Origin of the sequence: Streptomyces sp. NPDC058457 (assembly GCF_042720695.1) — a bacterium.
Lineage (GTDB): Bacteria > Actinomycetota > Actinomycetes > Streptomycetales > Streptomycetaceae > Streptomyces.
Genome location: NZ_JBHXLU010000010.1, coordinates 1 through 115,343, shown reverse-complemented (window position 1 = coordinate 115,343; position 115,343 = coordinate 1). Strand labels below are relative to the sequence as shown.

Genomic DNA, 115,343 nt, shown 5'->3' with positions numbered 1-115,343 from the left:
ACATGCAGGACGGTGGAGTGCTCGGTGTCCCCCTGGCCCACGGAGACCGCCCGCAGGACCTGCCCCTCCAGCTCGAACTCCGCGGCGGCCAGCGGCTCGGGCAGCACCGCCGTCTGCGGCAGTTCGCCGGGGAAGCTGGCCTTCCAGTAGGCGGACAGACCGGGGTCACCGGCCTCGAACCGGGCGCGTTCGACAACCTCGGGGGTGGCGATTCCCCGGGCATCGGGGAAGTGCTCCTGGAGGCGGGCCAGGCCGATCCAGTGGTCCTGGTGGCCGTGGGTGATGTAGACGCCGGTGACGCGCTTGCCGAAGCCGCGCACCCACTCGGCGAGCGCGTCGACCTGGTCGAAGGTGACGAGGGTGTCGACGAGGACCGCTTCCTCCGCGCCGGCGATCAGAGTGCTGCTCATGGGAGACCACATCGGATCGTCGCCCGGTCCCTGGGCGGGAGCGCCGGCGAACGGGCGCATCGGTGCGACGTACACGTCGACGGTAAGGGCATCTGAGCTCATGACGGGCCCCTCGGGGGTTGGTGGCACTGACTCCGACCTCGGATTATGCTATGTAACATAGCATAATCAAGGGACGGGTCCAGGAGCCCGCACCTGATGGGAAAGAATGGTCTGCATGTCAGAGGGCGTGCGCGAAGCGATGATCAAGGCGGCCTGGTTGCTGATCGCCGAGCGCGGGCTCGAGGGCATGTCGACCCGCGAAGTGCTCGCGCGCACCGGAGCACCCCGCGGCTCGGTCTACCACCACTTTCCGCGCGGACGCGCGGAGCTGATCGAGCTCGCCATCGACCACTCCCGGCAGTGGATGCAGGACCAGATCGACGCGATCCGCGCGCGAACCCCGCAGGACGTGGTCACCGGGTACATCGACATCTGGCGCAGGGTCGTCGAAGGCACGGACTTCCGCTCCGGCTGCGCGATGGCCGGGGTCACGACCGGCGGACACGACCCCGCGATCCTCGACCGGGCCGAGGCCGCGTTCAATGCCACGGCCGACGCGCTGGCCGTCCGGTTCGAGCAGGTCGGACTGGCGCCGGCCGAGGCCGCACAACGCGCCACCCTGCTGGTGATCGCCGCCGAGGGAGCCGTCATCCTGTCCCGCGCACGGCGGAACAGCGAGCCGCTCACCCTCGTCGCCACGCAGCTCGGCTGACGGAGCCCGATCCCGGTTCGCGGCGACTCGGCCGCACCTCAGGACCTGGGCCACCTCACCTCCCGAAGGGTGCGGGCACGTCCCGGCCGACCCGACGGCGGCGTCGGGTTCGGAGACCCCGGTCAGGCAGCGCCGCCGACGGACTGACGGACGCGCACGACGGGCCGCCGGCAACGGATGCCGACACCGCCGGCCGACCCACGGACCGCCCGGCGCCGGCCGGGACCGGGACGATCCCGCCCCGGCGGTCATCGACCGAGCCATTGGCCGCCCAGCGCCCCCCCCTGCACCGGCCGCCCTCGAGCGGCGAGGCCGCCCTCCTCCCGGCAGCTCCGCAGGCCGCAGCCGATCGCACCCGATCCCCCGGAGGCGCATCGGGACGGCCCCTTCCATCCTGGAGGAAAGCCTGATGCCCGCGCTTGACTCTGAAGATGATGTGCGTAATCCTCAATATGCACGAACCAAGGGAGCATTGGGCATGTCGAATCCTGAGCAGACTTACGAACCGGAACTCACGGGGTTGCTTGTCGTCGATCCCTACAACGATTTCCTTTCGGAGGGCGGCAAGCTGTACGAACCCAGCCGCTCCACCCTCGAGACGCACAATGTCGTCGAGCACATGCGGCAGGTCCTGGCCGCCGCTCGGGCGGTCGGCGTGCAGGTTCTCATCGCCCCGCACCATCGCTGGCGGGAAAGCGATCCCAACAGTCACTGGAAGACGATGCCTCCCATCCAGGAATCCGCCGCAAAGGGACAGATTTTCGCCGACGGAACCTGGGGCGGAAGCTTTCACCCCGATTTCGAGCCGCGTCCCGGCGAGGTCGTCGCGCAGGAGCACTGGCTCTCGAGCGGGTTCGCCAACACGGACCTCGACCTGCAGCTCAAGAAGCACGGCCTGCGCAAAGTGATCGTGATCGGCATGCGCGCCAACACCTGCATCGAGTCCACCGTCCGCTTCGCGGCGGAGCTCGGCTACGAGGTCACGGTGGTGAAGGACGCCGTCGGCAGCTTCGGGTTCCCTGAAATGGACGCGTCACTGCAATTCAACCTGCCGGCCTACGCGAACGCCATCATCTCGACCGCCGAGATCGTCGCAAAACTGTCGGCCTGAAAACAGGGAGATCAATCAATGACCGACCGCGTCATAGCCGAATCGGTGTCCGAAGCAGCCATCCAGGCACCGTTGACGGCGATCGACCTGGCGGAGTGGGTCTTCACTCTGACCGACAGCGAATATCAGGCATGTTCGAAGAACCACATTGCCGGGGCGACGACCCTCACGCCCGAGGGTAAACGCATGTCCATCAACGTGGAGCAGGTCGGCAATCTGATGGTGCAGCACTACGTCGAGGAGATCGCCGAGCGCAGCCATTACCGCCTCGTTTCCCTGTCGGATTCGATCGGTCCGGACATCGGCACTCGCGTCAAGCTCACCGTGATCTGGGAGTTCACCGCCGAAGCCGTCGATGCGGGCACGACGAGGTTCGTCAACAGGGTCGAAGTCCGGACGGCTCCCGGCTATCTGGAAGCGCTGGAGGGACGGGGCGTGTCCTTCGCCGTGGCGAGCGAGGCCGCACAGAAGGCGCTGAGCGCCCACAACGCCGAGGAGACTCCGCTCTTCGCCAGGGACATCGAGCACAAGGCGCGCGCCAACCGTTGGGGATGACCTCCGGTCCGGCCGGCCAGGAGGTCCGTGGCGTGCGCCGCGGGACGCCGTCCACCGCAGGATGATGTCTATAATCCTCAATTGTCGCGGGCCGACGGCGGCCCCTGGGCTGGAGGTTCGATCATGGTGAGTTCACAGGCGGACAAGGCGGCGAGCCATGCCCGGATCGTGGACAGGGCCTCGGCACGTTTCCGTCGCGACGGCGTGAACGGGGTCGGTGTGGCCGAGTTGATGAAAGAGGCCGGTCTGACCCACGGCGGCTTCTACCGCCATTTCGCCTCGCGGGACGATCTCGTCGCCGAGGCGGTGGAACACGCGCTGGAGCAGGGGAACAAGCGGTTCCTGACCGCCGCCGCCCGTGGCGGACAGCAGGCGTTCACAGCGATCGTCGACGGCTACCTCAGTACCGCCCACCGGGACGCACCACAGGACGGGTGCGCGGTCGCCGCCCTGCCGCAGGACGTCTCACGGGCCGATGACAGGACGCGGGGCGCGTACGGCCGGCAGGTCGAGAACTACCTGACCATCCTGGCGGGCCTCGGCTCGGGCGACGATCCCGCAGCCGAGCGCCGGCAGGCGTTCCTGGTGCTCAGCGCTCTGGTCGGGGCGCTTTCCATGGCTCGGGCGGCCGGCGACCCGGAACTGTCCGCGGAGATCCTCTCCGAGACGGCCGCCGCGCTCAAGGAGCTCTAGGAGGCGTCGCCGTGCACCGCGGGCTCTCCCGACCGTCACCAGCGGCGTAGACCGACCCGGCCCCCGAACACCGCAGCACAACAAGGACAGGCCCCGCCCGTGAGATAGCTCACGGGCGGGGCCCTCCGTATACCCTCACCAGGGCGTGCGATGCCTCACAACCGCCAGACCGCCCCCGGGCAACCGCCGACGACCGCCGACGACCGCCGACGACCGCCGAACAACGAGAAACGGGCCCCCACCGTGACTTCCGTCACCGGCGGAGACCCGTTTCACCGGTATCTCTCTGTGCGCGAGGGGGGAGTTGAACCCCCACGCCCTTGCGGGCACTGGAACCTGAATCCAGCGCGTCTGCCTATTCCGCCACCCGCGCATTGGGTGTGTCTTCCGGCTCAGACCCCGTTGTTTCCTTCGGGTCGGCCCCTTCCGACATCCAGAACACTAGCACGTGGGACAGGGCGGGTTCACATCCCTTATCCCGGGGCAGCGCTGACCTGACGATCACGTACCGAGCAGTCGGCCATCACGTATCAACCTCGTACCGGTCAAGGCCATCTGCCCAGGAGACGGATCGGGTGCACAGTCAGGTGCGGGACACTGGTCGTGGGCCACCTCTACGATCCATGGCAGAAGAAGCGCCGATCCTTGACAGGAGAAGCACGCCGAGGAGTTCGAAGGGGGGCCGCTCGGGGAACCGGCTGATTGCCGGGCGCGTAGATACGATCAGTGAGCAGTAGCGGCAACGGCAACGGCAGGCAGTACGGGCAAAGCGACAGAGGAGGTGCCCTGTGGGAGTCCTGAAGAAGTTCGAGCAGCGTCTCGAAGGTCTGGTCAACGGCACCTTCGCCAAGGTGTTCAAGTCCGAGGTCCAGCCCGTGGAGATCGCCGGCGCGCTCCAGCGCGAGTGCGACAACAACGCGACCATCTGGAACCGGGACCGGACCGTCGTACCCAACGACTTCATCGTGGAGCTGAGCGCGCCCGACTTCGAGCGCCTCAGCCCCTACTCCGGGCAGCTCGGCGACGAGCTCGCCGGGATGGTCCGCGACTACGCCAAGCAGCAGCGCTACACCTTCATGGGGCCGATCAAGGTCAACCTGGAGAAGGCCGAGGACCTCGACACCGGCCTGTACCGGGTGCGCAGCCGCACACTCGCCTCGTCCAGCAACCAGCAGGCCCCCGAGCGCGCTCCCGCGGGCGGCGCCCCGCAGCGCCCGGGCGGCTACCCGCAGCAGAGCGCCGCCGCCCCGCCGATGCCGAGCGCCCCACCGCCCGGCTCCCGCCCCGGTGGCTACGGCTATCCGCAGCCCACCCAGCCGGCCGCCCAGCGGCCGCCCTCGGGTCCCGTCGGCGCCTCGGCGCCCGGCTCCCGCACCCGCTACTGGATCGAGATCAACGGCGCCCGCCACCAGATCTCCCGCGCAACGCTGGTGCTGGGCCGCAGCACCGAGGCCGACGTGCGGATCGACGACCCCGGCGTCTCCCGCCGGCACTGCGAGATCCGGACCGGAACGCCCTCGACGATCCAGGATCTCGGGTCCACCAACGGCATCGTGGTGGACGGGCAGCACACCACCCGCGCTACGCTCCGCGACGGCTCGCGGATCGTCGTGGGCAGCACCACCATCATTTACCGGCAAGCCGAAGGGTGAAGCGGGGGCAATGTCAGAGCTGACCCTCACGGTCATGCGGCTGGGTTTCCTGGCCGTACTGTGGCTGTTCGTGATCGTGGCCGTGCAGGTCATCCGCAGCGACCTGTTCGGTACGCGCGTCACCCAGCGCGGATCGCGTAGGGAAGAAGGGCGCCGGCAGCAGCCCGCCGCCCGGCAGCAGGCCGCGCCTCCGCAGCAGCGCGCCCAGCAGCCGGCGGCCGGCGGCCGACAGCGCCGTAACGCACCCTCCAAGCTGGTCGTCTCCGAAGGCACCCTCACCGGTACGACGGTCGCGCTCCAGGGCCAGACCATCACCCTCGGCCGCGCCCACGACTCGACGATCGTGCTGGACGACGACTACGCCTCCAGCCGTCATGCCAGGATCTACCCGGACCGCGACGGCCAGTGGATCGTCGAGGACCTCGGCTCGACCAACGGCACCTACCTGGACCGGTCCCGGCTGACGACCCCCACACCGATCCCGCTGGGCGCGCCGATCCGCATCGGCAAAACCGTCATCGAGCTGCGGAAGTAGTGCTACATCATGGATAGGCGCGAGCGGAGCGAGCACGCAGCGGCGGACCGGACGCCGGTCCCCGGCGCGCTCCCGACCGGAGGGTGGGCACCGTGCGGATGTACCCGGAGCCGACGGGCGAGGTGCGCATGAGTCTGTCACTGCGCTTCGCCGCCGGATCGCACAAAGGCATGATCCGGGAGGGCAACGAGGACTCCGGTTACGCCGGTCCCCGTCTGCTCGCCATCGCCGACGGCATGGGCGGCCAGGCCGCCGGCGAGGTCGCCTCCTCCGAGGTGATCTCCACCCTGGTCACGCTCGACGACGACGTGCCCGGCTCCGACATCCTCACCTCCCTCGGCCACGCCGTGCAGCGCGCCAACGACCAGCTGCGCGCCATGGTCGAGGAGGACCCGCAGCTGGAGGGCATGGGGACCACCCTCACCGCCCTGCTGTGGACCGGGCAGCGGCTCGGCCTCGTCCACGTCGGCGACTCCCGCGCGTACCTCCTGCGTGACGGCGTGCTCACGCAGATCACCCAGGACCACACCTGGGTACAGCGGCTCGTCGACGAGGGCCGGATCACCGAAGAGGAAGCCACCACCCACCCGCAGCGCTCGCTGCTGATGCGCGCGCTCGGCAGCGGCGACCACGTCGAGCCCGACCTGTCGATCCGCGAGGTCCGCGCCGGCGACCGCTACCTCATCTGCTCCGACGGGCTCTCCGGGGTGGTCTCCCACCAGACCCTGGAGGAGACCCTCGCCAGCTACCAGGGGCCGCAGGAGACCGTGCAGGAGCTGATCCAACTCGCACTGCGCGGCGGCGGCCCCGACAACATCACGGTCATCATCGCGGACGTCCTCGACCTGGACACCGGTGACACCCTCGCGGGGCAGCTCTCCGACACCCCGGTCGTGGTCGGCGCCGTCGCCGAGAACCAGCAGCACCTGCACGACAACGGCTTCATGCAGACCCCGGCCGGCCGCGCCGCCAGCCTCGGCCGCCAGGGCCCCCGGCACGGTGGCGGCGGCGAGTTCGGCCCGCCCGGCTCCGGCGACACCACCGGCTACGTCCCCACCGACAGCTTCGGCGACTACACCGACGACGACTTCGTCAAGCCCCGCCGAGGGCGCAGGTGGCTGAAGAGATCCTTCTACAGCGTGCTCGCCCTCGCCGTGATCGGCGGGGGCCTGTACGGCGGCTACCGCTGGACGCAGACGCAGTACTACGTCGGCGCCAACGGCACGCACGTCGCGCTGTACCAGGGCATCAGCCAGGACCTGGCCTGGGTGTCGCTGTCGAAGGTCGAGACGGACCACCCCGAGATCGAACTCAAGTACCTGCCGCCGTACCAGCAGAAGCAGGTCAAGGCCACCATCGCCGAGGGCGGTCTCAAGGACGCCCAGTCGAAGGTCCAGGAGCTGGCCGTGCAGGCCTCCGCCTGCAAGAAGGAGTCGGAGCGCACCGCCGCCGAGTCCAGCGCCAGCTCCAAGACCGGCCAGGGCGAGGCCGGAGGCACCACGGGAACCACCAAGACCTCTCTCACGTCCAAGGCCTCGCCAAGCCCGTCGAACTCGGCGTCCTCCACGGCGTCACCGTCCCCGTCCCCCTCAGCGACCCCCAGCCCCGGCCCCACCCTCTCGGAGGATGAGCAGAAGGTCGTCTCGCTGTGCGGTAAGCAATAGGCAAGCCGTGAGAGGCCCCGTCACACGATGAGCAGTACTACCAACACGTCGACGAACCACACGTCCACGATCGGCTCCATCGGCACGCCGAGCCGGCGCAACACCGAGCTCGCGCTCCTGGTGTTCGCCGTCGCCATCCCGGTGTTCGCCTACGCCAACGTGGGCCTGGCCATCAACGACAAGGTCCCCGCCGGACTGCTGAGCTACGGCCTGGGCCTCGGCCTCCTGGCCGGCGTCGCCCACCTCGTCGTCCGCAAGTTCGCCCCGTACGCGGACCCGCTGCTGCTGCCGCTGGCCACCCTGCTCAACGGCCTCGGCCTGGTCGTCATCTGGAGACTCGACCAGTCCAAGCTGCTCCAGTCGATCCATGTCTCGGGCGGCAAGGCCACCAACCAGCTGCTGTACACCGCGATGGGTATCGCGCTGTTCATCGTCGTCCTGATCTTCCTCAAGGACCACAGAGCACTCCAGCGCTACACCTACATCTCCATGGTGGCGGCGCTCTTCCTGCTGCTGCTCCCGCTCGTCCCGGGTCTCGGCCTGAACGTCTACGGCGCCAAGATCTGGATCTCCGTCGGCGGCTTCACCATCCAGCCCGGTGAGTTCGCGAAGATCGTCCTCGCGGTCTTCTTCGCCGGCTACCTGATGGTCAAGCGGGACGCGCTGGCCCTGGCCAGCCGCCGCTTCATGGGGCTGTACCTGCCGCGCGGCCGCGACCTGGGCCCGATCCTGGTCGTCTGGTTCATCTCGATCCTCATCCTGGTGTTCGAGACCGACCTCGGTACCTCGCTGCTGTTCTTCGGAATGTTCATCATCATGCTGTACGTCGCCACCGAGCGGACCAGCTGGATCGTCTTCGGTCTGCTGATGTCGGCGGCCGGCGCGGTCGGCGTGGCCAGCTTCGAGCCGCACGTCCAGCAGCGTGTCCAGGCCTGGCTCGACCCGATGAAGGAGTACACGCTCTCCCGGGAGGGCGTCGCGGGCCACTCCGAGCAGGCGATGCAGGCCCTGTGGGCGTTCGGCTCCGGCGGCACCCTCGGCACCGGCCTCGGCCAGGGCCACTCCGAGCTGATCCGGTTCGCCGCCAACTCCGACTTCATCCTCGCCACCTTCGGCGAGGAGCTCGGCCTGGCCGGCATCATGGCGATCCTGCTCATCTACGGCCTGATCGTGGAGCGCGGTGTGCGCACCTCGCTCGCCGCCCGCGACCCGTTCGGCAAGCTGCTCGCCGTCGGCCTCTCCGGCGCCTTCGCGCTCCAGGTGTTCGTCGTCGCCGGCGGTGTGATGGGCCTCATCCCGCTGACCGGTATGACGATGCCGTTCCTCGCGTACGGCGGTTCCTCCGTGATCGCCAACTGGGCCCTCATCGGCGTGCTGATCCGCATCAGCGACACCGCCCGCCGCCCGGCCCCGGCCCCCGCCGCCAACCCCGACGCCGAGATGACCCAGGTGGTCCGCCCCTCATGAACAAGCCCCTGCGCCGGATCGCCATCTTCTGCGCCCTCCTCGTCCTCACCCTGCTGCTGCGCGACAACTGGCTCCAGTACGTCAAGGCCGACACCCTCCGCGAGGACCCCGCCAACCGCCGCGTCACGATCGCCCGCTACTCCACCCCGCGCGGCGACATAATCGTCGACGGCAACCCGGTCACCGGCTCCACGGCGTCCAGCTCCTCCGGTCTCAACGACCTCAAGTACAAGCGCACGTACAAGAACGGCCCCATGTGGGCCCCGGTCACCGGGTACGCCTCCCAGGCCTTCGGCGCCAACCAGCTGGAGAGCCTCGAAGACGGCATCCTCACCGGCAACGACGACCGGCTCTTCTTCCGCAACACCCTCGACATGATCACGGGCAAGCAGAAGGCCGGCGGCAACGTCGTCACCACCCTCAACGCGGCCGCCCAGACCGCCGCCTACAACGGGCTGAAGAAGCAGGGCGGCAAGGGCGCCGTCGTCGCCCTGGACCCCTCCACGGGCAAGATCCTGGCCCTCGCCTCCTACCCGTCGTACGACCCCTCGGCCTTCGCGGGCACCTCGGACACCGACGCCGCGGCCTGGAAGAAGCTGCAGAAGAAGTACAACCCGAACGACCCGATGCTGAACCGGGCGCTGCGCGAGACCTACCCGCCGGGCTCCACCTTCAAGGTCGTCACCGCCGCGGCCGCCCTGGAGAACGGGCTGTACACCTCCGCGGACGAGGCCACCAAGTCGCCGCTGCCGTACGTCATGCCCGGCACCACCACCGAGCTGAAGAACGAGGGCAGCATCCCCTGCAAGAACGCGACCATGCGGGTCGCGCTGCGCTACTCCTGCAACACCGTCTTCGGCAAGATCGGCGCCGACCTCGGCAACGACAAGATGCTCGCCGAGGCCAAGAAGTTCGGCTTCGACTCCGAGCAGTTCACCCCGGTCCGCTCCAGCGCCTCGGTCTTCTCCGACAACATGAACCAGTCGCAGACCGCGCTGTCCTCGATCGGCCAGTACAACACCGCCACGACCCCGCTGCAGATGGCCATGGTCGCCTCCGCGGTCGCCAACGACGGCAAGCTGATGAAGCCGTACATGATCGACAAGCTGCAGTCGTCGAGCGTCGACACGATCTCCCAGACCGAGCCCGAGGAGATGAGCCAGCCGCTGTCCTCCTCGAACGCCCAGGTCCTCCAGTCCATGATGGAGACGGTCGTCAAGGAGGGCACCGGTACGAACGCGCAGATCAACGGCGTCACCGTGGGCGGCAAGACCGGTACCGCCCAGCACGGTGTGGAGAACAGCGAGAACCCCTACGCGTGGTTCATCTCCTACGCCAAGCTCCCCGACGGCAGCAAGCCGGTCGCGGTCGCCGTGGTCATCGAGGACGACCAGGCCAACCGTGACGACATCTCCGGCGGCGGCCTCGCGGCCCCGATCGCGAAGAGCGTGATGGAGGCGGTCATCAACTCCAAGAAGTGACCCCGCTCACGTCCCCTTCACATCGGTGCACGTTGACATACCGGTCCTGTATCGGGTTACGGGCTTGGCCAGGTCACACAAACACAGCCGGGTACGGTAGGCCCGGACGGCAGCCTCCGACCGCACATCCGTGCCGGTCGGGACCGACGGAGAGGGCTGGTAGGGAACTATGGAAGAGCCGCGTCGCCTCGGCGGCCGGTACGAGCTGGGCCACGTGCTCGGCCGTGGTGGCATGGCGGAGGTCTACCTCGCGCATGACACGCGGCTCGGCCGCACGGTGGCGGTGAAGACGCTGCGCGCGGACCTCGCGCGCGATCCGTCCTTCCAGGCCCGGTTCCGCCGGGAGGCCCAGTCGGCCGCCTCGCTCAACCATCCCGCGATCGTCGCGGTCTACGACACGGGCGAGGACTACATCGACGGGGTCTCGATCCCGTACATCGTCATGGAGTACGTGGACGGCTCGACGCTGCGTGAGCTCCTCCACTCCGGGCGCAAGCTCCTGCCCGAGCGCGCGATGGAAATGACCATCGGCATCCTCCAGGGCCTGGAGTACGCGCACCGCAGCGGCATCGTCCACCGTGACATCAAGCCGGCGAACGTCATGCTGACGCGCAACGGCCAGGTCAAGGTCATGGACTTCGGCATCGCCCGCGCCATGGGCGACTCCGGCATGACCATGACCCAGACGGCCGCCGTCATCGGCACCGCCCAGTACCTCTCCCCTGAGCAGGCGAAGGGCGAGCAGGTCGACGCCCGCTCGGACCTCTACTCGACGGGCTGCCTGCTCTACGAGCTGCTGACGGTACGACCGCCGTTCGTGGGCGACAGCCCGGTCGCGGTCGCCTACCAGCACGTCCGCGAGGAGCCCCAGCCCCCGTCGGTCTTCGACCCCGAGATCACGCCCGAGATGGACGCCATCGTCCTGAAGGCCCTGGTCAAGGACCCGAACTACCGCTACCAGTCGGCCGACGAGATGCGCGCCGACATCGAGGCGTGCCTGGACGGCCAGCCGGTCGCGGCCACCGCGGCGATGGGCTCCGTCGGCTACGGCGGCTACCCGGACGACATGCCGACCACGGCCCTGCGCTCCGACGCCGGCGCCACCACCATGCTCCCCCCGATGAACCCGGACGACGGCGGCTACGGCTACGACGAACGCCCGGACCGCCGCCGCCAGCAGAAGAAGAGCAACACGTCCACGATCCTGCTCGTGGTCGCGGGCATCCTGGTCCTGGTGGGCTCGGTCCTGATCGGGAAATGGGTGGTCAGCGGGGGCGGGGCCGGGAACGACACGGTCCAGACACCGACGTTCGTCGGGCAGACCAAGGCGACGGCCACGCAGATGGCCGAGAACGTCGGTCTGAAGCTGGCCTTCACCCAGAAGACCTGCGACGACCAGCCCAAGGGCAGCATCTGCAGCCAGGACCCCAAGCAGGGGACCGACGTCAAGAAGGACTCCACGGTCAACCTCGTGGTCTCGACGGGCGCGCCGAAGGTGGTCGTACCGAGCGTCGTCGGTCAGAGCATCGACGACGCCAAGACCACGCTCGAGGGCGACAAGTACAACTTCGTCGTCAAGACGAAGCAGCGGACCTCCGGTGAGGACCCGGGCACCGTCCTGGACCAGGATCCGGCCCTCGGCGCGGAAGTCCAGAAGGGCTCCACGATCACCCTCACCGTCGCCAAGGCCGAGGAGAAGTCAACGGTCCCGGACGTCACCGGGCAGACCTGCGACGCGGCCAAGGCACAGATGACGGCCAACAACCTGACCGGCACCTGCTCCGAGGTGGAGACCGACGACTCCAACCTGGTCGGCAAGGTCGTCTCGACCAACCCGCAGGCCGGCAGCCAGGTGGACAAGAACTCCACGGTGAACATCCAGATCGGCAAGGCCAAGCAGCAGACGGCCGTGCCGAGCGTGCTGGGCCAGACCGTGAGCCAGGCAAAGCAGACCCTGCAGGCGGCCGGATTCACCAACATCCAGTTCAACGGCGACTCCAGCGACAACGCCCTGGTCACCAACCAGGACCCGCAGGCCAACACCGGCGTGGACGACCCGGGCAGCACGCAGATCACCCTCACCACGGTGAGCGTCGGCAACAACAACGGCGGGAACAACGGCGGTACCAACTTCTTCGGCGGTACCTCCGGCTGACGTTCCGCACGAGGGCAGGCTCTTCACGGCCCCGCCGAGCTTCGGCTCGGCGGGGCCGAGTGCTGCGAGCGGACACCCCCGGCGTCCGCCGGCTCGCTGCCCTCGGCAGAGGCGGAGCCCGGGACGCGGGAAGAAAGTCACTGCTCGGAGCCGGGGGTGCCATGTCCATGCTGGCCGGTCACGGCGAGAAGCTGAGGCACCACAGAGAGCTTGCTTCGCGACTGGACGCCCCTCCCGTACGAGGGCCACTCGGCCGCAGCCGTCGTGGCCGAGCTGTTGCGGCGAAGTGGCTGATGCGTGCGCGGGACCGGGGTGTGCCACGGCGGCCCTTCCCTCGACCTTGTCCGATCCCCGGCCACCACTCACGCGGTGCCGTCGACACCGAACATCTGCTCTTCCGTCGATCGTGTCTTCCCACTCAACAAGTCGTTGATCGGATGGGGTGGGGTCTCGCAGCTCTGCCCTGGCCCTATGGCCACACCACGAGCGAAAGGGCAGAACGTGATCAACGAATCGGCGCTGTTGGAATCGAAGAGCCTGCGCAGCAGCGTGCTGGACCGCACCGACGTACTCGACAAGGTGAAGGCACTGTCGCTGCTGCCGGACGGGATGCATGTGACCACGGCGTTGGTGGCGGCGTACTTCGAGGTAGGGCTCGAAGCCATTAAGTCGCTGGTCAAGGATCACCGAGCAGAGTTGGAGACGAACGGCTACCGCCTGTTGGCAGGCGAAGAACTGAGGTCCTTCAAGAACCTCAGTGGCATCCACTCACGCACCAGGTCCCTCGCCCTGTTCTCCCGCCGAGCCGTCCTCAACGTCGCCATGCTCCTCCGCGACAGCGAAATCGCACGTCAGGTACGTGTCTACCTCCTCGACATGGAGTACCTGGCCCGGACCCAGCCTGTGGATAACCCGGCGCCAACAGACCTCCTGGCTCTTGACGACCGCATCGACCAGCGCATCACCCACATCCTCGGCAAGACCGTGGTACCGATGTTCAACGCCCTGATCGAGACAACCGGCGAGCATCGGCAAGAGCTGATCGCCCTGCGCGCAGGAGTCCAACGCATCGAGCGGCGGCTCCACCAGCACCACACACGGCTGAAGAGGCTCGAAGGAGTCCGAGACGACCGCCCCGCCGTCGGAGTCATGGCCGCCATGGACGCCATGAACGGCCGCACCTTCGAACGCCACATCGCCAAACTGCTGATCCGCGACGGATGCACCAACGTCGTCGTACAGGGCGGCCACGGCGACCGTGGCGTCGACATCATCGGACTCACGGCCGACGGGCGGCGCCTCGTCGTCCAGTGCAAGAGGTTCGCGCCCTACCTCAACATCACCAGCCCCGACGTCCAGAAGTTCATCGGGTCCGCGAAGGTCCTGTACAGCGCAGAGGTGGCGCTCTACGTCGCAACGTGCCCCTTCACTCCTGAGGCCCTGGACATCGCTGCCGAAGCCGGGATCACCGCCGTACACCGGGGGGTGCTGGAGGATTGGAGTGCCGGGGAACCGCTGAAGGTCCTGGCGTGAGAACGAGGTGACGTGAAAGGGCCCGAAGCTGCAAAGGGAAGTTGCGGCTTCGGGCCCGGCTCGCTCTTAGCGTGACAGTACGTCACGCTAACGCAGTTCCTTCGGCGGAGTCCGCTTGCTGTCCACCTTGTCCACCCGCACCAGCTCACCCCACACCACGTACCGGTAGCGGCTCGTGTAGACCGGGGTGCAGGTCGTCAGGGTGATGTAGTGGCCCGGCTTGGTCTTGCCGGACTCCTTGGGGACCTGGGAGAGGACCTTGACGTTGTACTTCGAGGTCTCGGGGAGGATGTCGTAGACCTTGTAGACGTACCAGTCGTCGCGGGTCTCGAAGACGACCGGGTCGCCGACCTTGACCTTGTCGATGTTGTGGAACTTGGCGCCGTGGCCGTCGCGGTGGGCGGCGAGGGTGAAGTTGCCGGTCTTGCCGGTCGTGGGGAGCACGGCCTTGGCCGGGTCGGTGTAGTAGCCGGCCACGCCGTTGTTCAGGACGTCCGTCGACGTGCCCTTCTCGACCAGGACCTCGCCGTTCCTCATCGACGGCACGTGCAGGAAGCCGATGCCGTTCTTCGTGTTCAGCGCGCCCGGGCCGGTGTCCTGCTGGGCCCAGGTGTCCCGGACCTTGTCGCCCTCCCGGTCGGCCTTGCGGTCCGCGATGACGTTCGTCCACCACAGCGAGTAGACGACGAACAGGCCGAGCACCAGGCCCGCCGTGATGAGGAGTTCACCGAAGACGCTGACCGCCGTCGCGATCCGGCCCATCGGCCGCCGCCCCGGCACGGACGCCGCATCCGGCGCGTCGGTCTGTTCTTCGGTGTCGTCGGCGGTCGCTGCCACTGTTCCTCTGCCTCTGCCCTTACTCGACGAGCGCGTCCGGTTTGCCCTTGCTGCGCGGGCGTTCCTCGACCATCTTGCCCCACACGATCAACCGGTACTTGCTGGTGAACTCCGGTGTGCAGGTGGTGAGAGTGATGTAGCGGCCCGGTTTGGTGAAGCCCGAACCCTTCGGGATCGGATCCAGCACACTCACGTTGCTCGGCGCCGTCACCGGCAGCATCGAAGTCACCTTGTACACGAAGTACTCGTCCTGCGTCTCGACCACCACCGAGTCGCCGGCCACCAGCTTGTTGATGTACCGGAACGGCTCGCCGTGCGTGTTGCGGTGCGCGGCCAGGCCGAAGTTGCCGGTCTTGTCCTGCGGCATGGCGGTCTTCAGCGCACCCTCGCCGTAGTGCCCGACCATGCCCTTGTCGAGGACCTTCTTGTTGCTGACGCCCTCGGCGATCGGCGCCACCACGTCCAGCTTGGGGATGTGCAGGATGGCGAAGCCCTGCCCCGGCGCGAAGACACCCGGCGCACGCTTCCCGCTCGCCCAGTCCTGCTGGAGGCTGCTGGCCTCCTTGCCGGCCTGCGCGTGGGCGCGGACGTTCGTCCACCACAGCTGGTAGGTGACGAACAGCAGCATCAGCACGCCGGTGGTGATGAACACCTCGCCTATCGCCCGGCTCGCCATGACCGCCGGGCTGGGCTTGCGCAACCGCTCCCGCCGCCGGGCCTCGACCCGGGAGAGCGGCCGGCCCGGCGCGATGGTTTCCGACGACGCCGTCTCCGGTGCACCGCCGTGCCGCCCGCCACGGCGCTTGGCGGCCTTTCTGCGGGCCGCGCGGCCACCTCCCGGGGTGTCGGTGCCGGAAGGGGCTGCTGTGCCCGCAGAGGCCGATACAGGCGGCGGATCGGGGATCCGCAGCGCGACGGTCTCCTCGTCGATCGGCGGGAGAGGCGGAAGGTACGCCGTCTCCCCGAGCGCGCTCGACGCCCCGTACGGCTGTTCCCCGTACGAGGCACCGGTCTCGCGCTCGGGGCGCAGCGCGGTCACGCCGTGGCCCTGCCCACCACCGGGGCGAGCCCCGCCGACCTCGCCACGGCCCCCTGGTCACCGCACTCCACCAGCCAGTTGGCCAGCATCCGGTGCCCGTGCTCGGTCAGCACCGACTCGGGGTGGAACTGCACTCCCTCCACCGGGAGTTCACGGTGCCTGAGGCCCATGATGATCCCGTCATGGGTGCGGGCGGTCACCTCCAGCTCGGCCGGGACCGTCGCCGGCTCGGCTGCCAGGGAGTGGTAGCGGGTCGCGGTGAAGGGCGTCGGCAGGCCCGCGAAGACCCCCTTGCCGCCGTGCTCGACCAGCGAGGTCTTGCCGTGCAGCAGCTCGGGCGCCCGGTCCACCACACCGCCGTACGCCACCTGCATCGACTGCATGCCGAGGCAGACGCCGAAGACCGGGACACCGGTCGCGGCACAGTGCCGGACCATGTCCACGCACACCCCGGCCTCTTCCGGCGTCCCTGGTCCGGGTGAGAGGAGGACGCCGTCGAAGCCGTCCTGGGCGTGCGCCGTCGACACCTCGTCGTTGCGCAGCACCTCGCACTCGGCGCCCAGCTGGTACAGGTACTGGACCAGGTTGAAGACGAAGCTGTCGTAGTTGTCGACGACGAGAATCCGCGCGCTCACTGGTTGTCCACCGTCACATCGTTGAAGGGCAGCAGCGGTTCGGCCCAGGGGAAGACGTACTGGAAGAGGACGTAGACCACGGCCAGGACGAGGACGAATGAGATCAGCGCCTTCACCCATACGTTCCCCGGCAGATGCCGCCAGATCCAGCCGTACATGCCGTCCCTTCCGTTCCACCACGGCACCAGAATCCCGCCGTACTGCACCAGACTAACGGCGCAGCGCCTTAGGTCTGCCTGACTCCACAGGCTGTGTGGAGTCCAAGTGCGCCCAGACGATCAGCCGATGGCTGTGCCCCCATTCCGGATCGCACGTGGTCAGCGTGAGATAGCGCCCCGGACGCGTATACCCCGACTTACGTGGCACAGGGTCGATCACTTCAACGTCCGTCGGAACTGTTTTGTAGGGGCCTTTGTCGATCCGATACGTGAACCAGGTCGTCCCGTCCGTCAGCACGATCGCATCGCCCTTGCGCAGCTTCGGGAAGTCGAGGAACGGATCGCCGTAGGTACGCCGGTGGCCGGCGACCGCGAAGTTGCCCACCTGGCCCAGCTGCGCGGTCCGGGCGTAGTGCGCGAGGCCCTTCTTCAGCACATCGGTGCCGGTGCCCTCCAGGACCGGCTTGTTCCACGTGAAACCGAACCGGGGGATGTACATGATCGCGAAGGGCTTGCCGTAGTGGTACGCGGCGGGCTTCGCGGGTGCCGCGGTCGCCTTCGCCGTGGGGTGCACCGTGGCCTTCGCCGACCACTGCCGCTGTAACTGGTCGATCTGGTCGTGCATCACGCTGTCGGCCTTCACGCCGGTCCAGAACAGCACGTACGCCACGAAGAGCACGATGAGCGTGCCGACGGTGATGCAGAGCTCGCTGACGGTCCTGACGATCACGCGCACCGGCGGCTCCAGAAAGTGACGAGCTGCTTACCCCACGGGCTTCGCGTAGTGCAGATCCACTGTGCCCGAGTAGCCCGGCAGAGTCACCGTCCCGTCCTCGGTCACTTTCCAGCCGAGGCCGTACACGTTCACGTACACCATGTAGTTCTGGATGGCCTCGGAGCCGGCGAGCGACTTCTGCATCTTCGCCGGGTCCCCGACCGCCTGGATCTTGTACGGCGGTGAGTAGACCCGGCCCTGGAGGATCAGCGTGTTGCCGACGCAGCGCACGGCGCTGGTGGAGATCAGCCGCTGGTCCATGACCTTGATGCCCTGGGCGCCGCCCTGCCACAGGGCGTTCACCACGGCCTGCAGGTCCTGCTGGTGGATGACCAGGTAGTCGGGCTGCGGCTCGGGGTAGCCGGGGAGCTTGGCGGTGGCGTTCGGCGGGGCGTCGTTGAGCGTGACGGTGATCGCCCTGCCGGTGAGCTTCCGGGTGCCCGCGTCCTTCTCCAGGCCGGTGAGCTGGTCGTCCTGGGCCTTGGTGGAGCCGTCGTCGCGCTTGGCGAGCTGCTCGTTCTCGTCGCGGGTGCTCGCGTTGGACTCGTCCAGCTCCTTGTTCTTGCGGCTGTGCTCCTGGATCAGGTCGGAGAGCTTGAGCAGGTTGTCGTCCGAGCGGATGTCGGTGCCCTTGGCCGTGTTGAAGCTGGTGAAGAAGAGCAGACCGGCGAGGGCGAAGACGCACGCGGTCAGAATCCGCACCGGCCGGAAGCCGTTTTTGCGGTCTGGGCCGGCACCCGTTGATCCGGTCCCCTGGGAGTCGGCAGAATTGCTCAACGTACCCTTATCTCCTTCGGCGCCACGGAAGCACTACGCTAACGGACGCCCGGGGGAGCGCTCTGTGTGCCCTTACTGTCCCCTTGTACGCTGCCCCGAGCCCGACCCAGTTACCTGCGCGGCCACGCAGCGCATCGACAGGAGAGACCCTCGTGCCGAAGTCACGTATCCGCAAGAAGGCCGACTACACGCCGCCCGCGGCGAAGCAGGCGACCGCCATCAAGCTCAACAGTCGCGGCTGGGTCGCGCCGGTGATGCTGGCCATGTTCCTCATCGGGCTGGCCTGGATCGTCGTCTTCTATGTGACCGACGGTTCGCTGCCGATCGACAGCCTCGACAACTGGAACATCGTCGTGGGCTTCGGCTTCATCGCGGCCGGCTTCGGCGTCTCCACCCAGTGGAAGTAACCCGGCCGACAGCTCTACCCAGGGCTGTTCGCTGAGTTATCCACAGGCCTGACCTGCTGTCCACACCCCCCTGGGGAAAAGACGACGATCTGTGGATAACCCGTTGAGTGTTGACGCCGGTACGACTACCACAACACTCGCCGCAAAATCCTTCGCCCCCTCCCTGACCTGCGACAACGCAGGTGAGTCGGAGGGGGCGCAGTTGTGCGGGCACGTTTTGCACAAGATCGGCCACCGACTGTGGACAACGGTTCGGTATCGGTGCGGTGAGCCGCCGTGATCAGGAGCAGGCTCAGGTGAGCTGAGCGGTCCGGACGATCGTGATCACCACGGCCACGACCAGCACCAGCGCGCACGTGCCGTACTGGATCAGGTTCCGCCGCTCGCGCGGGGCGTGCACCATCGCGTAACCGGTGATGACACCGGCGACCAGGCCACCGATGTGGGCCTGCCAGGCGATGCCGCCGCTGAAGGTGAAGATGAGGTTGATCACCAGCAGGGCGATGATCGGCCGCATGTCGTAGTTGAGCCGGCGGATGAGGACCGCGGTCGCGCCGAAGAGGCCGAAGATCGCGCCGGAGGCGCCGAGCGAGGGCTGGTTCTGGGCGGCGAGCAGATAGGTGAGAGCGCTGCCGGCGAGGCCGGAGACGAAGTAGAGCGTGATGTAGCGGGCGCGGCCGAGGGCGGCTTCCAGGGGGCCGCCGATCCACCACAGGCTGAGCATGTTGAACACGATGTGCATGGGGCTTGAGCTGTCATGCAGGAACATCGCGGTCAGCATCCGGTAGTACTGGCCCTGGGCGATGCCCTCGACGTCGCCGTACTGCGGGAACCAGGCCTGGCCGATCAGGTCGAAGCGGTTGGTGAAGCTGTCCCCGACGGTGAGCTCGACCAGGAAGACGGCGATGTTGATGCCGATCAGGATCTTGGTGAGCAGCCGTGGGTCGGCGGTGATCGTGCCGCCGGCGAGGGTGCGGGGCCGGGAGGCGGCCGGGGGCGGGCCGCTCTGGCCGGCGGTGGTGCCGTGGACGCACTCGGGGCACTGGAAGCCCACGGAGGCGCTGACCATGCACTCGGGGCAGATGGGGCGCTCGCAGCGGGTGCAGCGCACGCCCGTCTCCCGGTCCGGGTGCCGGTAGCACTTGGGCAGGCTGTGGGCGTCGCGCGCGCTGCCTGTCGCCTGGTCCTCCATGGGGTCCCCTCGCTCGTCGTGGGCAGTGTTCCGCCCCGCCCATCCTTACGGACGAGCGGGGCGTTTGGTTCCCTTCGGGTGCTTTCCTTTCGGACCGCTCAGCCGCCGCGCTTCTCGACGACGACCGTCTCGATGACGACGTCGTTCACCGGCCTCTTGTTGGGTCCGCTGACGGGGACGGCGGCGATGCTGTCCACGACCTTCTGGCCGGCCGGGTCGACGACCTCGCCGAAGATGGTGTGCTTGCGGTTGAGGTGCGGAGCGGGGTTGACCGTGATGAAGAACTGGGAGCCGTTGGTGCGGGGGCCGGCGTTGGCCATGGCGAGCAGGTAGGGGCGGTCGAAGCGCAGGTCGGGGTGGAACTCGTCCTCGAACTGGTAGCCGGGGCCACCGAGGCCGGAGCCGAGCGGGTCGCCGCCCTGGATCATGAAGCCGCTGATCACCCGGTGGAAGACCGTGCCGTCGTACAGCGGATCGGTGGAGACGGTACCGGTCTGCGGGTGGGTCCACTCACGCTCACCCTGCGCCAGTTCGACGAAGTTCCTGACCGTCTTGGGCGCATGGTTCGGGAAGAGCCGGACCTCGATGTCGCCGAGGCTGGTCTTCAGGGTGGCGTAGAGCTGCTCGGCCACGATCCGCCTTCCGTTGTGCTCGGATTCAGTGCCACGATCCTCGCACGGTACGGCAGGTCCGACGCCCGCCCGGAGTCACCGGACCCGGATCCTCACGAATCACTTGCGGAACCCCTTCTGTCGTGCGGGGGCGCGCGGCATCGATCCGTGGCATTGTCGTCGACAAGCCCCTCTTAGCTCTGGTTGCACCCGTATGCCCGTCCTCGCGCGCCACTCGGCCCGTGGACAGGCATGATCCGTAAAAGGGTGGAAAGACGAAATACCGTACGCCACCGAGGAGGAGGAAACCCGTGACCCGCAAAGAAAGCGTGCGCGCCGCGACCAGTTCGGCGAAGGACAGCGTGCGGCACGCCGCGGAAGCGGTGGCGCCCTACGCCGACACGGCCAAGGAGCGTGCCGCGTACTACGCGCAGGAGGCACGCGTACGGCTCGCGCCCGTGGTGTCGCAGGCCGCAGAGCAGGCCCGCGTCCAGTACGACGCCCGTCTCGTGCCGCGTCTGGAGCAGGCCCGCACCCATGTACCGCCGATGGTGGACCAGGCCGCGCACGACGCCGCCGACCTGACACGCAAGGCGGCCCGGCAGGCCGCCGACTATTCCCGGCCGAGGATCGAGCAGGCGGTGGCGGCGGCCGGTCCGGTCCGTGAGGAGGCCACCGCGCGGGGTGCCGCCGCGCTGGCCGCTCTGCGCGGCAATGTCTCGGCCGAGGAGATCGAGAAACTGGCGCGCCGGAACCAGCGGCGCTCGGCGTGCGGCCGTGCGTTCAAGGCGTTCGCCGTGGTCGGCGTACTGGCCGGGGCGGCCTTCGCCGCCTGGAAGTGGTGGGACAAGCAGGCCAACCCCGACTGGCTGGTCGAGCCTCCCGTCGCCACGGAGGTCCCGGATCCGGGCCGTCTCGGCTCGGTGGACGGCAGCTCTCCCCTTGACCCCGAGGTGCAGGCCAAGGAGGCGGAGGAGCAGGGATCGCGGTCCCGGGACGACAAGAACCGCTGAGCCCGACGGGCTGTACGGCGCCGTTTCACGTGAAACCGGACGCCTGACCGCGAGGGCGGACAAACAAACCCCTCTGACCTGCGTTGACGCAGGTCAGAGGGGTTTTTTGTGGAGCCTAGGGGAGTCGAACCCCTGACATCCGCCATGCAAAGACGGCGCTCTACCAACTGAGCTAAGGCCCCGTACGGGAAGCGCCCGGCCAAGCGATAGATCCGCAGGGTCGGTGCCGCAGACCAGAGTACCGGGTCACCCCCCGTACCTCGCAAAAAGATTGGGGGTCCCCGCAGATGACCACTCTCCGTAAGATGCTCGACGGGGTTCGCTGTAGCGAACCGTGGTTTTTTTGGGGAAGCGATGGGGAGACGCAATGGACGCCGCACAGCAGGAAGCCACCGCCAGAGCGCGGGAGCTGCAGCGGAACTGGTACGGAGAGCCGTTGGGGGCGCTCTTCCGTAAGCTCATCGACGACCTGGGGCTCAACCAGGCACGTCTCGCGGCGGTCCTCGGACTGTCCGCACCCATGCTGTCGCAGCTGATGAGCGGACAGCGGGCGAAGATCGGCAACCCGGCCGTGGTCCAGCGGGTGCAGCTGCTCCAGGACCTCTCGGCGCAGGTCGCGGACGGCAGCGTGAGCGCGGCCGAGGCGACCGAGCGCATGGACGAGATCAAGAAGTCCCAGGGGGGCTCGGTGCTCAGCAACACCACGCAGACGACCAGCGGTTCGGGGGCACCGACGGTCAAGCGGGTGGTACGGGAAATCCAGTCGCTGCTGCGCTCGGTGGCTGCCGCCGGTGACATCATCGACGCGGCCGACACGCTTGCACCGACCCACCCGGAGCTGGCGGAGTTCCTCCGGGTCTACGGTGCCGGCCGCACCTCGGACGCCGTCACGCACTACCAGTCGCACCAGAGCTGAGCCACGGCCCGGCGCACCGGAGGGGGTCCGGTGAACCGGGCAGGGCCCGGCCCTGGCAGAGGGGGTCACGCGAGAGGGGTCGTATCGCTCATCCGGGGGAAGCAAGGGGGGTAACAGGCAGGGGGTGGCAGGGGGACCTGAGGGGGAGGGCTACGGGCAGTCATGGGTGAGGTCTTCGCGGGCCGGTACGAACTGGCCGACCCGATCGGTCATGGCGGAGTGGGCGCCGTCTGGCGCGCCTGGGACCACCGGCGCAAGCGCTATGTGGCGGCCAAGGTGCTCCAGCAGAGCGACGCCCACGCGCTGCTGCGCTTCGTGCGGGAGCAGGCGCTGCGCATCGACCACCCCCATGTCCTGGCTCCGGCCAGCTGGGCCGCCGACGACGACAAGGTCCTGTTCACGATGGACCTGGTCGCCGGCAGCTCGCTGGTCCACCTCGTCGGGGACTACGGTCCCCTGCCCCCGCTGTTCGTCTGCACCCTCCTCGACCAGCTGCTTTCCGGCCTCGCCGCGGTGCACGCCGAGGACGTGGTCCACCGGGACATCAAGCCCGCCAACATCCTGCTGGAAGCGACCGGCACCGCCCGTCCCCGGTTGCGCCTGTCCGACTTCGGCATCGCCATGCGGCTCGGCGAGGCCCGGCTGACCGAGACCAACCTCGTGGTCGGCACGCCGGGTTACATCGCTCCCGAGCAACTCCTGGGCGCCGAGCCCGACTTCACGGCCGACCTGTTCGCCGTCGGCCTGGTCGCCCTGTATCTCCTCGAAGGCGCCAAGCCCGACGCCAAGGCTCTTGTCCAGTACTTCGCCGAACACGGCACCCCGGGAGCGCCCAAGGGCATCCCGGACCCGCTCTGGCAGGTCATCGCCAGTCTCCTACAGCCGGACCCCCGGGCCCGCTTCCACACCGCCACAGGAGCCCGCAGGGCCCTCGCCCAGGCCAGGGAACTCCTCCCGGAGACGGACGCCGACGACGACTCGATCGAGATCTTCGACCAACTGGGGCCACTGCCAAAGGGGTTCGGGCCCGAAGGTCCGGTGCGGGTGCCATCGGGGGGCGGCGCGGCTCGAGGGGCGCCGGGGACTTCGGCAGGGCCTGATACGCCGGGGGCGGGGGCAGGAGCGGGGGCAGGAGCGGGAGCAGCCGCTGCGGCGGCTCCGGGAGCAGTAGCCGGGGCCACCCCGGGCGCCCAGACGGCCGGGGAATCGGCCGGGACGGCAGGCACGGGTACGGGTACGGGTACGGGTACGGGGTCGGGGTCGGGAGCCGGGTCGGGACTGGGTACGGCGCCGGGGACGGGTGCGGGTGCGGGTTCGGGTGCGGGTGCAGATGCGGCAGCGCCCGGGGCCGGGGCGGGAAGCGCCGACAGATCCCCGGTAGTCAGCACCAGCAGCTCTGGCGGCACCGGCGTCGACGGAGCCCCCTCGGCCCCCGTCTCCATGTCCGACACCGGCAGCTTCCGGCTCCCCCCGCCCCAGACGCCGGTCACCGCAGCCCCCGCCGCGGTACAGCCCGGGCCGACACCGCCGTACCCGCCGTACGCCCAGCAGCCGGTGCCGCAGCAGGACGCTCCGGTCGCGCAGCCCCACACCCCGTGGCCGGCCGCACAACCACTCCCCCCGGCCCTGCCGGACACCGACACCAGCACCGCCACCTACACCACGCGTGACCCGCAGGCGCCGCCGCCGTCGGTCCGCACCCATGGCCGGCGCCGTCGGCGGGCGCGCAGGCCCGGTCCTCCCGCCAGGGCGGCGGTGCCCGTCCTCCTCCTCGCGCTGGCCTGTTACGCCGTCGGTTTCTGGGCGTTGGCCCGGATCTGAGCGCGCCGGGCGGTCAGGGTCCACACGCCCAGGACGAGCAGCAGGGCCGTGCCCGTGCCGATGCCGCCGACCGCGAGCGCCCGCATCGCCGTGTCGTCGCCGGCCGCGGTCCCGAGGCTCCCCCGGTCCGAGGACACGTCGAAGACGCCCTTCGGGACCGGCGAACCGGCATACGCGGGACCGGAGTTCGGGGTGCCGTCGACGCGGACCTGGAGCGTGACGCCGTACGGCCCCTTCCCGAAGGTGTCCGCGGTCTGCCCGGTGAGGTGGACGACGAGGTAGTAGGCGCCGGCGAAGCGGACGGAGTTCTCCGTGCCGTAGACGGCGTACCGGTTGGCGTACGCCACGGGTGGCAGGGGGTCGAGGGAGGACGACTTCTGGGTGCCGTCGTAGCCGAGGGAGACGTCGTCGACGTAGCCGCGGACCGGGTTGTAGAGGGAGAGGTTGAGCGCGGCGCTGACATAGCCGTGGGCTTCGCCGCTGGTGCTGCCGAGGTCGACGGTGGCGTGCAGCTGCTGGCCCCAGTCGACCGGGACGGCGTAGTAGAGGGTCTGGCCGGGCGTGATGTCGGTCCGCCAGACACCCTGGTCCAGGGTGCGGGCCGTGGTGAAGCCGGCGCCCGCGGTGCGGCGGCGGGGTTCTCCGGTGAGCGGCTCGGGCGACGCGGAGTTCCAGGCCTCGGGGGCGGTGGTGGCGCCGGCCTTGGCCAGGGCCGGTTCGGTGACGGGGGCGATCTCCAGGTCCCAGCTGCCCGGGGTTGTGGTCTGCGAGCCGGACACGAGCCGCTCGACGACCACGTAGTAGGTGCCGGCGTCCTGGCACAGTGCCCTGCCCGCGTCCCGGCGCCCCACCGCCGTGACCGGCCGGGGGCTGAGCCCGGCACCGAAGCGGGCGCTGCTGTAGTCGCAGGCGGAGCCGTTGGCGTCCTCGATCGAGACCTCGATGCCGTCGCTGGCGGAGACGGTGGCGGCGGCGGGCGGAACGGCGGTGACGGGGACGTAGGCCGTGGTGCCGGCGGCGAGTTCGAGACGGAAGTACAGCTCGCCCTTGTCCGGGAGGGTGCTGCGGTAGGTCGTACCGGGCTCCAGCGGTACGGCGTCCGTGGTGCCCGTCGCGCCGGTGACCGTGCGGGCGCCGGGGGCGAAGGCGTATCCGCTGCCACCGTTCGCCGAGGCGGCTGAGGTCTCAGGGGCAGCGGAGGCGGCGGAGGCGGCTGGGGCCGGGAGCAGTGCCGTCAGTGCGAACGCTGCCGTCAGTGCGAGCGCTGCCGCCGCGCCGATGCCCCGCCATGCCGCCGTACGCCACCGCCGTATCACGCGCGCCCCCAGCCATCGTCCGCCAGCCGCCGTCCGCCGGCCGCCGAAGTCCGGGACCGGTCGGGGCCCCATACTGCCCCGCGCGCCGTCGCGCCACCCCGGGATCCCTACGACCGTCCGAAACACCCGCATCGCATCGCACCGCGACCGCCCGCCGCCCGCCGCCCGCCGCCCGCGAACCATCCATTCGCCCAGCCAGCCAGCCCGCCCACCGTCCGTCCGCCCCTCCGCAGGCCTGTCCGTCCGTCCCGGCAACGCAAAACCCCGACCGCTCGGGCGGTCGGGGTCTCAGTGTCGTCTGTAGTCGGTACTCACGAACCCGTGGGCACGGAGTCAGTCGCCTCCGTCCACAGATCCTGCTCGGCGCGATCCGCCTGGATCTGGCGGTACACGAGGAGCCCGCCGATGGCGGCCAGTGCGACCAGGAGAAGCTTCTTCACCGCGCGACCTCGTCTCTTCCTTGACGTAGGGGACCTCTGGCGCCCGACTATACACACCGACCGATACCGATCGGTGACCTGGCATCCGACCCCAACTCCGGTCCGCCACAAGGCGTTGCACGAGGTCGGACCGCTCCGATCGGAGGGTGATCACACCCCCACGGACGGTTACTTTGCTCCCTCTCGACTCCTTTCACGGGCCTTTCTTGGGATTTTCCCCAGCTCATGCACCCATCCGTGTGGTGTTCATCGGAACATCGACGCGCCACAGTCCGACGTCCCCCACTTCGCGACCCCCATACACATCATGAGGAAAGTACGCAAATCGCCCAACCTGAAAGTGAGGGGCCATGGCCCGGAACGCCAAGGTCATGAAGCTGTGGACCGCCATCGTCACCGCCTTCCTCGCGCTGTGCACGGCGCTCGGATTCGTCTCCGCCACCACCGCCGCCGCGGTACCGCAGACCGAGACCCCGCGCAACAGCACGGGTGACGACCACAGCACGGCCCGGGTGACGATCCCGGCACAAAGCCACTGGCTCTGGTCCCACGCCAGGTCCCTGCCACCCACGATGAAGCAGCGCATCCGGGCCGAGGCCCACGGCAAGACCCCCAGCTGCCGCCAGCACCCCCTGGACACCACCGATTCCGAGAACCCGGCCGAGCCCCCCGCGGCACCGCTCGACTGCTGACCCCGCGGGTACAGACGGCTCGGACGCAACGGCGCAAGGGCGACTTGCGTACGTACCAGCGCCTACTGCGACAACAGACCCGCGACCGGGATCGATCCGGCCGCGGGCCTCCGCACGTCTATGGACGGAACGGTTCGACTCCTCAACTCCTCTTAAGGAGTCGTAGGCTGATCATGTGCCCAAGGTCTACGAGGAAATCGCCGACGACCTCCGCCGTGCCATCCGGAACGGTGAGCTCAAGCCCGGTGCCCGGCTGCCCTCCGAGGCGGAGCTGGCCCGGCAGCACGGCCGTAGCGTGCCCACGATCCAGAACGCGCTGCGGCTGCTCAGCGCGGAGGGCCTGATCGACAAGCGGCACGGCAGCGGCACCTTCGTGCGCCGCCCGCGTACCCGCGCGATCCGCGACAACGAACGGCACCAGTGGGAGAAGGACCGCGCCCGGATGCCGGAGGCCACCCGGGCCGAGACCGGCGCGACCGAGCGCGAGACCGGTCTGGTCAGCGACGACCTGGTCTTCTTCGCGCGCTACCGCGAGCTGACCGCGCCCAGCGACCTCGCCGACGCGTTCGGGGTGCCGGAGGGCACCGTGCTGCTCGAACGCACCTACCGGACCCGGCACTCCACCGAGACCGCCCCCTTCAACCTGGTGACCTCCTATCTGGTCCGCGACATGATCGCGGCCAACCCGGATCTCCTGGACGAGACCAACGAACCCTGGCCGGGCGGCACCCAGAACCAGCTCCACACCGTCGGCATCGAGGTCGACCGCGTCGAGGAGCGCTTCACCGCCCGTCCGCCGACGCCCGAGGAGGCCCGGGAGCTGGACCTGCCGGCCGGCACCTCGGTGATCCTGCTGCGCAAGACGTCGTACGACATCCACGACCGCATCGTGGACATCACCGCCGTCACGCTCCCCGGCGACCGCACCGAACTGCTCTTCACCACACGCCTGGAAAGGTGGTGAGCGCTGCCGTGACCCGGCGCATCACCGTCGTCACCGCGGTCCACGCGCCGTCGGCCCGCTTCCTGCCCGAGGCCTACAAGTCACTGTGCGAACAGCGACTGCCCGAGGGGTGGGAGTGGCAGTGGCTGATCCAGGAGGACGGAGACGGGGACGGCCAGGGCGGAGACGGCGGGGGCGGAGGCGGCGGCGAGGTCGGTGCCTGTGTCCCGGACGACACGCGGGTGTCGTTCCGGCGGGGCCGTGCCGGTGGTCCCGGGGTCGCGCGCACTCTCGCACTGGCCCGGGCGGAGGGCTCGTACGTCAAGGTCCTCGACGCCGACGACCAGCTCCCGCCGGGTGCGCTGGCCCGTGACCTGGCCGCGCTGGAGGGCCGCCCGGACATCGGCTGGGCCACCTCACGGGCCCTGGACCTGCTGCCGGACGGCTCCACGGCCGGTTTCCCGGGCGACCCGGAGGAGGGCCCGATCGAGCGCGGGACGGTGCTCGGCCACTGGACGGCGAACGACTTCCGCGCCCAGGTCCATCCGGCCACCCTCTTCGTCCGCCGCGAGCTGCTGCTCGCCCTCGGCGGCTGGATGGCGCTGCCCGCCTCCGAGGACACCGGGCTGCTGCTCGCCCTCGACGCCGTGAGCCGGGGCTGGTTCTCGGCGGAGGTCGGACTGCTCTACCGCAAGTGGGACGGCCAGGTCACCGGCCACCCCGCACACACCGACCCGGTGGAACGGGAGGCCCGCATGACGGTCGTGGCGGCGCGGGCACGGGCGCTGGCAGAGCTCGGCTGGCGGTACGGCTGACCCACCCGGCAGGGGCGGCCCAGGAACTACCCGGCAGGGCCCAGCGTCGCCGCGTCCAGTCGGGAGAACACCAGGTCGCTCTCCTCGGTCACCGGGCGGTCCCAGCGGACCGGGACCACCGGTTCGCCGTACAGGGCGCGGGGGTAGCTGTCGACCGCATAGCTGTTGGCGAGCCGGTAGACGTGGTAGCCGGCGTCGGTCATGGTGCGCAGCAGGTCGTCGGCGGAGTCGCCCAGCTGGGCCATCCGGTCGGGGGTGACCTCGACGGTGATCTCGGCGTCCGGGCGCAGCTTCTCCAGCAGGGGGGCGAGCCCGCGCACCACCGCGCCCTCGGCGCCCTCCACGTCGATCTTGATGACCCGCGCGGTCTCGATCTCCTCCGGCCGGAGCAGTTCGGGCAGCGGCACGGCCTCGATGTCGAAGCTGGACTCGGCCGGGCCGTCCCACGGGACGATGCTGTTGGCGCCCATGTTGCGGGAGCTGGCCAGCACGAAGGTCAGGGTGCGGTGGGCGTCGGAGACGGCGGCGTTGACCGCGCGGATGTTCCGGCAGCCGTTGAGCGCGCTCTGCTGTTCGAGGCGGCGGTGGAAGGCGGGGGAGGCCTCGACGGCCACGACCCGGCCCTGCTCCCCGACCAGCCGGGAGGCGAGGACGCTGAAGACACCGATGTTGGCGCCGACGTCGACGAAGCAGTCCCCCGGTGCCAGCCGACCGCGCAGCCAGCGGGTCATGTGCGGCTCCCACACCCCGAAGAGGTAGAGGTAGCGCTGGATGAGGTCCTGGGTGTCGACCGCGAACCGGGCACCGGAGAGCGTCTCGACGACGCGCCGCCGGGGGTGGTCGCGCAGGTAGGGGTTGAGCGCGCGGGCCGCGAGGGTCTTGCCCCAGGGCCCCGGGAAGTCGCGGACGTAGCGGCGGCCGAGGGTGGCCAGGAGTTCGGTGAGTTCGGTGCGGGTGGTGCGGGTGGTGCTCATCCGCTAGTCGGTGACCCTTCGGCCGTCGATCCGGATCGCCTGCGACGGGCAGCGCTCGGCGATGTCCCGGATCAGTTCGTCGTCGTCCCCGGACTCCTCCCGTCCGGGCAGGACGAAACCGTACCCGTCCTCGAACCCGAACACAGCGGGTGCCCGAAAGGCACACTCACCCGACCCGTAACAGACGTCGGCGTCGACGGAGACCTTCATGTCAGGTCCCCTGCCCACCGGGCGGCCCGCTGAACCGGCCGGCGGAAACGGCCGACGGAAACGGCCGAAGGAAGCGGCCGAAGGAAGCGGCCGGCCGATACGGCTGGCTGAACCGGCTATGTGAAGGGCAGCTCCAGCATCCGGATCGCGTTGCCGCGCAGCAGCTTGTAGGCGACCTCCGGGTCCAAGCCGCCCACGTGTTCCTGGGCCACCCGCTTGGTCTCCGGCCAGGTCGAGTCGACGTGCGGGTAGTCCGTCTCGAACGTCGCGTTGTCCACGCCGATCGTCTTGATCGCCTCGATGCCGTGCCGGTCGCGGAAGAAGCAGCAGAAGATCTGCCGGTAGTAGTACGTCGAGGGCGGCTCGGGGATCAGGTCCTTCACCCCGCCCCAGGCGCGGTGCTCCTCCCAGACGTCGTCGGCGCGCTCCAGTGCGTACGGGATCCAGCCCATCTGGCCCTCGCTGTACGCGAGTTTCAGCCGGGGAAACTTCACCAGGACCCCGGAGAAGAGGAAGTCCATCATCGAGGCCATGGCGTTGTTGAAGCTGAGCGAGGCCTGGACGGCGGGCGGGGCGTCCGGGGAGGCGGCCGGCATCTGGGAACTCGACCCGATGTGCATGTTGACGACCGTCCCGGTCTCCTCGCAGGCCGCGAAGAACGGGTCCCAGTAGCCGGAGTGGATGGACGGCAGGCCCAGGTAGGTCGGGATCTCGCTGAAGGTGACCGCCCGGACGCCCCGCTCGGCGTTGCGCCGGATCTCGGCGACGGCCAGGTCGATGTCCCACAGCGGGATCAGGCACAGCGGGATCAGCCGGCCCCCGCTGTCCCCGCACCACTCCTCGACCATCCAGTCGTTGTAGGCGCGGACGCAGGCCAGCGCGACCTCCTTGTCCTTGGCCTCGGCGAAGGTCTGCCCGCAGAAGCGGGGGAAGGTCGGGAAGCAGAGGGAGGCCTCGACATGGTTCATCTCCATGTCCTCCAGGCGGGCCTTGGGGTCCCAGCAGCCCCGCCGCATCTCCTCCCTGGTGATGCCGTCGAGCGTCATCTCGTCCCGGGAGAAGCCGACGGCGGCGATGATGCGCTTGTACGGGAAGAGCAGGCCCTCGTACTCCCACCAGTCGGTGATCTGGCCCTCGGGATCGGTGGTGAACCGGTACTTGCCGCCGACGTAGGCGAGTTCGCCGATGCCGGCGGTGAAGGGCTTGGGCCCCTTGTCGCGGTACTTGCCCGGCAGCCACCGCTCGAAGAGGTGCGCGGGCTCGATCACGTGGTCGTCCACGCTGATCACCCTGGGCAGATCCTGGGTGCCGGTCGTGTTCTCTGCCATGCCTACCCCCTGCTGCCTGCGAAGTTCCGAATTTATCTGACGGTCCATCAGATAAGCCGTCGGCATTCAGGCTAGGCCCAGGAGCCTGCACCAGCAAGGCCCGCCGCGTCCCGCACGCCGCCCGTCTCCCGGAGTTCGCCCCACCCTCCCTCTTGCGACGCACGCCGCCTTCCGCTGAACTGACGGTTCGTCAGGTCGGTTCGGGGATCCGGGGAGGGTGCGGGATGCGATCAGCCTTGCTGAGCGGTGCCGAATGGTTCGCGGTGCTCCGCATCGGGCTCGGTCTGTGGTGGCTGGAGAGTTGGCGGCACAAGGACAAGAAGCAGTGGTTCGGCGGCGGAGGCATCCGGTGGGCGGCCGGTGTCGCGGAGAAGCACCGCTGGCCGGTGGTCCGGCGGGGCTTCGACACCGTCGTCGCGCCCCGGCCCCGGCTGATGGCCTACGTCGTGGCCTACGCGGAGCTCGCCCTGGGCCTCGGCCTGGTCTCCGGCTTCCTCACACCGATCGCGCTGGTGGCCGGGTTCCTGCTCAACCTGATCTACCTGGTCCTCATGATCCACGACTGGGCCGAACAAGGGCAGAACCTGATGATGGCCCTGATCTCCCTGGTCGGCCTGTTCGCCATCAGCTGGCAGAGCTGGTCGGTGGACGCCGCACTGGGCTTGTTCGGCTAGCCGACGCACCCCCTTAGGGGCGGGCCCCATGGGGGCGCCCCGAAGGGGCGCGGGGTTGTATCCGATGTGCGGCTACCGCCGCGTGGGCGCGACCAGCCCCCACGGACCCGCAGCGGCCCTCCACCCCATCACGGCACTCCCAGCGAGGAGGCACAGATGACGACCGACCCCTCGAAGTCCCCCTCCGGTTCAACCTCCGGCTCGCTCTCCGGCTCCCCTTCGGCGGACACCCTCAGAAAGCTGCACTCGGCACGCGCCCACAGCGCGTACGAGCGCGCGGTGGCCGCCTGCCGCCACGCGGGGATCGACCCCGAAGCGGCACAGACCGTCCCGACCGGTCCGGTGGGCCGGGCCGCGAACGCGCTCCGGCTGTCCGCCCAGTCACTCACCGCCCTGGCCGGCACCGCACCCGATCCGGCGGCGGACGCCCGCTGCGCCCGCAACGCCGCCGCCACCGCGGCGCTGGCCGCGCAGGTGGCCGGATCCCTGGACGAGCGCGCCGAGACGGCGACGGCCCTGCGTGCCGCCCTCACCGCATCCCAGGCGGCCGCGGCGGCGGCCGGCGGCACGACGGCGGGACAGGACGCGGCTCTGAACGCGAAGGCCGACGACGCGGAGGAACACGCGGCCGCGGCGGCCCGGACGGCGGGCTGGATATGAACCCGTGCCGTTCGGCACCGGTCCCTCCCCACGTGGGGACCGGTGCCGAACGGCGCGGGTGGTGTCGGACCGCGCACTGAGACCGGATACCTGCTCAATGCGCGGGAGCAGCTCGTGTCGTACGGCCACTCCGGCGGAAGGCCGCCGGTCGAAGGTGACCGAGAATGTGCGGTGCCGTGAGCTGTCTCTGCCAATGCTGAGCTGGTCGGCCGGTCGGGGCGAGGCCCGATCACCGCGTTGCTGCGGCGAAATCCTGCCAGCCGAGGAGCCCGTCTGAGGAGGGCAGGACGTCCGGTCCGAGGCTTCGCCGCAGGTCAGCCGTATAAAGTGAGTTTTCCGGTCCGGATGGCCAGTAGCGGGGGAAGTAAGGGGTGGAGAGCCTTGGGTCCCGACGCAGGGGCACGCACAGCCTTCGCGGAACGCCTCGCGTTGCTGTACAAGGAGGCCGGCAATCCTCCACTCAAACGCGTCGCCGAAGCGGTCGACCGGCTGCATCGCGTCGACGAACGTGGCCGGCCCGTACGGGTCTCCGCGCAGCGGATCAGCGACTGGCGGCGGGCCAAGAACGTGCCCGCCCAGTTCGTCGCCCTCTCCGCCGTCCTGCAGGTCCTCATCCCGCAGGCCCGCCGCGCCCAACCGGTGGCGGTGTCCGGCGGGCTCTACGACATGACCCAGTGGCAGAAGCTGTGGGAGCGGGCCGTGGCCGACCCGGTCGGCGAACTGCCCGCACCGGAATCGGCCGAGGAGACGGACCAGCCGCCGCCGGTCGACAGTGTGTGCCCGTACCGGGGGCTGGCCTCCTACCGCCGTGAGGACGCCCGCTGGTTCTTCGGCCGGGAGCGCTCCACCGACGCGCTGGTCGCCCAGCTCCGTTCCGCCGAGGCGGGCGGCGGTCTGGTGATGCTGGTCGGCGCCTCGGGGGCGGGAAAGTCCTCACTGCTGAACGCCGGCCTGGTCACCGCGCTGCAGAGCGGCGCCCTGGCCGATGACGAGGGCCGCCCGCACCGCATCCTTCAACTCGTCCCGGGTGCGGACCCCGTGAAGGAGCTGATCCGCCGCATACCCGAGCTGGCCGAACCGACAGACCTCGACGATCCGGACGCCGTACGACAAGCGGTCACGGCCTGGACCCGACGCAAGACCGAGCCCGTGCCGACCAAGTCCGGGTCGACCGAACCAGCGTCAATCGCGCCCGGGTCGACCAGGACGGGGTCAGCCGCGCCCGTATCGGCCAAGATCGGATCGCCCGACGGCGCACCCGCCGACGCCGCACTCGCCGCGGCCAGGTCGACCGTCGATGTTTCACGTGAAACAGGGCGCCCCTCAGGGGGCGATCCCACCCGTCCAGTCCTCATCGTCGACCAGTTCGAGGAGACCTTCACCCTCTGCACCGACGAGGCAGACCGGCGCACCTTCGTCCAGCTCCTGCACGTGGCCAGCACCCCCGCCGCCTCCGGCGAACCGGCCCCCGCCCTGGTGGTCCTCGGTATCCGTGCCGACTTCTACGAGCAGTGCCTCGGCTACCCGGAGCTGGCCGACGCGCTCCAGCACCGGCACATGGTGCTCGGCCCGCTGACCACCGCCGAGCTGCGTGAGGCGGTGACCGCTCCCGCCAAGGCCGTGGGCCTGGAGCTGGAGCCCGGCCTCGCCGAGCTGATCGTCCGGGAGGTGAGCGCGGACGGCCCGCGGGGCGCCCATGACGCCGGTGTCCTCCCGCTCCTCTCCCACGCCCTTCTCGCCACCTGGCAGCGCCGTAAGGCGGGCCGGCTGACACTGGCCGGCTACCGGGCCGCCGGCGGCATCCAGGGCGCCGTCGCCGCGACCGCCGAGCGCGCCTGGTCCAGCCTGGACCCGGCCGCACGCACCGCCGCCCGGCTGCTCCTGCTCCGCCTCGTACGGCTCGGCGAGGACACCCAGGCGACCCGCAGACGGGGCACCCGACGCCAGCTGGCCGCGGAATCCACCGACCCGGTCAAGACGGAGGAGTCACTCGAAGCCCTGGTCCGGGCCCGGCTGGTGACCCTCGACGCCGACACCGTGGAGATCACCCACGAGGCGTTGCTGCACGCCTGGCCCCGACTGCGCGAGTGGCTCGACGAGGACCGCAACGGCAATCTGCTGCGGCAGCGTCTGGAGGAGGACGGCCGGGCCTGGGACGAGTCAAGCCACGACTCCGCCCTGCTCTACCGCGGTTCACGGCTCGAACAGGCCCACACCTGGGCGACGTCGGCCGGAGACACCTACCTGACCCGCAGCGCTGTGGAGTTCCTGGCGGCCTCGGTACGGCTGCGCCGGCGCACGGTGTGGCTCAGCCGGGCCGCCGTGTCGGCGCTGGTAGTGCTCGCGGTACTGGCCGCCGGCTCCGCCGTGATCGCCCGGCAGCAGCGGGACGACGCGGTGTTCGAGCAGGTGGTCGCGGAGGCCGACCGCTTCCAGTACTCGGACCCGTCGCTGTCCGCCCAGCTCGACCTGGTGGCCCACGACCTGCGCCCGGACGACGAGGGCGCCAACAACCGCCTGATATCCATCGTCAACGCCCCGCTGGCCACCCCGCTGCTCGGCCACACCGGCGCCGTCTACCTCACTTCCTTCAGCCCCGACGGCAAGATCCTGGCCACCGCCGCCTACGACCGCACGGTCCGGCTGTGGGACGTGAGCGACCCGACCCGGCCCAAGGCCATCGGCAAGCCGCTGCTGGGCCACACGAGCTGGGTCTCCAGCGCGGTCTTCAGCCCGGACGGCAAGACCCTGGCCAGCGCCGGCGACGACGGCACCGTACGGCTGTGGGACGTCTCCGACCCGAAGCACCCCACCTCCCTGGGCTCCCCGCTGGCCGGCCACGACGGCACTGTCTACCTGGTCGCCTTCAGCCCGGACGGGCGCACCGTGGCCACCGCCGACGAGGACCACACCGTCCGGATGTGGGACGTGCACGACCCGCGCCACCCCGCTTCGCTCGGCACCCTCACCGGCCACACCGAGGCCGTACGCTCCATCGCGTTCAGCCCCGACGGCCGCACCCTCGCGGCCGGCAGCGACGACAACTCGATCCTCCTGTACGACGTCTCCGACCCCCGGCACCCCGAGCGCGTCGGCGCTCCGCTGACCGGGCACACCGCGACCGTGCACTCGGTGGCCTTCAGCCCGGACGGCCGCACCCTCGCCAGCGGCAGCAAGGACGACACCGTACGGCTGTGGGACGTCTCGGACCGGACGCACCCCGAGGCCCTCGGCGCACCGCTCACCGGCCATACCGGTCCTGTCTGGTCGGTGGCCTTCAGCCCCGACGGTTCCATGCTCGCCGCGGGCAGCGCGGACTCCACGGCCAGCCTCTGGAACGTCGACAACCCGGCCTTCCCCTCCCAGGTGGGCGAGCCGCTCGCGGGCAGCAGCGGCGAGATGTACGCCGTCGGCTGGAGCCCCGACGGGCAGACCCTCGCCACCGGCAGTGGTGACGGCAAGGTGCGGCTGTGGTCGATCCCGGGTTCGGACATGATCGGCGCGGCGGGGGCGTTCAGCCCGGACGGCCGCGTCCTGGCCACCGGCGGCGGTGACAGCAGGATGCGGCTGTGGAACATCACGGACCCGGCCCGGCCCACCGCGCTCGGCAAGCCGTTCACGACCGGGTCGCGGGATCTGCGCTCGATGGTGTTCGCCCGGGACGGACGCACCCTGATCATCCTGACCAGCGAGGACAACCTCAGCTGGGTGCAGCTGTGGAACGTCTCCGACCCCGCGCACCCCGCCCAGTACGGTGCGCCGGTCCGGCTGAACACCCGGTACGCGGGCTCCGAGGCACTGGCGCTGAGCCCCGACGGACGCACCGTGGCCGCCGACTACGACGACCGCACGGTCCAGCTCCTGGACATCAGCGACCCGGCCCACCCCAAGCGCCTCGGCGAGCCCCTGGAGGGCCACACCGGTTACGTCAACGCGCTCGTCTTCAGCCCGGACGGCAGGACGCTGGCCAGCGGCAGCGCGGACGGCACCGTACGCCTCTGGAACGTCTCCGACCGGACCCGTGCCAGGCCCCTGGGCAGCCCTCTCAAGGGCCACCTGGGCCCCATCAACACCCTCGCCTACAGCCCCGACGGGCGCACCCTGGCCAGCGGCAGCGACGACGACACGGTCCACCTCTGGAACGTCTCCGATCCCGCGCACGCGACCCGGCTGGGCGTGGTCCTCACCGGCCATACCGAGGCGGTCGTCTCCCTGACCTTCAGCCAGGACGGCAGGACCCTGGCCAGTGGCGGCAACGACAACACGGTCCGCCTCTGGAACGTGTCGTCCCCGTCCTCGGCCCACCCCATCGGCCAGTCCATGAGTCCCAACGCCAAGACGGGCAACTTCCTCTCCTTCAGCCCGCGGAGCAACATGCTGGGCGTCTCCAGCGGCGCCGACACGGTCCGGCTGTGGAGTCTGGACGTCGACCAGGCGGTCACCCGCATCTGCTCGGTCACCCGCGACGTTTTGACGCCCGCCAAGTGGCGCGAGTACCTCCCCCGCCTCACCTACGACCCACCCTGCGACGCCTGATCCACCCCCACGCCTGACCGTCTTTGAGTGATCCCGATCACAACTGCTCATGACGGCCGAGAAGTTGACTCCCACCGCACAGGCCACCTTGTTAGGCTGGCTGCAGCCCGATCGCTGGTGCATCCCCCGTCGCCAGCGGTCGGGCCTTTTCATGCCCCGACCGCCCCTGGGAACGCAGAAGGCCCCCGATCCATCCGGACCGGGGGCCTTCACGCTGGTGGGGCTAACAGGATTTGAACCTGTGGCCTCATCCTTATCAGGGATGCGCTCTAACCAACTGAGCTATAGCCCCGCCGCGCTCTGCGGTGTGTGTCCCGCGCGCTGACTCCTGAAGATTAGCGCACGACCGGGGCAGTCCCAAAATCGGTTGTCGGGGGAGCGTCAGGAGAGGTTTGAACTCCGGTTACTCGTCCTCGGCCAAGGTCAGCTCGATGCCGCCGACGAAGCCGGCGGAGAGGTTGTAGATGAACGCGCCGAGGGTCGCCAGCGCCGTCGCGAGGACGACGTCGATGACCGCGATGATCGCCGTGAACGTCAGGACGTGCGGGAGGGAGAGGAACGCCTGGAGGTCGAAGCCGTTCGACTCGTTCGAACCGGTCGCCTCCGAGATCGTGCCGCCGACCGTCGAGAACACGCCCATCGCGTCCAGGACCATCCACAGCACCGCCGCCGCCACGATCGAGCAGATGCCCAGCGCGATGGAGAGCAGGAAGCTGACCTTCATCACCGACCAGGGGTCGGCCTTGGCGACCCGCAGCCGGGCCTTGCGGGTACGCGGGGCGGTGCGCGTACCGGCGCCGGTACGCGGCCGTCGTACGGCCCCCGAGGGCGCCGGTGCGGCCGCTGCGGCCTGCGCCGCCGGGTAGGCCTGCGGCGGGTGGTAGGGCCCGGCGGGCTGCTCGGCCCGCCGTTCCCCGGGCAGCGGGGACGTGCCCTGCTGCGGCTGCGCGGGCGCCGGCCGGTCGCCCGGCGCCGCCTGCCCTCGCGTGTCGGTCACGGATCCCCCCTGCGATCCCTGTGCCTCCGGCGCGGACGCCTTGACGGGCGCCTTGATCGCCTTCAGCTGGGTCGTGTGCGTGTCCGCCTGCTGCGGTGCACCGCCCCCGTCGGACGCGGCGGAGCCACGGCCGCCGCCGTCCGCATCCGTACCCGTCGAGGTACCGGCCGATCCGGCGCCCGTGGCTCCGCTCACGATGACTCACTCCTCGTGCCTACTCGGCCGAGGGCGCCTCACCCTCGTCCGTACCGCTGGTCGCGACACCCTCGGCGGTCTCGTCCACGGCGTCCTCGCCGTCGACTTCCTCCGCCTCACTGCCGGCCTCGGCGTTACGCGCGATGCCGACGACGGCATCGCGCTTGCCCAGGTTGATCAGTTGGACGCCCATGGTGTCACGGCCCGTCTCCCTGACCCCGCTGACTCGCGTGCGAATCACACCGCCGGACAGGGTGATGGCGAGGATCTCGTCGTTCTCCTCGACGATCAGCGCGCCGACCAGCGAACCGCGGTCCTCCACGATCTTGGCGGCCTTGATGCCGAGGCCGCCGCGGCCCTGGACGCGGTACTCGTCGACACGGGTCCGCTTCGCGTACCCCCCGTCGGTGGCAGTGAACACGAACGTACCGGGTCGAACAACATTCATCGACAGAAGTTCATCGTCCGCACGGAAACTCATGCCCTTGACACCGGAGGTGGCCCGGCCCATGGGACGCAGAGTGTCGTCGGAGGCGGTGAACCTGATCGACTGCGCCTTCTTGCTGATCAGAAGCAGATCATCGTCCGCCGAAACCAGCTCGGCACCGATCAGTTCGTCGTCGGAACCGTCCTCGCGCTCCCGCAGGTTGATCGCGATGACACCGCCGGAGCGGGGCGAATCGTAATCCTTCAGAGGCGTCTTCTTGACCAGACCGGCCTTGGTGGCCAGCACCAGGTAGTCCGCCGCGTCGTAGTCCCGGATCGCGAGGATCTCGGCGATCGCCTCGTCCGGCTGGAAGGCCAGCAGGTTCGCCACGTGCTGACCGCGCGCGTCCCGGCCGGCGTCCGGCAGCTCGTACGCCTTCGCCCGGTACACCCGGCCCTTGTTCGTGAAGAACAGCAGCCAGTGGTGCGTGGTCGAGACGAAGAAGTGGTCGACGATGTCGTCTTCCTTGAGCTTCGTACCGCGCACGCCCTTGCCGCCGCGCTTCTGCGCCCGGTAGTCGACGGTCTTGGTGCGCTTGACGTAGCCGCCGCGCGAGACCGTGACGACGATGTCCTCCTCGGCGATCAGGTCCTCGATGGACATGTCACCGTCGTAGGGCACCAGCATGGTCTTGCGATCGTCGCCGAACTTCTCCACGATCGCGGCGAGCTCGGCGCTGACGATGCCGCGCTGCCGGACCGGCGAGGCGAGGATCTCGTTGTACTCGGTGATCTTCGCCTGGAGTTCGTCGTGCTCCTGGATGATCTTCTGACGCTCCAGGGCGGCCAGGCGCCGCAGCTGCATCTCCAGGATGGCGTTGGCCTGGATCTCGTCGATCTCCAGGAGGTCCATCAGGCCCGTGCGCGCGATGTCGACCGTGTCACTGGCCCGGATCAGCGCGATGACCTCGTCGATCGCGTCCAGCGCCTTCAGCAGACCGCGCAGGATGTGCGCCCGCTCCTCGGCCTTGCGCAGCCGGAACTTCGTCCGCCGGACGATGACCTCGATCTGGTGCGTCACCCAGTGCCGGATGAACGCGTCCAACGACAGCGTGCGCGGCACGCCGTCGACCAGCGCCAGCATGTTGGCGCCGAAGTTGGACTGGAGGTCGGTGTGCTTGTACAGGTTGTTCAGGACGACCTTGGCGACCGCGTCCCGCTTCAGCACGATGACCAGCCGCTGGCCGGTGCGCGAGGAGGTCTCGTCGCGGACGTCGGCGATGCCTCCGACCTTGCCGTCCTTCACCAGGTCGGCGATCTTCTGCGCGAGGTTGTCGGGGTTGGTCTGGTACGGCAGCTCCGTGACCACCAGGCACTGGCGGTTCTGGATCTCCTCGACCTCGACGACCGCACGCATGGTGATCGAGCCGCGGCCCGTGCGGTAGGCCTCCTCGATGCCCTTGCGGCCGACGACGAGGGCGCCGGTCGGGAAGTCGGGACCCTTGATGCGCTCGATCAGCGCGTCCAGGAGCTCCTCGTGCGAGGCCTCCGGGTTCTCCAGGTACCACTGGGCGCCGGCCGCGACCTCGCGCAGGTTGTGCGGCGGGATGTTGGTCGCCATGCCGACCGCGATACCGGCGGAGCCGTTGATCAGCAGGTTCGGGAAGCGGGCGGGCAGGACGGTCGGCTCCTGGGAGCGGCCGTCGTAGTTGTCCGTGAAGTCGACGGTCTCCTCGTCGATGTCGCGGACCATCTCCATCGACAGCGGCGCCAGCTTGCACTCGGTGTACCGCATGGCGGCCGCCGGGTCGTTGCCCGGGGAGCCGAAGTTGCCGTTGGAGTCCACCAGCGGCATCCGCATCGACCACGGCTGGGCGAGGCGCACCAGGGCGTCGTAGATGGAGGAGTCGCCGTGCGGGTGGTAGTTGCCCATGACGTCGCCGACGACACGGGCGCACTTGTAGAAGCCGCGCTCGGGGCGGTAGCCGCCGTCGTACATCGCGTACAGGACGCGGCGGTGCACGGGCTTGAGGCCGTCGCGGACGTCGGGCAGCGCACGGGACACGATGACGGACATCGCGTAGTCCAGGTACGAGCGCTGCATCTCCGTCTCGAGCCCGACAGGCTCGACGCGCATCGCGAGCTCGCCGCCCTCTTCAGGGGTGACGGGAGTGTTCTCGTCGGTCATGGCTGGTCAAGATCCTTCCTGGTGCGGTCAGCTGAGACCGACTCAGATGTCGAGGAAGCGGACGTCCTTGGCGTTGCGCTGGATGAACGCGCGACGGGCCTCGACGTCCTCGCCCATCAGGACCGAGAACAGGTCGTCGGCCTGGGCCGCGTCGTCCAGGGTGACCTGGCCGAGGACCCGGTGCTCCTGGTCCATCGTGGTGATGCGCAGCTCCTCGGCGTTCATCTCGCCGAGACCCTTGAAGCGCTGGATCGAGTCCTCGCGGACCCGCTTGCCGCGCTGCCGCCCCATCTCGATGAGCGCGTCGCGCTCACGGTCCGAGTACGCGTACTCCGTGTCGTCCCGGCCCCACTTGATCTTGTAGAGCGGCGGACGGGAGAGGTACACGTGCCCGGCCTCGACCAGCGGCCGCATGAAGCGGAACAGGAAGGTCAGCAGCAGGGTGGAGATGTGCTGGCCGTCGACGTCGGCGTCCGCCATAAGGATGATCTTGTGATAGCGGAGCTTCTCGATGTCGAAGTCCTCGTGCACACCCGTGCCGAAGGCGGAGATCAGCGCCTGGATCTCCTGGTTCTGCAGGATCTTGTCGATCCGCGCCTTCTCGACGTTGAGGATCTTGCCGCGGATCGGGAGGATCGCCTGGTACTGCGGGTTGCGGCCGGACTTGGCCGAGCCGCCGGCGGAGTCACCCTCGACGATGAAGATCTCGCACTTGGTGGGGTCGTTCGACTGGCAGTCGGAGAGCTTGCCCGGCAGCGAGGCGCTCTCCAGGAGGCCCTTGCGCCGGGTCAGGTCCCGGGCCTTGCGGGCCGCCACGCGCGCGGTGGCCGCCTGGATGCCCTTGCGGATGATGTCCGCCGCCTCGACCGGGTTGCGGTCCAGCCAGTCGTTCAGGTGCTCGTAGACCGCCTTCTGCACGAAGGTCTTGGCCTCCGTGTTGCCCAGCTTGGTCTTCGTCTGGCCCTCGAACTGCGGCTCGCTCAGCTTGACCGAGATGATCGCGGTCAGACCCTCGCGGATGTCGTCGCCGGTGAGGTTGTCGTCCTTCTCGCGGAGCAGCTTCTTGTCGCGCGCGTACTTGTTGATCAGCGAGGTCAGCGCCGCACGGAAGCCCTCCTCGTGGGTGCCGCCCTCGTGCGTGTGGATGATGTTGGCGAACGAGTACACACCCTCGCTGTAGCCGCTGTTCCACTGCATGGCGACCTCGAGGGACAGGCTCTTGTCCTTGTCCTCGGCCTCCAGGTCGATCACCGTCGGGTGCACCGCGTCGCCCTTGCGGGAGTTGAGGTACTTCACGAAGTCGACGATGCCGCCCTCGTAGTGGTACGTGACGGTCTTGACCTCGGCCTTCTCGTCGGCGCCGGCCTCGTCCGCCCCGGCCACCGCCTTCGCCGACTCGCGCTCGTCGGTGAGCCCGATCGTCAGGCCCTTGTTGAGGAACGCCATCTCCTGGAAGCGCCGCGACAGCGTCTCGAAGGAGTACTCGGTGGTCTCGAAGATGTCCGGGTCCGCCCAGAACGTGACCGAGGTACCGGTCTCGTCGGTCTCCTCGTGCTTGGCCAGCGGAGCCGTCGGAACGCCCAGCTTGTAGTCCTGCGTCCAGCGGTGGCCATCGGTCTTGATCTCGACGGACACCCTGGACGACAGCGCGTTCACGACGGACACACCCACACCGTGCAGACCGCCGGAGACCGCGTAGCCCCCGCCGCCGAACTTGCCGCCCGCGTGCAGCACGGTCAGTACGACCTCGACGGCCGGCTTGCCCTCGGACGCCACGATGCCGACGGGGATGCCACGGCCGTTGTCGACGACGCGCACGCCGCCGTCGGCCAGGATCGTCACGTCGATGGTGTCCGCGTGGCCCGCCAGAGCCTCGTCGACGGAGTTGTCCACGACCTCGTACACAAGGTGGTGCAGACCGCGCTCGCCGGTGGAGCCGATGTACATACCGGGTCGCTTGCGGACCGCGTCCAGCCCTTCGAGGACGGTGATGGCGCTGGCGTCGTAAGAGGCGGTGACCTCACCGTTCGCGCCGGCGTCGGTGGACGGGATGTTCTCGTTGGGGTTGCCGGAATCGGCCACGAAGCGCCCTTTCTGGCACAGCACGAGCCAGGCTCGTCGGCGGGTTGCCGGAGCGGCTGCGGCATGTTGCGTTGGTAAGCCTTGATCAGCGTTGCTCAGCTTTTCCCGGGCGGTCCCCACGTTCGGGGCGGGATTGTCTTCCAGTCTACCGGTAGCGCCGACAGTGATGGGGGTTTGCCGGTACCTGAGTCCGCATGTGCCGCCCTGAACCCGCCTCTGCCGACTCCCGATATGCGGATGGGGGCTCCAAGAGGCTCACGGAGGCACTCAGCGCTTCCGGCCGTCAACCCTTGGCTACTCCGGGGTCAGGTCGCGATTCGCAACCGCGTGCGGTGGTACGACGACCAGCCGAGGCGGCCGTACGACGGCTCCGCACCCGGCTCGTGGCGTGACGTAAGTCACCCGTAGGTATCGCCGGGCCCGGTGCTCCCGGGGGCGCGCAAAGGGCCGTAGCGCCGGGCAGGACCCCCCGGATTGAGCACCTTGATCATGCGTACGGTGCCGTGCCCAAGGTCCTCGTTCAGGCGGGCGACCAGCGCCGGTGCGAGATGGCGCAGCTGGGTCGCCCAGGCCGTCGAGTCGCACTGCACGACCAGCACGCGCTCGTCCTCGTCGTAGCGCTGCGGCACACAGTGGTTGGCCAGATCGTCGCCGACGATCTCCGGCCAGCGGCCCATCACCCCGCCCACCGCGGCCGGCGTCTCCCAGCCGCGCTCGGTGATCAGCCGGTTGATCGCGGAACCCAGCGCCATCGGGTCGCGGCCGTCGGCGCGCGCGCCGGAGCGCAGGCCACCGCGGCGCGCCTGCTTCTTCTGCTGTGCCGCGTCCCCACGCGCGCGTGCCGCCTCCTTCGCCGCCCTGAGCGCCACGCGCGCGAGGTCGACACCCGAGGGTTCGTTCTTGGCTGCGGGTCCGGGTCCGTCGGTGCTCATGCGCGCTCCACCGTCCCGTCGGCCACCGTGTACCGCGTCCCCGTGAGGATGTGCGGTACGTCGTCGTCCACAGCGGCCGTGACCAGCACCTGCTCCCCGGGCGCGACGAGCTCCGCCAGCCGCTCCCGGCGCCGGGCGTCCAGCTCGGCGAACACGTCGTCGAGCACCAGCACCGGCTCGTTGCCCTCGGCACGCAGCAGGTCGTACGAGGCGAGGCGCAGCGCCAGCGCGTACGACCAGGACTCGCCGTGCGAGGCGTACCCCTTGGCGGGCAGCTGCCCCAGCTTGAGGACCAGGTCGTCGCGGTGCGGACCGACCAGCGTCACACCCCGCTCGATCTCCTGCTTGCGGGTGTCCGCCAGGGCCGCCATCAGCTGGGTGTACAGGTCCTCGCGCGTGTGGGCCTCGCCGGGCGCCGACGGCTTGTAGTCCAGCGCGACGGGACCACCGCCCGGCGCCAGCTGCTCGTACGCCTTGTCGGCAAGGGGCTGGATCGCGGCGACCAGGTCGAGCCGCTGGGCGAGCAGCTCGGCGCCCACGCGCGCGAGGTGCTGGTCCCACACGTCCAGTGTGGACAGGTCCATGGAACGACCGCCGTGCCGCCGGGCCAGGGCCGCGGTCTTCAGCAGGGTGTTCCGCTGCTTCAGCACCCGCTCGTAGTCGGACCGCACGCCGGCCATCCGCGGCGACCGCGCGGTGATCAGCTCGTCAAGGAAGCGGCGCCGCTCGCCGGGATCGCCCTTCACCAGCGCGAGGTCCTCGGGCGCGAACAGCACGGTCCGTACGATCCCCAGGACGTCACGCGGCCTGACCTGCGAGGACCTGTTGATGCGGGCGCGGTTGGACTTGCCGGGGTTGAGCTCCAGCTCGACCAGCTGCTGCCGGTCGCCCTGCCGGACCTGCGCCCGGATGACCGCCCGGTCGGCACCCATGCGGACCAGGGGAGCGTCGGAGGCGACCCGGTGGCTGCCGAGGGTGGCGAGATAGCCGACGGCCTCGACGAGGTTGGTCTTGCCCTGGCCGTTGGGGCCGACGAAGGCGGTGACGCCCGGGTCGAGCGGGACCTCGACCCGGGCGTACGAACGGAAGTCGGCCAGCGACAGATGCGTGACGTGCATGGGTGTTTCGCCGACCTCCCCGTGACCTGCTGCTTCGTCTCTGCTTGGTGCTACTTCGCCGCTACGGCGTGGCCGCCGAACTGGTTGCGCAGCGCGGCGATCATCTTCATCTGCGGCGAGTCCTCCTGCCGGGAGGCGAACCGCGCGAACAGCGAGGCGGTGATCGCGGGCAGCGGCACCGCGTTGTCTATCGCGGCCTCCACAGTCCACCGGCCCTCGCCGGAGTCCTGTGCATAACCCTTCAGCTTGTCCAGGTGCTCGTCCCCGTCGAGGGCGTTCACCGCGAGGTCGAGCAGCCAGGAACGGATGACCGTCCCTTCCTGCCAGGAGCGGAAGACCTCGCGCACGTCCGTGACGGAGTCGACCTTCTCGAGCAGCTCCCAGCCCTCAGCGTAGGCCTGCATCATCGCGTACTCGATGCCGTTGTGGACCATCTTCGCGAAGTGGCCTGCACCGACCTTGCCGGCGTGCACCGAACCGAAGTCGCCCTCGGGCTTCAGCGCGTCGAAGACCGGCCGGACCTGCTCGACGTGCTCGGCATCGCCGCCGTACATCAGCGCGTAGCCGTTCTCCAGGCCCCAGACACCGCCGGAGACCCCGCAGTCGACGAAGCCGATGCCCTTGGCGGCCAGCTCCTCGGCGTGCCTCTCGTCGTCCGTCCAGCGGGAGTTGCCGCCGTCGACGACCACGTCACCGGGCTCCAGGAGCTCGGCCAGCTCGTCGATCGTGGACTGCGTCGGCGCACCGGCCGGGACCATCACCCACACCACGCGCGGCCCGCTGAGCTTGCCCACAAGCTCTTCCAGGCTGTGGACGTCGGCGAGGTCCGGGTTGCGGTCGTATCCGACGACGGTGTGGCCCGCGCGGCGGATCCGCTCGCGCATGTTGCCGCCCATCTTGCCGAGGCCGACGAGACCGAGCTCCATCAGTTGGTTCCTTAGGTTGCGGTGTGGCAGGAGAGGCACGTTCGTACCCGCGTCCGAGCCTAATCGCGACCCTTTGCGCACAGTTGTGGGCATAGCCGCTCACCTGGGGAAACCCACCAGGCCTCGGCGCCGGGTACCCACAGGGGAGACCCGGCACCGTGCACAGCTGTGGACAACTCAGCCGCTGAGCCGCACCGGCATGATCAGGTACTTGTACGCCTCGTCCGCCTCGGCATCCACCGCCGGCTTCCCGCTCAGCAGCGCCGGCTTCGTGGACGTCGTGAACGACAGCTGCGCCACCGGCGAGTCGATCGCGCTCAGGCCGTCCAGCAGGAACGTGGGGTTGAAGGCGATCGAGATGTCGTCGCCGTCCAGCTGCGCGTCGACCCTTTCCACAGCCTGTGCGTCGTCGCTGGAACCGGCCTCCAGGATCAGCACGCCCTGCTCGAAGCTGAGCCGCACCGGGGTGTTCCGCTCGGCGACCAGGGCCACACGCTTGACGGCCTCCACGAAGGGGGCGGTCTCGATCACCGCGACGGAGTTGAACTCGGTCGGGAACAGCGTGCGGTACTTCGGCAGGTCGCCTTCGAGCAGACGCGTGGTCGTACGCCGGCCAGCGCCCTCGAAGCCGATGAGCCCCTCGCCCGCGCCGGAGCCGGAGAGGGCCAGGATGACGCTGTCGCCGCTCGTGAGGGCCTTGGCGGTGTCCAGGAGCGTCTTGGCGGGCACCAGGGCGACCGCGGAGGCCTCCGGGTTCTCCGGCTTCCACAGGAACTCGCGGACCGCGAAGCGGTAGCGGTCGGTGGAGGCCAGGGTGACCGTGTCGCCCTCGATCTCGATGCGCACACCGGTCAGCACCGGCAGCGTGTCGTCACGCCCGGCGGCGATGGCCACCTGGGAGACGGCGGAGGCGAAGACCTCGCCGGGGACCGTGCCCGTCGCGTTCGGCATCTGCGGCAGGGACGGGTACTCCTCCACCGGCAGGGTGTGCAGCGTGAACCGCGAGGATCCACAGACCACCGTGGCCCGTACACCGTCTGTGGAAATCTCCACCGGCCGGTTGGGGAGCGCACGGCAGATGTCGGCGAGCAGCCGGCCGGAGACGAGGACCGTGCCCTCCTCCTCGACCTCGGTCTCGACGCTGACCCGCGCGGAGACCTCGTAGTCGAAGCTGGACAGGCTCAGCTGGCCGTCCTCGGCCTTCAGGAGCAGGCCGGCGAGGACCGGCGCCGGCGGACGGGCCGGGAGGCTGCGTGCCGCCCAGGCCACTGCCTCCGCGAGTACGTCGCGTTCCACCCGGATCTTCACCGTAAGCCCGCCTCCTGCTGTTGCCGGGGCTTCTCGCCCTGCTGCGTCTTCGTCGTCTGTCTCGGTGTCGTCGGCCCCGGGGAGGGGAAGAACACCGGGGACCAGTCTGACGCACCGCACTGACAGCTGGTGCCTCTCGGGGTCAAGTCGTGACGAGGCGCGGTCAGGAGCCGGAGAGCGAGTTGTGCACAGGACCCTCTTCGAAACGGATTCCGAGCTCTCTCTAGTTGTCAGTAGTAGTAGGGCCTGTGGATACCGTGGATAACCTCGTTTGCCCAGGTCAGGGCCGAGATTTTGTCCACTGCCCCTGTGGGTGGAACCGGTGGACAACTGGCTGTCGCTGTGGAGAACAGAAAGTTCTGCACACGCCGTGCACAGCCCGAGGGGAGTTCTCCCCAACACCGTCCCCAGCTTTACCCACCTTTCCCACAGGCCAACCCGGCAGCTTCGTGTGACGCCTTTCACTCGAGTCGGTGAGGAGGCGCGTCGCGTTGCCGAACAGTGGACAGCGGTGTGGAGAAACTGGGGATCGCTGGGGACAACCGCCCCTCAGCCTGTGGGCTACCGGTGGACAACTTCATACACAGCCTGTGGATCTTTTCGTCGTCCACAGTCTGTGGAGATCCGTTGTCCACGATTCCACAGCCACCTGAGCTGCCCTGATGCGTTTTCGCCCCCCAGCCTGTGGACGACGCTCGGGACAACTTCACAGTCCCCAGGGTGTGGACACAAGAAAGTCGGCAAATCTGTGGAGGACGCCCGTAACCAGGCCGGTAATCGAACAGCGCCTCCCGCTGGAGCGCCCCGTCAGGGGCGCGGGGCTGTGTCGATATGCGGCTTCGCCGCGTGGGCGCGACCAGCCCCCGCTACCGGTACCGGACCCCCTCCGAACCACCCCAGGACGCCAAAAAGCGCCCCCGGGATCTCTCCCAAGGGCGCCCTGAACGCCGTAGAACCGTCAGCCGAATCGCCGACCGCTACCCGTTCTTGATGCGGTTGGTCAGCTCCGTCACCTGGTTGTAGATCGATCGCCGCTCAGCCATCAACGCCCGGATCTTCCGGTCGGCGTGCATGACAGTGGTGTGGTCCCGGTTCCCGAACTGCGCCCCGATCTTCGGCAGCGACAGGTCCGTCAGCTCCCGGCACAGGTACATCGCGATCTGCCGTGCCGTGACCAGCTGCCGGCCGCGCGAGCTGCCGCACAGATCCTCGACGGTGAGCCCGAAGTAGTCCGCGGTCGCCGCCATGATCGCCGTGGCGCTGATCTCCGGCGTGGAGTCCTGTCCCCCGGGGATCAGGTCCTTCAACACGATCTCCGTCAGCCCGAGATCGACCGGCTGCCGGTTGAGCGACGCGAACGCCGTAACCCGGATCAGCGCGCCCTCCAGCTCACGGATGTTGCGCGAGATGCGGGAGGCGATGAACTCCAGGACCTCCGGCGGCGCGTTCAGCTGCTCCTGCACCGCCTTCTTGCGGAGGATCGCGATCCGCGTCTCCAGTTCCGGCGGCTGGACGTCGGTGATCAGACCCCACTCGAAACGGTTTCGCAGCCGGTCCTCCAGCGTGACCAGCTGCTTGGGCGGCCGGTCACTGGACAGCACGATCTGCTTGTTCGCGTTGTGGAGCGTGTTGAAGGTGTGGAAGAACTCCTCCTGCGTCGACTCCTTGTCCGCGAGGAACTGGATGTCGTCGACGAGCAGGATGTCCATCTCGCGGTAGCGCTTGCGGAAGCTGTCGCCCTTGCCGTCGCGGATGGAGTTGATGAACTCGTTGGTGAACTCCTCCGAACTCACGTACCGCACGCGCGTGCCCGGGTAGAGGCTCCGCGCGTAGTGCCCGATCGCGTGCAGCAGGTGCGTCTTGCCGAGCCCCGACTCCCCGTAGATGAACAGGGGGTTGTACGCCTTGGCGGGCGCCTCGGCGACGGCGACCGCGGCCGCGTGTGCGAAGCGGTTGGACGCGCCGATGACGAACGTGTCGAAGAGGTACTTCGGGTTCAGGCGGGCGGTCGGCTCACCGGGGCCGCCGGCCGGCGCGGGCTTCGCGCCGAGTGGCCCGGGCCCGCCGGCGTTCGGCATGCCCGGGTGACTCGACAGGTCCTGCCGTCCGGGACCGCCCCGGTGCCCCTGGCCCGGTCCGCCCGGGGGCTCGGGCAGCTCACGGCGCCCGGAGTCCCGGTCGTAGTCGGACCTGTCGTACTCCGGTCGCTCGTAGTCGGACCGGTCGTAGTCGGGGCGTGGCGGTTCGTACTCCGCGCGCTGCTGCTCGTACGACGGCCGCCCCGACGGCTGCTGCTGCGGGCGGTACTCCTGTGCGTACGAGTCCTGACCGCCGTAACCGTCCGAGCGGTACGCGTCCTGGGGCGGCGAGGCATAGGGGTCGCGCTCGGGGAAGCCGAGCCGCGGCTGCTGCCAGCCGTACTCGTCCTGCCCCGGGCGCGGCCAGGCGCCGGGCTCGGGACGCTGGTACTCGGAGGGGTAGGCGGGGCGGGCGGTGGGGAGCTGGTCGCGGCCGCCCTGGTCCGGCAGCTGGTCGGCGCGGTGCCGGCCGTACCCCCCGTCGTACTGCGACGACGGAAGCTCGGGCTCCTCGTAACGCTGTGTCTTCACAGGGGGCGCCGGCGGGGCCGGGGGCTCGCCCGCGGACTCGTCCACGGTGATCGCGATCCGGATCGGCCGCCCGCACTCGCGGCTCAGGGTCTCGCTGACGATCGGTGCGAGACGGCCCTCCAGCACGTTCTTCGCGAATTCGTTCGGTACGGCCAGCAGGGCGGTGTCCGCGACCAGCGCGAGCGGCTGGCAGCGCCGGATCCAGTGTTCGTCCTTCGTCTCCACACCCTGACCGCGGCCCTCACCGAGGAGCTGCTCCAGTACTCGTGGCCACACTGCGGCAAGATCGGCAGGTACGTCAGCCACAGGGCACGCTCTCTCACAGGTCCCACGAACGTGTGGTTCGAGGACGGGTCGGGATGAATATCAGGCCGGGCGGGGATAAAGGAACGAATCGGAGTTCAGCCACGGTAGTCAGCGTGGCGGGTGCGGTTCAAGTTGTTGTCCCCAGCCTGTGGATAGTGTCTCTCCGTCACTGCTGGTTTGACCGAATGGCGTAGCCCCGCGTACCGTAACCAGGTCGAGTTGTCGATGGCTGCTGCCGCCTGCCTCCGATGGGCACAGATCGCTGAAGGTGATCGGGAAGCGGTGCACTCGGGCGTGATGCGAGCTACTCGTGGGCGCACGGTGACAGCCAGCACGGCACCCGCCACCACCGATTTGATCTCTGGAGCCCCCGAGTGAGCAAGCGCACCTTCCAGCCGAACAACCGTCGTCGCGCGAAGACCCACGGCTTCCGCCTGCGGATGCGCACCCGTGCCGGCCGCGCGATTCTCGCGAACCGTCGTGCCAAGGGTCGCGCCAGCCTGTCCGCCTGATCCCGATCAGGTCATGACGTCGTGCTGCCTACCGAGCATCGGCTGAGGCGGCGCGAGGACTTCGCGACCGCGGTACGACGGGGGCGCCGGGCCGGCCGCCCGTCCCTCGTCGTCCACCTTCGTAGCGGTGCCACGGACCCGCACGCGCCTGGGGAGAGCGCTCCCTCGACGCGTGCGGGTTTCGTCGTGAGCAAGGCCGTGGGTGGTGCCGTTGTGCGCAACACAGTGAAGCGCAGACTGCGTCATCTGATGCGTGAGCGAGTCGCCCTGTTTCCCCCCGGTAGCCTGGTAGTCGTACGAGCGCTGCCCGGAGCGGGCGACGCCGACCATGCACAGCTGGCCCGAGACCTGGATGCCGCCATCGAGCGGTTGCTGGGAGGGGGCGCGCGATGAAGTACCCGCTGCTGGCTCTGATCAAGCTGTACCAGTGGACGATCAGTCCGCTGCTGGGGCCGGTGTGCAAGTACTACCCGTCGTGCTCCCACTACGGCTACACGGCCATCGACCGGCATGGTGCGATCAAGGGCACGGCACTCACGGCCTGGCGCATCCTGCGGTGCAATCCGTGGTCGCTCGGCGGTGTGGACCATGTCCCGCCGCGCAAGCGCCCGCGGTGGCACGAAATGCTGCGTGACGCCTGGCGTGCACGCAGGGGCGGGTCCTCCGCCGCCGAACCGGCCACCGAGGAGAAGCCTCCTTCCGAGCTTCCTTCGAGCCCGGCCGCAGAGACTTCGTCCCATGCCCAAGGAGCATGATTAGTGGACACGATTGCCAGCTTGTTCAGCTTCATCACGACACCCGTCTCATGGGTCATCGTCCAGTTCCACTCGGTGTACGGGAAGATCTTCGGTCCCGACACGGGCTGGGCCTGGGGCTTGTCCATCGTGTCCCTGGTGATCCTGATCCGCATCTGCCTGATCCCGCTCTTCGTGAAGCAGATCAAGGCGACCCGGGCCATGCAGACGCTCCAGCCCGAGATGAAGAAGATCCAGGAGCGCTACAAGACTGACAAGCAGCGTCAGTCCGAAGAGATGATGAAGCTGTACAAGGAGTCGGGCACCAACCCGCTCTCCTCGTGCCTTCCCATCTTGGCGCAGTCCCCGTTCTTCTTCGCCCTGTACCACGTGCTCAACGGCATCGCCACGGGCTCGACGATCGGTGTCATCAACGAGTCGCTGCTGGCCAGCGCCCGTAAGGCCCACATCTTCGGGGCCCCGCTCGCCGCGAAGTTCACGGACGGCTCCTCGAAGGTGGAGGCGCTCGGTGCCTCCCTCACGGACGTCCGGGTCGTCACCGCGATCATGATCGTCATGATGTCGGCGTCGCAGTTCTACACGCAGCGCCAGCTGATGACGAAGAATGTCGACACCACGGTGAAGACGCCGTTCATGCAGCAGCAGAAGATGCTGATGTACGTCTTCCCGGTCATGTTCGCCGTCTTCGGTATCAACTTCCCGGTCGGTGTCCTCGTCTACTGGCTGACCACCAACGTGTGGACCATGGGTCAGCAGATGTACGTCATCCGCAACAACCCGACCCCGGGTTCCAAGGCCCAGGCCGCCTACCTGGAGCGCCTCACCAAGCACGTCACGCACCACGGCAAGACCCGTCGGCGCAGCGAGAAGACCATCGTCAAGGCGATCGTCGCCAAGGGCCGGGACCGCAACGAGTTCGAGCGCACGTTCATCAACGCGCTGACCAAGGCCGGCCTCATGGCCCAGGCCGACGGCACCGTGGTGAAGGGCGAGGCCCAGGCCGTCGCGCAGACCGAGGACGGTGTCACGGCCACCGGCGCCGCCAAGCGGCAGCAGCCCAAGCGCCAGAGCAAGGCCCAGCGGCAGTCCGGCGCAACGAAGGCGCCCGGCGATTCCACGTCGGCTTCTTCGGACTCGTCGGTTTCGGATGATTCGGCGGACACGACGACGTCGCTGGAGAAGGCCGACGAGCCGCAGGACGCCAAGCCGGCTGCCCAGCAGGCCCCGAAGGGCGGCTCCAACGGCCGCAGCAGGGCCCAGTCCGGTCAGCGCAAGGGCGGTCCGCAGCGCCCCAAGTCCCCGTCCAAGAAGTAAGAAGGAGCCCATCCCGTGACGGAAGGCACCACCTCCGCCGCTGCCGAGGGTGCAGACACCCTGACCCGCCTGGAGCAGGAGGGGGAGATCGCGGCGGACTACCTTGAGGGTCTGCTGGACATCGCCGACCTCGACGGCGACATCGACATGGATGTCGAGGCCGACCGCGCCTCCGTGTCGATCATCAGCGACTCAAGCGGCCGCGACCTGCAGAAGCTGGTCGGCCGCGACGGCGAGGTGCTGGAGGCGCTCCAGGAGCTGACCCGCCTGGCCGTGCACCGGGAGACCGGTGACCGCAGCCGGCTGATGCTCGACATCGCGGGTTACCGAGCCAAGAAGCGCGCCGAGCTCTCCGAGCTGGGCGCCAAGGCCGCCGCCGAGGTGAAGAGCACCGGCGAGCCCGTGAAGCTCAAGCCGATGACCCCGTTCGAGCGCAAGGTCGTGCACGACGCGGTCAAGTCCGCCGGTCTGCGCAGCGAGTCTGAGGGCGAGGAGCCGCAGCGGTTCGTCGTCGTGCTGCCCGCCTGAGCGGTCCCCCCGCTGTACCGGCCCCGTCTGTTGAGCAGGCGGGGCCGAACTTTGTCAGCCTGGTAGTTCTGGTGGCCGGTGCGTGGAGCGCCGGCGCTGTACGGAAGGACGGTCCCCCGTGACGGAGGCTGCGGAGCTCCCCCCGGCGCCCGAGCAGGCGCGGGAAGTGTTCGGCGAGCGCTTCGCCGATGCGGTCCGCTACGCGGAGCTGCTCGCCGAGGCAGGCGTGCAGCGTGGTCTGATCGGCCCACGGGAAGTGCCCCGCCTGTGGGAGCGCCACCTGCTGAACTGCGCGGTGCTCTCGGAGGCCGTCCCCGAGGGGGTGACGGTGTGCGACGTGGGTTCTGGAGCCGGGCTGCCGGGCATTCCGCTGGCGCTGGTCCGGGAGGACCTCAACATCACCCTGCTGGAGCCACTGCTGCGGCGCACCAACTTCCTGACCGAGGTCGTCGAGCTGCTCGGCCTGGACCATGTGACCGTGGTGCGGGGGCGTGCCGAGGAGGTCATGGGGAAGCTGGCTCCGGTGCATGTGGTGACGGCCCGTGCCGTGGCCCCGCTGGACCGCCTGGCCGCCTGGGGGATCCCGCTGCTGCGTCCCTACGGCGAGATGCTCGCCCTCAAGGGGGACACGGCGGAGGAGGAGCTGAAAGCCGCGGCTACCGCGCTGACCAAGCTCGGTGCGGTGTCCACGTCCATCCTGCATGTGGGTGAGGGCGTGGTGGATCCGCTGTCGACCGTCGTCCGGGTGGAGGTCGGGGAGAGTCCGGGCGGTGTGCGTTTCGCGGCCAAGCGCGCGAAGGCGGCCCGCACGGGGAGGGCACGTAGGCGCCGCTGATCCGTCCTGACGACCAGACGTACTCCACACAAGCTGCCAAACCTACGCATGACGGAGTGTCGCGGCTTTTCGGTACTGCTTGCTGTGCATCGTGTTTCACGTGAAACGTCGCTCACTGCTACACGGCATCATCGGCCGGGGCCGCGCCGCGGCCGAACCGCGCGACCGAAAGCCCCTCGGTTCCCTCAGAAAGGGGGCCTCTGGTGACACTCCGTCCTCCCTACGGGGCACGGAGTTGTCCACAGAGGTGGATTTCTCCACAGAACACCAGGCCTCACTGGTTCACGACCCCGAAGGCATGGGAGGCTCTGTTCATTGCGAGCCTGAAGTCGAGGAGAGTGAATCCTTGCGGTCCGACGCCAACATCGCGGGACCGATGACCGATCCGGTCCCCGGTCCCCGTACCGAGTCGATGGGGGTGGATGTTTCACGTGAAACACCGCCTCCGATGGACGACACTCCCATCGGTCGTGCTGCCCAACTCGCTGTGGAGGCTCTGGGCCGTGCCGGCGAAGGTCTGCCACGTCCGGAGCAGACCAGAATCATGGTGGTCGCCAACCAGAAGGGCGGTGTCGGCAAGACGACCACAACGGTCAACCTTGCCGCGTCCCTGGCCCTGCATGGCAGCCGCGTCCTGGTGATCGACCTCGACCCACAGGGCAATGCGTCCACTGCGCTGGGCATCGACCATCACGCCGAAGTTCCGTCCATCTACGACGTGTTGGTCGAGAGCAAGCCGCTGGCCGAGGTTGTCCAGCCGGTAGTGGACGTCGAAGGCCTCTTCTGTGCCCCCGCCACGATCGATCTCGCCGGTGCGGAGATCGAGCTGGTGTCCCTGGTGGCACGAGAGAGCCGGCTGCAACGAGCGATCCAGGCGTATGAGCAGCCGCTGGACTACATCCTCATCGACTGCCCGCCCTCACTCGGCCTGCTGACGGTCAACGCGCTCGTCGCGGGCGCCGAGGTGCTCATTCCGATCCAGTGCGAGTACTACGCACTGGAGGGCCTCGGTCAGCTGCTGCGCAACGTCGACCTGGTACGGGGGCACCTCAACCCCGACCTGCACGTGTCGACCATCCTGCTCACCATGTACGACGGCCGGACGCGTCTTGCCTCCCAGGTCGCGGACGAGGTGCGCAGCCACTTTGGTGAGGAGGTGCTGCGGACGAGCATTCCCCGCTCGGTCCGCATCTCCGAGGCGCCGAGCTACGGGCAGACGGTACTGACCTACGATCCTGGATCGAGCGGTGCCCTCTCCTATCTTGAGGCGGCCCGAGAAATCGCGCTGAAGGGCATCGGGGTCAGTTACGACCCGACGCAGGCCCACATCGGCGCTCAGACCAACCCGAACATGGTGGAGGGGATCCAGTGAGCGAGCGACGGAGGGGGCTGGGTCGTGGGCTCGGTGCACTGATCCCAGCTGCCCCGACCGAGATGAACCCGGCTCAGACGGCCGTGGGGGGAACGGTAGCGCCGTCCCCCGCCGCGTTTCCGGTGCTGACGACCGACCGTGGGGTCGCCGCGGCCAAGGTGACGACGCTGCCGGCTGTTTCACATGAAACCGAGGAACTGTCGGTGTTCGGAGTCGGAGCTGGAGTGGAGATGCCTGCTCCTCCGATTGGCGCCCACTTCGCGGAGATCCCCCTCGACGACATCACGCCGAACCCGCGTCAGCCGCGTGAGGTCTTCGACGAGGACGCTCTCCAGGAGCTGGTCACCTCCATCCAGGAGGTCGGCCTCCTCCAGCCGGTCGTCGTGCGGCAGGTGGGTCCCTCCCGCTACGAGCTCATCATGGGCGAGCGGCGCTGGCGGGCCTGCCGTGAGGCCGGCCTGGACGCGATCCCGGCGATCGTCCGGGCGACGGACGACGAGAAGCTCCTCCTGGACGCTTTGCTGGAGAACCTGCACCGCGCCCAGCTGAACCCGCTGGAAGAGGCTGCCGCCTACGACCAGCTGCTGAAGGACTTCAACTGCACGCACGACCAGCTGGCCGACCGCATCGGGCGCTCCCGCCCGCAGGTCTCCAACACCCTGCGGCTGCTGAAGCTCTCCCCGGCGGTCCAGCGGCGAGTGGCCGCCGGAGTCCTTTCGGCCGGGCATGCCCGAGCGCTGCTCTCCGTCGATGACTCGGAGGAGCAGGACAGGCTGGCCCACCGGATCGTTGCCGAGGGGCTGTCGGTGCGGGCCGTCGAGGAGATCGTGACCCTTATGGGCTCGCGGCCCCAGACGACGTCGCGTGCCAAGGGACCGCGCGCCGGCGCCCGGGTCTCCCCGGCGCTGAGCGACCTCGCGACTCGGCTCTCGGACCGTTTCGAGACGCGGGTGAAGGTCGACCTGGGGCAGAAGAAGGGCAAGATCACCGTCGAGTTCGCCTCGATGGAAGACCTTGAACGGATCCTCGGCACGCTTGCCCCGGGCGAGGGGCCGGTCCTGCACCAGGGACTCCACGACGGCGACTCCTCGGCCTCCGAGGAGTTCGAGGACTGACCGTCCCGGGACCGGGCGTTTCCCGTCCGGTCGGTGCCTTGTCGCTCAGAGAGCGGATCGTGTCCGGTGTGTATCGGAACACGGTCCGCTCTTTGCTTTCAGGCGGTATCGATGGAATCGCTGTGTGGATACGATGCGAACGGGTATGGCGCATCCACCTGACAGCTGGCAGCACCTCTGAGAGAGAGGCGGGAGCCATGCGATCGATGAGCCGCACCGGACTGGTGAGTGCAGGTCTGGGACTGGGCGCGACCGTCGGATTCTTCGGCAGTCTGCTCAGGGAACGCAGCGCTCTGACAGCCGCTCGCGATGCTGCGGGCGAAGGAAGCGAGGAACAGCCTTCATGGGGCGTCGGCTCGTACCGCTCACGCTGGACAACCTTCAGGACCTTCCCCAGCGCTGTCGCTCGTGTGTCTTCTGGGAACTGGATCCCGTCAGCGGCGAAGCAGCGGTGAGAGCGGGTACATCCGCGCTGGAGAAGGAATCCTGGATCTCCGCCGTCCTGCTCGACTGGGGATCGTGCGGCCGGGTGGTCTATGTCGACGACGTACCGGTGGGCTTTGTGTTCTACGCTCCGCCGGCTTACGTTCCGCGCTCCACGGCGTTCCCCACGAGCCCGGTCTCATCGGACGCCGTACAGCTCATGACCGGCTTCATCATGCCCGGCTATCAGGGGCAGGGACTCGGACGCGTGATGGTCCAGACGGTTGCCAAGGATCTGCTGCGGCGGGGCTTCAAGGCCATCGAGGCGTTCGGCGATGCCCGCTACAAGGAACCTGCTTGTCTGCTGCCTGCCGAGCATCTGTTGGCCGTGGGTTTCAAGACGGTCCGGCAGCACCCCTTGAACCCCAGGCTGCGGCTGGAGCTGCGGACGACGCTCTCCTGGAAGGAAGACGTGGAGCTGGCGCTCGACCGGCTTCTGGGGGCCGTACAGAAGGAACCAGCGCTGCGGCCGCTGTGAGTGCCTCAAAGCGAATGGGCCAACCCCGAGGGGTTGGCCCATTCGTGTTTCACGTGAAACATCACTCGGCGATGAAGTCCTCGAGGTCGCGGACAAGCGCGGCCTTGGGCTTGGCGCCGACGATGGTCTTGGCGACCTCGCCACCCTGGTAGACGTTCAGGGTCGGGATCGACATGACGCCGTACTTGGCCGCCGTGTTCGGGTTCTCGTCGATGTTCAGCTTGACGATCTCGATCTTCTCGCCGTGCTCGGCGGCGATCGCCTCAAGCGACGGGGCGATCTGGCGGCACGGGCCGCACCACTCGGCCCAGAAGTCCACCAGGACGGGCTTGTCGCTCTTGAGGACGACCTCTTCGAAGTCGGCGTCGGTCACATGCTTCAGAGTGCCGGCCACGGCGGGCTCCTTTACTTGATCGTGCGGTGGGGCGGAAGGGGGAAGGTCAGACAGAGGTCGTCTCGGGCTCGGCCTTCTCCTCGTCCGCGAGGGCGGAGAGGAAACGCTCGGCGTCGAGAGCGGCGGAGCAGCCGGTGCCGGCTGCGGTGATCGCCTGGCGGTAGGTGTGGTCGACCACGTCACCGGCGGCGAAGACACCGGTCACGTTGGTGTGCGTCGAGGGGGAGGCCACCTTGAGGTAGCCCTCCTCGTCGAGATCCAGCTGGCCCTTGAAGAGCTCGGTGCGCGGGTCGTGACCGATCGCGATGAACAGCCCGGTCACCGGCAGGTCGGAGAGCTCGCCGGTCTTGACGTTGCGCAGCTTCAGACCGGCCAGCTTCTGCTCACCCTGGACCTCGGCGATCTCGCTGTCCCAGGCGAATTTGATCTTCGGGTCGGCGAAGGCCCGCTCCTGCATCGCCTTGGAGGCGCGCAGGGTGTCCCGGCGGTGGACGATCGTCACGGACTTGGCGAACCGGGAGAGGAAGGTCGCCTCCTCCATCGCGGTGTCGCCGCCGCCGATCACGGCGATGTCCTGGTCCTTGAAGAAGAACCCGTCACAGGTGGCACACCAGGAGACGCCGCGTCCGGAGAGGGCGTCCTCGTTCGGGAGACCGAGCTTGCGGTGCTGCGAACCGGTGGTGACGATGACGGCCTTGGCCTTGTGGACCGTGCCGGCGGTGTCGGTGACGGTCTTGATCTCACCGGTCAGGTCGACGGAGACGACGTCGTCCGGAACCAGCTCGGCACCGAAGCGCTCGGCCTGGGCGCGCATGTTGTCCATGAGGTCGGGGCCCATGATGCCGTCGCGGAAGCCCGGGAAGTTCTCCACCTCGGTGGTGTTCATCAGGGCGCCGCCCGCGGTGACGGCCCCCTCGAACACCAGAGGCTTCAGCGACGCGCGCGCGGTGTAGAGCGCCGCCGTGTAGCCGGCGGGCCCGGAGCCGATGATGATCACGTTTCGGACGTCGCTCACGGGTTGATTCCTCGTCTCTGGTCTACGTCATTCGACCGGTGGGAGCCCCTGTCAGGAGCTCTCACCCCACCCAACGGATCCTAAGGGGCGCGCATTCCCGGTGTGTCCGGGCACACGGGGATCCCACACCGTACGGATTTCCACGCTGGGGCGAGACGATGCGTTCCCCCCTGAGGCGGTACCGGGAGAACGCTCAGGGATGGGCCAGGGACTCCGTCAGGAGTACCTCGCCGGCAGAGGCGGGCGTCTTGCCGTCACAGGACGCGTCGACGACGTACGCCGTCACCCGGGAAGCGTCGGAGGCGTCGGGAAGCACGACGAGGTAGGCATCCTTCCCTTCGTACGTCCCCTTCTTGACACCGAGGGTGGCGCCGGTCTGACTGATGCCCTGGCGGACGCAGTCGGGTACCCGTGTCGAGGGCTGGAGCAGGATTTTCGGGCTCTGTGTCGAGTCCGGCTGGCCGGTGGTCTGGGACTCGACACTGAAGGGCTTCTGGGAGCCCCGCTGTGTGCCCGTCTTCGTGCCGAGGAGGTCCTTCACCTGACTCCGGAGGGTGCTCTGGGAGAAGGTCACGGCGGAGCTCGTGGGCTTGCCCTGAGCTGTCGTCGGCCCATTGCCGCCGAGTGACTGGAGGAAGAAGGAACCGGCGCCCAGGACGGCTGCCGTGAAGACAGCGCCGAGGGCGACCGTCCGGCGGCGTCGACCGCGATCACGTCCGCGGTCCTTTCGACCGGGACCCGCGGAGGCATTCGACCTCCCGGCAGGGCGGTCCCCCGGCGACGACATTTCGCGGAGCGATGTTTCACGTGAAACATGCGTCTCAGGTGCTGTGGCGTTCAGCAGAGCCTCAGCCGCGAGTGCGGCGTCGATCCGGTCGGCGACGTCGGCAGGCATGTGCGGCGGGCCCGGCAGTGTGCCCAGCAGGCCCCGGATCTCCGCCAGCGAGGTGTGGACGTCGGCACAGAGCTCGCACTCGTCCAGGTGCCGTCGTACTTCCGCGGTCCGGGTGGGAGGCAGCAGGCCCTCGGTGAGGTCGGAGATCTCCGCGACGTCCGGGTGCCCGGTCGTGTCTGTCGTCGAAGTCACGCTCGCCCACCTCCGCCCTTCACTGCGGCTGAATCACTCGGCCCGGTGTCCTGTGGGCCCCTGTTCTGAGGCCCCGCTGCGGGTGGGACGGATGTCCCCTCCGCCCGGTTCCGTGCCGGGTCCGGGTCATTTTCGTCACCGGTGCTTTCCGGCCGTAGATGGGTGAGCAGCGGAAGGAGTCTGGCTCTGCCACGAGCGCAGCGGCTCTTCACCGTCCCTGTGGGCACATCGAGGATCCGGGCCGCCTCGGCGACCGGGTAGCCCTGCATGTCGACCAGGACGAGGGCCGCCCGCTGGTCGTGGGGCAGGGTGCCGAGAGCCTCCAGGAGCTGGCGGTGCAGGTCGTTCCGCTCGGCCGGAGCGGAGGCCGATTCATGCGGCTCCAGCAGTTGCTCCAGCCGCTCGGTGTCATCGACCGGGGCGGTCTTGCGGGAGGCCGCCTTACGGGCACGGTCGAGGCAGGCGTTCACCGTGATCCGGTGCAGCCACGTTGTGACGGCCGACTGGCCCCGGAAGGTGTGGGCGGCCCGGTAGGCGGAGACCAGAGCGTCCTGGACGGCGTCAGCGGCTTCCTCGCGGTCCCCCAGGGTCCGCAGGGCGACCGCCCAGAGCCGGTCCCGGTGCCGCCGCACGATCTCACCGAAGGCATCGGGGTCGCCCTCCACATGGCGGGCGAGCAGATCCTGGTCGCTCACCCCGCCGTATCCGGCGCCCTCCGCCATCTGCCCCCTCCGCCTTCGGTGCCGCCGGTGAGACGTCAGCCTGTGAACTTCACTTCGGTGATGGCCTGCTTGTAGCCGGCTTGAGCGTACGCGGCGGGGTCCGCACCCGACTTCGGTACGGCGGTGATCCACACGAGCACGTACTGGCTCTTCACTTTCTTGCTGACCTTCACCGTGGCGGTGTTCCCGGTGGTGGTGACGCTGCCGATCTGCGTCAGGGTGCTGATCGACCCCGGGTTCAGCGAGTCGGCGGCGTACAGCGCGACCGTTGTGTGATCGCCAGAGTAGCGAAGGGAGATGGTCCCCGTGGCGAGTTCCTTCGCGGAGCCGAGGTCGTAGACGATTCCCACGCCCGGCTTGTACGGCGCCAGCTTCGGGCCGCTCACGAAGGTGTTGGTCCTCCAGTACGTCGAGGTGCTGCCGTCGTACGTCTTGCTGACGTCGTTCGGATGCTGGGCCTCGCCCTCGGCGACGTATTCCTGGGCGTCCTGGATCTTTATTGCGGCGGCCGGCGCGGGGCTGGCGCTGTTCTTGTCTCCGTCGTCCGTCGGCTGGGTGTTGTTGGTGTCGCCGGACTTGTCGCCCTGGTTCATCAGGGCGTCCGCGAGCTGCCAGCTGCCCAGGCCCAGGGCGGCGATGAGGAGGGCCGAGACGGCCCACTTCAGCGCCTTGCCGGTACGGCTCTGGAGCGGGGGCGGCGGCGCCTGGAGCGGCTGTGTCACGCCGGGCGGCGTGGGACGGCCGTAGGTGCCCTGCTGGTAGGTGGTGCGCTGGTACTCGGGCGGTGCCGTGAACGCCGGCTCCGGCGGACGGATGCGGGGCATCTCGCCGATCGCCTTCACCAGCTCCTCCGGCGTGGTGCACGCGGACTCGTGGCGGGAGGCGGTTGCGCCGTCGTTGACCAGCGCCCGCATGGCGAGCTCGGACAGGCCGCGGTGGACCCCGGCACGTACCTGGTCGGGAGCGATCAGGCCGACATCCTTGGGTAGACCGGCCAGACCGTAGGCGTCGCTCTCGTACGGCCAGCGCTGGGTCAGCGCCGCGTACAGCAGGGCGCCGATCGCCTCGGTGTCCGCACGCTGCGGGGTGTCGGAACTGATGCCGCGCAGCGCCGCGTTCACCGCGAGGCCGCGGATGCGCCACTGCCCGCTGGAGGTGCGCAGCACGGCGTTCGGGTTGAGGCGGAGATGGGCCAGCCCCTCGCGATGCGCGGCCGCCATGGCGGAGGCGATCTGACTGACCATCTGGTAGGCCTCGTGCGGCTCCAGTGGGACGGTCGCGAGCAGCGCGGTCAGTTCGGTGGCGTCCGGGAGCCACTCGTGCACGACGTACGCGAGGTCGTTCTCCTCGACGGCGTCCAGCACCTGTACGAACCGGGGATCGCCGAGCAGCGCGGCGGAGCGGGCCGCGGCCAGCACCGCCCGGGTACGCGCATGGTCGGCGGGCAGGACGTGGACGCCGACGGCACGCCGGAGTTTCTCGTCCACCGCACGCCAACTGCTGAATCCGTCCAGACGGGTGACGCACTCCTCAAGGCGGTAGCGTCTGGCCAGTTTGTGTCCGCTGTGCAGTTCCGGGGGTGCGGTCTTCTTCTCAGCACCCGCGGCTGTGCCGCTTCCCTGTGCCTTGTCGCTGTCCGTGTCCCGCTCCGGGTTCTGGGCCACCCCGTCGGCCGTGGACTGCTCCGCCTTGGCGGTCAGCGGCTTGTCACCGCTGTTGTCTGCCACGTCGACGGCAGCCGTGCTCCGTTCCGCCACCGTCGTTCCCTGCCTCCCCATCCGTTGCACGTTGTCCGACGCCGAAACCAATTGTGCCCACAGTCCTCCGCTATGCACGACACGCGGCGGCGAACGATGGTTGTGCGCTTACCCCCGCCTCAACGACCCAGGCGCCCGCGCACCATACCCACGAGGGAGTTGAGCTCCTCGATGCGCATGCGACGCGCGGCGACGTAGAAGACGCCGAGCAGGACCGCTCCGCCGACCAGCAGTGCGGTGAAGGAACCGATCACACCCTGCCCCAGAGTGTGGCCGATGCCGTAGCAGGCCGCACCACTGAGCAGCGCCGCCGGTACGGAGGCGATGCAGAGCCTGGCATAGGTACGGGTGACCCGGGAGCCGTCCAGGTCGCCGCCGAGCCGCAAGCGCAGCCGCCGCCAGGCGACACCCACACCGATCGCGTAGGCGAGGCCGTAGGAGGCGGCCATGCCGGCCACCGCCCAGCGGGCCGGGAGCAGCATGTAACAGGCCAGCGAGGCACCCGCGTTGACCGCGGCGACGATGACCGTGTTGTAGAACGGCGTGCGGGTGTCCTCGTACGCGTAGAAGGCGCGCAGGACGACGTACTGCACCGAGTAGGGGATCAGGCCGAGGGCGAAGGCCATCAGCATGTACCCCATGTTGGTGGCCGAGCCGGTGCCCGAGGAGCCGAAGATCAGGGTGCACATCGGGATGCCGAGGGCCAGGAACCCGAAGGAGATGGGGACGATCGCGACGGCGGTCGTCCGGAGTCCCTGGGAGATGTCGTCGCGGACGGCACCCGTGTCGTTCTCGGCGGCCGAGCGGGAGATCCGCGGCAGCAGGGCGGCCATCAGGGAGACCGTGATGATGGCCTGCGGCAGGCCCCAGATCAGCTGGGCGTTGGCGTATGCCGCGAATCCGGTGCCGTCGATGTGGGACCTCTTGATCGCCGAGGTCGACAGCTGGGAGACCACGAGCGCGCCCGCCTGGTTGGCGAGGACGAACAGTACGGTCCACTTGGCGAGCGTGGCGGCCTTGCCGAGGCCGTGACCCTTCCAGTCGAAGCGCAGTCGCAGCCGGAACCCGGTCTCGCGCAGGTAGGGGATCATCGCCAGGGACTGGACCACGAGGCCGAGCAGCACGCCGAGACCGAGCAGCCGCTGGCCCTCCGGCGGGATGTTGGTGACCTTCATGCCGGAGTGCGCGGCCGTGCCGTACACCCAGATGAACAGGCCGAGGGTGACGATGATGACGATGTTGTTGAGGACCGGGGTCCACATCATCGCGCCGAACTTGCCCCGCGCGTTGAGGATCTGGCCCATCACCACGTGGATGCCCATGAAGAAGATCGAGGGCAGGAAGTAGCGGACGAAGGTGATGCCGACCTCGTTGGCCGCCGGGTCGCTGGCGACCGAGTCGGACAGCAGGCGGATGAGGAAGGGCGCGGCTGCGATGGTGGCCGCGGTGAGCAGGCCCAGCGCCACCATCACCAGGGTCAGCAGACGGTTCGCGAACGCCTCGCCGCCGTCGTCGTCGTCCTTCATGGCGCGCACCAGCTGCGGCACGAAGACCGAGTTGAGGCCGCCGCCGACGGTCAGGATGTAGATCATCGTCGGCAGCTGGTAGGCGACCTGGAAGGTGTCGCCGAGCAGGCCCACTCCGAGCGCTGAGACGATCAGCGCGGAGCGGACGAAGCCGGTGAGGCGGGAGACCATCGTGCCCGCCGCCATCACGGCGCTCGACTTGAGCAGGCCCGCGGCCTTCCCGCCCTTTTTCGCGGAAGCGGGCGCCGCGGCTGCGGCGGGCACGGCACCGAGGTTCAGCGTCTGGTCGGCCGCGGCAGTCGGAGGAGCCGGTGCCATCGGTGCCATCGGTGCCGCCGGTGCCTGGTACTGCGGCACCCGCGCCGGGCCTCCCGGGGAGGCTGCCGGACCGGGCACCGACGGGGGCCCCGACGGCAGCTGACCGCCGCCCTGCTGCGGATCCCGGTAGCCGCTCTGCTGCTGATCGCGGAAGAGATGTGCGAAGGCGTCGGGCTCGTGGCGCTCCTCACCGGAGTGCGAGACCAGGTCGTCCACGCCCACGAACTGGGTCGTGCGCGGGTTGTCGCCGTACGGCAGGTACTGGCTCGGGCCGTCCGGCTCCGGCGCCGGGGTCTGGGCCCACACGTGCGGGTCGGGAGCATACGGCGACTGGGCGGGCTGCCCGTACAGCGGCTGCTGCGGGTAGGTGCCCGGAGCCGGCGGGGGGTGAGCTGCACGGTCGTAGAGCGCCTCGGCGACCGGGTCCTGGGCGGAGAGGTCCCGCGCCCGGTAGGGGTCCTGGTCGTAGGCGTCCTGGAGGTACATGTCGGCCGCGTGCTGCGGCGGGACCTGGCCGGGCTCCGGCGGCGGCTCGGGGTAGCCCGAACCGGCCGCGCCCTGGCCGCTTTCACCGTCGTACGGCGCGTTCATGGTTACCCCACCTCATCGTCCCGGGCCCACCGGCCACGACATCGTTCAACGGTCCACTCTCTCACCCGTCTCGGACGGGTCGGCGCTTTCCGATGCGGTGTCCGGCGTCGGGTCACTCGGCTGCTCCGGGTCGTCTGCCCGGGACCGGGCGACGGACTCCTCCTGGAGACGATCCCCATGGGCAGCGGGGTTCCCCGGCCCATCGGTGTCCTCGGTATCCCCCGGGCTCTCGGCCTTCGAAGCACCGGGAGTCTCCGGGGTTCCGGGAGTTTCCGGGGCGCCGGGAGCGTCCGGGGTGTCCTCGCCCGCCTCGTCGGGGCCGTCGTCCTCCTCGGCCCGCCGGGCGGCCGCCCGCTTGCGCTGGGTGTACATCCGGAAGCCGGCGAGCACCAGCAGCAGCACACCGCCGCCGATGACCAGCATCACCGTCGGCGTGACCTCGGTGACCTTCACGTCGAACCTGACGGGCGTGCCGTACTTCTGGCCGTCCTCGGTGTAGAGCTGGGCGGTGACCTCCACCCGGCCGTTGGCGTTGGCCGAGGTGGAGAACTTCACGGACTGGCTGTGGCCGCCGGAGACCTCGACAGGCTGCTCGTAGTAGGGATTGCCGCCGATCTCCAGGCGGGTCGGCATGGTCGAGGTGAGCCGCAGGACGAGGTGGCTGACGCCCTGCACCAGGTTGTTCTGGACGGTGACCGGGATGGTGGCGCTGCGGCCCGAGAGTTTGGTCTCGGACTTGTCGATCAGCTTGACCTGGCTGATGAGGTCGTCGAGCCAGGACTCCACGCTCGTGCGGAAGCTGTCCGCCTCACTGCCGCTGCCTCGCCACGACGTGGACATCTCGCGGTTTATGGCCCGCCCGAAGGGGGTCACCACCCGGGACTCGTCGGTGAGGATCACCTGGAAGTTGTCGAGCTTGTCCTGGGTGCGGGCGATCTGCTCGAAGGCCGTCCGGGGCAGTTCCTGCTTGCGCAGCGAGGAAGGGTACGCGGACGACGAAGGGATCTTCGTGGTCGCGCCGGGGTCGGGCTTGGCCTTGGCGGCCGCCGCGAGATCCTGGGACTGCGACCAGTTGCTGTCCTGCAGCGCGGTGATCGCCGTCGCCATCGCCTGGGCCTGGCTTGCCGACGGCATCCGCTGCGGGGCGACGACGATACTGCGCTGCTTGTCGTTCTGGGTGTTCAGCGCCAGGCTCTGGGCGAGGAACTGCTGCACGGCGAGAGTGGACGAGTCGGCCTGCGTCAGATCGCCCTGGAAAGCCGTGGACAGCCGCGCGTCGGCGACCACCGCCGTCGTGCCGCCGCCGATCGGACGCGCTGCCGAGGGCGTGTAGGTCAGCCCGCCGGTCTCCTGGAGGCTGTCGCTGCGGGCGATCACCTTGTCGGCACCCGCCGAGGTGGCGACCTTGATGATCGAGGGGTCGATCGCGCCGTTCACCGGCCACGCGAAGTCGGTGTTCGGCGTGACGTGGAGCACGGTCTTCACGGTGGTGGCGGCGACGTCCGTGGCGTCCTTGAGGTGGCTCAGCGAGCCGGTCACGCTGGTGCCGTTGTGGGCGAGGGAGGCCAGGTCCGGGTCGGCGAAGGGGAGGGCCACCACCTCCTTGTCCGTCACCGCGTCCTGCAGGTCGGCCAGGAACTGCTTGGCCACCGCCTGATGGGTGCCGGCCGTGGTGGTGTCGCCGGCGCCCTGGATCCGGTAGCTGCGGGTCATGGCGTCGACGGAGGCCAGCAGATCCGGGTCGATCACCCAGGTGACGTCAAGATCCTTGCCGAGCGCCAGCATCTGGGCCAGCCGGCCGCCGGGCGAGATCTCCTTGGCGAGGTCGTCGTTCTGGAAGACGGGCGTCTGGAGCTCGCCCGCACCCGTCTTCGCCGTCACATGGACGGTGGAGATCAGCGGCCACAGATACGTCGTCTTCGTCTTCGTGTCGGCCTCGGAGGACTGCCACGGCAGGAACGTCCGCTGGATGCCGAGGACCTGGTCCCACTGCTGCGTGGACGTCTCGCCGGACAGAGAGACGCCGAACTGGTACACGCCGTCCTGGCCGAGGTCGAGCTTGTCGACCGGCACGGAGATGCTGAAGTGCTCGGCGACCCCCGGGCCGAGCGAGTCGAAGTCCTCGGTGTACTTGCCGCCGACCTCGGTGCCGAGGCTCGACTGGAGGTCGTCGGAGTGCCGGGCGGCCGTGTCGATCTCGGAGCGCGTGCCGAGCAGGGAGCCCACCCGCAGGTCCACGTGCGCGTCCGTGACGGCCTGCTTGCCGTTGTTGGTCACCGTGCCCGAGACCGTGAGCGTGTCCCCGTCGCTGGGGGCGCTGGGACTCAGCGAGTCCAGGGCGACGGACACGGTGTCCGAGCCGGCCGCCTGCGCCGGCGCCGCCGCGGGCAGCTGCATCAGTCCGGCCAGCAGGGGCGCACCCGCAAGCAGTGCCCCGGTGCGCCGCAGCCAGCGGCGGGCAGGTGAGGGCGTCCCCTGGAAGTCTGCCGCCTCGGCCACGCGCTCGTCCGTCCCTCGTCGTCGTCAGTGGTCGTCGGAATGTGCGTCCACGCATGGTAACGAGGTGCGCTGAACGGAAGTGCCGCGGTGTGCTTCACAAGATCGGGAGATGAGATCGGACCATCCCCTATATCCAGTATCGTCGGGAGACTCTGTTAAGCCGCGATCACTTGTGCTTATTGGGGTATGGAGTGAGATGTCCCACCCTCTCCGCGGGGAGGTTTTACATGGGGTGCTGCCGGAATATGGAGGCGCTTCGGACCGTCTGGGGCACGTAGTCTGTTCTGTTGTGCCGAACGCCAATGAAGACAATCCCTCTGCCCTGAGCCAGGCGCAGCAGCGCGCGGTGAGCGAACTGCTGCGGGTGGCGCCCGTCGCCGACGACCTCGCCCGCCGATTCCAGGAGGCCGGGTTCTCGCTTGCCCTGGTCGGCGGCTCGGTCCGGGACGCGCTGCTGGGCCGGCTCGGCAACGACCTGGACTTCACGACCGACGCACGCCCCGAGGACGTACTGAAGATCGTCCGGCCCTGGGCGGACGCTGTCTGGGAGGTCGGGATCGCCTTCGGTACCGTCGGCGCGCAGAAGGATGCCCGCGTCGGAGACGCTGTCAGGCCCTTTCAGATCGAGGTGACCACTTACCGGTCCGAGGCCTACGACCGCACCTCGCGCAAGCCCGAGGTGTCGTACGGCGACTCCATCGAGGAGGACCTCGTCCGCCGTGACTTCACGGTCAACGCGATGGCGGTGGCGCTGCCGGAGAAGGAGTTCATCGACCCGTACGGCGGTCGAGAGGACCTGGCCAAGCGCGTGCTGCGCACCCCGGGGACACCCGAGGAATCCTTCTCGGACGACCCGCTGCGGATGATGCGCGCTGCCCGCTTCGCCGCGCAGCTCGACTTCGAGGTTGCCCCCGAGGTCGTCGCGGCGATGAAGGACATGGCCGGCCGTCTGGAGATCGTCTCGGCCGAGCGGGTCCGGGACGAGCTGAACAAGCTGATCCTCTCCGCTCACCCACGCAAGGGGCTGACCCTGCTCGTCGATACGGGCCTCGCCGACCATGTCCTGCCCGAGCTGCCCGCCCTTCGGCTGGAGAGTGACGAGCACCACCGGCACAAGGACGTCTACGACCACACGCTGATCGTCCTGGAACAGGCCATGGCGCTTGAGGAGAACGGTCCCGACCTCACCCTTCGTCTTGCCGCGCTGCTGCACGACATCGGCAAGCCGCGTACCCGCCGCTTCGAGAAGGACGGCCGGGTCTCGTTCCACCACCACGAGGTGGTCGGAGCGAAGATGACCAAGAAGCGCATGACGGCGTTGAAGTACTCCAACGAACTGGTGAAGGACGTCTCGCAGCTGGTCGAACTCCACCTGCGTTTCCACGGCTACGGCACCGGGGAGTGGACGGACTCGGCGGTCCGCCGCTACGTCCGCGACGCGGGCCCGCTGCTGGACCGACTGCACAAGCTCACCCGGTCCGACTGCACCACCCGCAACAAGCGGAAGGCCGCCGCGCTCTCCCGCGCCTATGACGGCCTGGAACAGCGCATCGCCGAGCTCCAGGAGAAGGAAGAGCTCGACGCTATCCGCCCGGACCTCGACGGCAACCAGATCATGGAGATTCTGGGTGTCCGCCCCGGCCCGGAGGTCGGCAAGGCCTACAAGCACATGCTGGAGCTGAGGCTGGAGAACGGGCCGATGGAGCATGACGCAGCGGTGGCCGCGCTCAAGGAGTGGTGGGCCGAGCAAGGCTGAGAATGCGCAGCGGGGTCATGTTTCACGTGAAACACGGCCCCGCCGGGACGTAGCGAGGGGCGATGTTTCACGTGAAACATCGCCCCTCGCCATGACCTCACTACGGTCCTGCGTGATTCTGCTGGGGTCGTCGATTGCGCTCGAAGCGGGCCATGGCCACGGCGACCGCTGCGTAGACCAAGGCGACCGTGATGACGAGGGTCGCTGAGCGGCCGTCCGGCGGGAGCATCAGCGCGGCCACAGCCGCGGCCCCGACGAAAGCGACGTTGAAGAGCACGTCGTACACGGAGAAGATCCGGCCGCGGAAGCCGTCGTCGACGGACGACTGCACGATGGTGTCCGTGGCGATCTTCGCCCCCTGGGTGATCAGCCCCAGGACGAAGGCGGCGATGAGCATGGGGACGGTCGTGAACGGGAGGCCCAGGGCGGGCTCCAGTACGGCGGCAGACACGGCGCACACGACGATCCAGCGGCCGGGGCCGAGTCGCCCCACGGCCCACGGTGTCACCACGGCGGCGGCGAAGAAGCCCGCGCCGGAGATCCCCAGGGCCAGCCCCAGTAGCCCGAGTCCGTTGGCCGGGTCCGAGGAGAGGGCGTACCGGCACAGCATCAGCACCAGGACGAGCAGCGCGCCGTAGCAGAAGCGCATCGCCGTCATGCTGACCAGCGCCCAGGCTGCCTCACGGCGCCGTGGCGCGGCGAGATGCCGCATTGCCTCCACGAGGTCGCGTGCGGTGGTGATCACGGCCATTCTCAGGCTCGGCTGTGTTGGATGCCGGTCGGGGCCGAGCAGGTCGGGGGCCATGGTCAGAGATGCGAGGGCCGAGCACAGGTACAGGACGGCGCCGAGCAGCACCACCGCGGCATCGGAATCCGAGGCCACCAGCCGTACAGCGAAGGCGAGGCCGCCGCCGGCGGTCGCGGCAAGGGTGCCCGCGGTCGGGGAGAGAGAGTTGGCGAGCACCAGCCGGTCGGTGTCGACCACTCTTGGCAGCGCGGCGGACAGACCCGAAAGGACGAAGCGGTTGACGGCCGTGACGCACAGGGCGGAGGCGTAGAAGAGCCAGTCGGGCACGTGGCTGACCATGAGGACGGCGGTGGCCGCGGCCAGCAGCGCACGCAGCAGATTGCCGTAGAGGAAGATCTGGCGGCGGCGCCAGCGGTCCAGCAGGACGCCGGCGAAGGGGCCCACGAGGGAGTACGGGAGGAGCAGGACGGCCATCGCCGAGGCGATCGCGGCCGGCGAGGTCTGCTTCTCCGGGGAGAAGACCACGTAGGCGGCGAGGGCGACCTGGTAGACGCCGTCGGCCCCCTGGGAGAGCAGGCGTATGACGAGTAGACGGCGGAAGTTCCGCAGGCGCAGCAGGACACGCAGGTCGCGGACGACGGGCATGGGGCACAGCCTCACATATGGGGCCGCGCGCAGGAGAAGGGTCCCCGGATCGGATGACCCGGGGACCCTCAGAGCCCTGGCAGGAGCGATTTTTTGGCGAGCTTGATCTTTGGGGCTTCAGTGCCCGGTGATGTGCCGGGTCAGCGCTCGACGTCGCCGCGGATGAACTTCTCCACGTTCTCGCGGGCCTCGTCGTCGAAGTACTGGACCGGCGGGGACTTCATGAAGTAGCTGGACGCGGAGAGGATCGGGCCGCCGATGCCGCGGTCCTTGGCGATCTTCGCGGCGCGCAGGGCGTCGATGATGACACCCGCGGAGTTCGGGGAGTCCCAGACCTCGAGCTTGTACTCCAGGTTCAGCGGGACGTCACCGAAGGCGCGGCCCTCCAGGCGGACGTAGGCCCACTTGCGGTCGTCGAGCCAGGCCACATAGTCGGACGGGCCGATGTGGACGTTCTTCTCGCCGAGGTCCCGGTCGGGGATCTGGGAGGTGACGGCCTGCGTCTTGGAGATCTTCTTGGACTCCAGGCGCTCACGCTCGAGCATGTTCTTGAAGTCCATGTTGCCGCCGACGTTCAGCTGCATCGTGCGGTCCAGGACGACGCCCCGGTCCTCGAACAGCTTCGCCATGACGCGGTGCGTGATGGTGGCGCCGACCTGCGACTTGATGTCGTCACCGACGATCGGCACACCGGCCTCGGTGAACTTGTCCGCCCACTCCTTGGTGCCGGCGATGAAGACCGGGAGGGCGTTGACGAAGGCGACCTTGGCGTCGATGGCGCACTGGGCGTAGAACTTCGCCGCGTCCTCGGAACCGACGGGCAGGTAGCAGACGAGGACATCGACCTGCCTGTCCTTGAGGATCTGGACGACGTCGACCGGCTCGGCCTCGGACTCCTCGATGGTCAGGCGGTAGTACTTGCCGAGACCGTCGAGGGTGTGGCCGCGCTGGACGGTCACGCCGGTGTTGGGCACGTCGCAGATCTTGATGGTGTTGTTCTCGGAGGCGCCGATGGCGTCAGCCAGGTCGAGGCCGACCTTCTTGGCATCCACGTCGAACGCGGCGACGAACTCGACGTCCTTGACGTGGTACTCGCCGAACTGGACGTGCATCAGGCCGGGGACCTTGGACGCCGGGTCGGCGTCCTTGTAGTACTCGACGCCCTGAACCAGCGACGCGGCGCAGTTGCCCACGCCGACGATGGCTACGCGAACCGAACCCATTCCGGTTGCTCCCTGTGTGTACGAGTGAGGCCCTGAACGGGTCTCACGTGGCGGTGTCGTCGGACGCATCCGGCCGGAGAGGCTCTCCGGACCGGGGCAGGGCGCCCGGCGCTCCATTGGTGGTGTTCTGCTGAGCGGACCCCCCGGAGGCGGAACCCTTCAGGTCCCGCCCGGCCCGCTCGCTCTCGATGAGCTCGTTCAGCCAGCGCACTTCGCGCTCCACGGACTCCATCCCGTGGCGCTGGAGCTCAAGCGTGTAGTCGTCGAGGCGCTCCCGGGTGCGCGACAGCGAGGCGCGCATCTTCTCCAGGCGCTCCTCCAGCCGGCTGCGGCGGCCCTCCAGCACGCGCATGCGCACATCGCGCGAGGTCTGCCCGAAGAAGGCGAACCTCGCCGCGAAGTGCTCGTCCTCGTACGCGTCGGGGCCGGTCTGGGACAGGAGCTCCTCGAAGTGCTCCTTACCTTCGGCCGTCAACCGGTAGACGATCTTGGCGCGGCGGCCGGCGAGAGGTGCGGCGAGGGCGTCCTCGGTGGTGTTGCCCGGCTCCTCGATCAACCAGCCGGTGGCGACCAGCGTCTTGAGGCAGGGGTAGAGCGTCCCGTAGCTGAACGCACGGAAGACGCCCAGTGAGGTGTTGAGCCGTTTCCGCAGCTCATAGCCGTGCATCGGAGACTCGCGGAGCAGGCCGAGGACGGCGAACTCAAGGATGCCGGAACGCCGGCTCATGGTCGCCTCCTCTGGTCCGCAGTTTGCTTATCTCGCTCTGATGTATCGACTCGATACATCCCGACGATAGATCGACCTTCCCCGTGCGACAAGAGGAGCGACGGTGAACGGGATCACATCACCGATTCGATGGAGGTAAGTTGCCTGATTTGGGGTGAACTTCGGGGCTCGGCGGGTTTTGGTGGTGCGTAGTCTGTGCGGCATGCACACCACCGGGAACCAAGTGACGCCTGGGGGGCGTCCGCGTCCTCGGTGCAGTACGGGTGAATGCAGGACCGACCGCATCCGTACTTTGGGGGGACCGGAAATCAGCCGCCGTTCCAGGCGCGCACGGGTGCGCCTGCCCGAGGAGTAATCGTTCGATGAGCGAGCACCGTCGCAAACCGCCGCCGCCGCAGGGAGGCGGACGTGCCGCGGCCCGACGCGGCCAGTCCGGACCGTCCTCCGGCCGCCGTGCGACACCGCGAGGCGCCACCGGGTCTCTTTCCGACTCCTATGGGTCCAGTTCCTATGGGTCGGACTCGGGCTCGGGAGGTGAGGAGCGTCCGTACGGTAGCCGTGCCGAGGCACGCCGGGCGACGCAGAGAAGCACGGGAAACAGTCGCCGCAGACCGACCGACAACGGGAGCCGTGGTCCTGGTGGTCCTGCCGGGCCAGGGCGTGGCAGAGGCCGGGCGTCGACGGCGCCCGGCAAGAAGCGCCTCATCGACTACCCCAGGGCGAACAGATTCGGCTGGCGCCGCTGGGTGCCTTCCTGGAGGCTCGTCTCCGGGCTGTGCATCACCTTCTTCGGCAGCCTGGTCGCACTGGTCGGCGTCAGCTACGCCATGGTGGGTGTCCCGAGCGAGAACACGGCGGCCCAGTCCCAGAACAACGTCTATTACTGGGCCGACGGCAAGCAGATGGTCGCGACGGGCACCGGCGTCAACCGGCAGAACGTCGGCATCGCCCAGATCCCCCAGGCCATGCAGAACGCGGTGATCTCGGCAGAGAACAAGAGCTTCTACTCGGACCCGGGCGTCGACTTCAAGGGCATCGCCCGCGCTCTCGTCAACATGGCCCAGGGCGGTGAGACGCAGGGCGGTTCGACGATCACCCAGCAGTTCGTCAAGAACACCTACCTCAGCCAGGACCAGACGCTCACCCGCAAGTTCAAGGAGATGTTCATCTCCATCAAGGTGGGCACCAAGGTCAGCAAGCCGCTGATCCTCCAGGGCTACCTGAACACCTCGTACTTCGGCCGTGGCGCGTACGGCATCCAGGCCGCCGCCCAGACCTACTACGGTGTGGACGCGAAGGACCTCAAGCCGAGCCAGTGCGCGGTCCTGGCGGCCCTGCTCAAGGGCGCGACGTACTACGACCCCGCGGGCAACCCGGACATCGACACTGCGGCTTCCCCGAAGGCCAATTACCAGCGCTCGCACGACCGCTGGGCCTGGATCCTCGAGGAGATGCACAAGGACCAGCACCTCACCGATGCCGAGTACCAGACGGCCATCAAGAAGTACCCGATGCCCCAGGGCCGCAAGGCGGTCAAGGGCATGACCGGTCAGATCAGCTACCTCGCAGACACGGCCAAGAAGTACGTCCTCGCGCACTCCAACATCACGGAGACGCAGTTCGACAAGGGCGGCTTCCAGATCTACACGACCTTTCAGAAGGACAAGGTCAACGCGCTGACCGCGGCCGTGGAGAAGGTCCAGAAGGCGCGCCTGGACCCGAAGAACCGCGAGAAGGACAAGTACGTCCAGTTCGGTGCCGCCTCGGTGGTGCCCAACGACGGCGCGATCGTCGCCCTGTACGGCGGTGCGGGCTACGAGAACAACCACTTCACCAACAACGCCGACACCTCCGGTGTCCCTGTCGGTTCGACGTGGAAGCCCTTCGTCCTGGCCGCCGCCATGCAGTACGGGACGTACAAGACCTCTCCTGACGGGGTCTCGCCGCTGAGCAAGTACAACGGCAACGACCATCTCAAGGTCATGAACGAGGACGGCACCGCTGTCCTGAACAAGGACGGCTCGACGTTCTTCCAGAACAACGAGAGCAACTATCGCTGGGGATACATCACCCTGCGCAAGGCGATGGAGCAGTCGATCAACACGCCGTTCGTGCAGCTCGGCTGGGACGTCGGCATGTCGCACGTGAGGGACGTGGCAAGCCGGTCCGGCATCCTGGACAGCAGCTTCGCGACCCTCAACCCGTCCTTCGCCCTCGGTACGTCGACTCCGAGCGCGATCCGCATGGCCGACGCCTACGCGACCTTCGCCGCCTCCGGCCAGCACGCGGACCCGTATTCGGTGACCGAGGTCAAGCAGGACGGAACCGACCTGCAGGGCTTCAGCAAGCCGAAGGTGACGAGCGCGATGCCCGAGAACATCGCGAACAACGTCACGGACACCCTGGAGAACGTGATCCAGAACGGTACGGGTACCAACGCCAAGGCCCTGGGCCGTACGGCGGCGGGCAAGACCGGTACCACCGACAGCAACAAGTCGGCCTGGTTCGTCGGTTACACCCAGCAGCTGGCCACGTCGGTGGCGATGTTCCGCGAGAACCCGAAGGACGCCGAGCTGCTCTCCATGAACGGCACCGCCGGCGTGGAGTCCATCCACGGTGGTGACATCCCGACCTCGGTGTGGACCGAGTACATGAAGTCCGCGCTGAAGGGCAAGAACGACCCGGGCTTCCCGGACGCCACCAAGGTGGGCGAGATCGCCGACGAGTCGGGGGCTCCCTCGCCGACGCCGACCGTCAGCATCACGCCGAGCGAGACGCCCACGGAGACGCCGACCGCCACGCCCAGCGAGACGCTCACCTCCCCGTCGCCCACGGCGACGGAGACCTGCCAGTTCACCTTCAACTGCTCCACCGACGGCGGTGACACCGGCAGCACGTCCGGTACGACGTCCTCGCCGACGGCCACCGAGACGACCGGCGAAGGGAGCACCAGAGGCAATGCCAACGGCGGAAACCTCTTCGGCGGGTCGACCGGCTAGCCGCGCTCTGACCGGTTGGTGACTATTTCACCCGCCGAAGTCTGTTTCACGTGAAACATGGGCCGTCGCACCGGACGAGGTGCGGCGGCCCTCGGCGTATTCCTAGAGAGGTACGGCAGGATGTGCCCCATGCCCAGTGCAGAGACGACGCCCGCGGGCGTGCGCGAGCCGGAGCCGGTGCGGCCGACCAGGGAAGACGAGGTCGCCGCCGCCGGGAGTGAGCTGATCGGTGGCCCCATCGGGCGGCGTGCCCTGCTCGGGACGTCCTGGTGGACACCGCTACGGGTGGTCGTCATCGTGGCGGTCGGGATGTTCGCCCTTGGCATGGTCCAGAAGGTGCCCTGCTACGACAGTGGCTGGTTCTTCGGCGCGAGCTCCCAGTACACCCACGCCTGCTACTCGGACATTCCGCACCTCTACCAGGGTCGCGGTTTCGCCGACGGCCTGGTGCCGTACTTCGACAAGCTCCCGGGCGACATGGACTACCTCGAATACCCGGTGCTGACCGGTGTGTTCATGGAGGTGGCCGCATGGCTCACACCGGGCAGCGGCAGCATCATGCTCCAGGAGCAGGTGTACTGGTTCGTCAACGCCGGGATGCTGATGCTGTGCGCCGCCGTCATCGCGGTGTGCGTGGTCCGCACGCACCGCCGGCGCCCCTGGGACGGCCTGCTGGTGGCCCTGGCACCCGCCTTCGCCCTGACCGCCACCATCAACTGGGACCTCCTGGCGGTCGCTCTGACGGCCGCGGCGATGCTGATGTGGTCCCGGAGCCGGCCCCTCGCGTTCGGCGTCCTCCTGGGGCTTGCCACGGCCGCCAAGCTGTATCCCGTGTTCCTGCTGGGGCCGCTGTTCCTGCTGTGCTGGCGCGCGGGCAAGTGGCGGGAGTTCTTCATCGCCACGGGCGGTGCAGTGGCTGCCTGGCTCGTCGTGAACCTGCCGGTGATGATCTTCGCCTTCGACGGCTGGTCCAAGTTCTACACGTTCAGCCAGGAGCGGGGTGTCGATTTCGGTTCCTTCTGGCTGATCTGGGCGCAGAACACGACCACCCCGCCCAGCACCGACTTCGTGAACACCGCGGCGACGGTCCTGGTGCTGCTCTGCTTCCTGGGGATCGCCGCCCTGACCCTCACCGCCCCGCGCCGGCCACGCTTCGCCCAGCTGGCCTTCCTGGTGGTGGCGGCCTTCATCCTCACCAACAAGGTCTACTCCCCGCAGTACGTGCTGTGGCTGGTTCCGCTGGCCGTCCTCGCCCGGCCCAAGTGGCGGGACTTCCTGATCTGGCAGGTGTGCGAGGTGGCGTACTTCCTGGGGATCTGGATGTACCTCGCGTACACGACCAGCGGAGACGCCCACAAGGGCCTGCCGACCGACGGCTACCACTGGGCCATCGCCGTGCACCTGCTGGGCACGCTCTACCTGTGCGGCATGGTCGTACGCGACATCCTCATGCCGGAGCGGGACGTGGTGCGTCGTGCCGGTGACGACGATCCCTCGGGCGGGGTGCTGGACGGTGCGGAGGACGTCTTCGTACTCGGCGCGGCAGCCCATCCCCCGCGCCACGCCGTCCACTTCGAGGGGCCGCAGGTGGAATGGGGAAGCCGATCCTCCGAGGATGGTTCGCTCTGAGCGAACAGCCCAGGTCCTCGACGGAAAGGGGCCGCACACGGACTCCGTGTGCGGCTCTTTCTCCGTCTGCGGCCGGTCAGCGGTCCACGAGACGGTCGAACTGGGTGGTGGTGTGCCGCAGATGGGCCACCAGTTCCTCACCGACCTTCGGCTCCGGGGCGTCCGAGGGCACGAAGAGGATCGACACCTGCATGTGCGGCGGCTCCGCGAACCAGCGCTGCTTGCCGCCCCAGACGAACGGAGCGAGGTTCCGGTTCACCGTGGCCAGGCCGGCCCGTGCGACGCCCTTGGCGCGTGGCATGACGCCGTGCAGGGCCTTCGGGGCCTCCAGGCCCACCCCGTGTGACGTACCGCCCGCCACGACCACCAGGAAGCCGTCCGAGGCCGCCTTCTGCTGCCGGTAGCCGAACCGGTCGCCCTTGGCGACGCGGGTGACGTCCAGGACCGCCCCGCGGTACTCGGTCGCGTCATGATCCCCCAGCCACAGCCGGGTGCCGATCCGGGCCCGGAACCGGGTCTGCGGGAACTGCTGCTGCAACCGTGCGAGTTCGTCGGCCTTGAGGTGGCTGACGAACATCGTGTGCAGCGGCAGCCGCGCCGCGCGCAGCCGGTCCATCCAGCCGATGACCTCCTCGACGGCGTCCGAGCCGTCGGTGCGGTCCAGCGGCAGATGGATGGCGAAGCCCTCCAGCCGGACATTCTCTATGGCCGAGTGCAGCTGAGGCAGGTCCTGCTCGCTGATGCCGTGCCGCTTCATCGTGGACATCACCTCGATGACCACCCGGGCGCCCACCAGGCCGTACACGCCGTCGATGGACGACACCGAGCGGATGACGCGGTCGGGCAGCGGCACCGGCTCCTCGCCGCGCCGGTACGGCGTCAGCACCAGCAGGTCGCCGCCGAACCAGTCCTTGATGCGCGCGGCCTCGTACGTCGTGCCGACGGCGAGGATGTCCGAGCCGAGTCGCGTGGCCTCCTCCGCCAGCCGTTCGTGCCCGAAGCCGTAGCCGTTGCCTTTGCAGACCGGGACGAGGCCCGGGAACTGCTCCTGCACGCGCTTGTGGTGCGCACGCCAGCGCGCGGTGTCGACGTAGAGCGTGAGCGCCATGGCCGGACCTGGGACCTTTCTGGATGGCTGGGGTATGCCAGAGGAGTGCGGTGTGTCAGGGCTATAGAAGCACGGAGCGTGACGTCAGCGGCGCGACATGTAGATGTCGAGAGCCTTGTGGAGCAGCTTGTTCAGCGGGAAGTCCCACTCGCCGAGGTACTCGGCGGCCTCACCGCCGGTGCCCACCTTGAACTGGATCAGGCCGAAGAGGTGATCCGTCTCGTCCAGCGAGTCGGAGATGCCGCGCAGGTCGTAGGCGGTGGCGCCGAGCGCGTAGGCGTCGCGCAGCATCCGCCACTGCATGGCGTTCGAGGGCCGCACCTCACGGCCGATGTTGTCGGAGGCGCCGTACGAGTACCAGACGTGGCCGCCGACGATCAGCATGGTCGCCGCGGAGAGGTTGACCCCGTTGTGGCGGGCGAAGTACAGCCGCATCCGGTTGGGGTCCTCGGTGTTGAGGGCCGTCCACATGCGCTGGAAGTACGACAGCGGGCGCGGCCGGAAGTGGTCGCGCACGGCCGTGATCTCGTACAGCCGCTGCCACTCCGCCAGGTCCTGGTAGCCGCCCTGGACGACCTCGACGCCGGCCTTCTCGGCCTTCTTGATGTTGCGCCGCCACAGCTGGTTGAAGTTCTTGTGGACCTCTTCCAGGGAACGGTTCGCCAGCGGCACCTGGAAGACGTAGCGGGGCTGCACGTCGCCGAAGCCGGCGCCACCGTCCTCGCCCTGCTGCCAGCCCATCCGGCGCAGCTTGTCGGCCACCTCGAAGGCACGCGGCTCGATGAAGTCGGGCTCGATGTCGCGCAGCCGCTTCACGTCCGGGTTCTGGATGCCCTGCTTGATGGAGTTGGCCTCCCAGCGCCGGATGATCACAGGCGGGCCCATCTTCACCGAGAACGCGCCCTGCTGCTTGAGATGCGCCAGCATCGGCTGGATCCACTCGTCGAGATTCGGCGCGAACCAGTTGATGACCGGGCCCTCGGGCAGGTAGGCCAGGTAGCGCTTGATCTTGGGCAGCTGCCGGTACAGCACCAGGCCCGCGCCGACCATCTCACCGGTGCGGTCGTCGAACCAGCCAAGGCTCTCCGAACGCCACTCCGCCTTGACATCGGCCCAGGCCGGGACCTGCATGTGGCTGGCCGCCGGCAGGCTCTGGATGTACGCCAGATGCTGTTCGCGGCTGATGGTCCGCAGGGTCAGGCTCATGTCGGGGCGCTCCTCGGGCTGGTGTGTCCCCATGGGTACAGGGGCTCCGGCTCTCGCGCCGAAGCCTACTGCGCCTTGCCCACGGCCTGACTGGGCGTACGCCACCTACGCCCCGGCTCCTGTGCGGCCGGGGCGTTCCACGGTGGTGTGGGGGGTCGGACTCAGCCGAACAGCCCGCCGTTCGCCATGCCGATGAAGAAGCCGACGCCCGAGGCACCGAGACCCAGGATCAGACCGAAGCGCTCGCGCGTGGTGATCGAGATCCACTGCCCGTAGAGACCGGCGAGGAGGCCGATCAGACCGGTCCAGGAGCTGAGCAGGTGCAGGCTGTGGAAGAACGACGTGATGAAGGCGATCAGCCCGAGCGCCAGCGTCACTGCCATCAGTGAGTCCTGGAGCGGATGGGTCTTGCCGTCGGTGGCGAACAGGGAGCCGGCGGTGTTGGGTCGCAATGCCTGTGCCATAGGGCACCTCCTGCGGAAGGCGGCGCATCGTAGCGCCGTACACACCCGATGTGTACAGATTGAGGGCCCCGGCGGCCGGATTTCAACCGGAAGCGGGTGTGCGGGTACTCTGTACCGTCTGCAGCGGTGTCTGCCCAGACCCTGGCCGGGATCCCAACGGGAACCCCGAATGTCAGTGGCGGCCGATACCGTTGCGTACGCATCACAACCCTCCTGCCACGGAACGACCGTGGCCGCTGAGTCCAAAGGAGGTGGGTTCCACATGCGTCACTACGAGGTGATGGTCATCCTCGACCCCGATCTGGAGGAGCGCGCTGTCTCCCCCCTGATCGAGAACTTCCTCTCCGTCGTCCGTGAGGGCAACGGAAAGGTCGAGAAGGTCGACACCTGGGGCCGTCGTCGTCTCTCGTACGAGATCAAGAAGAAGCCCGAGGGCATCTACTCGGTCATCGACCTGCAGGCCGAGCCTGCGGTCGTCAAGGAGCTCGACCGCCAGATGAACCTGAACGAGTCGGTCCTCCGGACCAAGGTCCTCCGCCCCGAGACCCACTGAGCTCTCCGCTCAGCCGATCTCGGGATTTCGAGTAGCAGCACAAGCAGCCAGCAGCAAACCCGCCGAGAGGTTCCCCCATGGCAGGCGAGACCGTCATCACGGTCGTCGGCAATCTTGTCGATGACCCCGAGCTGCGCTTCACCCCCTCCGGTGCGGCGGTCGCGAAGTTCCGTGTCGCGTCCACCCCCCGCACCTTCGACCGTCAGACGAACGAGTGGAAGGACGGCGAGAGCCTGTTCCTGACCTGCTCGGTCTGGCGTCAGGCGGCGGAGAACGTCGCGGAGTCGCTCCAGCGAGGCATGCGCGTCATCGTGCAGGGCCGACTGAAGCAGCGGTCCTACGAGGACCGTGAGGGTGTCAAGCGCACGGTCTACGAGTTGGACGTCGAGGAAGTCGGCGCCAGCCTGCGGAGCGCCACGGCCAAGGTCACCAAGACCGCCGGTGGTGGCGGCCGTGGTGGCCAGGGCGGTTACGGCGGCGGTGGCGGCCAGGGCGGCGGCAGCTGGGGCGGTGGCTCCGGCGGCGGCAACCAGGGCGGCGCTCCCAACGACGACCCCTGGGCTTCCGGCGCTCCCGCCGGTGGCGGTAACCAGGGCGGCGGCGGTTGGGGCGGTGGCTCCGGCGGCGGCGGTAATGGCGGCGGCTACTCGGACGAGCCCCCCTTCTAGGGGCCAAGGGCTCGTATCCCCACTTCTTGATCACACAGGAGAAACACCATGGCGAAGCCGCCTGTGCGCAAGCCTAAGAAGAAGGTCTGCGCTTTCTGCAAGGACAAGGTCACGTACGTGGACTACAAGGACACGAACATGCTGCGGAAGTTCATTTCCGACCGCGGCAAGATCCGTGCCCGCCGCGTGACCGGCAACTGCACGCAGCACCAGCGTGACGTCGCCACGGCCGTCAAGAACAGCCGTGAGATGGCGCTGCTGCCCTACACCTCCACTGCGCGCTAAGGGAAGGGTGACCGACTAATGAAGATCATCCTCACCCACGAGGTCTCTGGCCTCGGCGCCGCCGGCGACGTTGTCGACGTCAAGGACGGCTACGCACGCAACTACCTGATCCCGCGGAAGTTCGCGATCCGCTGGACCAAGGGTGGCGAGAAGGACGTCGAGCAGATCCGTCGTGCTCGCAAGATCCACGAGATCCAGACCATCGAGCAGGCCAACCAGGTGAAGGCTCAGCTCGAGGGCGTCAAGGTTCGCCTGGCCGTCCGTGCCGGCGACGCCGGTCGCCTCTTCGGTTCCGTCACCCAGGCCGACATCGCTTCGGCGATCAAGGCCGCCGGTGGCCCCGAGGTCGACAAGCGCCGCATCGAGGTCGGTTCGGCGATCAAGACCCTGGGCGCCCACGAGACGTCCGTGCGTCTGCACCCCGAGGTTGCCGCCAAGGTCAACATCGAGGTCGTCGCGGGCTGATGCTGCGCTCGGCTTGAGCAGTAGCCGAAAGGGGTCGTACCCGTGGAGGGTGCGGCCCCTTTCGCTGTGCTGACGACGATGTGGAGCGGTGGGTGTTTCACGTGAAACGTGACAGCCCGCGCTGTTTCACGTGAAACCGTCGGCAGGGCGCATCGGTCAGCGCGTCGCACCGGTCACGATCCACCGGCCGGAGCGGGCACGCAGCCAGAGGGTGAGCATCCGTACGGCCATCATCAGCGTCATGGCTCCCCAGAGCGCCGTGAGTCCGCCGCCGAGGGCGGGGACGATCAGTGCCACCGGCGTGAAGACCGCAAGAGTCAGGACCATGGCCCCGGCTAGATACGGCCCGTCTCCGGCGCCCATCAGCACGCCGTCGAGCACGAAGACCACGCCGGAGATCGGCTGGGAGAGTGCCACGATGAGCAGCGCTGGCAGCGCGGTGTTCTTCACGGTGGGGTCGCCGGTGAACAAGGGGATGAAGAGCGGTCGGCTGGCGATCACCAGCAAGCCCAGGACCACTCCGGTGGCGATGCCCCACTGGACCATCCGCCGGCAGGCTTCGCGGGCGCCGACACCGTCGTCCGCCCCGAGATAGCGGCCGATGACGGCCTGCCCGGCTATCGCTATCGCGTCCAGGGCGAAGGCGAGCAGACTCCACAGCGACAGCACGATCTGATGAGCGGCGACGTCTGCATCACCAAGCCGGGCTGCCACAGCGGTGGCGATCATGAGGATGGCACGCAGCGAGAGCGTCCGGACAAGCAGGGGTACGCCGGCCTGCGCCGAGGCCCGTATCCCGGCGGCATCGGGGCGCAGCGAAGCACCATGCCTGCGTGCGCCGCGCACAACGATGGTCAGATAGACCGCTGCCATTCCGCACTGGGCGATGACCGTGCCCCAGGCCGAGCCGGCGATGCCCAGTCCGACACCGTAGACAAGCGCCGCATTGAGCCCGGCGTTGGTGATGAACCCCGCTACGGCGACGTACAGCGGCGTCCGGGTGTCCTGGAGGCCGCGCAGGACGCCGGTGGCGGCGAGCACGATCAGCATGGCCGGGATGCCGAGGGAGGAGATCCTCAGGTAGGTGGTCGCGTAGGGGGCCGCGGTGGCCGAGGCGCCGAAGACGTCCACGATGCCGGGGGCGAGGGGCAGGGCGACGGCGATGACGGCGGCACCCAGCAGTAGTGCCAGCCAGATGCCGTCCATGCCCTGGCGGACGGCCGCCTGGAGATCGCCGGCGCCGACCCGGCGGGCGACGGCGGCCGTGGTGGCGTAGGCGAGGAAGACGAAGACGCTGACGGCGGTGGTCAGGAGGGCCGAGGCGATCCCGAGACCGGCGAGCTGTGCGGTGCCGAGATGGCCGACGATCGCGCTGTCGGCCATGACGAAAAGCGGCTCTGCGACGAGTGCGCCGAAGGCCGGGACGGCCAGTGCGACGATCTCTCGGTCGTGCCGCCGCCGGGTGGCCTTGGGGATCGGGGGAGCCAGTGACATGAGCGCTAATCTAATCGTCCACAGGTAAGAGATGCAATTGTCTTGTGACCCTTACTTGGGGTTGCGCGGCCCGTGCCGTCGCGCACTGTTCGAAGCGATCTTGATCCGACTGGGAAAGTTTTTCTTCTGCACAGCCGGTGGATGGGAAAGGTGCAGGTCAGATCCCATTGTGGACAGAGATCGAGGGCTTGTTCACAGGGCTGTCCACCGCGTCGTGCACAGGTTTTGGCGGGTTCTCCACAGCATACGGGCGGTCGTCCACATGGCCTGTGGATAACCAGATTGGCTGACGGTGCCCGCGGGCCTACCGTGGTCCGGCACCCGCTCCTTGTCACGGCCTCGGAAACCTCACAAAACCGACGCGTCCAGAACCGGAATGGGGCGTCCTAGTTGTCAGTGCCGTGCCGTACAAAAGAGGGCATGGCGAGGTCCGCGGTGCGGACGGGAGGAGGTGGCTCGGTGAGCATTTCCGAGCCCTTGGACGATCCGTGGGCCGACGCCGGTCCCGGTGATCGTCTGCCCGCCTCCCGCCGACGGAACGAGGGCGGCCGCGGTCGGGACGATCGGCACGACCGGGGCCGGGACAGCGGAGACTGGGAGGGCGGGGGCGCCACCTTCGAGCGGGTTCCTCCACAGGACCTGGACGCCGAGCAGTCCGTGCTCGGCGGCATGCTGCTCTCCAAGGACGCCATCGCCGACGTCGTCGAGATCCTCAAGGGCCACGACTTCTACAAGCCGGCACACGAGACGATCTACCAGGCGATCCTCGACGTCTACGCGAAGGGCGAGCCGGCCGACCCCATCACCATCGCCGCCGAGCTCACCAAACGCGGCGAGATCAACAAGGTGGGAGGCGCTTCCTATCTGCACACCCTCGTCCAGACGGTGCCGACGGCGGCGAACGCCGAGTACTACGCGGAGATCGTCCACGAGCGGGCGGTGCTGCGTCGGCTGGTCGAGGCGGGCACGCGGATCACACAGATGGGATACGCGGCCGACGGCGACATCGACGAGATCGTCAACAGCGCCCAGGCCGAGATCTACGCCGTCACCGAGCAGCGGACCAGCGAGGACTACCTGCCGCTCGGCGACATCATGGAGGGTGCTCTCGACGAGATCGAGGCGATCGGATCCCGTACCGGCGAGATGACCGGCGTTCCCACCGGCTTCACCGACCTCGACTCGCTCACCAACGGCCTGCACCCGGGGCAGATGATCGTCATCGCCGCCCGTCCCGCCATGGGCAAGTCGACCCTCGCCCTCGACTTCGCCCGTGCCGCGTCCATCAAGAACAACCTGCCCAGCGTCATCTTCTCCCTCGAAATGGGCCGCAACGAGATCGCGATGCGTCTGCTGTCCGCCGAGGCCCGGGTCGCCCTGCACCACATGCGGTCCGGCACGATGACCGACGAGGACTGGACCCGGCTGGCACGCCGGATGCCGGACGTCTCGGCCGCGCCGCTCTACATCGACGACTCCCCGAACCTGTCGATGATGGAGATCCGTGCCAAGTGCCGCCGGCTCAAGCAGCGCAATGACATCAAGCTCGTGATCATCGACTATCTCCAGCTGATGCAGTCCGGCGGCAAACGTTCCGAGAGCCGTCAGCAGGAGGTGTCGGACATGTCGCGAAACCTCAAGCTGCTGGCCAAGGAGCTGGAGGTCCCGGTGATCGCGCTCTCGCAGCTCAACCGTGGTCCCGAGCAGCGCACGGACAAGAAGCCGATGGTGTCCGACCTGCGTGAGTCCGGCTCTATCGAGCAGGACGCCGACATGGTCATCCTGCTCCACCGCGAGGACGCTTACGAGAAGGAGTCGCCGCGCGCGGGCGAGGCGGACATCATCGTCGGCAAGCACCGAAACGGCCCGACGGCGACGATCACCGTGGCCTTCCAGGGGCACTACTCCCGCTTCGTGGACATGGCACAGACCTGATCCCTGCCGGGGAGCGGCGCTGACCTGGTCGGCGCCACCGAAATGAACTCGACGCCGGTCCGCTCACCAGGTGGACTGGGCGCATGACGACATTCCAGGAAGAGCTGCTCCCCGCCACCCGGCGGGCGCTGTTGCATCGGATCGCCGTGGCCCAGTCCGAAGGCCGGGCGCCGTCGCTGGTGGCAGCGGTCGTGCGAGGCGGGCGGACCGTCTGGCATGGGGCGCGGACCTCGGTGGACGGGCATGGACCGGACGAGAACGTGCAGTACCGGATCGGTTCGATCACCAAGACGTTCACGGCCGTTCTGGTAATGAGGCTGCGTGACGAAGGGCTGCTCGACCTCGGTGACCCACTGGAGAAACACCTGCCGGGCACCGGGGCGGGGGAGGCGACCATCGCCGAACTCCTCGCGCACACCGGCGGCCTGGCGGCCGAGTCGCCTGCTCCCTGGTGGGAGCGCACCCCGGGCTCACTGCGGCCGGAGCTGAGCGATGTCCTCGGTGAGCAGCCCCTGCTGCATCCGGTCGGCCGTCGCCACCACTACTCCAACCCCGGCTACACCCTGCTCGGCGCGCTGGTCGAGGAACTCCGCGGTGCTCCCTGGGAGGAGGTGCTGCGGCGGGAGGTGCTCGAACCTCTGGGCCTCGACCGCACGAGCGCCCAGCCGCAGGCGCCGCACGCCGGTGGCTGGGCGGTACATCCCTGGGCCGACGCCATGCTGCCGGAGCCGTTGGAGGACCTCGGCCGGATGGCACCGGCCGGGCAGCTCTGGTCGACCACCGGCGACCTGGCCCGCTTCGCCATGTTCCTGGCGGCCGGGGACGACCGCGTGCTGAGTGCCGAGTCGGTGCGGGAGATGCGCACCCCGGCAGCCCCCGCAGAGCCCGCCGACGTGCTGGACGGTGCCACCTACGGCCTCGGCCTGCAGATCCAGCGCCGTGACGGCAGACTGCTCGTCGGGCACTCCGGCTCGCTGCCCGGCTTCCTGGCCAACCTCACCATCAGTGTGGACGACGATGTGGCGGCCGTGGTGCTGGCGAACTGCACCTCCGGCCCGCTGCTGTCCGCCACTGGTGCGGACCTGGTCCGCATTGTCGCGGAGGCCGAGCCACGCATCCCCGAGCCATGGCGTCCTCTGGCCCAAGTCGACCCGTCCGTGCTCGAGTTGGCGGGCCAGTGGTACTGGGGTACACATCCCTTTGTACTGCGGATGACGGCCGACGGGCTCGTCTCGCTGGGACCGCTGACCGGTGCCGGCCGCCGAGCCCGATTCCGATCCAACGGCGATGGCACCTGGACCGGCCTGGAGGGCTACTACGCCGGAGAGCTGCTGCGGCCCGTACGGCGTCCGGACGGCACCGTGAGCCATCTGGACCTCGGATCGTTTGTGTTCACGCGTCAGCCGTACGACGAGACGGCTCCCGTGCCCGGTGGGGTGGATCCCGAGGGATGGCGGGGGATCGGCTAGCGGACGAGAAGTCGGGGGCGATGTTTCACGTGAAACACCGCCCCCGTGCGATTACTCCGTTCGGCCACGAGCCGTTGAGGATCAGAGTTCAAGCTTGAAGCCCACGTGCGAGGCGGAGAAGCCGAGCCGCTCGTAGAAACGATGGGCGTCGATCCGTGACATGTCCGAGGTCAGCTGGACCAACTGGCAGCCCTGGCGGCGGGATTCGTCGATCGCCCACCCGATGAACCGGGTGCCCAGGCCGCTGCCGCGCTCGTCGGCGTGGATACGCACGCCTTCGATGATCGACCGGGTGGCACCGCGCCTCGACAGTCCGGGGATGACCGTGAGCTGGAGTGTGCCGACGATGCGGCCTTCGCGGACGGCCACGACCAGCTGCTGGTTGGGGTCGGCGCTGAGTCGTTCCAGGGCGCTCAGATAGGGCGTCAGGTCGTCCGGTGATTCCCGCTTGGCGCCCAGCGGGTCGTCGGCGAGCATGCCGACGATGGCCGGGATGTCGTCGGCGACCGCGGTGCGTATGTCAAGGTCTCCCATGCCCGCAGCCTATGCGGGCACGTGCAGCGACTCCACGGCCCGGACCAGGGGAGCCAGTTCCGGGTTCCTGGCCGCCTCGTCGAGGGCTTCGCGCAGCGCCGTGTCGTTGGTGGGGCGAGCCTTCTCCAGCAGTTGCAGGCCGGCCTCGGTGACGTTCGTGTAGATGCCACGGCGGTCGGTCGGGCAGAGATAGCGCTCCAGGAGACCGCGGTCCTCCAGGCGCGTGACCAGCCGGGTGGTGGCGCTCTGGCTGAGGACGACCGCGTCGGCGACCTGCTTCATCTGCAGATGGCCCCCTTCGCCGTCGTGCTGTCGGCTGAGGACGTCGAGCAGGGAGTACTCGCGCACGCTCAGGTCGTGCTTGGCCTGAAGGGCGCGCTCGATGTGTGCCTCGATCCTCCCGTGGAGCAGGGAGAGGGCGCACCAGCCCTGGGCGAGGGCGGTGAGTGCGGGGTCCGTCGCTGTCATTGGTGTTCTCCTCCGTCCCGGAGCGGCTGAACCCAGGATAGAGCAGGTGTGCAATATCCATCGCTTGCACATAGCCCGCGTCTGCAATTATTGTGAACGCACGTAAAGCGCATCTGTAATCGTCTGGGAAGGTCGTACCTCCATGCCTCTCGCGCTTCTGGCCCTCGCGATCGGGGCCTTCGGAATCGGAACGACCGAATTCGGGATCATGGGCTTGCTGCCCGAGGTCGCGGGTGACTTCGGGGTCTCCATCCCGACCGCCGGCCTGCTCGTCACCGGTTACGCGCTTGGTGTGGTGATCGGCGCACCGCTGATGACCGTGCTGGGCACGAGGGTTCCTCGCAAGCGGATGCTGATGCTGCTGATGGGCTTCTTCATCGCCGGCAACCTGCTGACCGCCGTGGCCCCCGTCTTTGCCGTCATGCTGATCGGCCGGGTGGTCGCCTCCCTCGCCCATGGCGCCTTCTTCGGCATCGGCTCGGTCGTGGCGGCCGAGCTGGTCGCACCGAGCAAGAAGGCAGGGGCCATCGCGATGATGTTCACCGGCCTCACCGTCGCCAACGTCATCGGCGTCCCGCTCGGCACCCTCGTGGGGCAGCACGCCGGCTGGCGCGTCACCTTCGGCATCGTCGCCGCCCTCGGCGTCGTCGGCCTGGCCGGCATCGCCAAGCTGGTTCCCGAACTGCCCAGCCCGGAGGGCGTGCACCTGCGGCACGAGCTGGCCGCGTTCAAGAACACCCAGGTCCTGCTCGCCATGGCGATGACCGTCCTCGGCTTCGGCGGGGTCTTCGCGGCCATCACCTACATCGCACCGATGATGACCCATGTCACCGGCTTCGCCGACGGCTCCGTCACCTGGCTGCTGGTCCTCTTCGGCCTCGGTATGGTCGGCGGCAACCTCGTCGGCGGCCGGTTCGCCGACCGCGCCCTGATGCCCATGCTGTACGTGTCCCTGGGCGCCCTGGCCGTCGTCCTCGCCCTCTTCACGCTCACCGCGCACAGCAAGATCGCGGCTGCCGTGACCGTCGCCCTGATCGGCGCCCTGGGCTTCGCCACCGTCCCGCCGCTCCAGAAGCGCGTCCTTGACCAGGCGCACGGCGCCCCCACCCTGGCCTCCGCCGTGAACATCGGCGCCTTCAACCTCGGCAACGCCCTGTCCGCCTGGCTCGGCGGCATCGTGATCGCCGCCGGCTTCGGCTACACCTCCCCCAACTGGGTCGGCGCCGCCCTCGCCGCGGCCGCCCTCGTCCTCGCCTTCCTGTCGGCCGCGCTGGAGCGCCGCGACAGCGCCCCGAGCGCAGTGGTCGCCGGTGGCACGCCCGCCGGTCGGCGGGCGTCGGTCCACCACTGACCGCACGCACTTCCCACCGCACGTCAGCAGCATCCAAGGAGAACCATGAGCACCACCACCGTCGCCCCGCTCACCATCCAGGACGCCGAGTTCCTGATCACCGAGACCGGCCGAGCCGCCGAGGCCGCCGGGGTCACCGTCAGCGTCACCGTCCTGGACGCCGGAGGCCATCTGCTGGCCTTCCGGCGGGACGACCGCGCCGTGCTGATCTCCGGCGAGACCAGCACCCGCAAGGCCTACACGGCGCTTCAGCTGAACACCCCCACTGCCGACCTCGTCGACGCCGTCCAGCCCGGTGGCCTCTTCCACACCCTGCCCACGGCGCTCGACCGGCCGCTGCTGTTCATCGCGGGGGGTGTCCCCGTCCAGCGGGACGGCCGGCTCATCGGGGCGATCGGTGTCGGCGGCGGTGCGCCCGACCAGGACCACGGGTTCGCCTCCGCCGCTGTACAGGCACTCGTCTGACAGCAACCCCGCTCGACGTGGAACGCCGGCTCCCTCAGGGAGCCGGCGTTCGCCGTGTCGAAGGCCTCTCAGCCTGCCGCGACCGTCAGCGGCGCGAACCGTCGTGTCCAGTCTCCCGGTGACTCCGTGATGCCGTAGGTCATGACGGAGTTCATGGCGACGGAGGCCAGCCCCCGCGCCTTCGCCCAGGCCAGCAGTTCCTCGTGCCGGACGTCGACGTCGGTACGGAGCGGGCGATCGGTGTGCGCGGCGAGCGAGGCGATCAGGGACTTCGCCGTCTCGGTGTCGCGGGCGATCAGCGGCCCGACGACATGTGTGTCCATGTTGGGCCAGGCGGCCGCGTATCCGACGACTCGCCCGTCGTCCACGGCTACGTGCAGCAGGTCCGAGAAAGCGGGCAGCCGAGTGATGAGAGGGGTGCGGTCGGCGCCGAACGCCTCCTCGTCCAGCCGGAGGATGGAACCGAGGTCCTCGGCGGTGGCCGGCCGGGTCGCCACCCGGGGCTCGGCTCCGCCCGGAGTGAAAGGCCCGGACAGCATCTCCGAACGTCCCGTGACCTTGAACCCCAGCTCCTCGTAGAGCGGACGGCCGTACGGCGTCGCGTACAGGGTCAGGGGAGTCGTCCCCATCGCCGAGACGATGTGCCGCATCAGCCGGCGGCCGATGCCCTGGCGGGCGTGCCGTTCGGCGACCAGGACCATGCCGATCGCGCCGAGATGCGGGCGTTCCCTCGGGCCGTACTCCGTGATGACGCAGGCGGCGACCAGGCCTCCGCCGGGGTCGTCGATGCCGTATCCCTTCCCGGCCGTGAGGAGCAAGCGCCACTTGTGTTCCTCACGGGGCCACCCCCGATCCTCGGACAGGTCGGCGCAGGCGCTGAGATCGCGTGGCGTCAGTCGCCGAATGGGCAGAGCGGCGTCGGAAGGAGTTGACACGCAGGTCAGGCTTGCCGACCGAGACCCCTGGCGTCCACCTGTTTCAGGGCACACGCACGCGCTTTTGGCCATGTCGTAGCCCCCGGCTCAGCCCCTGGACAGACCCGCGACGTTTCACGTGAAACATCGCGGGTCTGGCAGCCGTCGGTGGCCGCGCCGAGGGCCGCGACTGCTTCCCGTTAGCCTCGGGACCATGGCGAGACTTCATCTCTTCGATCTCGACGGCACATTGCTGCACGGAACCTCCGCACCCGTCGAGATATCCCGTCAACTCGGTCTGGAAGCAGAGACCATGGAGCTCGACCGGGCGATTTCGGCGGGACGGATAGATCCGCCGGAGTATGCGACGCGGGTGTACACCCTTTGGGCCGAGCTGACCGACGCGCATGTGAAGGCGGCATTCGACGGCGCGCCGTGGCTCGTCCGTATCCGGGACGTCTGGGCCGAGATCAGGGGATCGGGAGATTACTGCGCGGTGGTCTCACTGTCGCCCTCGTTCTTCGTGGAGCGTCTGCTGGACTGGGGAGCCCATGCGGCCTTCGGATCGCGCTTCCCGTCGGTGCCGTTCGTCGAACCGGTGGACCCGGCGGGAGTGCTCACCGCCGCCGCCAAGGTGACCATCGCGGACCGCCTGTGTGAGCAGTTCGGGGTCGGTCGGGCGGACTGCGTCGCCTACGGCGACTCGATGTCGGACAGGGACTTGTTCGCCGCGGTTCCGGTGTCCGTGGCGGTCAATGCGGACGGACATCTCGCCGGTCTGGCGACGTACTCCTACACGGGCAGGGATCTATGGGATGCCTATGAATTGGCGTGCGGCGCCCGGTAATTGAGGGAACCTGAGGTTCGCCCGTTGCCAGATTCACGGGGGAGGCAGGGGGGACTTGTGCGCGGGGCGACGGCCGGTAGGGTCGACTCCGGTCAACGTCCGGGGCGGGACGCTCCCGCGGGAGTGATTGCGGCCCATGTCACACTCTCGCCTTACTTGTCCGTACGCGGGGAATCGCGGGTTGAATGTGGTCGTGTCGGCCACGGGGCCCGACCAGGGAGAGCTAGTCGTCAACGGGGGAAAGCAAGCACCTTCCGAGTGAAGTGCGCAGACCGACCGCAAGATGTTCGAGGCGAGGGCACACCATGGACGCTCCGACCACCACGTCGGCGGGCAACGACGGGGCCGGCGGAGGCCACTGGTTCGCGCCCCACGACAGGCCCGCGTTCGACCCCGCTGCAGGGCCTCCGGTCGTGGGTCCGGGGAGCGGACAGGAATCGCCTGAGAGCCGCCCTCCTGCGTCCGCAGAGCCTCGGGAGCGAATACGGCCGACGGTGGAACCGCCACGCCTTCAGGGGGCCGCTCAGGCCCCGCTCGGCGGGCAGCACGCGACGCCCGGCCCCTTCGTGCCCCCGACCGGGCCCCCCGCACCCGGCGCCTTCGAACAGCGTGTCCCGCCACAGCGCGCTGCACAGCAGACGCAGGGCGCCTCCCCGGACGCGATCCGAATCCGCGGCACCATGGTCGAGGTCGGTCCGATCGCCGACAAGGTCACTTCGTACTTCTACGCATTGCTCTTCGTCCGCCATCCCGAACTGCGTTCGTTGTTCCCGGCCGCCATGGACACCCAGCGGGACCGGCTGCTGAAGGCGCTGCTCACCGCGGCCGAGCACATCGACAACACACCCGTCCTGGTCGAGTACCTCCAGAACCTGGGCCGCGGCCATCGCAAGTACGGCACCCGGGCCGAGCACTACCCGGCCGTCGGCGAGTGCCTCATCGGCGCGCTGAGCAGGTACGCCTCTGGCATCTGGGACCCCGAGACGGAGGCGGCCTGGGTACGGGCGTACACGACGATGTCCCAGGTGATGATCGACGCGGCGGCCACGGCCGAGTTGCGCGCACCGGCCTGGTGGCATGCGGAGATCGTCGCCCACGACCTCAGGACCGCGGACGTCGCGGTGCTCACGGTCCGGCCGGACCAGCCGTACCCCTTCCTCGCCGGGCAGTACACGAGCCTGGAGACAGCCTGGTGGCCGCGGGTGTGGCGGCATTACTCCTTCGCCTCCGCGCCCCGCTCGGACGGCCTGCTCACGTTCCATGTGAAGGCCGTCCCGGCAGGCTGGGTCTCCAACTCGCTGGTGCACCGAGCCCGCCCCGGTGACGTCGTCCGCCTCGGCCCGCCCGGCGGTTCGATGACCGTCGACCACACGAGGGACACCGGACTGCTCTGCCTGGGCGGCGGTACCGGCATCGCACCCATCAAGGCGATGGTCGAGGACATCGCCGAACGCGGCACGCGCCGCCCGGTCGAGGTGTTCTACGGCGCCCGCACCGACCACGATCTGTACGACATCGACAACCTGCTCCGGCTCCAGCAGATCCATCCCTGGCTCGCGGTCCGGGCGTTCGTCGACCAGCAGGCGCACCTCCAGCTCCCCGACGCCATCCGCGGGTACGGCCCGTGGATCGAGTACGACGCCTATCTCTCCGGCCCGCCCGGAATGATCCGCAACGGGATCACCGCGCTGCGGGACGTCGGTATCCCCGCACACCGCATCCGGCATGACTCGGTAGAGGAACTGGTCGTCGTCGGCTACTGATCCGTCATCCGAGATCCGGGGCGTGCATGGCCCGCACACCCTCGATGTTGCCGTCCAGGTAGTGCCGCAGCGACAGCGGTACGAGGTGCACAGAGGCGATCCCCACTCGGGTGAAGGGGACGCGCACGATCTCGTACTCGCCGGCGGGCTCCTCGACTTCGGGGCCGTGCCGCAGGGCCGGGTCCATCGACTCCAGCCGGCAGACGAAGAAGTGCTGCACCTTCACGCCGGTCGCGCTGCCGTTGTCGCCGATGTGCTCCACGGTGTCCACGAAGCAGGGCACCACGTCGGTGATCTTGGCGCCGAGCTCCTCGTCCACCTCGCGGTGCAGGGCGTCGACGACGGTGGTGTCCTCCGGCTCGACCCCGCCACCGGGGGTGACCCAGTAGGGATCGACACCAGGCTTGGTGCGCTTGATCAGAATCAGGTAGTCGCCGTCCAGGAGGACGGCACGGGCGGTGCGCTTGACCACGGGTCGGACGGTCATGGGAGAAATGTGGCCCAGCTGGTTCCACGTGAAACATCGCGAAGCGCCACCGTATGGACGCATGGCGTTAACTCCGCAGAACGCGCTCAGCCCCAGTCCGAGGCCGCGTGCTGGAGCCACTCGTGTGCCCGTGCCACATGGGGCATGGCGAGTGTGCCGGTGCGCACCACGAGGAAGTACGTCCGCAACGGCGGCACCGCGGGATCGTGCAGTGCCACGACCTCGCCGCGCTCCAGGGCGGCCGCGCACAGATACCGGGGCAGCACGGCGAGGCCGGCACCCGCGACCGTACAGGCGAGGACCGCGCGCAGATCGGGCACAACGACCTTGCCCGAGGCGGCTGGACGGGTGTCGAAGACGGAGCCCCAGTAACGCGAGACGAACGGCAGCGACTCATGGACCTCGACGACCGGCAGGTTCTCCAGGGCGGCCGAGCCCTTGCCGCGAACCGCGCCGACATCGATCTCATCGGACCAGCGTGGAGCGGCGACCAGTACATGCTCCTCGTCGCAGAGCGCGGTGGCAGCGAGCAGAGTGCCGCGCGGCCGGACCGTACTGATGGCCAGGTCATGGTGACCGGCGGACAGCCCCTCCAGGGTCTCCTCGGCGTTCCCGAACGAAGCGCGCAGCGCGAAGCCCTGGCCGTCGTCGCCGGCGAGCTCCGTGAGAGCCGGAAGGGCACGTTCGGCGGTGAACTCGGGCGGGCCGGCGAGGTGCAGGGTGCGCACCGAGGAGTCGTCGTCGAGGCCGCGTTCCGCTATCTCCACGAGGGCGTCGAGATGTGGGGCGGCCTTGTGGGCGAGTTCGTCGCCGATGGTCGTGGGGGTCACTCCGCGGGCCTGGCGCAGGAAGAGCGGGCGGCCCAGCTGTCGTTCCAGGGTCCGGATCTGGGAGGTCACGGCGGGCTGCGAGAGTCCGAGCAGGGCGGCGGCGCGGGTGAAGGAGCCGGCCCGGTGCACGGTGACGAAGGTGCGCAGCAAGGCCAGATCCATCGCACACCCTCCCGTTCGCCCTGCCCCTTTCCGGCCCCCGGGCAGGTCCCCAACTATAAATAAGTCGATAGGTCTCTGTCGCTACAGTGATTGGACACTGACGCAGAGTCAACTAGCCTTGGTCGCGCGGTTCTTGGCGCGCGAGAACCGGGACGGTCCGAGCCACGAGGGGGGAGGCTCGGACCGTCCGTTATGCGTAGCCGGACCCGTGGGGATGTCCGTAATCCGGTCACCGGTCCGACTCGTCGAGCGCGCGCAGCACATCGGCCACGAGATCTTCGGGATCCTCCGCCCCGACCGACAGCCGGATGAAGCCCTCCGGTACGTCGTCCCCGCCCCAGCGTCCCCGCCGCTCGGCCGTGGAACGCACCCCGCCGAAGCTCGTGGCATCGTCGACCAGCCGCAGGGCCTCGAGGAAACGCTCGGCACACGCGCGCGTGGGCAGCGTGAAGGAGATCACCGAGCCGTAGCGGCGCATCTGCTGCGAGGCGATCTTGTGCGCCGGGTCGTCGGACAGCCCGGGATAGCGCAGGGCGGTCACCTCGGGCCGCTCGCGCAGTGCCTCCGCGAGCACGAGGGCGGTCGCGTTCTGCCGGTCCACCCGCAACTGGAGGGTGGCGAGGGAGCGATGGGCCAGCCAGGCCTCCATGGGCCCGGAGATCGCCCCGATGATCTTGCGCCAGCGGCGTACGGCGGCCATGGCCGCCCCGTCGCGCCCGGCGACGTACCCCAGCAGCACGTCCCCGTGGCCGGTGAGCTGTTTGGTGCCGCTGGCCATGGAGAAGTCGGCGCCCAGTGCCAGCGGCCGCTGGCCGAGGGGGGTGGCGAGGGTGTTGTCGACGGCGACGAGGGCGCCACGCGCGTGTGCCGCCTCGGCGAGCCGCCGGATGTCGCAGACGTCGAGCCCGGGGTTGCACGGCGTCTCGATCAGCAGCAGCTTCGCCCCGTCCAGGGCGTCGAGCTGGGCGTCGCCGGCGGTCGGTGCGGTGCGCACCTCGATGCCGTACGCCTCCAGCTGGGTGCGGACCAGAGGCAGCACCTGGTAGCCGTCGGAGGGCAGAACGACCGCGTCCCCGACGCTCAGCTGGGAGAAGAGCACCGCCGAGACGGCTGCCACACCGGACGCGAACACCAGCGTCTCGACGTCCGCATCGCCGGGCGCCTCCAACTCGCCGATGGCCCGCTCCAGATGGGTCCAGGTCGGGTTCTCGTCGCGCCCGTAGGCGTACGGGCCGCTCACCTCGCCCGGCAGATGGAAGTGCGCGGCGAAGACCGGCCCGGGCAGGGTCGGCTCGTTCTTGACCGGCTCGGGCAGTCCCGCGCGCACCGCGCGTGTGCCCTCGCCCATGGCCGCCTCGGTCATGCCGCCGTTCCCTCCACTTCGTCCCGCACCGCGGCGAGCAGCCTCTCGCTCGCCGCCTCCACCATCTCAAGGCACTCCTCGAAGCCGTCCAGACCGCCGTAGTACGGATCCGGTACGTCGAGGTCGTCGCCTGCCGAATCCGAAGGGGTGTGCGAAGCACTCGTTGAGGGGTGGTGGTCGGGCGACGGGCGGGCGTACGAGCGGAGCAGGCGCACCTTGCGCGCGTCCTGCTCGGTGGGGGCCAGGCGCCGTAGGGTCTTGAGGTGGCCGGAGTCCAGGGCGATCACGAGGTCGAGCCGGGCGAACCAGGACGCCTGGAACCGGCGGGCGGTGTGGTCGCTGTCGTAGCCGTGCTCCGCGAGGACGCGGACGGTGCGCGGGTCGGCGCCGTCGCCCTCGTGCCAGCCGCCGGTGCCGGCGCTCTCGGCCTCGACACGGTCGTCGAGCCCGGCCTCGGTCACGCGGGCACGGAAGACGGATTCGGCCATCGGGGAACGGCAGATGTTGCCGGTGCAGACGAAGCAGACGCGGTAGGTCATCGGGTGCTCAGTCCGTGTCGGGAAGGACCATGTTGAGCGCCCAGGACACGATCGAGATGATCAGACCGCCCAGGACGGCCGTCCAGAAGCCGTCCACGTGGAAGCTCAGGTCGAGCTTGTCGCACACCCACGACGTCAGCAGCAGCATCAGCGCGTTGACCACCAGGGTGATCAGGCCGAGGCTGAGGATGAACAGCGGGAAGGTCAGGACCTTCACGATCGGCTTGACCAGGAAGTTCACCAGGCCGAAGACCAGGGCCACCAGGATCAGCGTCCAGACCTTCTTGGCGGTGCTGTCGCCGGTCAGGGTGATCTTGTCGAGCAGCCACACGGCGACCGCCAGAGCGCCCGCGTTGGCGATCGTCTTGACTACGAAATTCTTCATGTGTCTGATCGTGACAGAAGAGATCGGATGCAAATAGTGAGGCGAGGGCGACAACCGAGATGAAGGCATTCCGGCTGGACGAACTGGAGGCGGAACGCGCCGCCAACGACGGGGCATACCTGCAGTTCCTGCGGGAACGGAACATGTCGGTCGGTCTCTACGCCCTCGACGCGGGCTCGCACGACCCGCAACAGCCGCACAACCAGGACGAGGTCTACTTCGTCGTCAGCGGCCGCGCCGCGATCACGGTCGGCATGGAGACCACGCAGGTGGCGCGCGGCAGTGTGGTGTACGTTCCGGCCGGGGTGGCCCACAAGTTCCATCACATCAGTGAGGATCTGAGGGTTCTGGTCGTCTTCTCTCCCCCCGAGGCCTGACGTCGGCTCTCGGGGTTCCCTAGGGGAAGGGTCAGGGGAGGACAAGGGATCAGAGACCTCCGAACGGCCCCCTCGCGGCTCTAGCATCGAGTGCAGGACATCGCATCGTGCGGGACGCACGAGACCGTACGTGCCGGAGCGCACGAGAAGGCGGAGGACAGGGCAATGCGAGAGATCTTCACGGGTCTGCCGTGGTGGGTGAAGTGGATCGCGGTGCCGGTCATCGCGCTGGTGGTGTTCGGCGGCCTGATCACGGCCGTGATCAGCTGGGTGGTCTTCGTGCTCTTCAAGCTGCTGATCTTCGTGGCGCTGGTCGGCGGACTGATCTACATCGTGCGGAAGTTCATGTCGAACTCCTCGTCGAAGAGCGACTGGTGAGGACCGTGGGAATCGGTGGCCGGTAACAGGAATCACCGGTTCCCTCGGGGGAGGGAAGTTTCCCGTACAGGCGGACCGGGAGCGCCGGCGGACGGTTAGAGTCGCTGACCCCCTCGCGCTCCGGGAGTGACCCTTGGCCACGCTTGACGCCGCCCCCGCACCCACGGAACATCCAGCACCCCCCGCCCAACGACGTTCCAGCACACCCCCCGTACAGCGGCCGGCCACCCCGGTCGACCCCGCACAGCCGCACTCGGCCACGCTCATCGGCTCCGTGCAGCGCGCGATGCGCCTGCTGGAGTGCGTCGCCGGACACGCACACGGCGCACCCGCCAAACAACTGGCCCGTGAAACGGGCCTCGCGCTGCCCACCGCCTACCACCTGCTGCGCACCCTGGTCCACGAGGGCTATCTGCGCCGCGACAAGGGGCTCTTCTTCCTCGGCGAGGCGGCGGAGCGGCTGAGCAGCAGCGGGGCGCAGCAGAAACGTCGCAGCGCGGTCGTCGACACCCTCGCCCACTGGCGCGATTCGATCGGTGTCCCGGTGTATTACGCCATGTACCGGGACGGCGAGATCGATGTCATGTGCGTCTCCGACTCCCCGGGTACCCCGGCGGTCGAGGAGTGGGCCGGTTTCCGCGAGACCGGGCACGCGCACGCCGTCGGCCAGTGTCTCCTCTCCCAGTTGGACGAGGACGTCCGCCGCGACCATCTGGGCCGCCATCCCGTGCGGCCCCTCACCCCGTACACGGTCCGTGACGGTCAGACGCTGCTGCGGCGGCTGGAGCGGACGCGGCGGATGGAACCGGTGGTGGAGCGCCAGGAGTACGCACTGGGGACGGTGTGCGCGGCGATTCCCCTCACCGTCGGCACCACGGCCGCCACCATCGCCGTCTCCCTCCCCCTCCACCAGGCCGACCGGCTGCTGCCCGCCGTCCGGCAGCTGCAGGCCGAAGTGGCTCGGCATCTGGGGTCCCTGGCGATCGCTATCAGTATCTGAAAACTCACTCCTTGTGATCTCCCGTGTACGTTCAGCAAGATTTGACCACCATCAAAGGGATAAAACCCGGCCAGTCGGTGTCATATGACGGGGTAGGCAATGCGCGAGTCCGTACAAGCAGAAGTCATGATGAGCTTTCTCGTCTCGGAGGAGCTCTCCTTCCGCATCCCCGTGGAGTTGCGCTACGAGACCTGTGATCCCTATGCCGTCCGGCTCACCTTCCACCTGCCCGGGGACGCGCCGGTGACCTGGGCCTTCGGCCGCGAGCTGCTGATCGACGGGGTGGGGCGGCCGTGCGGCGAGGGTGATGTGCACATCGCGCCCGCCGATGCCGAGGTGCTGGGCGAGGTACTCATCCGGCTTCAGGTCGGCGGCGACCAGGCGGTGTTCCGGTCCTCCGCACCTCCGTTGGTGGCTTTCCTCGACCGAACGGACAAGCTGGTGCCGCTCGGCCAGGAGGGCTCGCTCGCCGACTTCGACGCCCATCTCGACGAGGCCCTGGACCGCATCCTGGCCGAGGAGCAGAGTGCCGGCTGAAGCGTTACGGCACAGGGCGCACGCCGCTCCGACGAGTCGCGTGAGGACGCGCAGGAACGCTTCTGCGTGTTCGGCGCCGACCCCCAGCCGGAACGCTTCTCCTCATGTGGACCGCCCGTGTCTCACCTCGTGCCTCGTGGATGGCCTCCTCCCGGGCCGTCCACTGCGCCTCACCGCTTCCGGCGCCGTCCCCGCCCGCCGCGTCCCGCGGCCGGCGCGGCCTCCACGGGCACGGCTGTCTCCGTGCCCGGCCGGTCGGCGGACACCACCAGGGCCGCGAGCAGCGTGGTGACCGGCACCGAGGCGACCAGGCCGATCGAGCCGACCAGGGTGCGCACGATCTCCTCGGCGACCAGCTCGCTGTTGGCGACCGTGGCCACACTGCTCTGCGCGATCGAGAAGAGCAGCAGCAGCGGTAGCGCGGCACCCGCATAAGCCAGCACGAGGGTGTTGACGACGGACGCGATGTGGTCACGGCCGATGCGGATGCCCGCCCGGTACAGCCCGCGCCAGCCCATCGTCGGGTTGGCCTCGTGCAGTTCCCAGACGGCCGAGGTCTGGGTCACCGTCACGTCGTCCAGGACACCCAGCGAGCCGATGATGACACCGGCCAGCAGCAGACCGCTCATGTCGATCGACGGATACAGGCCGTGGATCAGGCCGGTGTTGTCGTCGGTGTTGCCGGTGAGCGCGGCCCAGTCGATGAACTCCGAGCCGAGCAGGCCGATCAGACACAGCGAGACCAGCGTGCCGAGCACCGCCACCGAGGTCCGGGCCGACAGCCCGTGGCAGATGTACAGGGCGATCAGCATGATGGCGCTCGACCCGACCACCGCCATCAGCAGCGGGTTCGATCCCTGCAGGATTCCCGGCAGGATGAACAGGGTCAGCACCAGGAAGCTGACCGCCAGCGCGACCAGCGCCATCACACCGCGCAGCCGGCCCACCACCACCACGGCGAGTGCGAAGATCCCGGCCAGCAGTGCCATCGGGAACTTCCGGTTCACGTCGGTGACCGAGTACTGCAGGTCCTTGGGTGCGGAGGGTTCGTACGCGGCCACGACCTTCTCACCCTCGTGCAACTGCCGCGACTGATCGGGCTGCACGATCTCGGTGAAGGTACGGCCCTTGTCCTTGCCGACGTCGACCCGGACCGTGGCCTTCTTGCAGGTGCCGCCCTCCTCCTTCGAGGAAGTGCCGTCGGTGGTGGAGGTGTCTCCGGTCGAGCCGCCGCCGGAGGCGTTGACCGACTTGCAGCTGACCGAGACGACCTTGGTGACCGTCGCCGCCTGCGTCTGGCGGTCGAAGCCGACGCCGGTGCGCTCGTGCGACGGGGCACCGCCGGGCCACAGCACCACCAGGCCGACCACGACCGCGGCGGTGAAGGGGATCAGGATGGCCGCGATGACCTTGCGCAGATGCTTGGAGACGGGCGCGGCAGGGCCGTGGCTGTGGCTGTGTCCGTGCGAGTGGCCGTGACCACCGCCGGGCCCGGAGCCGCTCTGGCCGGTACTCGGACCGGGCGAATGGCCATGGGCCTCCCCGTGGCCGTGGGCTTGGCCGTTGTCGTGATGGCGGGCGTGGCTGAGAGCGTGCCCCTGGTCGTACGGCTCGCCCTGCCCGTGGATGTGTCCGTCACCGGCACCATGGCCCCCGTGGCCGGATCCGCCGCCCTGCGTGGCGCCGTTGCCGCGCCGCGGGTCTGGGGGCGGATAGGGGTGCTGCTGTGTCGAGGTCACCGCCCGATCATCGCAAGAACGGCAGGGGCCCTCTGTTCACCGCGCCCGAATTGACGCTAGCGTGGAGGCACCTTTGCACACGCGGGAGCTCGGAGCACCGGGCTGAGAGGGCGCTGACCTCCGTATTCGCGACGTTTCACGTGGAACGAGTGATGTTTCACAGGAAACGCCGCCCGACGGAAGCCGCTGCGTCGACCGCCGAACCTGTTACCGGGTAATGCCGGCGTAGGGAGTAGGTCTCATGACCAACAAGGACGCGCGCACGCCTGCCTTCAGCCAGGACGAACAGCCCATTATGGGCGAAACGCCCCAGGAGGCCGGGAAGTCCATCGGCTGGCACAAGGGGTATGTCGAGGGCTCCCGCCCCGACCTCCGGGTGCCGGTCCGTCAGGTGCACCTCACCAACGGGCAGTCGGTCACGCTCTACGACACCTCCGGCCCGTACACCGATCCGCTCGTCGAGACCGACGTCCGCAGGGGCCTGCCGCCGCTGCGGGAGAACTGGATCACCGCCCGCGGCGACACCGCCGAGTACGCGGGCCGGCCCGTCCGTCCCGAGGACGACGGGATCAAGCACACCTCGCCGCGAGGTGGCCTGCGCAACCTGGACGCGGTCTTCCCGGGCCGCCCGCGCCAGCCGCGCCGCAGCCGGGACGGCGAGGCGGTGACGCAGCTCGCGTACGCCCGCCGGGGCGAGATCACCCCGGAGATGGAGTACGTGGCCGTCCGCGAGAACGTTTCTCCCGAGGTGGTCCGCGAGGAGATCGCGGCGGGCAGGGCCGTACTGCCCGCCAACGTCAACCACCCGGAGATCGAGCCGATGATCATCGGCAAGCGGTTCCTGGTGAAGGTCAACGCCAACATCGGCAACTCCGCGGTCACTTCCTCCATCGAGGAGGAGGTCGAGAAGATGACCTGGGCGACCCGCTGGGGCGCCGACACGGTCATGGACCTCTCCACCGGCCGCAACATCCACACCACCCGCGAGTGGGTGCTGCGCAACTCCCCCGTCCCCATCGGTACGGTGCCGCTCTACCAGGCCCTGGAGAAGGTCGACGGCAGGGCCGAGGAACTGACCTGGGAGATCTACAAGGACACGGTCGTCGAACAGGCCGAGCAGGGCGTGGACTACATGACCGTCCACGCGGGCGTGCGCCTCCCGTACGTGCCGCTCACCGCCAACCGCAAGACCGGCATCGTCTCGCGCGGCGGCTCGATCATGGCGGCCTGGTGCCTGGCGCACCACAAGGAGTCGTTCCTGTACGAGAACTTCGAGGAACTCTGCGAGATCCTCGCCGCCTACGACGTCACGTACTCCCTGGGCGACGGTCTGCGCCCCGGCTCCATCGCGGACGCCAACGACGAGGCGCAGTTCGCGGAGTTGCGCACGCTCGGGGAACTCAACCGGATCGCGAAGCGTTTCCATGTACAGACGATGATCGAGGGCCCGGGCCATGTCCCGATGCACAAGATCAAGGAGAACATCGACCTTCAGCAGGAGATCTGCGATGAAGCTCCGTTCTATACGCTCGGCCCGCTGACCACGGACGTCGCGCCGGCGTACGACCACATCACCTCCGGTATCGGTGCCGCGATGATCGCCTGGTGGGGCACGGCGATGCTCTGCTACGTCACGCCCAAGGAGCACCTGGGCCTGCCCAACCGGGACGACGTCAAGACCGGCGTCATCACCTACAAGATCGCCGCCCATGCGGCCGACCTCGCCAAGGGCCACCCGGGTGCACAGGAGTGGGACGACGCGCTGTCCGACGCCCGCTTCGAGTTCCGGTGGGAGGACCAGTTCAACCTCGCCCTGGACCCGGACACGGCCCGCGAGTTCCACGACGAGACACTTCCGGCGGAGCCGGCGAAGACGGCCCACTTCTGCTCGATGTGCGGGCCGAAGTTCTGCTCGATGAAGATTAGCCAAAGCATCACAGAGCGGTTCGGTGGCGCGGCGGCCGAGGGGGCGTCGCCCGAGGAGATCGCGGAGGGGATGCTCCAGAAGTCGAAGGAGTTCGCGGCGAGCGGGAACCGGGTCTACCTGCCGATCGCCGACTGACGCCGTGACGCGGTGCTCCCTTGAGGGAAAGGTTGGGAGCACCGCCACGTCAGAGCTTCACGCCGTTGGCCTGTGACGAAACTCGCTGGAGTCAGTGGGTGAATCGGCAGCTGCTATTGCGGACGCATCAGGTTCAGGTCCTCGCCCCATGCATCCAGAACCGCGCCGTGCCCTGCACGTCGGGCCGCTGCCTCGACACGGCCGAAGAGGCTCCGCTGCAAGGGCACCTCGCCTGTTGCTGAGATGCGGGCCAAGGTGTCCAGCAGCGAATCGGTGTCCCAACCGGGCAGCGGGTAGCGGGCGAGTTCCCACTCCAGGTACTTGTTGTACGGACGGGGGCGCCGGTCGAGCGCGAAGAGCAACTCCAACAGACTACCGATGCTGTCGGCAGCGTCGAGGCGGGCGGCGAAGGGATGCCCATCGCGGTCGTTCTTGACGGAGCGGTAGACAGAGTTGGTGTAGGCGTCGAGCCACTCTCCGGCGTCCCGGAAAGCCTCATCGACGCCGAGCCGGGCTTTGGCGGCCAGGATCTGGGCAATGCCTCCGTCGAGCCGGTCGAGCACGATCTGGGAGCGGGCCAGGGCGTAGCGTTCGAAGCCAGGCATTCCTGCAGTCCGGAATTCAGCAAGCGGGAGGATGACGAGGTCGAGCTCGGCTGTGCGATGGTCGGCGAACCGAGTGAGATCCGTTGCTGCGTCGTCAGCGACGACGACGTATAGGTCGTGATCGGAGTACCTCGTCGGCATGCCTTCATGGGCCTGAGATCCCTTGAGCACGAGCCCGACAACGTGGTGGTCAGCTGTGGCGAGTTCGACGAACGCACGGTAGGTGATGAGCTGCTGAGCAGCCATTGCGTGATCTCCGGTGAAGTAGTGACGGCTACGCCTGTCAGGCGGCCCCGCCTGCCGGAGTCGCCTCAACCCGTCTGCGGGGCCCTGGCCGCCGCTCAGAAGATCAATGCACGTGTGAACCGTACCGTCCGACTGTCCGAGGAGTGCTCAGTTTGAGTCGGCGTACAAGCTGGGGGCCATCCTGAAGGGGATACGACGACAGCCTCATCCCAGGCTCCGCGAGTGACTCCGGCCCGAACCTGTTCTCGATGAAGATCTCGCAGGACATCCGTCGCGAGCACGGCGGGAGTCGGGCCGAGGTTGAGGCGGGGATGGCTCAGAAGTCGAAGGAGTTCGCGGCCGCGGGCAACCGGGTGTATCTGCCGATCGCGGACTGAGGGCGGGCCCGGGAGTGTGCCGGCGGTTCGGGAAGCGGGCTCCGGCACACTGCCCCGGCTATCGGGCTCGCCATGCCTCGACGTGGGCCAGCACGTACGCGGCGAGTTCGGGTGGTCACCGTCGAGCGGACCACGCGCACCTTGTGACGGACCTTCATGGACGGACCGTCACAGGGGGACGGTAGTGCCTCTCATGGGACCAGGACGAGTTTTCCGGTGGTGCGGCCGGCCTCGATCGCGCGGTGGGCCTCGGCGGCCTCGGACAGCGGGTAGGTGTCCTGGACGAGTACCCGCAGCCGGCCCGCCTCGATACGTTCCGTGATCCGTTCCAGCAGCTCACCGGAGGGAGCAGCAGTGACCCATACGTAGCGCATCCCGCGCTCGGCCGCCTGGAGTTCGTCCGTTCCCGGGTCGATCGACGCACCGACGAGCAGGCCGCCGGGGCGCAGCACATCGAGGGAGCGCGGTCCGTAGGAGCCGCCGACCAGGTCCAGGACCGTGTCCACCGGAGCCACGGCGGACTCGAAGCCGGTGGTCGTGTAGTCGATCAGCTCGTCGGCACCCAGCCCGCGCAGCAGGTCGTGCCGGCCGGCCCGGGCGGTGCCGATGACGTACGCCCCCAGCTCCTTGGCCAGCTGCACCGCGACATGGCCGACGCCACCGGCCGCCGCATGGATCAGCACTCGGTCACCGGGCCGGACCCGCGCCAGCACGGCCAGCGCCTGCCAGGCGGTCACCGCGGCCAGGGGGACGGCACCCGCGACCGCCAGATCCACGTTCCCGGGAGCAGGGGCCAGCGCCTCGGCCGATGCGGCGGTGAACTCGGCGTACGCACCGCGCCGGGAGACCGGCAGCATGCCGTACACCCTGTCGCCCGGGGCGAACCGTGTCACGCCCTCGCCTGCCCGCTCGACGACACCGGCGACATCGTTGCCCGGCGTCCACGGCAGCTCGACCAGCTCCGGCACCCGGCCGGAGCGGAGCACCGCGTCGCCGGGATTGACCCCGGCCCCGGCGACCCGCAGCAGCACCTCGCCGGGGCCCGGTTCCGGTATGCCGGTCTCGGCGTACTCCAGCGTCTCGGGACCACCGAACACGGACTGGACGACGGCATGCATACGGACGGACATCAGACCAAGGCTCCTCGGCGGCGGGCGGCGGGCGGCGGGCGGCGGGCGGCGGGTGGCGGCGGGTGGCGGCGGGGCGCGGCGGTCGCGGCGCGTTCCATGCTCGGTCCCGGCAACTGTCCTGTGGAAGTAGGCACTTTCCTGATATCGAGGTTCCTCATGGATACCGGCTTCGACCTGAGAGAACACGGCGGCGTGGACGTCTTCCTGCGCGACTGCCCCACCCGTGCCGTGCTGGACGTGATCGCCGGCAAGTGGACCATGCTGGTGCTGGTGGCCCTTGCGGACGGTCGGCCCATTCGGTTCGCGGAGCTGCGCAGACGGCTGGACGGTGTGACGCCGAAGGTGCTGACGCAGACCCTGCGCGCGCTGGAGCGGGAGGGACTGCTGACCCGCACGGTGTATCCGACGGTGCCGCCGCGGGTGGAGTACCGGCTGACCCGGCTGGGCCAGGAGGCGGGCGGGCTCGTGCAGCGCATCACCGACTGGTCGCAGGCGAACGTCGCCGCCATGCAGGCGGCGCGGGAGGAGTTCGACGGGCGCTCCGCCCGCCGGCTCCCCGGCGCGGCCTCGTAGACCGGGTGTCCGGCCTGCGCCCCCTGGCCGGGGGCGCAAGCCGGGTCATTCCGGCTGGTGTTCCGGGCCTCCGAAGTCCGGGCTGGTGTAGTCCGGGCTGGTGAAGCTCGGGCGGGGGGCGGGGGCGGTACCGTCGTCGGTGCTGAAGCCGGGACGGTCGTAACCGAGTCGTGGCATCCGGCCCGCCGGACTCGACGGGGCGGTGTGGCGCAGTCCGGCCGTGCCGGTGTCGGTGGCCAGTGCTTCCCGCAGGAAGGGCAGGATGCCGCGCTCCAGCAGGGCGTCCCGCCAGGCCTCCCGGGCCTTGGCCACCTCCCCGCCGGGTTCGCCGTAGGCTCCGGCCTCCAGCGAGGGGCTGTTGCGCAGTGCGGTGAGCAGCAGTCCCGCGCCGGCCATGATGATGGCGGCCGCGGTCACCACGCCGAACACCCAGCCCGCGGTGAGCATGGTCTGGGCGAACGCCGGGGCCGGGTCCAGCATCTTCAGGACGTAGCCGACGAGCAGGAAGATCGCTGCGGCGGTGCCGGCGAGCACCGGCGCCAGGACCAGGGCGAGGGCGAAGCCTCCGGCGCCGGTGGTCTCGGCGGCCTCGCCGAGGGTGGTGGCGAGCCCCATCGCGCCGCCCGTGCCCGGCTCTGCGGAGCCGGACTCGTGGACGGCGGCCGGGGTGGACCGCGCCGGATTGCGCAGTTCCTCGCGGACCTTCACATAGTGCTGGTACTCGGTCGCCGCGGCCGCCGTGATCAGTGCGGTGGCGTTGAGCGCCATGGTGCGCAGCTGTTCGGTGTTCAAACGCTGGCCTATACCGGCCAGTTCGGGACGGTACTGGGCGGAGCGCAGCGCCTCATCGAGGATCCGCTCGTATTCCTGGCGGTCCTCGCTGTGCAGGTGCTGCGGAACGCTGTTCATGTGCATCCCCCGATGCTCCGTAGGGCTTGTGGCTCGCACGCCGGCGAACCGTCGGGCAGAAACGGAGGGGAGCCTGCTACGGATAAACCGATGGTAGAGCCGTTACGGCACGCGGTGACAGGGGGTTGCCGGAAATTGGGGTTGCCCGCGTGTGACGTCGGGGGGTCGGAACAGCCCGGCGAACGCTCAGTTGTCCAGCGGAAGTTGCCTCACCAGCAGCTTTCCGGCCATGGTCACGCCGCCGTCCATGGCGATGGCGAGCCCGTCTGCGTAGACGTGCGGTCCCGCCACAACGGGGCCGGTGCCCTCTTCGCCCTCCTCGGAGCCGACTTCCCCCAGCAGATAGGGAATCGGGCTGTGTCCGTGAACGATGCGGGTGCCGCCGTACGTATCGAGAAGGGAACGGACGGCGTCTGCACCCCCCTCGTCGCGGAAGGAGAAGCGTTTGGTGAACTTGCGGAACAGATCCCACACCTCGTCCGCGTCATTACGCGTGATGGTCTCGCGGACGGTGTCGTTGACCGCCTCGATCGAGTCGCCGTAGTCGAGGTAGGCGGTGGTGTCGGAGTGGACCAGCAGATAGCCGTCGACCTCCTCGACGGCGTCCAGGCGGGCCATCCACTGGAGGTGGTGGTCCTGGAGCCGGTCCATGTCGGTCTTCTGGCCGCCGTTGAGCAGCCATGCCGCCTGGAAGGTGGCCGTACCCGCGCCGGAGTTCACGGGCGTGTCACCGAACCGCTTGGCGCCGAGCAGCAGCAGTTCGTGGTTGCCCATGAGGGCCTTGCAGTAGCCGCCGGCCGCGGCCGCCTCGGCGGACAGCCGCATCACCAGGTCGATGACACCGATACCGTCCGGACCCCGGTCGGTGAAGTCGCCGAGGAACCACAGCCGGGCGGTGCCCGCGCACCATTGCCCGTCCGCGTCGATCAGGCCCTGCTCGCGCAGCGCGGCGAACAGCTCGTCGAAGTAGCCGTGCACGTCACCGACGACGTACAGCGGGCCGGGGCCGTCCGCAGGCTGCGCGGCAGGGCCGGCGGCCGGTTCGACCGGCGTCTGGAGCGTGTCGCCGCGGTTGATGACGGGCAGGTCGCGCTGGGTGGGCGTGTACCCGTCCGGATACCCCTCGGGGTACATGTCGTCGAGTGGCGGGACGACGTCGCCGGGGTGGGTGCTGGGGGCGTACGGACCGGTCTCGTTGACGTACCCGGGCACCCGGAAGTCGCGCAACGTCGCCGTCCGCTCCGCCTCGGGTCCCTGACCGGCCCCCTGAGTCATCAGACCCCTCCACCATCGCGCCGCATCTGCACCGCTTCGGACTGCCTGGTCGCAGCGGCCCGCGGTGTCGTGGGCCCATCATAGGAATGCCCGTCGCGCCGTGTGATGACCCAGGGGTGGTGAATCCGGGCAGGACTCCGGTTCAGCGTGGCTTTCGCCCCGGTTGGGCAGGGGTTCGACCCCCCGCCGTTCAGCTGCCGGCCGTCGTCCGACGCCGCCCGGCAGCTGCGCCGCCCCGCTCTTCGCACGCTCGTGCTACTCCTACTCCGGTGCCCGCGGCGGGCTGACCGTGGTGCGCTGCGTGCGTCGCTGGGAGGAGGTACGCACGATCAGTTCGGTCGGTATCACCTGCTCGACCGGTTGGTCCGACTCGACCCCCTCGATCGCGTCGATGAGCAGCTGCACCACCGCCGTGCCGATGCGGCGCGGCTTCAGGGAGAGCGTGGTGACGGGCGGCTCGGTGTTGGCGTACACGGTCGACTCGCTGCAGCACACCAGGAGCAGGTCGTCGGGGACGCGCAGCCCGTAGCGGCGGGCGGCGGCGAGCAGGTCGGTGCCGTTGGGGTCGAACAGGCCGTAGACGGCGTCGGGGCGGTCCGGACGGGCGAGCAGCCGGTCGGCGGCGACCGCGCCCGCGCACGGGTCGTGCGCCGGGTAGGCCTCGTAGACCGGGTCCTGGCCGACGCGCTCGCACCAGCGCAGGTAGGCGGTGGTCGACAGGTGTGTGTACGTGTCCGTCGTGGTGCCCGTGAGCAGGCCGATCCGGCGGGCGCCCGCGTCGGCGAGATGGTCGAGGATGCCGAGGACGGCGGCCTCGTGGTCGTTGTCCACCCAGGCGGTGACCGGGAGCGAGCCGGCCGGGCGGCCGTCGGAGACCACCGGCAGGCCCTGCCGCACCAGTTCGCTGACCACCGGGTCCTGGTCGGAGGGGTCGATGACGACCGTGCCGTCCAGGGCGACGTTCGACCACACGTCGTGGCGCGAGGTCGCGGGCAGGATCACCAGGGCGTAGCCGCGGGCGAGCGCGGCCGAGGTGGCGGCCCGCGCCATCTCGGCGAAGTACGCGAACTCGGTGAAGGTGAAAGGTTCATCCCCGTACGTCGTCACGGTCAGGCCGATGAGTCCCGACTTGCCGGTACGGAGGGTGCGGGCGGCGGCCGACGGACGGTACCCCAGCCGGTCCGCCACCTCTCTGACATGGCGGCGGGTGGCATCCGGGAGCCGCCCCTTGCCGTTCAGGGCGTCGGAGACGGTCGTGATGGAGACTCCGGCGGCGGCGGCCACGTCTCTGATGCCCGCCCGGCCCGGCCGGCTGCCTCGCCGAGAGGTTTCCGCGCGGCTCACCTGGTGCTTCCCTGCTGCTGTCATGGCGAGCCGATAGTAGGGCTCATGCGGTGGGGTAGTGCGGACGCATATGCACGCGTTGACAGGCACGTTTCTGCAAGGTCAATATGGGTCAACTACCTTAGAAAGAAAGTCAGTTGAACGATCCAATAGTGAGACGTGACTTGTCGGCACGGATGGGCCTGCCAAGTGCCTGATGTTTCGAAGAGGTCTCAACTCACCTGCACGGGTGATGCGCGCCACGGCGCGAGCCACCGGCGCGTAGATATATGTAGGGCGCGCCCCCGATAAATGCGCCTTCGTACGGTGATGCCCGTGATGCCAGTGGGACAGATGAGGTTCGCCGCGCCGGTTCGTCTTCCACCTGGTTGTTGCGTTGCTCCGATTCTGCGCGCGCTTCTTCGCTGTACGCAGCGGCGCCGAATCCTCATAAGGTGAGGAGCATTGGATGTCGGCGGTTCGGACGGTCCGCCGGTGGTCGCGAGGAGGACTGCGGTGAGCGAGACGAGCCCCAAGCTGCGCGCCGAGCTGGAGGGTATCCCCACCTACAAGCCGGGCAGGCCGGCGGCGGCCGAAGGCCCGGTCGCGTACAAGCTCTCCTCCAACGAGAACCCGTATCCCCCGCTGCCCGGTGTGATGGAGTCCGTCACCGCGGCCGCCTCCTCCTTCAACCGTTACCCGGACATGGCGTGCACGGGGCTGATGAACGAGCTGTCGGACCGCTTCGGCGTTCCGCTCGGCCACCTGGCCACCGGCACCGGGTCGGTCGGTGTCGCCCAGCAGCTGATCCAGGCCACCAGCGGCCCCGGTGACGAGGTGATCTACGCGTGGCGGTCCTTCGAGGCGTACCCGATCATCACGCAGATCAGCGGTGCCCGGTCGGTCCAGGTGCCGCTCACGCCGGGTGACGTGCACGACCTGGACGCGATGGCGGACGCGATCACCGACCGCACCCGTCTGATCTTCGTCTGCAACCCCAACAACCCGACCGGCACGGTGGTGAAGCGGGCCGAGCTGGAGCGGTTCCTGGACCGGGTGCCGAGTGACGTGCTGGTGGTCCTTGACGAGGCCTACCGGGAGTTCATCCGCGATCCCGAGGTGCCCGACGGCGTCGAGATCTACCGGAAGCGGCCGAACGTCTGCGTCCTGCGGACCTTCTCCAAGGCGTACGGCCTCGCGGGTCTGCGCGTCGGCTTCGCGATCGCGCATGAGCCGGTGGCGGCGGCGCTGCGCAAGACGGCGGTCCCCTTCGGCGTGAGCCAGCTCGCCCAGGAGGCCGCGATCGCTTCGCTGCGGGCCGAGGACGAGCTGCTCGGCCGGGTCGGCTCGCTGGTGTGCGAACGGCAGCGCGTGGTCGAGGCGCTGCGCGGCCAGGGCTGGACGGTGCCCGAGACCCAGGCCAACTTCGTGTGGCTGCGGCTGGGGGAGCGTACGACCGCCTTCGCGCAGCTCTGCGAGGAGCACGGCGTGGTCGTCCGGCCGTTCCCGGGCGAGGGCGTGCGGGTGACGGTCGGCGAGACCGAGGCGAACGACATCTTCGTGAAGGTGACGGAGGCGTTCCGCAAGGAGCTGTAGAGCCCGCGTGGCCGGCGGGGGACTCTCCGCGGGCCACGGCGGGTGCCGCGGGTACGGGGTCGTACGGCCGACATGAGGGCCGGACGGCCCCGTACGCATCTCCCGGAGGGGGCCGAACGGCTCAAGTGCGACCCCCCTTCGATGGTCGACCATCAGTGCGTCATAATGGCTTGTGAATGTGAATGCATTCACAAGCTTGACCCTTTTGGTGCGTTATGTACGTGACAAAGAGGTCATGTGCCGCTGTACCACGGCGACGTAAGGAGACTGACGACGTGTACCTGGCTCTGGCGCCGGAGACACTGGCGCGCTGGCAGTTCGGCATCACCACCGTCTACCACTTCCTGTTCGTCCCGCTGACGATCTCGCTGGCCGCTCTCACGGCCGGCCTGCAGACCGCCTGGGTGCGCACGGAGAAGGAGAGGTACCTCAGGGCGACCAAGTTCTGGGGCAAGCTCTTCCTGATCAACATCGCGATGGGCGTGGTCACCGGCATCGTGCAGGAGTTCCAGTTCGGTATGAACTGGTCCGACTACTCGCGGTTCGTCGGCGACATCTTCGGTGCACCGCTCGCCTTCGAGGCGCTGATCGCGTTCTTCTTCGAGTCCACCTTCATCGGGCTGTGGATCTTCGGCTGGGACAAGCTGCCCAAGAAGATCCACCTGGCCTGCATCTGGATGGTCTCCATCGGCACGATCCTGTCCGCGTACTTCATCCTCGCGGCCAACTCGTGGATGCAGCATCCCGTCGGCTACAAGATCGACAAGGCGAAGGGGCGGGCCGAGCTCACCGACTTCTGGGCGGTCCTGACCCAGAACACCGCGCTGGCTCAGGCCTTCCACACGCTGTCCGCGTCCTTCCTGACCGGCGGCGCGTTCATGGTCGGCATCGCCGCCTTCCACCTGTTCCGCAAGAAGCACATCTCCGTGATGAAGACCTCGCTGCGGCTCGGTCTGGTCACCGTCGTCATCGCCGGCATGCTCACCGCGATCAGCGGTGACACCCTCGGCAAGGTCATGTTCAAGCAGCAGCCGATGAAGATGGCCGCCGCCGAGGCCCTGTGGGACGGCCAGAAGCCGGCGCCCTTCTCGATCTTCGCCTACGGCGACGTCAGCAAGGGTCACAACACCGTCGAGCTGTCCGTCCCCGGCCTGCTGTCGTTCCTGGCCGATGACAACTTCAACTCGTACGTCCCCGGCATCAACGACACCAACAAGGCCGAGCAGCAGAAGTACGGCGCCGGCGACTACCGGCCCATCATCCCGGTCACCTTCTGGGCGTTCCGCTGGATGATCGGTTTCGGCATGGCGTCCTTCGCCATCGGCCTGGCCGGGCTCTGGCTGACCCGCAAGAAGTTCATGCTGCCGCAGCACCTGAGGGTCGGTGAGGACGAGGTGCCGCATCTGGTCCTGTTCAAGAACAAGGCGCTCAGCCCCAAGCTCGGCAGGCTGTACTGGCTGGTGGCGATCTGGACGCTCGGCTTCCCGCTGATCGCCAACTCCTGGGGCTGGATATTCACCGAGATGGGCCGTCAGCCGTGGGTCGTCTACGGCGTACTGCAGACCCGTGACGCGGTCTCCCCCGGTGTCTCCCAGACCGAGATCCTCATCTCGATGATCACCTTCACCGCGCTCTACGCCGTCCTCGCCGTCGTCGAGGTCAAGCTGCTCGTGAAGTACGTGAAGGCGGGCCCGCCCGAGCTCACCGAGGACGACCTCAACCCGCCCACGAAGATCGGCGGCGAGACCCGTGACGCCGACAAGCCGATGGCCTTCTCGTACTAGGCCGAGGGAGACGCAGTCATGGAACTTCACGACGTCTGGTTCGTCCTGATCGCCGTCCTGTGGACCGGCTACTTCTTCCTGGAGGGGTTCGACTTCGGGGTCGGCATCCTCACCAAGCTGCTCGCCCGGGACCGCCTGGAGAAGCGGGTGCTGATCAACACGATCGGCCCGGTCTGGGACGGCAACGAGGTGTGGCTGCTCACCGCGGGCGGCGCGACCTTCGCCGCCTTCCCCGAGTGGTATGCCACGCTCTTCTCCGGCTTCTACCTGCCCCTGCTGGTCATCCTGGTCTGCCTGATCGTCCGGGGCGTCGCCTTCGAGTACCGGGCGAAGCGGCCCGAGGAGAACTGGCAGCGCAACTGGGAGACCGCGATCTTCTGGACCTCACTGATCCCGGCGTTCCTGTGGGGCGTGGCCTTCGGGAACATCGTGCACGGCGTGAAGATCGACCGGAACTTCGAGTACGTCGGCACCCTCTGGGACCTGTTCAACCCGTACGCCCTGCTCGGCGGTCTGGTGACGCTGACCCTGTTCACCTTCCACGGCACGGTGTTCACCGCGCTCAAGACTGTCGGTGACATCCGGGTACGGGCACGGAAGCTGGCGACCAAGGTCGGTGTCCTCGCCGCCGGACTGGCGCTGGCCTTCCTGCTGTGGACCCAGGTCGACAGCGGCGACGGCAAGAGTCTGGTGGCGTTGGTCGTGGCGGTGGCCGCGCTGGTAGCCGCTCTCGGGGCCAACCTGCGAGGCCGCGAGGGATGGGCGTTCGCCCTGTCCGGCGTGACCATCGTGGCAGCCGTGGCGGTGCTCTTCCTGTCGCTCTTCCCGAACGTCATGCCGTCGTCGCTCAACGAGGACTGGAGCCTCACGGTCACCAACGCCTCGTCGAGCCCGTACACCCTGAAGATCATGACGTGGCTGGCGGCGATCGCCACGCCGCTCGTCCTGCTCTACCAGGGGTGGACCTACTGGGTCTTCCGCAAGCGGATCGGTACGCAGCACATAGCGACCGAAGCCGCGCACTGAGTCCGAGGGGAGGGCGTCTCATGGTGATGGTCGCGGTGGCCCGTGATGTTTCACGTGAAACGCCCTCTCCGGGCCGAAGGGCATGTTTCACGTGAAACCAATCGATCCCCGTCTGCTGCGTTACACCCGTGCCACCCGCCTCTTTCTGGTGGCCATCGTCGGCCTCGGTGCCGTCGGTGCCGGGCTGGTCATCGCCCAGGCCATGCTTCTCGCCGAGGTGGTGGTCGGTGCCTTCCAGCATGGTCACTCGGTCTCCGAACTCCGCACCCCCCTGCTGCTGTTGGTGGCTGTGGCGGGCGGCCGGGCGCTGGTCTCCTGGCTCACCGAGCTGGCCGCGCACCGGGCGAGCGCGGCGGTCAAGTCCGAGCTGCGAGGGCGGCTTCTGGACCGGGCGGTGGCGCTCGGTCCAGGCTGGCTGAGCGGACAGCGGACCGGTTCCCTGGTCACCCTCGCCACGCGTGGGGTCGATGCCCTCGACGACTATTTCTCGCGCTATCTGCCGCAGCTGGGGCTGGCGGTGGTCGTGCCGGTCGCGGTGCTGGCGCGGATTGTCACCGAGGACTGGGTCTCGGCGGCGATCATCGTCGGGACGCTGCCGCTGATCCCGCTCTTCATGGTGCTGATCGGCTGGGCCACGCAGTCCCGGACGGACCGTCAGTGGCGGCTGCTGTCCCGGCTGTCCGGCCACTTTCTGGACGTGGTCGCCGGGCTGCCCACGCTGAAGGTGTTCGGGCGGGCCAAGGCGCAGGCCGAGTCCATTCGCCGGATCACCGGCGAGTACCGGCAGGCGACCATGCGGACGCTGCGGATCGCCTTCCTCTCCTCCTTCGCGCTTGAGCTGCTGGCCACGCTGTCGGTGGCGCTGGTCGCGGTGACCATCGGCATGCGGCTCGTGCACGGCGACATGGACCTGTACATCGGGCTGGTCATCCTGGTGCTGGCGCCCGAGGCGTATCTGCCGTTGCGGCAGGTGGGCGCCCAGTTCCACGCGGCGGCGGAGGGTCTGGCGGCGGCGGAGGAGATCTTCGCGGTGCTGGAGACGCCGGTGCCGGCGTCCGGGGCGGGTGAGGTCCCTGCGGGGGCCGGCCTGGCCTTCGAAGGCGTGACGGTCCGGTACCCGGGCCGGTCGGCGGACGCGGTGACCGATGTGTCGTTCACGGTCGAACCCGGGGAGACCGTCGCACTGGTCGGCCCCAGCGGGGTGGGGAAGTCGACGCTGCTGAACGTGCTGCTGGGGTTCGTACCGCCGGTGGCGGGGCGGGTGCGGGTCGGGGGAGCCGACCTCGCCGACGTCGACCTGGAGGAGTGGCGGTCGCGGATCGCGTGGGTTCCGCAGCGGCCGCATCTGTACGCCGGGACGATCGCCGAGAACGTACGGCTCGCGCGTCCCGACGCGGACGACGACGCCGTACGGAGGGCGTTGCGGGACGCCGGGGCGCTGGAGTTCGTGGATGCGCTGCCGGAGGGGGTGGAGACGGTTCTCGGCGAGGACGGGGCCGGTCTTTCCGCCGGGCAGCGGCAGCGGCTGGCGTTGGCGCGGGCGTTTCTGGCGGATCGGCCTGTGCTGTTGCTGGATGAGCCGACGGCTGCGCTTGACGGGGTGACCGAGGGGGAGGTCGTTGCGGCGGTACGGAGGCTCTCCGAGGGGCGGACCGTGATGCTGGTGGTGCATCGGCCGGCGTTGCTCTCGGCGGCGGACCGAGTGGTGCGGCTCTCCGGCGCCGAGGTCCCCGCGGGGGGGCGCCCCCCCCACCCCC

General features: G+C 68.9%; 103 protein-coding genes, 3 tRNA genes, 1 pseudogene and 1 riboswitch (1 of these 108 running past the window's edge). Of the genes and pseudogenes, 54 read left to right on the top strand and 53 right to left on the bottom strand.

Annotated features, from left to right (window positions below):
• Positions 1-410, bottom strand: partial view of an MBL fold metallo-hydrolase gene (locus tag ACFWPS_RS11435; RefSeq protein WP_383703528.1) — the 5' portion only. It extends 346 nt beyond the left edge of the window; the window shows 410 of its 756 coding nt (coding positions 1-410); its start codon is at positions 408-410; its stop codon lies beyond the left edge, outside the window.
• 217 nt (positions 411-627) lie between these two features.
• On the opposite strand from ACFWPS_RS11435, the gene ACFWPS_RS11430 reads away from it, so the two are divergent.
• From ACFWPS_RS11430 to ACFWPS_RS11415, 4 genes are all read left to right on the top strand, one after another.
• Positions 628-1,164 (top strand): TetR/AcrR family transcriptional regulator, encoded by a 537-nt coding sequence (locus tag ACFWPS_RS11430; protein WP_383703526.1) that lies wholly within the window; start codon positions 628-630, stop codon positions 1,162-1,164.
• A 478-nt stretch (positions 1,165-1,642) separates the two neighbouring features.
• Positions 1,643-2,275 (top strand): isochorismatase family cysteine hydrolase, encoded by a 633-nt coding sequence (locus ACFWPS_RS11425; protein ID WP_383703524.1) that lies wholly within the window; start codon positions 1,643-1,645, stop codon positions 2,273-2,275.
• An 18-nt stretch (positions 2,276-2,293) separates the two neighbouring features.
• Positions 2,294-2,830, top strand: coding sequence for a hypothetical protein (locus ACFWPS_RS11420; RefSeq protein ID WP_383703522.1), 537 nt, complete (start codon positions 2,294-2,296; stop codon positions 2,828-2,830).
• Positions 2,831-2,953: 123 nt separating this feature from the next.
• Positions 2,954-3,523, top strand: coding sequence for a TetR/AcrR family transcriptional regulator (locus ACFWPS_RS11415; protein WP_383703520.1), 570 nt, complete (start codon positions 2,954-2,956; stop codon positions 3,521-3,523).
• 289 nt (positions 3,524-3,812) lie between these two features.
• Here the strand turns inward: ACFWPS_RS11415 and ACFWPS_RS11410 are convergent.
• Positions 3,813-3,896, bottom strand: a tRNA-Leu gene (locus ACFWPS_RS11410).
• A gap of 415 nt (positions 3,897-4,311) precedes the next feature.
• Between ACFWPS_RS11410 and ACFWPS_RS11405 the strand changes: the two genes are divergently transcribed.
• The 7 genes from ACFWPS_RS11405 to ACFWPS_RS11375 all read left to right on the top strand — a co-directional run bounded on the left by ACFWPS_RS11405 (position 4,312) and on the right by ACFWPS_RS11375 (position 14,010).
• Entirely contained in the window at positions 4,312-5,175 is an 864-nt protein-coding gene (locus tag ACFWPS_RS11405) for an FhaA domain-containing protein (RefSeq protein ID WP_383703518.1), read from the top strand.
• Positions 5,176-5,185: 10 nt separating this feature from the next.
• The gene (locus tag ACFWPS_RS11400) at positions 5,186-5,710 is read left to right on the top strand and encodes an FHA domain-containing protein (RefSeq protein ID WP_361285358.1); all 525 of its coding nucleotides are present in this window, start codon (positions 5,186-5,188) and stop codon (positions 5,708-5,710) included.
• A 98-nt stretch (positions 5,711-5,808) separates the two neighbouring features.
• Positions 5,809-7,374: a Stp1/IreP family PP2C-type Ser/Thr phosphatase gene (locus ACFWPS_RS11395; protein ID WP_383703657.1), complete on the top strand. Its 1,566-nt coding sequence runs from the start codon at positions 5,809-5,811 to the stop codon at positions 7,372-7,374.
• Positions 7,375-7,401: 27 nt separating this feature from the next.
• A complete protein-coding gene (locus ACFWPS_RS11390; protein ID WP_361285355.1) occupies positions 7,402-8,841 on the top strand; it encodes an FtsW/RodA/SpoVE family cell cycle protein in 1,440 nt (479 codons plus the stop codon).
• Positions 8,838-10,322, top strand: coding sequence for a peptidoglycan D,D-transpeptidase FtsI family protein (locus ACFWPS_RS11385; protein ID WP_383703516.1), 1,485 nt, complete (start codon positions 8,838-8,840; stop codon positions 10,320-10,322). Before ACFWPS_RS11390 ends, ACFWPS_RS11385 begins: the two co-directional genes overlap by 4 nt.
• 169 nt (positions 10,323-10,491) lie before the next feature.
• The gene (pknB, locus tag ACFWPS_RS11380; RefSeq protein ID WP_383703514.1) at positions 10,492-12,477 is read left to right on the top strand and encodes a Stk1 family PASTA domain-containing Ser/Thr kinase; all 1,986 of its coding nucleotides are present in this window, start codon (positions 10,492-10,494) and stop codon (positions 12,475-12,477) included.
• A gap of 501 nt (positions 12,478-12,978) precedes the next feature.
• Positions 12,979-14,010: a restriction endonuclease gene (locus ACFWPS_RS11375; RefSeq protein ID WP_383703655.1), complete on the top strand. Its 1,032-nt coding sequence runs from the start codon at positions 12,979-12,981 to the stop codon at positions 14,008-14,010.
• Between the two features lie 87 nt (positions 14,011-14,097).
• Here the strand turns inward: ACFWPS_RS11375 and ACFWPS_RS11370 are convergent, their stop codons facing one another.
• From ACFWPS_RS11370 to ACFWPS_RS11345, 6 genes are read right to left on the bottom strand one after another with little or no spacing between them, the layout of a single operon-like run.
• The gene (locus tag ACFWPS_RS11370) at positions 14,098-14,847 is read right to left on the bottom strand and encodes a class E sortase (RefSeq protein ID WP_383703511.1); all 750 of its coding nucleotides are present in this window, start codon (positions 14,845-14,847) and stop codon (positions 14,098-14,100) included.
• A 19-nt stretch (positions 14,848-14,866) separates the two neighbouring features.
• Positions 14,867-15,886: a class E sortase gene (locus ACFWPS_RS11365; protein WP_383703509.1), complete on the bottom strand. Its 1,020-nt coding sequence runs from the start codon at positions 15,884-15,886 to the stop codon at positions 14,867-14,869.
• Positions 15,883-16,521, bottom strand: a complete 639-nt coding sequence (locus ACFWPS_RS11360) for an aminodeoxychorismate/anthranilate synthase component II (RefSeq protein ID WP_089100427.1) — start codon at positions 16,519-16,521, stop codon at positions 15,883-15,885. The genes ACFWPS_RS11365 and ACFWPS_RS11360 overlap by 4 nt, the downstream gene beginning before the upstream one ends.
• Positions 16,518-16,679 carry a hypothetical protein gene (locus ACFWPS_RS11355; protein WP_383703507.1) on the bottom strand — a complete coding sequence of 54 codons (162 nt, stop codon included), beginning with the start codon at positions 16,677-16,679 and terminating at the stop codon, positions 16,518-16,520. The genes ACFWPS_RS11360 and ACFWPS_RS11355 overlap by 4 nt, the downstream gene beginning before the upstream one ends.
• A gap of 52 nt (positions 16,680-16,731) precedes the next feature.
• Positions 16,732-17,415: a class E sortase gene (locus tag ACFWPS_RS11350; protein ID WP_383703505.1), complete on the bottom strand. Its 684-nt coding sequence runs from the start codon at positions 17,413-17,415 to the stop codon at positions 16,732-16,734.
• Between the two features lie 27 nt (positions 17,416-17,442).
• Complete coding sequence (locus tag ACFWPS_RS11345) at positions 17,443-18,231, bottom strand: DUF881 domain-containing protein (protein WP_383703503.1); 789 nt, start codon at positions 18,229-18,231, stop codon at positions 17,443-17,445.
• Positions 18,232-18,383: 152 nt separating this feature from the next.
• On the opposite strand from ACFWPS_RS11345, the gene crgA reads away from it, so the two are divergent.
• Positions 18,384-18,638, top strand: a complete 255-nt coding sequence (gene crgA, locus ACFWPS_RS11340) for a cell division protein CrgA (protein ID WP_383703501.1) — start codon at positions 18,384-18,386, stop codon at positions 18,636-18,638.
• Positions 18,639-18,930: 292 nt separating this feature from the next.
• Here the strand turns inward: crgA and ACFWPS_RS11335 are convergent, their stop codons facing one another.
• Together ACFWPS_RS11335 and ACFWPS_RS11330 are read right to left on the bottom strand one after the other, a co-directional pair.
• Positions 18,931-19,830: a rhomboid family intramembrane serine protease gene (locus tag ACFWPS_RS11335; protein ID WP_383703499.1), complete on the bottom strand. Its 900-nt coding sequence runs from the start codon at positions 19,828-19,830 to the stop codon at positions 18,931-18,933.
• Between the two features lie 98 nt (positions 19,831-19,928).
• Positions 19,929-20,462 (bottom strand): peptidylprolyl isomerase, encoded by a 534-nt coding sequence (locus ACFWPS_RS11330; RefSeq protein WP_383703497.1) that lies wholly within the window; start codon positions 20,460-20,462, stop codon positions 19,929-19,931.
• 290 nt (positions 20,463-20,752) lie between these two features.
• On the opposite strand from ACFWPS_RS11330, the gene ACFWPS_RS11325 reads away from it, so the two are divergent.
• On the top strand, positions 20,753-21,454 hold the full coding sequence (locus ACFWPS_RS11325; protein WP_383703495.1) for a DUF5324 family protein: 702 nt from the start codon (positions 20,753-20,755) through the stop codon (positions 21,452-21,454).
• Positions 21,455-21,563: 109 nt separating this feature from the next.
• Here ACFWPS_RS11325 and ACFWPS_RS11320 read toward each other — a convergent pair.
• Positions 21,564-21,636: transfer RNA gene (locus ACFWPS_RS11320), tRNA-Ala, on the bottom strand.
• Between the two features lie 185 nt (positions 21,637-21,821).
• On the opposite strand from ACFWPS_RS11320, the gene ACFWPS_RS11315 reads away from it, so the two are divergent.
• Positions 21,822-22,370, top strand: coding sequence for a DNA-binding protein (locus tag ACFWPS_RS11315; protein ID WP_089100435.1), 549 nt, complete (start codon positions 21,822-21,824; stop codon positions 22,368-22,370).
• Positions 22,371-22,532: 162 nt separating this feature from the next.
• Positions 22,533-24,191 (top strand): serine/threonine-protein kinase, encoded by a 1,659-nt coding sequence (locus tag ACFWPS_RS11310; protein WP_383703493.1) that lies wholly within the window; start codon positions 22,533-22,535, stop codon positions 24,189-24,191.
• Here the strand turns inward: ACFWPS_RS11310 and ACFWPS_RS11305 are convergent.
• Positions 24,155-25,507, bottom strand: coding sequence for a hypothetical protein (locus ACFWPS_RS11305; protein WP_383703491.1), 1,353 nt, complete (start codon positions 25,505-25,507; stop codon positions 24,155-24,157). The two genes, ACFWPS_RS11310 and ACFWPS_RS11305, sit on opposite strands and share 37 nt — an antisense overlap.
• A 311-nt stretch (positions 25,508-25,818) precedes the next feature.
• Positions 25,819-25,947 (bottom strand): DLW-39 family protein, encoded by a 129-nt coding sequence (locus ACFWPS_RS11300; protein ID WP_003999697.1) that lies wholly within the window; start codon positions 25,945-25,947, stop codon positions 25,819-25,821.
• Between the two features lie 350 nt (positions 25,948-26,297).
• Between ACFWPS_RS11300 and ACFWPS_RS11295 the strand changes: the two genes are divergently transcribed.
• The 3 genes from ACFWPS_RS11295 (at position 26,298) to ACFWPS_RS11285 (ending at position 28,397) form a co-directional block, all read left to right on the top strand.
• On the top strand, positions 26,298-26,639 hold the full coding sequence (locus ACFWPS_RS11295; protein ID WP_383703489.1) for a DUF6344 domain-containing protein: 342 nt from the start codon (positions 26,298-26,300) through the stop codon (positions 26,637-26,639).
• A gap of 175 nt (positions 26,640-26,814) precedes the next feature.
• A complete protein-coding gene (locus ACFWPS_RS11290) occupies positions 26,815-27,603 on the top strand; it encodes a GntR family transcriptional regulator (RefSeq protein ID WP_383703487.1) in 789 nt (262 codons plus the stop codon).
• Complete coding sequence (locus tag ACFWPS_RS11285) at positions 27,600-28,397, top strand: glycosyltransferase family 2 protein (RefSeq protein ID WP_383703485.1); 798 nt, start codon at positions 27,600-27,602, stop codon at positions 28,395-28,397. Before ACFWPS_RS11290 ends, ACFWPS_RS11285 begins: the two co-directional genes overlap by 4 nt.
• 26 nt (positions 28,398-28,423) lie before the next feature.
• Here ACFWPS_RS11285 and ACFWPS_RS11280 read toward each other — a convergent pair whose 3' ends face one another.
• The 3 genes from ACFWPS_RS11280 to ACFWPS_RS11270 all read right to left on the bottom strand — a co-directional run bounded on the left by ACFWPS_RS11280 (position 28,424) and on the right by ACFWPS_RS11270 (position 30,909).
• A complete protein-coding gene (locus tag ACFWPS_RS11280) occupies positions 28,424-29,371 on the bottom strand; it encodes an FkbM family methyltransferase (RefSeq protein WP_383703483.1) in 948 nt (315 codons plus the stop codon).
• Positions 29,372-29,374: 3 nt separating this feature from the next.
• Complete coding sequence (locus ACFWPS_RS11275; RefSeq protein ID WP_089100442.1) at positions 29,375-29,581, bottom strand: ferredoxin; 207 nt, start codon at positions 29,579-29,581, stop codon at positions 29,375-29,377.
• A 116-nt stretch (positions 29,582-29,697) separates the two neighbouring features.
• Positions 29,698-30,909 (bottom strand): amidohydrolase family protein, encoded by a 1,212-nt coding sequence (locus tag ACFWPS_RS11270; RefSeq protein WP_383703481.1) that lies wholly within the window; start codon positions 30,907-30,909, stop codon positions 29,698-29,700.
• A gap of 224 nt (positions 30,910-31,133) precedes the next feature.
• On the opposite strand from ACFWPS_RS11270, the gene ACFWPS_RS11265 reads away from it, so the two are divergent.
• From ACFWPS_RS11265 to ACFWPS_RS11255, 3 genes are all read left to right on the top strand, one after another.
• Entirely contained in the window at positions 31,134-31,583 is a 450-nt protein-coding gene (locus ACFWPS_RS11265; RefSeq protein ID WP_383703478.1) for a DoxX family protein, read from the top strand.
• Between the two features lie 156 nt (positions 31,584-31,739).
• Positions 31,740-32,243 (top strand): hypothetical protein, encoded by a 504-nt coding sequence (locus ACFWPS_RS11260; RefSeq protein WP_383703475.1) that lies wholly within the window; start codon positions 31,740-31,742, stop codon positions 32,241-32,243.
• A gap of 345 nt (positions 32,244-32,588) precedes the next feature.
• Complete coding sequence (locus ACFWPS_RS11255; protein ID WP_383703472.1) at positions 32,589-36,779, top strand: AAA family ATPase; 4,191 nt, start codon at positions 32,589-32,591, stop codon at positions 36,777-36,779.
• 215 nt (positions 36,780-36,994) lie between these two features.
• Here the strand turns inward: ACFWPS_RS11255 and ACFWPS_RS11250 are convergent.
• From ACFWPS_RS11250 to dnaA, 9 genes are all read right to left on the bottom strand, one after another.
• Positions 36,995-37,071: transfer RNA gene (locus ACFWPS_RS11250), tRNA-Ile, on the bottom strand.
• Positions 37,072-37,182: 111 nt separating this feature from the next.
• Positions 37,183-37,971 (bottom strand): DUF3566 domain-containing protein, encoded by a 789-nt coding sequence (locus ACFWPS_RS11245; protein ID WP_383703469.1) that lies wholly within the window; start codon positions 37,969-37,971, stop codon positions 37,183-37,185.
• A 19-nt stretch (positions 37,972-37,990) separates the two neighbouring features.
• Positions 37,991-40,585: a DNA gyrase subunit A gene (gyrA, locus tag ACFWPS_RS11240; protein WP_383703466.1), complete on the bottom strand. Its 2,595-nt coding sequence runs from the start codon at positions 40,583-40,585 to the stop codon at positions 37,991-37,993.
• Positions 40,586-40,627: 42 nt separating this feature from the next.
• On the bottom strand, positions 40,628-42,691 hold the full coding sequence (gyrB, locus tag ACFWPS_RS11235; RefSeq protein WP_383703463.1) for a DNA topoisomerase (ATP-hydrolyzing) subunit B: 2,064 nt from the start codon (positions 42,689-42,691) through the stop codon (positions 40,628-40,630).
• 374 nt (positions 42,692-43,065) lie between these two features.
• Positions 43,066-43,599 carry a DUF721 domain-containing protein gene (locus ACFWPS_RS11230; protein ID WP_383703460.1) on the bottom strand — a complete coding sequence of 178 codons (534 nt, stop codon included), beginning with the start codon at positions 43,597-43,599 and terminating at the stop codon, positions 43,066-43,068.
• Entirely contained in the window at positions 43,596-44,717 is a 1,122-nt protein-coding gene (gene recF / locus ACFWPS_RS11225) for a DNA replication/repair protein RecF (protein ID WP_383703457.1), read from the bottom strand. Before recF ends, ACFWPS_RS11230 begins: the two co-directional genes overlap by 4 nt.
• A 50-nt stretch (positions 44,718-44,767) precedes the next feature.
• Entirely contained in the window at positions 44,768-45,643 is an 876-nt protein-coding gene (gnd, locus tag ACFWPS_RS11220; protein WP_383703454.1) for a phosphogluconate dehydrogenase (NAD(+)-dependent, decarboxylating), read from the bottom strand.
• Between the two features lie 177 nt (positions 45,644-45,820).
• Positions 45,821-46,951 (bottom strand): DNA polymerase III subunit beta, encoded by a 1,131-nt coding sequence (gene dnaN, locus ACFWPS_RS11215; protein WP_093500822.1) that lies wholly within the window; start codon positions 46,949-46,951, stop codon positions 45,821-45,823.
• Between the two features lie 977 nt (positions 46,952-47,928).
• Entirely contained in the window at positions 47,929-49,866 is a 1,938-nt protein-coding gene (gene dnaA, locus ACFWPS_RS11210; protein WP_383703451.1) for a chromosomal replication initiator protein DnaA, read from the bottom strand.
• Positions 49,867-50,240: 374 nt separating this feature from the next.
• Here dnaA and rpmH point away from each other — a divergent pair, with 374 nt between their 5' ends.
• The 9 genes from rpmH to ACFWPS_RS11165 all read left to right on the top strand — a co-directional run bounded on the left by rpmH (position 50,241) and on the right by ACFWPS_RS11165 (position 57,258).
• Positions 50,241-50,378, top strand: coding sequence for a 50S ribosomal protein L34 (gene rpmH, locus ACFWPS_RS11205; protein ID WP_015659252.1), 138 nt, complete (start codon positions 50,241-50,243; stop codon positions 50,376-50,378).
• Between the two features lie 21 nt (positions 50,379-50,399).
• The gene (gene rnpA, locus ACFWPS_RS11200) at positions 50,400-50,771 is read left to right on the top strand and encodes a ribonuclease P protein component (protein WP_383703448.1); all 372 of its coding nucleotides are present in this window, start codon (positions 50,400-50,402) and stop codon (positions 50,769-50,771) included.
• Complete coding sequence (yidD, locus tag ACFWPS_RS11195; protein ID WP_361285269.1) at positions 50,768-51,133, top strand: membrane protein insertion efficiency factor YidD; 366 nt, start codon at positions 50,768-50,770, stop codon at positions 51,131-51,133. Before rnpA ends, yidD begins: the two co-directional genes overlap by 4 nt.
• A 3-nt stretch (positions 51,134-51,136) precedes the next feature.
• Positions 51,137-52,447, top strand: coding sequence for a membrane protein insertase YidC (yidC, locus tag ACFWPS_RS11190; RefSeq protein ID WP_383703445.1), 1,311 nt, complete (start codon positions 51,137-51,139; stop codon positions 52,445-52,447).
• A gap of 15 nt (positions 52,448-52,462) precedes the next feature.
• Positions 52,463-52,975 carry a R3H domain-containing nucleic acid-binding protein gene (locus ACFWPS_RS11185; RefSeq protein WP_365695068.1) on the top strand — a complete coding sequence of 171 codons (513 nt, stop codon included), beginning with the start codon at positions 52,463-52,465 and terminating at the stop codon, positions 52,973-52,975.
• 118 nt (positions 52,976-53,093) lie between these two features.
• A complete protein-coding gene (gene rsmG, locus ACFWPS_RS11180; protein ID WP_383703443.1) occupies positions 53,094-53,810 on the top strand; it encodes a 16S rRNA (guanine(527)-N(7))-methyltransferase RsmG in 717 nt (238 codons plus the stop codon).
• A 298-nt stretch (positions 53,811-54,108) separates the two neighbouring features.
• Entirely contained in the window at positions 54,109-55,182 is a 1,074-nt protein-coding gene (locus ACFWPS_RS11175) for a ParA family protein (protein ID WP_383703653.1), read from the top strand.
• Positions 55,179-56,297, top strand: a complete 1,119-nt coding sequence (locus tag ACFWPS_RS11170; protein ID WP_383703441.1) for a ParB/RepB/Spo0J family partition protein — start codon at positions 55,179-55,181, stop codon at positions 56,295-56,297. The genes ACFWPS_RS11175 and ACFWPS_RS11170 overlap by 4 nt, the downstream gene beginning before the upstream one ends.
• Before the next feature lie 343 nt (positions 56,298-56,640).
• Positions 56,641-57,258, top strand: coding sequence for a GNAT family N-acetyltransferase (locus tag ACFWPS_RS11165; RefSeq protein ID WP_383703439.1), 618 nt, complete (start codon positions 56,641-56,643; stop codon positions 57,256-57,258).
• A gap of 61 nt (positions 57,259-57,319) precedes the next feature.
• Here ACFWPS_RS11165 and trxA read toward each other — a convergent pair whose 3' ends face one another.
• From trxA to ACFWPS_RS11130, 7 genes are all read right to left on the bottom strand, one after another.
• Positions 57,320-57,652 (bottom strand): thioredoxin, encoded by a 333-nt coding sequence (gene trxA, locus ACFWPS_RS11160; RefSeq protein WP_089100462.1) that lies wholly within the window; start codon positions 57,650-57,652, stop codon positions 57,320-57,322.
• Between the two features lie 46 nt (positions 57,653-57,698).
• On the bottom strand, positions 57,699-58,667 hold the full coding sequence (gene trxB / locus ACFWPS_RS11155; protein ID WP_361285254.1) for a thioredoxin-disulfide reductase: 969 nt from the start codon (positions 58,665-58,667) through the stop codon (positions 57,699-57,701).
• A gap of 193 nt (positions 58,668-58,860) precedes the next feature.
• Entirely contained in the window at positions 58,861-59,754 is an 894-nt protein-coding gene (locus ACFWPS_RS11150; protein WP_383703437.1) for an anti-sigma factor family protein, read from the bottom strand.
• Positions 59,751-60,476: an RNA polymerase sigma factor SigM gene (gene sigM / locus ACFWPS_RS11145; RefSeq protein WP_383703435.1), complete on the bottom strand. Its 726-nt coding sequence runs from the start codon at positions 60,474-60,476 to the stop codon at positions 59,751-59,753. Before sigM ends, ACFWPS_RS11150 begins: the two co-directional genes overlap by 4 nt.
• Before the next feature lie 35 nt (positions 60,477-60,511).
• Positions 60,512-62,233 carry a protein kinase family protein gene (locus ACFWPS_RS11140; protein ID WP_383703433.1) on the bottom strand — a complete coding sequence of 574 codons (1,722 nt, stop codon included), beginning with the start codon at positions 62,231-62,233 and terminating at the stop codon, positions 60,512-60,514.
• A gap of 119 nt (positions 62,234-62,352) precedes the next feature.
• Entirely contained in the window at positions 62,353-64,668 is a 2,316-nt protein-coding gene (murJ, locus tag ACFWPS_RS11135; protein ID WP_383703431.1) for a murein biosynthesis integral membrane protein MurJ, read from the bottom strand.
• 45 nt (positions 64,669-64,713) lie between these two features.
• The gene (locus ACFWPS_RS11130) at positions 64,714-67,167 is read right to left on the bottom strand and encodes a DUF6049 family protein (protein WP_383703429.1); all 2,454 of its coding nucleotides are present in this window, start codon (positions 67,165-67,167) and stop codon (positions 64,714-64,716) included.
• Between the two features lie 289 nt (positions 67,168-67,456).
• Between ACFWPS_RS11130 and ACFWPS_RS11125 the strand changes: the two genes are divergently transcribed.
• Complete coding sequence (locus ACFWPS_RS11125) at positions 67,457-68,923, top strand: CCA tRNA nucleotidyltransferase (RefSeq protein ID WP_383703427.1); 1,467 nt, start codon at positions 67,457-67,459, stop codon at positions 68,921-68,923.
• A 100-nt stretch (positions 68,924-69,023) separates the two neighbouring features.
• Here ACFWPS_RS11125 and ACFWPS_RS11120 read toward each other — a convergent pair whose 3' ends face one another.
• From ACFWPS_RS11120 to ACFWPS_RS11110, 3 genes are all read right to left on the bottom strand, one after another.
• Entirely contained in the window at positions 69,024-70,316 is a 1,293-nt protein-coding gene (locus ACFWPS_RS11120) for an MFS transporter (protein WP_383703425.1), read from the bottom strand.
• Positions 70,317-70,456: 140 nt separating this feature from the next.
• The gene (locus ACFWPS_RS11115) at positions 70,457-71,539 is read right to left on the bottom strand and encodes an inositol-3-phosphate synthase (protein ID WP_383703422.1); all 1,083 of its coding nucleotides are present in this window, start codon (positions 71,537-71,539) and stop codon (positions 70,457-70,459) included.
• Between the two features lie 43 nt (positions 71,540-71,582).
• Positions 71,583-72,266 (bottom strand): PadR family transcriptional regulator, encoded by a 684-nt coding sequence (locus ACFWPS_RS11110; RefSeq protein ID WP_383703420.1) that lies wholly within the window; start codon positions 72,264-72,266, stop codon positions 71,583-71,585.
• A 746-nt stretch (positions 72,267-73,012) separates the two neighbouring features.
• On the opposite strand from ACFWPS_RS11110, the gene ACFWPS_RS11105 reads away from it, so the two are divergent.
• On the top strand, positions 73,013-75,265 hold the full coding sequence (locus ACFWPS_RS11105; RefSeq protein WP_383703418.1) for a transglycosylase domain-containing protein: 2,253 nt from the start codon (positions 73,013-73,015) through the stop codon (positions 75,263-75,265).
• 129 nt (positions 75,266-75,394) lie between these two features.
• Entirely contained in the window at positions 75,395-76,894 is a 1,500-nt protein-coding gene (locus ACFWPS_RS11100; RefSeq protein WP_383703416.1) for a glycosyltransferase family 87 protein, read from the top strand.
• A 76-nt stretch (positions 76,895-76,970) separates the two neighbouring features.
• Here ACFWPS_RS11100 and ACFWPS_RS11095 read toward each other — a convergent pair whose 3' ends face one another.
• The 3 genes from ACFWPS_RS11095 to ACFWPS_RS11085 form a co-directional block, all read right to left on the bottom strand.
• Entirely contained in the window at positions 76,971-78,002 is a 1,032-nt protein-coding gene (locus ACFWPS_RS11095; RefSeq protein ID WP_089100475.1) for an alanine racemase, read from the bottom strand.
• A gap of 84 nt (positions 78,003-78,086) precedes the next feature.
• Positions 78,087-79,208, bottom strand: a complete 1,122-nt coding sequence (gene femX, locus ACFWPS_RS11090) for a peptidoglycan bridge formation glycyltransferase FemX (RefSeq protein ID WP_383703414.1) — start codon at positions 79,206-79,208, stop codon at positions 78,087-78,089.
• A gap of 161 nt (positions 79,209-79,369) precedes the next feature.
• Positions 79,370-79,672: a hypothetical protein gene (locus ACFWPS_RS11085; RefSeq protein ID WP_089100477.1), complete on the bottom strand. Its 303-nt coding sequence runs from the start codon at positions 79,670-79,672 to the stop codon at positions 79,370-79,372.
• 262 nt (positions 79,673-79,934) lie between these two features.
• Here ACFWPS_RS11085 and rpsF point away from each other — a divergent pair, with 262 nt between their 5' ends.
• The 4 genes from rpsF to rplI all read left to right on the top strand — a co-directional run bounded on the left by rpsF (position 79,935) and on the right by rplI (position 81,643).
• Entirely contained in the window at positions 79,935-80,225 is a 291-nt protein-coding gene (gene rpsF / locus ACFWPS_RS11080) for a 30S ribosomal protein S6 (RefSeq protein ID WP_006604399.1), read from the top strand.
• Positions 80,226-80,302: 77 nt separating this feature from the next.
• The gene (locus tag ACFWPS_RS11075) at positions 80,303-80,893 is read left to right on the top strand and encodes a single-stranded DNA-binding protein (protein ID WP_383703411.1); all 591 of its coding nucleotides are present in this window, start codon (positions 80,303-80,305) and stop codon (positions 80,891-80,893) included.
• A 48-nt stretch (positions 80,894-80,941) separates the two neighbouring features.
• The gene (gene rpsR, locus ACFWPS_RS11070; RefSeq protein ID WP_003949403.1) at positions 80,942-81,178 is read left to right on the top strand and encodes a 30S ribosomal protein S18; all 237 of its coding nucleotides are present in this window, start codon (positions 80,942-80,944) and stop codon (positions 81,176-81,178) included.
• A gap of 18 nt (positions 81,179-81,196) precedes the next feature.
• The gene (gene rplI, locus ACFWPS_RS11065; protein WP_093500876.1) at positions 81,197-81,643 is read left to right on the top strand and encodes a 50S ribosomal protein L9; all 447 of its coding nucleotides are present in this window, start codon (positions 81,197-81,199) and stop codon (positions 81,641-81,643) included.
• 156 nt (positions 81,644-81,799) lie between these two features.
• Here rplI and ACFWPS_RS11060 read toward each other — a convergent pair whose 3' ends face one another.
• Complete coding sequence (locus tag ACFWPS_RS11060) at positions 81,800-83,137, bottom strand: MATE family efflux transporter (protein ID WP_383703408.1); 1,338 nt, start codon at positions 83,135-83,137, stop codon at positions 81,800-81,802.
• Between the two features lie 459 nt (positions 83,138-83,596).
• Between ACFWPS_RS11060 and dnaB the strand changes: the two genes are divergently transcribed.
• Complete coding sequence (gene dnaB, locus ACFWPS_RS11055; protein ID WP_383703406.1) at positions 83,597-85,072, top strand: replicative DNA helicase; 1,476 nt, start codon at positions 83,597-83,599, stop codon at positions 85,070-85,072.
• A gap of 83 nt (positions 85,073-85,155) precedes the next feature.
• Complete coding sequence (locus ACFWPS_RS11050) at positions 85,156-86,541, top strand: serine hydrolase domain-containing protein (RefSeq protein WP_383703404.1); 1,386 nt, start codon at positions 85,156-85,158, stop codon at positions 86,539-86,541.
• Between the two features lie 81 nt (positions 86,542-86,622).
• Here the strand turns inward: ACFWPS_RS11050 and ACFWPS_RS11045 are convergent, their stop codons facing one another.
• Positions 86,623-87,075, bottom strand: coding sequence for a GNAT family N-acetyltransferase (locus tag ACFWPS_RS11045; RefSeq protein ID WP_383703402.1), 453 nt, complete (start codon positions 87,073-87,075; stop codon positions 86,623-86,625).
• Between the two features lie 9 nt (positions 87,076-87,084).
• Positions 87,085-87,543, bottom strand: coding sequence for a MarR family winged helix-turn-helix transcriptional regulator (locus tag ACFWPS_RS11040; protein ID WP_383703400.1), 459 nt, complete (start codon positions 87,541-87,543; stop codon positions 87,085-87,087).
• 142 nt (positions 87,544-87,685) lie between these two features.
• Between ACFWPS_RS11040 and ACFWPS_RS11035 the strand changes: the two genes are divergently transcribed.
• Positions 87,686-88,894: an MFS transporter gene (locus ACFWPS_RS11035; RefSeq protein WP_383703397.1), complete on the top strand. Its 1,209-nt coding sequence runs from the start codon at positions 87,686-87,688 to the stop codon at positions 88,892-88,894.
• Positions 88,895-88,939: 45 nt separating this feature from the next.
• Positions 88,940-89,359: a heme-binding protein gene (locus ACFWPS_RS11030; RefSeq protein WP_383703396.1), complete on the top strand. Its 420-nt coding sequence runs from the start codon at positions 88,940-88,942 to the stop codon at positions 89,357-89,359.
• Positions 89,360-89,427: 68 nt separating this feature from the next.
• Here ACFWPS_RS11030 and ACFWPS_RS11025 read toward each other — a convergent pair whose 3' ends face one another.
• Positions 89,428-90,294 carry a GNAT family N-acetyltransferase gene (locus tag ACFWPS_RS11025; protein WP_383703394.1) on the bottom strand — a complete coding sequence of 289 codons (867 nt, stop codon included), beginning with the start codon at positions 90,292-90,294 and terminating at the stop codon, positions 89,428-89,430.
• Between the two features lie 193 nt (positions 90,295-90,487).
• On the opposite strand from ACFWPS_RS11025, the gene ACFWPS_RS11020 reads away from it, so the two are divergent.
• The gene (locus tag ACFWPS_RS11020; RefSeq protein WP_383703392.1) at positions 90,488-91,120 is read left to right on the top strand and encodes an HAD family hydrolase; all 633 of its coding nucleotides are present in this window, start codon (positions 90,488-90,490) and stop codon (positions 91,118-91,120) included.
• 680 nt (positions 91,121-91,800) lie between these two features.
• A complete protein-coding gene (locus ACFWPS_RS11015) occupies positions 91,801-92,883 on the top strand; it encodes a globin domain-containing protein (protein ID WP_383703390.1) in 1,083 nt (360 codons plus the stop codon).
• 4 nt (positions 92,884-92,887) lie between these two features.
• Here the strand turns inward: ACFWPS_RS11015 and ACFWPS_RS11010 are convergent, their stop codons facing one another.
• From ACFWPS_RS11010 to ACFWPS_RS10990, 5 genes are all read right to left on the bottom strand, one after another.
• Positions 92,888-93,370: an NUDIX domain-containing protein gene (locus tag ACFWPS_RS11010; protein ID WP_383703388.1), complete on the bottom strand. Its 483-nt coding sequence runs from the start codon at positions 93,368-93,370 to the stop codon at positions 92,888-92,890.
• A gap of 86 nt (positions 93,371-93,456) precedes the next feature.
• Positions 93,457-94,362, bottom strand: coding sequence for a LysR family transcriptional regulator (locus ACFWPS_RS11005; protein ID WP_383703386.1), 906 nt, complete (start codon positions 94,360-94,362; stop codon positions 93,457-93,459).
• Between the two features lie 229 nt (positions 94,363-94,591).
• Positions 94,592-95,725, bottom strand: coding sequence for a cystathionine gamma-lyase (locus ACFWPS_RS11000; RefSeq protein WP_383703384.1), 1,134 nt, complete (start codon positions 95,723-95,725; stop codon positions 94,592-94,594).
• The gene (locus ACFWPS_RS10995) at positions 95,722-96,264 is read right to left on the bottom strand and encodes a low molecular weight protein-tyrosine-phosphatase (RefSeq protein WP_383703381.1); all 543 of its coding nucleotides are present in this window, start codon (positions 96,262-96,264) and stop codon (positions 95,722-95,724) included. Before ACFWPS_RS10995 ends, ACFWPS_RS11000 begins: the two co-directional genes overlap by 4 nt.
• Positions 96,265-96,271: 7 nt before the next feature.
• The gene (locus ACFWPS_RS10990; protein WP_383703379.1) at positions 96,272-96,649 is read right to left on the bottom strand and encodes a phage holin family protein; all 378 of its coding nucleotides are present in this window, start codon (positions 96,647-96,649) and stop codon (positions 96,272-96,274) included.
• 59 nt (positions 96,650-96,708) lie between these two features.
• Here ACFWPS_RS10990 and ACFWPS_RS10985 point away from each other — a divergent pair, with 59 nt between their 5' ends.
• The 4 genes from ACFWPS_RS10985 to ACFWPS_RS10970 all read left to right on the top strand — a co-directional run bounded on the left by ACFWPS_RS10985 (position 96,709) and on the right by ACFWPS_RS10970 (position 98,941).
• Positions 96,709-97,026, top strand: a complete 318-nt coding sequence (locus ACFWPS_RS10985; RefSeq protein WP_089100494.1) for a cupin domain-containing protein — start codon at positions 96,709-96,711, stop codon at positions 97,024-97,026.
• A 165-nt stretch (positions 97,027-97,191) separates the two neighbouring features.
• Positions 97,192-97,404 carry a DUF5326 family protein gene (locus ACFWPS_RS10980; protein ID WP_383703377.1) on the top strand — a complete coding sequence of 71 codons (213 nt, stop codon included), beginning with the start codon at positions 97,192-97,194 and terminating at the stop codon, positions 97,402-97,404.
• A 274-nt stretch (positions 97,405-97,678) separates the two neighbouring features.
• On the top strand, positions 97,679-98,404 hold the full coding sequence (locus tag ACFWPS_RS10975) for an IclR family transcriptional regulator (RefSeq protein ID WP_383703651.1): 726 nt from the start codon (positions 97,679-97,681) through the stop codon (positions 98,402-98,404).
• 99 nt (positions 98,405-98,503) lie between these two features.
• A complete protein-coding gene (locus ACFWPS_RS10970; RefSeq protein WP_383703375.1) occupies positions 98,504-98,941 on the top strand; it encodes an SsgA family sporulation/cell division regulator in 438 nt (145 codons plus the stop codon).
• A gap of 170 nt (positions 98,942-99,111) precedes the next feature.
• Here ACFWPS_RS10970 and ACFWPS_RS10965 read toward each other — a convergent pair whose 3' ends face one another.
• Positions 99,112-100,680 carry a YibE/F family protein gene (locus ACFWPS_RS10965; RefSeq protein WP_383703373.1) on the bottom strand — a complete coding sequence of 523 codons (1,569 nt, stop codon included), beginning with the start codon at positions 100,678-100,680 and terminating at the stop codon, positions 99,112-99,114.
• Between the two features lie 71 nt (positions 100,681-100,751).
• Positions 100,752-100,929: riboswitch (TPP riboswitch) on the top strand.
• Between ACFWPS_RS10965 and thiC the strand changes: the two genes are divergently transcribed.
• On the top strand, positions 100,922-102,742 hold the full coding sequence (gene thiC / locus ACFWPS_RS10960) for a phosphomethylpyrimidine synthase ThiC (RefSeq protein ID WP_383703371.1): 1,821 nt from the start codon (positions 100,922-100,924) through the stop codon (positions 102,740-102,742). Its footprint overlaps the riboswitch before it by 8 nt.
• A gap of 113 nt (positions 102,743-102,855) precedes the next feature.
• On the opposite strand, the gene ACFWPS_RS10955 is transcribed toward thiC, so the two are convergent.
• Positions 102,856-103,593, bottom strand: a complete 738-nt coding sequence (locus ACFWPS_RS10955) for a hypothetical protein (protein WP_383703369.1) — start codon at positions 103,591-103,593, stop codon at positions 102,856-102,858.
• 185 nt (positions 103,594-103,778) lie between these two features.
• Between ACFWPS_RS10955 and ACFWPS_RS10950 the strand changes: the two are divergent.
• Positions 103,779-103,970 (top strand): annotated as a pseudogene (locus ACFWPS_RS10950) (phosphomethylpyrimidine synthase ThiC); the annotation flags it as partial.
• A 191-nt stretch (positions 103,971-104,161) separates the two neighbouring features.
• Here the strand turns inward: ACFWPS_RS10950 and ACFWPS_RS10945 are convergent.
• A complete protein-coding gene (locus ACFWPS_RS10945; RefSeq protein WP_383703367.1) occupies positions 104,162-105,100 on the bottom strand; it encodes an NADP-dependent oxidoreductase in 939 nt (312 codons plus the stop codon).
• 156 nt (positions 105,101-105,256) lie between these two features.
• On the opposite strand from ACFWPS_RS10945, the gene ACFWPS_RS10940 reads away from it, so the two are divergent.
• Positions 105,257-105,673 carry a winged helix-turn-helix transcriptional regulator gene (locus ACFWPS_RS10940; protein WP_383703365.1) on the top strand — a complete coding sequence of 139 codons (417 nt, stop codon included), beginning with the start codon at positions 105,257-105,259 and terminating at the stop codon, positions 105,671-105,673.
• A 45-nt stretch (positions 105,674-105,718) separates the two neighbouring features.
• Here ACFWPS_RS10940 and ACFWPS_RS10935 read toward each other — a convergent pair whose 3' ends face one another.
• From ACFWPS_RS10935 to ACFWPS_RS10925, 3 genes are all read right to left on the bottom strand, one after another.
• The gene (locus ACFWPS_RS10935; protein ID WP_383703363.1) at positions 105,719-106,588 is read right to left on the bottom strand and encodes a hypothetical protein; all 870 of its coding nucleotides are present in this window, start codon (positions 106,586-106,588) and stop codon (positions 105,719-105,721) included.
• Between the two features lie 180 nt (positions 106,589-106,768).
• The gene (locus tag ACFWPS_RS10930) at positions 106,769-107,857 is read right to left on the bottom strand and encodes a metallophosphoesterase (RefSeq protein WP_383703360.1); all 1,089 of its coding nucleotides are present in this window, start codon (positions 107,855-107,857) and stop codon (positions 106,769-106,771) included.
• 261 nt (positions 107,858-108,118) lie between these two features.
• Complete coding sequence (locus tag ACFWPS_RS10925) at positions 108,119-109,225, bottom strand: LacI family DNA-binding transcriptional regulator (protein ID WP_383703358.1); 1,107 nt, start codon at positions 109,223-109,225, stop codon at positions 108,119-108,121.
• A 471-nt stretch (positions 109,226-109,696) separates the two neighbouring features.
• Between ACFWPS_RS10925 and hisC the strand changes: the two genes are divergently transcribed.
• The 4 genes from hisC to cydD form a co-directional block, all read left to right on the top strand.
• Complete coding sequence (gene hisC, locus ACFWPS_RS10920; protein ID WP_383703357.1) at positions 109,697-110,776, top strand: histidinol-phosphate transaminase; 1,080 nt, start codon at positions 109,697-109,699, stop codon at positions 110,774-110,776.
• A 275-nt stretch (positions 110,777-111,051) separates the two neighbouring features.
• Positions 111,052-112,560, top strand: a complete 1,509-nt coding sequence (locus ACFWPS_RS10915; RefSeq protein ID WP_383703355.1) for a cytochrome ubiquinol oxidase subunit I — start codon at positions 111,052-111,054, stop codon at positions 112,558-112,560.
• An 18-nt stretch (positions 112,561-112,578) separates the two neighbouring features.
• Positions 112,579-113,586 (top strand): cytochrome d ubiquinol oxidase subunit II, encoded by a 1,008-nt coding sequence (cydB, locus tag ACFWPS_RS10910; RefSeq protein WP_383703353.1) that lies wholly within the window; start codon positions 112,579-112,581, stop codon positions 113,584-113,586.
• An 82-nt stretch (positions 113,587-113,668) separates the two neighbouring features.
• The coding region (gene cydD, locus ACFWPS_RS10905; protein WP_383703351.1) for a thiol reductant ABC exporter subunit CydD at positions 113,669-115,343 on the top strand (1,675 nt) is incomplete at its 3' end.

Coding starts and splice junctions, on each gene's coding strand:
- ACFWPS_RS10990 (WP_383703379.1), bottom strand. CDS start 96,649: ATGAAGAATTTCGTAGTCAAGACGATCGCCAACGCGGGCGCTCTGGCG.
- ACFWPS_RS10940 (WP_383703365.1), top strand. CDS start 105,257: ATGGATACCGGCTTCGACCTGAGAGAACACGGCGGCGTGGACGTCTTC.
- gnd (WP_383703454.1), bottom strand. CDS start 45,643: ATGGAGCTCGGTCTCGTCGGCCTCGGCAAGATGGGCGGCAACATGCGC.
- ACFWPS_RS11275 (WP_089100442.1), bottom strand. CDS start 29,581: ATGAAGGTCTCCGTCGACGCCGACGTCTGTTACGGGTCGGGTGAGTGT.
- yidD (WP_361285269.1), top strand. CDS start 50,768: ATGAAGTACCCGCTGCTGGCTCTGATCAAGCTGTACCAGTGGACGATC.
- ACFWPS_RS11060 (WP_383703408.1), bottom strand. CDS start 83,137: ATGTCACTGGCTCCCCCGATCCCCAAGGCCACCCGGCGGCGGCACGAC.
- ACFWPS_RS11335 (WP_383703499.1), bottom strand. CDS start 19,830: ATGGAGGACCAGGCGACAGGCAGCGCGCGCGACGCCCACAGCCTGCCC.
- ACFWPS_RS11280 (WP_383703483.1), bottom strand. CDS start 29,371: ATGAGCACCACCCGCACCACCCGCACCGAACTCACCGAACTCCTGGCC.
- ACFWPS_RS11295 (WP_383703489.1), top strand. CDS start 26,298: ATGGCCCGGAACGCCAAGGTCATGAAGCTGTGGACCGCCATCGTCACC.
- ACFWPS_RS11430 (WP_383703526.1), top strand. CDS start 628: ATGTCAGAGGGCGTGCGCGAAGCGATGATCAAGGCGGCCTGGTTGCTG.
- ACFWPS_RS10985 (WP_089100494.1), top strand. CDS start 96,709: ATGAAGGCATTCCGGCTGGACGAACTGGAGGCGGAACGCGCCGCCAAC.
- ACFWPS_RS10955 (WP_383703369.1), bottom strand. CDS start 103,593: ATGGCTGCTCAGCAGCTCATCACCTACCGTGCGTTCGTCGAACTCGCC.
- ACFWPS_RS11040 (WP_383703400.1), bottom strand. CDS start 87,543: ATGACAGCGACGGACCCCGCACTCACCGCCCTCGCCCAGGGCTGGTGC.
- sigM (WP_383703435.1), bottom strand. CDS start 60,476: ATGGCGGAGGGCGCCGGATACGGCGGGGTGAGCGACCAGGATCTGCTC.
- ACFWPS_RS11415 (WP_383703520.1), top strand. CDS start 2,954: ATGGTGAGTTCACAGGCGGACAAGGCGGCGAGCCATGCCCGGATCGTG.
- thiC (WP_383703371.1), top strand. CDS start 100,922: ATGACCAACAAGGACGCGCGCACGCCTGCCTTCAGCCAGGACGAACAG.
- femX (WP_383703414.1), bottom strand. CDS start 79,208: ATGAGCCTGACCCTGCGGACCATCAGCCGCGAACAGCATCTGGCGTAC.
- ACFWPS_RS11265 (WP_383703478.1), top strand. CDS start 31,134: ATGCGATCAGCCTTGCTGAGCGGTGCCGAATGGTTCGCGGTGCTCCGC.
- ACFWPS_RS11045 (WP_383703402.1), bottom strand. CDS start 87,075: ATGGGAGACCTTGACATACGCACCGCGGTCGCCGACGACATCCCGGCC.
- ACFWPS_RS11030 (WP_383703396.1), top strand. CDS start 88,940: ATGAGCACCACCACCGTCGCCCCGCTCACCATCCAGGACGCCGAGTTC.
- rplI (WP_093500876.1), top strand. CDS start 81,197: ATGAAGATCATCCTCACCCACGAGGTCTCTGGCCTCGGCGCCGCCGGC.
- ACFWPS_RS11015 (WP_383703390.1), top strand. CDS start 91,801: ATGGTCGAGGTCGGTCCGATCGCCGACAAGGTCACTTCGTACTTCTAC.
- ACFWPS_RS11175 (WP_383703653.1), top strand. CDS start 54,109: ATGGGAGGCTCTGTTCATTGCGAGCCTGAAGTCGAGGAGAGTGAATCC.
- ACFWPS_RS11385 (WP_383703516.1), top strand. CDS start 8,838: ATGAACAAGCCCCTGCGCCGGATCGCCATCTTCTGCGCCCTCCTCGTC.
- pknB (WP_383703514.1), top strand. CDS start 10,492: ATGGAAGAGCCGCGTCGCCTCGGCGGCCGGTACGAGCTGGGCCACGTG.
- ACFWPS_RS11165 (WP_383703439.1), top strand. CDS start 56,641: ATGGGGCGTCGGCTCGTACCGCTCACGCTGGACAACCTTCAGGACCTT.
- ACFWPS_RS11110 (WP_383703420.1), bottom strand. CDS start 72,266: ATGAGCCGGCGTTCCGGCATCCTTGAGTTCGCCGTCCTCGGCCTGCTC.
- ACFWPS_RS11020 (WP_383703392.1), top strand. CDS start 90,488: ATGGCGAGACTTCATCTCTTCGATCTCGACGGCACATTGCTGCACGGA.
- ACFWPS_RS11390 (WP_361285355.1), top strand. CDS start 7,402: ATGAGCAGTACTACCAACACGTCGACGAACCACACGTCCACGATCGGC.
- ACFWPS_RS11115 (WP_383703422.1), bottom strand. CDS start 71,539: ATGGGTTCGGTTCGCGTAGCCATCGTCGGCGTGGGCAACTGCGCCGCG.
- ACFWPS_RS11425 (WP_383703524.1), top strand. CDS start 1,643: ATGTCGAATCCTGAGCAGACTTACGAACCGGAACTCACGGGGTTGCTT.
- ACFWPS_RS10935 (WP_383703363.1), bottom strand. CDS start 106,588: ATGCACATGAACAGCGTTCCGCAGCACCTGCACAGCGAGGACCGCCAG.
- ACFWPS_RS11400 (WP_361285358.1), top strand. CDS start 5,186: ATGTCAGAGCTGACCCTCACGGTCATGCGGCTGGGTTTCCTGGCCGTA.
- ACFWPS_RS11355 (WP_383703507.1), bottom strand. CDS start 16,679: ATGTACGGCTGGATCTGGCGGCATCTGCCGGGGAACGTATGGGTGAAG.
- ACFWPS_RS11255 (WP_383703472.1), top strand. CDS start 32,589: ATGGCCAGTAGCGGGGGAAGTAAGGGGTGGAGAGCCTTGGGTCCCGAC.
- ACFWPS_RS10945 (WP_383703367.1), bottom strand. CDS start 105,100: ATGTCCGTCCGTATGCATGCCGTCGTCCAGTCCGTGTTCGGTGGTCCC.
- ACFWPS_RS11395 (WP_383703657.1), top strand. CDS start 5,809: ATGTACCCGGAGCCGACGGGCGAGGTGCGCATGAGTCTGTCACTGCGC.
- ACFWPS_RS11010 (WP_383703388.1), bottom strand. CDS start 93,370: ATGACCGTCCGACCCGTGGTCAAGCGCACCGCCCGTGCCGTCCTCCTG.
- ACFWPS_RS11260 (WP_383703475.1), top strand. CDS start 31,740: ATGACGACCGACCCCTCGAAGTCCCCCTCCGGTTCAACCTCCGGCTCG.
- recF (WP_383703457.1), bottom strand. CDS start 44,717: ATGCACGTCACGCATCTGTCGCTGGCCGACTTCCGTTCGTACGCCCGG.
- ACFWPS_RS11100 (WP_383703416.1), top strand. CDS start 75,395: ATGCCCAGTGCAGAGACGACGCCCGCGGGCGTGCGCGAGCCGGAGCCG.
- ACFWPS_RS11230 (WP_383703460.1), bottom strand. CDS start 43,599: ATGAGCACCGACGGACCCGGACCCGCAGCCAAGAACGAACCCTCGGGT.
- ACFWPS_RS11120 (WP_383703425.1), bottom strand. CDS start 70,316: ATGCCCGTCGTCCGCGACCTGCGTGTCCTGCTGCGCCTGCGGAACTTC.
- ACFWPS_RS11315 (WP_089100435.1), top strand. CDS start 21,822: ATGGACGCCGCACAGCAGGAAGCCACCGCCAGAGCGCGGGAGCTGCAG.
- ACFWPS_RS11095 (WP_089100475.1), bottom strand. CDS start 78,002: ATGGCGCTCACGCTCTACGTCGACACCGCGCGCTGGCGTGCGCACCAC.
- ACFWPS_RS11075 (WP_383703411.1), top strand. CDS start 80,303: ATGGCAGGCGAGACCGTCATCACGGTCGTCGGCAATCTTGTCGATGAC.
- ACFWPS_RS10970 (WP_383703375.1), top strand. CDS start 98,504: ATGCGCGAGTCCGTACAAGCAGAAGTCATGATGAGCTTTCTCGTCTCG.
- ACFWPS_RS10980 (WP_383703377.1), top strand. CDS start 97,192: ATGCGAGAGATCTTCACGGGTCTGCCGTGGTGGGTGAAGTGGATCGCG.
- rpsF (WP_006604399.1), top strand. CDS start 79,935: ATGCGTCACTACGAGGTGATGGTCATCCTCGACCCCGATCTGGAGGAG.
- ACFWPS_RS11000 (WP_383703384.1), bottom strand. CDS start 95,725: ATGACCGAGGCGGCCATGGGCGAGGGCACACGCGCGGTGCGCGCGGGA.
- ACFWPS_RS11050 (WP_383703404.1), top strand. CDS start 85,156: ATGACGACATTCCAGGAAGAGCTGCTCCCCGCCACCCGGCGGGCGCTG.
- ACFWPS_RS10925 (WP_383703358.1), bottom strand. CDS start 109,225: ATGACAGCAGCAGGGAAGCACCAGGTGAGCCGCGCGGAAACCTCTCGG.
- ACFWPS_RS11420 (WP_383703522.1), top strand. CDS start 2,294: ATGACCGACCGCGTCATAGCCGAATCGGTGTCCGAAGCAGCCATCCAG.
- ACFWPS_RS11005 (WP_383703386.1), bottom strand. CDS start 94,362: ATGGATCTGGCCTTGCTGCGCACCTTCGTCACCGTGCACCGGGCCGGC.
- ACFWPS_RS11310 (WP_383703493.1), top strand. CDS start 22,533: ATGGGTGAGGTCTTCGCGGGCCGGTACGAACTGGCCGACCCGATCGGT.
- rpsR (WP_003949403.1), top strand. CDS start 80,942: ATGGCGAAGCCGCCTGTGCGCAAGCCTAAGAAGAAGGTCTGCGCTTTC.
- cydB (WP_383703353.1), top strand. CDS start 112,579: ATGGAACTTCACGACGTCTGGTTCGTCCTGATCGCCGTCCTGTGGACC.
- ACFWPS_RS11085 (WP_089100477.1), bottom strand. CDS start 79,672: ATGGCACAGGCATTGCGACCCAACACCGCCGGCTCCCTGTTCGCCACC.
- gyrA (WP_383703466.1), bottom strand. CDS start 40,585: ATGACCGACGAGAACACTCCCGTCACCCCTGAAGAGGGCGGCGAGCTC.
- ACFWPS_RS10930 (WP_383703360.1), bottom strand. CDS start 107,857: ATGACTCAGGGGGCCGGTCAGGGACCCGAGGCGGAGCGGACGGCGACG.
- murJ (WP_383703431.1), bottom strand. CDS start 64,668: ATGAACGCGCCGTACGACGGTGAAAGCGGCCAGGGCGCGGCCGGTTCG.
- ACFWPS_RS10995 (WP_383703381.1), bottom strand. CDS start 96,264: ATGACCTACCGCGTCTGCTTCGTCTGCACCGGCAACATCTGCCGTTCC.
- ACFWPS_RS11035 (WP_383703397.1), top strand. CDS start 87,686: ATGCCTCTCGCGCTTCTGGCCCTCGCGATCGGGGCCTTCGGAATCGGA.
- ACFWPS_RS11270 (WP_383703481.1), bottom strand. CDS start 30,909: ATGGCAGAGAACACGACCGGCACCCAGGATCTGCCCAGGGTGATCAGC.